The sequence below is a fragment of the Stutzerimonas chloritidismutans genome (genome assembly GCF_038562055.1).
Classification (GTDB): Bacteria; Pseudomonadota; Gammaproteobacteria; order Pseudomonadales; family Pseudomonadaceae; genus Stutzerimonas; species Stutzerimonas chloritidismutans_A.
The window spans coordinates 109,315-219,828 of record NZ_JBCFXD010000008.1; the positions used below are offsets into that span (position 1 = coordinate 109,315).

Below are 110,514 nucleotides of genomic sequence, written 5' to 3' on the forward strand. Positions count from 1 at the left end.
TTCCGCGGTATGCCGGATCACCAGCTGGCTCTTGGCGAAATGAGTGCCCACGGCCTTGCCCACCGGGAAGTTGCTCGGATGCACGTCGTAGGGCGTCGACTTCATCAGCAGCTCGCGGGCCTTTTCGCCGGAGAGTTCGAGCAGGGTTTGCCCGCCGCTGACATTGACCACCTGGATGTGCTGGCCGGCCAGCGCCTCGCGCAGGCGCTGTTCGGTGGCGAATTCCTCGCCTTGCGGGACGATCAGCAGCCATTCGTCCGGGCCCATCCACTGCAGCGAGGTCTCGCCGTTGGCCACCAGCGTCAGCGCGACAGGGAGTTCCAGTCCGAGCGCCTGGTTAACGCCTTTGACGAAAGCCGGGTCGTGAGCATCGCCGCGCAAGGTCAGGTGCCCGCGCAGCTTCTTTTCCCGCAGGCGAATGCCGGCGCCAGCACGGCCCTTGCCGACCAGCTCTTTCAGGCCGGCATGGTGCAACGGCGATTGCCCCTGGATGTTGTCCGGGCGTTGTTTGTACACGTTCACTGCGGTCATGGTTTACCTGCCTGGCGCCGTGCGGCGCCGTAGAATTCCGGGTGTACCGAGCGTGAGGCCGGCGCGCCAGCCTCACGTTCACCTCACACGTTCTGCCGCTCGCCTTTCGGGTCGTAGAACACCGAGCTGACGATCTCGGCCTCGATCACGCTGCCATCGACCAGCGGCGCGTAGACCCGCTCGCCGATGCGCTTGAGGCCGCCCTTGACCAGCGCCATGGCGAAGGAATAGCCCATGGCCGCGCTCATGTAGCTGGAGGTCACGTGGCCCACCATGGTCATCGGGATGGGTTGCTTGGGATCGAATACCAGCTGCGCGCCCTCGGGCAGTACCTTCTTCGGATCCACCGGCTTCAGGCCGACCAGCTGCTTGCGGTTTTCCTTGAGGCAATCCTCACGGTTCATGCCACGCCAGCCGATCCAGGAGAACGGCTTGGTACGGCCGACACACCAGCCCATGTTCAGATCGTCCGGGGTCACCGACCCATCGGTGTCCTGGCCAACGATGATGAAGCCCTTCTCGGCGCGCAGGACGTGCATGGTCTCGGTGCCGTAGGGCGTCAGGCCATGCTTCTTGCCCGCCTCGATGACCTGCTCCCACACATCCAACGCATAGTCGGCCTGGACGTTGACTTCGTAGCTCAGCTCACCGGTGAAGGAGATGCGGAACACCCGTGCCGGCACGCCGCCTACCTTGCCTTCCTTCCAGGTCATGAAGGGGAAGGCTTCCTTGTCCAGGTCGATGTCGGTGACCTCAGCCAGCAGCTTGCGGCTGTTGGGGCCGGTCAGCGTCATGGTTGCCCAGTGATCGGTGACCGAGGTGAAGTACACCTTCAGCTCCGGCCACTCGGTCTGGTGGTAGATCTCCAGCCACTCCATCACCCGTGCAGCACCGCCAGTGGTGGTGGTCATCAGGAAGTGGTTGTCGGCCAGGCAAGCGGTCACGCCGTCGTCGAAGACCATGCCGTCTTCCTTGCACATCAGGCCGTAACGCGCCTTGCCCACATCCAGCTTGGTCCAGGCGTTGGTGTAGACGCGGTTGAGGAATTCACGGGCGTCCGGACCCTGGATGTCGATCTTGCCGAGGGTTGAGGCGTCGAGGATGCCCACCGCGTTGCGCACGGCCAGACACTCACGGGCCACGGCGGCGTGCAGATCTTCGCCCTTCTTGGGGAAGTACCAGGGACGCTTCCACTGGCCGACGTCCTCGAATTCGGCGCCATTCTTGAGGTGCCAGGCCTGCATGGCGGTGTAACGCTTGGGCTCGAACAGCTCGTAGGTGTGAGGACCGGCGACCGCACCGAAGGTAATCGGCGTGTAGTTCGGCCGGAACATCGTGGTGCCCATCTCGGCGATGCTGATGCCCATTGAATGGGCGGCAATGGCCAGGCCATTGATGTTGCCTAGCTTGCCCTGGTCAGTACCGAAGCCCAGTGCGGTGTAGCGCTTGACGTGCTCGACCGACTCGAAACCTTCGCGAGTAGCGATCTTGATGCCGGCCGCGGTGACATCGTTCTGCAGGTCGACGAACTGCTTGGGCGCACGTTCGGTGGGCTTGTCGTGTGGGACCTGGAACAGCGCGACGCTGGCTTCCTCGACGCGTTGCTCGGCCTGCGGCACGCTGCCGCTGACTGCCTTGAAGCCGGTCTCGGCAGCCGCTGTGGCGCCCGCTTCGAAGCCGTCGGCGAGTGCATCGCCAAGGGCGAACACGCCATTTACCGCGCCAGCGCAGGTGCGCTGCTGGAAGCCTTCGCCCGGCACGAAGGCCAGCAGGTCTTCACGCCAGACAGGACGACCGCCAAGGTGCGAGGCCAGATGGACCACCGGGCTGTAACCGCCGGAGCTGGCGATCAGGTCGCAATCGACCACCTCACCCTGGCTGACGACCTTGTGGCTGGCCAGGTCGATGGCGCAGATGCGCGCCCCGGTGACCCGCTTGCTGCCACGCGCCTCGACCACTGCACTGCCAGCGAGAATGCGAACGCCGCGACGCCGCGCTTCCTCGACCCAGGCACCACGCGGGTTGCTGCGAGCATCGGCCACAGCAGCCACCTGTTGGCCAGCGTCCAGCCAGTCGAGCACCGCCCGGTAGGCGTAGTCGTTGTTGGTCGACAGCACCAGCTGGCGGCCGGGTATCACGCCGTAGCGGCGCACGTAGGTGGAGACCGCATCGGCGAGCATGTTGCCGGGCACGTCGTTGTTCGAATACACCAGCGGACGCTCGTGAGCACCCGTGGCCAGCACGACGCGCTTGGCTCTGACGCGGTGCATGCGCTGACGAATCATCCGTTGGCCCAAGGCACCCTTGGGCGCGACTTCACCGAGGTGGTCGGTCAAACGCTGATGAATGGTCAGGAAATTGTGGTCGTGGTAGCCGTTCACGGTGGAGCGTGGCAGCAGCGTCACTTCCGGCATTTTTTCCAGTTCGGCAATCACGCTGGCAGCCCATTCGGCGGCTGGCTTGCCGTCCAGGGTCTCGCGGGTGGCGAGCAAGCTGCCGCCGAACTCTTCCTGCTCGTCGGCCAGGATCACGCGGGCGCCACTGCGACCGGCGGCCAATGCGGCTGCCAGTCCAGCCGGGCCCGCACCGACTACCAAGACATCGCAATGCTGGTTCAGGTGATCGTAGCGGTCAGGATCGTTCTCCGTGGGTGCGCGGCCCAGACCGGCGGCTTTACGAATGTACTTCTCGTAGGTCAGCCAGAGGTTCTGCGGGTACATGAAGGTCTTGTAGTAGAACCCGGGCGGCATCATCCCGCCGCCGACCTTGCCGAGAATGCCCATCAGGTCGGTGTTCACGCTCGGCCAGCCGTTCACGCTGCTGGCGGTCAGGCCTGGGTACAGCGCCTGCTGGGTGGCACGGATGTTCGGAATCTGCGCCGCTTCGGTGCTACCGACCTGCAGCACGGCATTGGGCTCTTCGGACCCAGCGGCAACGATGCCGCGCGGACGCGAGTACTTGAAGCTGCGGCCGACCACGTCGACGCCGTTGGCCAGCAAGGCGGCAGCCAGGCTGTCACCGGCGTAGCCCTGATAGGTCTCGCCATTGAAGGTGAAGGTCAGGGGCCGGTTACGGTCGATGCGGCCGCCCTGGGAAAGACGATTGACCTGGCTCATGCCTTTACTCCTTGCTCAGCAGCCTTCTTCGAGGCGAGCGATGCCTCGGTCACGCTGGGCTGTTCGCCGATCTTGTAGGTCTCGAGAATTGCGTAGCTCACCGTATGACGGGTGACGTTGAAGTACTGTCGGCACCCGGAGGCGTGGATCCACAGTTCGTGGTGGATGCCGCGCGGGTTGTCGCGGAAGAACAGGTACTCGCCCCATTCCTCATCGGTGCAGGCGTTCGGGTCCAGCGGGCGGGGGATGTGGGCCTGGCCGCCCGCGTGGAACTCTTCTTCGGAGCGCAATTCGCCACAGTGAGGGCAGAAAATATGCAGCATGGTCGGGTACCTCCAGAAAACCTACATCCCTCCGCCGTCGGCGGAGGGGCACAAAATCAGTGTGCGACCCCAGCCGCGCCGTGCTCGTCGATCAGTGCGCCGTTGTAGAAACGCTCGATCGAGAAGGCCTTGGCCAACGGGTGCATTTCGCCCTTGGCCAGGCTGGCGGCAAAGACGTGACCCGACCCCGGTGTGGCTTTGAAGCCGCCGGTACCCCAGCCGCAGTTGAAGAACAGGTTCTTCACCGGGGTCTTGGCGATGATCGGGCAGGCGTCCGGAGTGGTGTCGACGATGCCGCCCCACTGGCGGTTCATGCGCACCCGCGAGAGGATCGGGAACATCTCGACGATCGCCTGCAGGGTGTGCTCGATGGTGGGGTAGGAACCCCGCTGGCCGTAGCCGACGTAGCTGTCGATGCCGGCGCCGATGACCAGATCGCCCTTGTCCGACTGGCTGATGTAGCCGTGCACGGCGTTGGACATGATCACGGTATCGATGATCGGCTTGATCGGCTCGGAGACCAGCGCCTGCAGCGGGTGCGACTCGAGCGGCAGGCGGAAACCGGCCAGCTTGGCCATGTGCCCGGAGTTACCGGCCGTGACCACGCCGACGCGCTTGCCGCCGATGAAGCCCTTGTTGGTTTCCACCCCGATGCACACGCCGTTTTCCTTGCGGAAGCCGATCACTTCGGTCTGCTGGATCAGGTCGACCCCCAGGGCGTCGGCGGCGCGGGCATAGCCCCAGGCCACTGCGTCGTGACGGGCGACGCCGCCGCGGCGCTGCAGCGAGGCACCGAGGATCGGATAACGGGTGTTCTTCGAGCAGTCCAGGTAAGGGATCATCTCCGCCACCTGCTTGGTATCGACCACTTCACCGTCGATGCCGTTGAGGCGGTTGGCGCTGACCCGGCGCTCGATGTCGCGCATGTCCTGCAGGGTATGACCGAGGTTGAACACGCCGCGCTGGGAAAACATCACGTTGTAGTTGATGTCCTGGGACAGGCCTTCCCACAGCTTCATCGCGTGTTCGTAGAGGCGTGCCGATTCGTCCCACAGGTAGTTGGACCGCACGATGGTGGTGTTGCGCGCGGTGTTGCCACCGCCCAACCAGCCTTTCTCGATAACGGCGACGTTCTTGACGCCGAACTGCTTCGCCAGGTAGTACGCAGTGGCCAGACCATGGCCGCCACCGCCGACGATAACCACATCGTAGACCGGCTTGGGCTTTGGGTTACGCCACATGCGCTGCCAGTTTTCGTGGTGGCTGAATGAGTGCTTGAGCAGGCCGAAGCCGGAATAACGTTGCATGTCGAATGCTCCTGGAAAAACGACCGCCTCGAAGCGGTTTTGCGACTCGTAGCGGGGTCACCCCCTCAGCGATCCACCAACAACTGGCGGTGGAAGGCAGCAGCGCCTTCCACCTTACGAATCAGCGGTACACCGGATAGTCGGCGCACAGCCCCGCGACCTGGCGAGCCACCTGAGCCTCGACGTCGTCATCACCGAGGTGATCGAGGATGTCGCAGATCCAGCCGGCGAGTTCGACGCTCTGGTCTTCCTTGAGTCCGCGGGTGGTGATGGCCGGCGTGCCGATCCGCAGCCCGGATGTGACGAAGGGTGATTGCGGGTCGTTGGGTACGGCGTTCTTGTTGACGGTGATGCCGGTGCGCCCGAGGGCCGCGTCCGCATCCTTGCCGGTGATGCCCTGCTTGATCAGGCTGACCAGGAACAGGTGGTTGTCGGTGCCGCCCGAGACCACGTCGTAGCCGCGCTCGATGAACACCTTGGCCATGGCCTTGGCGTTGTTGATGACCTGCTGTTGGTACTCCTTGAACTCAGGTTCCAGGGCTTCCTTGAAGCACACGGCCTTGGCCGCGATGACGTGCATCAGCGGGCCGCCCTGGGCGCCCGGGAAGACCGCAGCGTTGAGCTTCTTCTCGATGTCCGGGTTGGACTTGGCCAGGATCAGGCCGCCACGCGGGCCGCGCAGCGTCTTGTGCGTGGTGGTGGTGACCACGTCGGCAAACGGAATCGGGTTCGGGTACAGGCCGGCCGCGACCAGGCCCGCCACGTGCGCCATGTCGACGAACAGCAGCGCCCCGACCTTGTCGGCGATGGCGCGGAAACGCGGGAAATCCAGGGTCTTCGAGTAGGCCGAGAAGCCGGCCACGATCATCTTCGGCTTGCTCTCAACCGCCAGGCGCTCGACCTCGTCGTAGTCGATCAGGCCGGTGTCGGTGTCGATGCCGTACTGCACGGCGTTGTACAGCTTGCCGGACGAGCTGACCTTGGCGCCGTGGGTCAGGTGGCCGCCATGGGCCAGGCTCATGCCGAGAATGGTGTCGCCAGCGTTGAGCAGCGCCAGGTAGACGGCGCTGTTGGCCGAGGAGCCCGAATGCGGCTGGACGTTGGCGAAATCGGCGCCGAACAGCTCTTTGGCGCGATCGATGGCCAGCTGCTCGACCTTGTCGACGTGCTCGCAACCACCGTAGTAACGCTTGCCCGGATAGCCTTCGGCGTACTTGTTGGTCAGCCCGCTGCCCTGGGCCTGCATCACGCGCTTGCTGGTGTAGTTCTCCGAGGCGATCAGTTCGATGTGATGTTCCTGACGCGCTTCCTCGGCATCTATCGCCGCCAGAAGTACGTCGTCATAGCCCTGGATTTTGTCTTGCTTGCTGAACATCGCGGATCTCCTAAAGGCGCAACGGCGCCATTCGCCTCGGTGAAGGCCTTGGTGTGTCTGGATGCGATGGTAGGGCTGGGCCTTGGTGGGAAGATGCCTGCCTGCGTCTTGCGGGAGTTCGTTTGCGACATGCTGTCGTCGCTCTCGGAAATCTCGCGCAAGTGATCGGTCGCGCGCGCCGGCTGGCCGTTTGCTCGCGCCGATTCCGCAGTGCAGAAGTCGCTTGTGCGTAGGGCTAGGTGCGATAACCCAGGGGCAACTAGGGTCGCGACGGTGCGGGGATGAGGTGTCAGAGGGGGCTGATTGCGAGGTGATGCGCTGGCTATGGCCGGCGAATCAGTCAGTCGAACAGGTCGCTTCTCTGAGCGACCCACGGGATGAACCAGCGCTACGCGGCCTGTTGATTGCGGCGTAACGGTTGGGATGGGTGGCGCTGGGGATGCTGCGCGGGCGACTGGCTCCGCCCGCGCAGCCCTGGCTCAGTAATCGATGACCACGTCGCCCTGTGGCACGCTGCAGCAGGACAGGATGTAGCCCTCGGCCACGTCCTCATCGGTGATGCCGCCGTTGTGCTCCATGACCACCTCGCCGGAGGTCTTCATAACCTTACAGGTACCGCAGATGCCCATGCCGCAGGCCTTGGGAATGTGCAGGCCGAGCTGCGCAGCCGCTGAGTGGACGGTGTCGCGCGGGCCGACGCGAATGCTCTTGCCGGTCGCGGTGAACTCCACCTGATTGAGGTCGGCAAGCGGTACATCGGGCGCCTCGGCTGCCTGTTCGGCCAGTTCCTTGACGTCTTCACGCACGTCTGCCGGCGTCGCACCGAACGACTCCTCGTGATAGTGCTGCATGTCGAAGCCGTTGGCCTGCAGCAGTCGCTTGACCGCGTTCATGTACGGGGTCGGTCCGCAGCAGAATATTTCCCGGTCGGCGAAATCCGGTGCGATCAGCTCCAGCATGCGCTGGTCGAGGTAGCCGCGATAACCGGCCCAGGCCTCGCCCATGCCGTGCTTCTCGCAAATGATGTGCAGGCTGAAGTTGTTGACCCGCGAAGCCATGTGCTCCAGCTCGCGGTGAAAGATGATGTCCTTCGGCGAGCGTGCACTGTGGACGAACACCATGTCGACGTTGGCGTTGGTGTCGAAGTACCAGCGCGCCATCGACATGACCGGCGTGATGCCCACACCGCCGGACAGGAACAAAATTTTCTCACTAGGGAAATCGATGGCGTTGAACAACCCGACGGGGCCGTGCACCGGCAGCTGGTCACCCTCGCTTAAGTTGTCGTGCAGCCAGTTGGATACCTTACCGCCAGGGATGCGCTTGATCGTCACCGAGAAGCTGTAAGGCACCGAGGGTGAGCTGGCGATGGTGTAGGAACGCATCACCTGCTGCCCGTCTATTTCAAGCTCCAGGGTCACGAACTGGCCCGGCTTGAAAAAGTACATGATGGGTTGATCGGACATAAAACAGAAGGTACGGACATCCCAGGTTTCCTGGATCACCTTCACGCAGCGCACCAGATGGCGGCCGTTGGTCCATGTCTGGGTATTGACCGGATTGAGGAAATTACTGGACATGCTCACCTCGATTGCGCGCTGCTACATCGACCCGTTGGGCCCCTTTTCCGGGACTGCGACTCCACGCCGCATAGCCCTTATGGCACAGAATTGTGCGTAACGCGCCGCGGCGTCACTTACCTACCCGCGACATCGGCATGCTTATCGCGACCAGCCCGATGTCATGGGCGTTTGCGCGTCGGAAACGGATGCGCGCCTGTCGCCCATGGATAAGGTTTGCCTGTTGCGCCGCGACACACTCGGTCCCAGCCGAGCAGGGGGGTGATTCGCTGGAGCCGCTTCTCTATTTGACGGCGCTGATGCCGTCCGGCTCGCCGCCTTGCGTCGTAACCGAATAGCCACTTTTGTCGCCAGCCACAGACGCCTGCAAGGCGCGGCCGGCTTGAGGAGCAACCGATGGATGTCACTTCCAACCTGAGCCTGGGCGATCCACTCGAAGCCGCGCGCAAAGCCACGGCCGAGATGTTGCAGGCACGCGAGCCGAATTTTTCTCTGGCGCAACCGTTCTATAGCGATGAACGCCTGTTCCAGATCGACATGCAGGAGATTTTCCATAAGGAATGGTTGATCGCCGGCATGACCTGCGAAATACCTACCAAGGGCAACTTCCTGACGTTACAGATCGGCACTAACCCGATTCTGGTTATCCGCGGTGCAGAAGGTGCGGTGCACGCATTCCATAACGTCTGTCGCCATCGCGGTTCCCGCCTGTGCACCAGCGACAAGGGCAAGGTTGCCAAGCTGGTCTGCCCCTATCATCAGTGGACCTACGAGCTTGACGGTCGACTGCTGTTCGCCGGCACCGAGATGGGCGCTGACTTCGATCTCAATCAGTACGGGTTGAAGCCGGTGCAGTGCAAGACGGCTGGCGGCTACATCTTCATCTCCCTGGCCGAGAACCCGCCAGCGATCGACGACTTCCTGGCCACCCTGTCGCATTACATGGAACCGTACGACATGGAGAACACCAAGGTGGCGGTGCAGAGCACCCTGGTGGAAAAGGCCAACTGGAAACTGGTGCTGGAAAACAACCGCGAGTGTTACCACTGCAACGGTGCGCACCCGGAGTTGCTCAATACCCTGCTGGAATGGGACGACGTCACCGATCCACGGGCCAGCCAGGCGTTCAAGGATCACGTTGCCGATTCTGCGGCTAAGTGGGACGCGGAGAAGATTCCCTATGCCCACGCCAGCTTTGGCCTGCGTAACCGCATCGTGCGCATGCCGTTGCTTAAGGGCACGGTCTCGATGACCATGGACGGCAAGCAAGGCAGCAAGAAACTCATGGGCCGCATCCAGAACCCCGATCTCGGCTCCATGCGTATCCTCCATCTGCCGCACTCCTGGAACCACTGCATGGGCGATCACGTGATCGTCTTTACCGTGTGGCCGATCAGTGCGCAGGAGACGATGGTGACCACCAAGTGGATCGTCCACAAGGACGCGGTCGAGGGTGTCGACTACGACGTGGCGCGCCTGCGTCAGGTGTGGGATGCGACCAACGACCAGGACCGTCGCCTTGCGGAAGAGAACCAGCGCGGGATCAACTCGACGGCCTATCAGCCCGGTCCTTACTCGAAGACCTACGAGTTCGGTGTGGTCAACTTCATCGACTGGTACAGCGAGCGCATGCTGAACAACCTCGGCGCCGAGCCTGCGAGCTACCTGAAGCAGATCAACGAGTAAGCGCCGGCGTCATCCGGTGGCGTGCCTGCGTGCGCAGGCGGGTGCGCCACCAGTACTTCCTGGCTTGCGATGAGATTCATCTCACCGATTTGAACAGAAGGTCGCCAGCGGCATGCGCTGGGCTATGGGAACGCCGGACCGAGCCCAAACCGGCGTTTCCCAGCGCCAGAGCGCTGCCAGTGCGAGGTGGTGTACGGTCAGTCCGCCAGTTCGTAGCGGTCCCGACCGTTTCGCTTGGCACGCAGCAGTGCCACATCGGCGCGGTTGATGGCGCTGGAGTAGTTTTCATCGGGGCGCAGCTGCGCCATGCCCAGGCTCACCGTTACCGACAGCGAGTCGTCATTGATCCGTACCCGCAACTTGGCGACGGCTTCACGCAACCGCTCCATTACCCGCACTGCGCTTTCGGTCGAGGTCTCCGGCATCAGCAGGAGAAATTCTTCGCCACCCCAGCGGCCGCAGAGGTCATGCTCGCGGATCTCGGCTTCCATCACCCGCACCACTTCCATCAGCACATTGTCACCGACCTCATGGCCGTGGTCGTCATTGATGGCCTTGAAGCGGTCGATGTCGACCATGACCACGCACAGCGGCCGTGAATAACGTTTCGCCCGTTCGGTCTCTTCGCGCAGTCGCTCGGTCAGTAAGCGGCGGTTGGCGATGCCGGTGAGGGCGTCATGGGTGGAGGCTTCTTTCAATGCGATGTTCAGGTCACGCAACATCGTCTGATAACGATCTGAAATGCGTGCGACTTTTTCCAGCTGTCGCAGCTGCTTGTCGAAACGGGCCGAAAGGGTCATCTCGCGGTCGCGGACGATGCTCTGGTAACCGTCGGAGACCCGGGCGATGCGCTCGATGCGGTTAAGCAGGCTGTGGTGCGCCTCCCACAGCTGACCCAACGTTTCATACAGTGGATGGCCTTGGTTCTCGGGGTCGGACAGCGACTCCAAAACCTGACTTTCCAGCGGATTCTGCCCGCGCATAAGAACCTTCTAATCGTGGCTGAGGATCATGAATGGAAAGGTGCAGTCTTCCTTGAACTCTTCGGCCAGCTCTACCACACGTTCGTTGCGACGGTCGTAGTGCCAGTTGACGGCCACTGCCTTGCCTTCCTGATAGGCCGCTTCGAGCAGATCGAAGATATCCATCACAGCTTTGATGCTGCTGGTGTTGAGGTAGAGCAGGTGCAGTTCCAGGCGCAACGGCCGGCCGGCTTCGGCCAGGTAGCGTTCGATCCACTCGATGACCTGATGGAAAAGCTCGTAGGAGTTTTCCGGGTAGGAGTCGCCTTGCATGGCGAGCACGCCATTTTCCCAGTCGGACTGAATGGCGGGCGATGACTGGCTGCCGGCAATGGAGAAATCATTCATGTGCAGTTGGCTCTTGTAAGTCAGATGACGGCGCTCAGGCTGATGAACGAGCGGCCGTTGGCGACGGTTTGCAGCGATGCTTTCAGCGGTTCGCTGGATTTGCGGGCGATGTCGATCAGGCCGAGTCCTGCACCGCTGACAGTGTTGTCTTCGCGCGGTTTGCGCAATTGTTCCTTGTAACGAGCTTTGAGCTGCGCCTTGTCCAGGCGTGCCAGCTCTTCAATGGTGGCGATCAGCGCTTCGCCGTCCGCGGTCTCGATCAGGTTGCCGGCGGATACCACGTAGCGCCCGTCGGCATCGTTGCGGGCGACCACGACTGTCGCGCCGGCCTCCTGATCCGCCCAGTTACGCACCTTGGCGTAATGGCGGATGTTCTGGGTCATCTCGATGTACACGGCAAACACATCCATCGCCGACGACGGGTTGGCATGATCGGCCGCGAGGTAGTTACGCAGCGCGTTGCCGATTTCCTCGATCAGGCTGCGCGAGATCGGGCCGTTGAAGCACAGCATGATCTGCTGTCGGTTGTAGCTTTCGCGCATGGCGAACAGGTCAAGGGTTTCCATGGGGCAACTCGACTCCGGTGAATGGCGCTCAATCGAAACGGAAACACAACATCGTGATGTCGTCACGCTGGGGATAATCGCCCTGGTATTCGTCCAGGGTGGCTTTGAACGCCGCCCCCTGTTCGTTCATCGGCAGGCGGGCATGACGCAGAATCATATCGGCGAAGCGGCTATTGCCGAAACCATAACCGAGCTCGCCACCCGCCTGGTCAAGGAAACCGTCGGTAGCCAGGTAGAAGGTGCGGCCTGCCTTCAGCTCGACCTCGGCATTCGCGTACTCGCCTACGCGTCGGTCGCCAATGGCGCGGCGTCCCGCCGGCAGCTCCTCGAGGCTTTCCCCGTCACTGTAGTAGAGCGCAATCTTGGCGCCAGCGTAGACCACCAGGCGGCGCTCGAAGTCGACGTAGGCGAGGCCGACGTCCATGTTGGTGGCGAGTGCCTGTTGGGTCGTGTCGTCGCGCAGCATCCTGCGCACGATGCCGTCAGTGCGCGCAAGAATAGCTGCCGGGTCGTGCAGGCCCGCATCGGCGATGGCTTGCTCAATGGCGGCGTGGGCGAGCATGGTCATCAGCGCGCCGGGCACCCCGTGGCCGGCGCAGTCGACCACGCCGAGCAGGCAGCCTTGTTCGGTGGCGCGATAGACGTAGAAGTCGCCGCCAACCACGTCGCGGGGATGCCAGAGCACCGCGTGGCGCTCATCGAGGTCGGCCACCAACTGACGCTTGGGCAGGATGGCGTGCTGGATCAGGCTGGCGTAATCGATCGAGTCCTCGATTTTCTTGTGCGCGGCGGCCATGTCGCGGTTGGCCTGCTGCAGTTCACGTGTGCGTTCGTCGACGCGGCTTTCCAGTTCGCTGGTATGGCTATGGATTTTGAGCGCCATGCTGCGGAACGCAGTGCTGAGCTCGCCGATCTCGTCGTCTCGATCACTCGGCAGCGGCGCGTTGTAGTGGCCGGCAGCAATCGCCTGAGCGCTCTTGCGCAGTTGCCGCAACGGGCTGAGTACGCGACGGTCGACCAGCCAGGCGCTGCCCGCGATCAGCAGCAGCAACAGCAACAATACGGCACCCAGCGCAGGCACCAGGGGCCTCAGTTCGATCACCTGGGCTGTTCTCAGGTCCACGGCGCTGGCGACGAACCATTGCAGTTCCGGAATCCAGGTCAGCGCCAGCAGGCGTGGCTCGCCATCGAGACTCGCCTTCAAAGCGGTCGTCTCGCCAGGATGTTCGCGGCTGTAGCGCATCGCTTGTCGCAGTGCCGTGGCCTGGTCGATATCGTCGAGCAGGCCAAGCAGGCTGGTGGACAGCGAGCGGCCCTGGGAGGTGTCGGCGTTAAGGGTAACCAGGTTCTGGTTAGGGTGGACCAGGATTGAGCCGTGGCTGTCGAGGACCATCGACTCGACGCCGGTTTTGTCTTCTTCGATGAACTGGGTTACGAACGCCTTGAGGCTGATGCCGGAGCCGACGATGCCGAGCGGGCGCTCACCATCACGGACCACGATGTTGAACCAGATTTTCAGGTCGCCAGTGACGGCCGAGCGGTCGACATTGAGATGGTAGGGCGCGTCCGAGCGCAGGGTGACGTAGAACCACTCATCTTCTGGCGCGTCGGGTTTCATTTCATAGCGAGGCGCCTCGCTGGGAGGTTGCTGGTCGCCGTTGGAGTAGTAGCGGTTGCTCGCTGCGGACGCCGCAAAGTAGGAATGGTCACTCAGCGCGCGCTGATAACCGGCCGCTTCTAGGAAGAACAAAGCACGCTTGGCCGGATCGTTCTCATCGAGCAGCCAGGCACGGGTGATTTGAGATTCGGCAAGGCGTTGTGCCAAGGCCAATTCGCGAGTGACTGGTGCGAACAGCCGTTCGCGGTTGAGCTGAACCACATTGCGCGCATAGGCTTCGCCAAAACGATTTTGCACGCCCTGCAACGCTTCACGGCCCACCAGTACGGCGATGCCGATTGCAAGCAGGAAGGTCAATAGCAACGCCAGCAGTGACTTGCCGCGTATTCCCAGTGCTGCCATGGTGATCCCGACTTCCCTTGCGATTGCTGCCTGACATCCAAGTGTCGTGCCAAGCGTCGAAAACCGGGATTATCCGGTATCAGGCCAGTTGCCACCAGAGGCGCTTCGCCACACAAAAACGGAGCCTATCGGCTCCGCTATGGTTTGCTACTGGGCAAGTTTCTTGTATTTCACCCGATGCGGCTGAGAAGCTGCATCGCCGAGGCGCTTCTTGCGGTCGGCTTCGTACTCGGTGTAGTTGCCTTCGAAGAACACGATGCTGCCGTCATCTTCGTAGGAGAGGATGTGCGTGGCGACACGGTCGAGGAACCAGCGATCGTGGGAGATCACAATCGCCGCGCCAGGGAAGTCCAACAAGGCTTCTTCCAGCGAGCGCAGCGTTTCCACATCGAGGTCGTTGGAAGGTTCGTCTAGCAGCAGAACGTTGGCGCCTTCCTTCAGCGTCAGCGCCAGGTGCAGACGGCCGCGCTCACCACCAGAGAGGTCCTTGACGAACTTCTGCTGGTCGCCGCCCTTGAAGTTGAAGCGCCCCACATAGGTGCGCGACGGCACTTCATAGTTGCCGATGCGGATCATGTCGGCGCCGTCGGACACCGCTTCCCACACGGACTTGCTGCCATCGAGATCGTCGCGGCTCTGGTCGACGCAGGCCACCTGCACCGTATCGCCGATCTCGATGCTGCCTGAATCCGGCTGCTCCTTGCCCATGATCATGCGGAACAAAGTCGACTTGCCTGCGCCGTTACCGCCGATCACGCCGACAATGGCGCCCTTGGGCATGCTGAACGACAGGTCGTCGATCAGTACACGGTCGCCGTAGCCCTTGGTCACGTTCTTGAAGTCGATGACCTTGTCACCCAGGCGCGGGCCGGCCGGGATGTAGATCTCGTTGGTCTCGCTGCGCTTCTGAAATTCCTGCGACTGCAGTTCCTCGAAGCGCTGCAGGCGGGCCTTGGACTTGGCCTGGCGGGCCTTGGCGCCCTTGCGGACCCACTCCAGCTCTTCCTTCATGGCTTTTTCGTGGGCCGACTGCTGCTTGGATTCCTGCGCCAGGCGGTTGGATTTTGCTTCCAGCCAGCCGGAGTAGTTGCCCTCGTAGGGGATGCCCTGGCCACGGTCGAGTTCGAGAATCCAGCCGGCGACATTGTCGAGGAAATAGCGGTCGTGAGTGATTGCAACCACGGTGCCGGTGAAATCGTGAAGGAAGTGCTCCAGCCAGGCCACCGAGTCGGCGTCCAGGTGGTTGGTGGGCTCGTCCAGCAGCAGCATGTCCGGCGCCGACAGCAGCAGTCGGCACAGCGCCACACGGCGCTTCTCACCACCTGACAGGTGCTCGACCTTGGCGTCCCACGGCGGCAGGCGCAGGGCGTCGGCGGCGACTTCCAGCTGGCGCTCGAGATTGTGGCCATCGCTGGCCTGCAGGATCGCTTCGAGCTTGGCCTGCTCGGCGGCCAGCTTGTCGAAATCGGCATCGGGCTCGGCGTAGGCGGCGTAGACCTCGTCCAGGCGCGCCTGGGCATCCTTGATGCTGCTGACGGCTTCCTCGACGACTTCGCGAACCGTCTTGTTCGGGTCCAGTTCCGGCTCCTGCGGCAGGTAGCCGACATTCAGCTCGGGCATCGCCCGCGCTTCGCCGTCGAACTCCTTGTCGACCCCGGCCATGATCTTCAACAGGGTGGACTTGCCCGAGCCGTTGAGACCGAGCACGCCGATCTTGGCGCCCGGGAAGAACGACAGGGAAATGTTCTTGAGGATTTCACGCTTCGGCGGAACGACTTTGCCGAGCCGATGCATGGTGTAGACGTATTGAGCCATGGAGACGAGTGCCCGTGACGAAGGAAAAAGTGAGGCGAATCCCGCCGCCGTGGGCGGGTCGAACCGGACTGGCAAAGCTACCGTAATGCACCAGGCAGGGCAAACCGGAGGCGTCGATTCGATGCTGGCGCTTTGATAGCTCTCAAGGCATTCTTGGCCCCGTTCGGGCGCCGGTTCGACCCAGCGCTCATTGCTATGCCACTCGGGACTCTCAACGTTTGGTCGATCGACACTCATCAGCGTCAGCCCGCCTCGATAGGCTTGCACGGGGAATCGCTACCGCGTGTGCGCGACTCTTAATGCCACGACGCCTGCGCGTCCATTGGCAACTGTTGCGTTATTCGGCAACGGCCCTCGGGGCGATTGAGGAGCGGATTCTGATCAGCGACTTCGGTGGCCGCCTGCAGTTTCTCAACAGCCAGGCTGAGGCAATGTTCGGCCTGAATAGCCGAGAGGCTCCGCGTTATCGTTTGCAGGAACTGCTGCCGAATCTGGATCCCCTGGCGTTCGATGCGGCCAATTCGACCGTTGATCTGTGTCTTGAGGCGGTGCGACTGCTCCAGGAGGGGGAAAACCATCTCTTTTCGATCACGCGCCGAGCTTTGCGGTTGGCCGGTGAGGTGGAGCCGTCCGGCTTTGTCTGGGTCATGCGTGATATCACCCGTGAGCGGGCGGCGCAGACGGCACTGGCTGAGCGTGAGCGCTTCTGGTCAGAGGTGCTGCGGGCGGTGCCCGACACGCTTTACGTGCAGGACCTGGAGGCCGGTAAGTTGCTCTTCAGCAACAGCAACCTGGCCACGCGGCTGGGCTACAGCGAAGAGGAGCGCGGCGAGGACAGCAATCTGTTCTGGCAGCGCATCAGTCACCCGGACGATCAGGAATATATCTGGAGGCTGCTGGCCCTTCGCGGTTCGATGGTTGACGGCGTGGCTCAGGAGTCGTTGTTGCGCTGGCGCCACCGTGACGGCAAATGGCATTGGTTCAATGTGACGGAACAGGTCCTGACACGTGATGACCAGGGGCGGGTACGGCGCTTGATCGGCGTGGCGCGAGACGTTACCGCGAACATGGACCACAGCCATTCGCTGCGTGACAGCGAGCGCCGCTACCGGATGCTCGCCGGCAGCCTGCGCGATGTGATCTTCACTACAGACAGTTCCTTGCGCATCGACTACATCAGCCCTTCGATCCAAACGGTGCTTGGCTACAGCCCGGAGTGGGCGGCGCGTCATGGACTGGAGACGGTTGTGACCAAGCCCCGTCAGGCGGCGCGCTTCTATGATCTGATGCGGCAGGTGCGCGATGCGTCGACCAGCCCCGTTGAGCTGGCCAAGCTTGGACAGGTTTTACAGACGCAAACGCTGTATTTCGATTGCCGCGCAGCCGATGGCCGCCCAGTGGCGATCGAGCTGAGGATCATGCTGATCTCCGACGAGAACAACCGGTTCGACGGAACGCTCTGCATCGGCCGGGATGTCAGCGAACAGCGGCAAGCCGACACCGCATTGCGCCGCGCCGCAACTGTATTCGACCATTCCACGGCGGCCATCGTCGTCACCGACCCCGCGGGCAAGATCGCTCAGGTCAATGCGGCGTTCGTACGGATCACCGGGTTCAGCGGTGATGAGGTAAAAGGCAAGCTGCCGATGGCGTTCAGCGCCGACCGGCAGCAGGCCAACCAGATGGATTACGTGCACAGCCAGGTCCTCCAGGCCGGTAGTTGGGAAGGGGAGTTCTGGCTCAAGCGCAAAGGTGGGGAGACTTACCCGTGCTGGATCGGCATTACCGCCGTTCGCGATGATGAAAATGAGCTGGTTAGCTACGTGTGCTTTTTCAGTGACATGAGCGAGCGCAAAGCCAGCGAAAAGCGGATTCACCGGCTTGCCTATTACGACGGGCTGACCCAGCTGCCCAATCGCACGCTGTTTCAAGACCGTCTGCACAGTAGCCTGCAACTGGCCGCCCGGCGCGGAGGCTGGGTGGTGCTGATGTTTCTCGATCTGGATCGCTTCAAGCCGATTAACGACTCGCTTGGCCATGCCGCCGGTGATCGCATGCTCAAGGAGGTCGCGGTGCGTCTGGCCTCATGCGTAGATGAAGACGATACCGTGGCGCGCATGGGCGGCGATGAGTTCACATTTCTGCTGCACCCTGGCGGAGATCGTGATGAAGCACTGAGCCGGGCCATTCATGTGGCTGAACGAATCCTGGCCAGTCTTGCCGCCCCCTTCGTGCTGTCTGGTCGCGAGTTCTTTGTCACTGCCAGCATTGGCATCGCCCTCAGCCCACAGGATGGCAGCGACATCAGTCAGCTGATGAAAAATGCCGATACCGCGATGTACCACGCCAAAGAACGCGGCAAAAACAACTTCCAGTTCTACCAGGCCGAGATGAATGCCAGCGCACTGGAACGTCTGGAGCTGGAAAGCGATTTGCGCCACGCCCTCGAACAGCAACAGTTCGTGCTGCACTACCAACCACAGTACCTGGCCGACGGCCACACGCTGACCGGCGTCGAGGCATTGCTGCGCTGGCAGCATCCGTCGCGAGGTCTGGTGCCGCCCGGCGAGTTCATGCCGGCGCTGGAAGAGCTGGGGCTGATTGTCGAGGTAGGCGACTGGGTCATCGACGAAGCCTGCCGACAGATCGGCAGTTGGCAGCGGGAGGGTGTGGTGGTGCCAAAGGTGTCGGTGAACCTTTCTGCCCGTCAGTTTGCCGATGGGCAGCTGGGCCAGCGAATCGCCGGGATCCTCGCCGCCAGCGAAATTGAACCGAGCCGACTGGAGCTGGAGCTGACCGAAAGCATTCTGATGCAGGATGTCGGCAGCGCGATGCGCATGCTCGATGCGCTCAAGCAACTCGGCCCATCGATTGCCATCGACGATTTCGGCACCGGTTACTCGTCATTGAATTACCTCAAGCAATTTCCCATCGATGTGCTGAAAATCGACCGCAGCTTCGTCGATGGTCTTCCCGAAGGCGAGCAGGACGGGCAGATCGCCCGGGCGATCATTGCCATGGCGCACAGTCTCAGCCTGTCGGTGATCGCTGAGGGCGTCGAAACCCAGGCGCAGCTGGATTTTCTCCGTGAGCATGGCTGCGACGAGGTGCAGGGCTTCTATCTGGGACGGCCAGTTTCAGCGGCGGTGTTGAACGAATCGGTTTCTAACTGCCGGCGGCGGGCTGCTTGTGGTCAGCTCGAGCCAGGTCAATTGCTGTAGCGGTGCGACGAGCTGCATCGTCGAGTTGCTTGCAGCTTGTCTCATGTTGCAGATGACCACGCCTCATACCCGCACTCCGGCGGATAGGGTAGAATCCGCGCCTCTTTATTACCGCCAGCTGATTCTCAGAGGACTGCCATGTTCAGCCGTGATTTGACCCTCGCCCGTTTCGACGCCGATCTCTTCGCTGCCATGGAGCAGGAAGCCAAGCGTCAGGAAGACCACATCGAGCTGATCGCCTCGGAGAACTACACCAGCCCGGCGGTGATGGAAGCCCAGGGTTCGGTGCTGACCAACAAGTACGCCGAAGGCTATCCGGGCAAGCGCTACTACGGTGGGTGCGAGTACGTCGACGTGGTTGAACAGCTGGCCATCGACCGCGCCAAGGAGCTGTTCGGCGCCGATTACGCCAACGTCCAGCCGCATGCCGGTTCGCAAGCCAACAGCGCCGTCTACCTGGCCCTGCTGAACGCCGGTGACACCATTCTCGGCATGAGCCTGGCCCACGGCGGTCACCTGACCCACGGCGCCAGCGTGTCGTCCTCGGGCAAGCTGTACAACGCCGTGCAGTACGGCATCAACGACCAGGGCCTGATCGACTACGACGAAGTCGAGCGCCTGGCCCTCGAGCACAAGCCAAAGATGGTCGTCGCCGGTTTCTCTGCCTACTCGCAGAAATTGGATTTCGCCCGCTTCCGCGAAATCGCCGACAAGGTGGGTGCCTACCTGTTCGTCGACATGGCTCACGTGGCCGGTCTGGTTGCCGCTGGTGTCTATCCGAACCCGGTGCCGTTCGCCGACGTCGTCACCACCACCACTCACAAGACCCTGCGTGGCCCGCGTGGTGGCCTGATCCTGGCCCGCGCCAATGCCGAGATCGAGAAGAAGCTGAACTCTGCTGTGTTCCCAGGCGCCCAGGGCGGCCCGCTGGAGCACGTCATCGCAGCCAAGGCCGTGTGCTTCAAGGAAGCGCTGCAGCCTGAATTCAAGGCCTACCAGCAGCAGGTGGTGAAGAATGCCCAGGCCATGGCCGAGGTGTTCATCCAGCGCGGCTTTGACGTGGTTTCGGGCGGCACGCAGAATCACCTGTTCCTGCTCAGCCTGATCAAGCAGGACATCACCGGTAAGGACGCGGATGCCGCGCTGGGCAACGCGCACATCACCGTGAACAAGAACAGCGTGCCGAACGACCCGCGTTCGCCGTTCGTGACATCCGGTCTGCGCATTGGTACCCCAGCCGTGACCACCCGAGGCTTCGGCGAGACCGAGTGCCGTGACCTGGCAGGCTGGATCTGCGACATCCTCGACAAGATGGGCGACGAGTCGGTCATCGAAGCGGTTCGTGGCAAGGTCGAAGCAGTCTGCGCCAAGTTCCCGGTTTACGGTCAGTAATACGCTTCATGCAGTAGCGAAAGCCCGGCCTTGGCCGGGCTTTTTCGTTTCAGCGAGGAGACACCCGCGCTACGGGGCGTCAAGGCCAAGTGCCATCTGGTACTGTGCCTGGTATGTCGTCTGGGTTAAGTTTCCCTACGTTTCGCCCAGGTCCGGGTCATCGGAGAGCTTCGATGCAGCTCAAACACAAGATCGCCGCGCTCAGCATCCTGCCACTGCTCCTGGCCGTGGCGGTGGTCTGCGCACTGGTGCTGTTCCAGAACCAGCGTCTCGGCGAGCAGCAGGCGAAGCTGATCGAAAGCAGCATCCTGGCGAGCAAGCAGGCCGAGCTGAAGAACTACGTCGAAATGGCCTTGAGCACCATTGCGCCGCTCTACGACAGCAAACTGGATGATGAAGAGACCAAACGGAAGGTGCTGGCCGCGCTGGGACGCTTCAGTTTCGGCAGCGATGGCTATTTCTTCGTCTACGACCGCAGCGGACGCAACTTGATGCACCCGCGCCAGCAGGAGCTGGTCGGCAAGGATCTCTGGAACATGACCGACCCTAACGGTCTCAAGGTGATCCAGGCGCTCATGCAGAGCGCCGAGACGGGCACGGGATTCCAACGCTACGCCTGGCAAAAACCCTCGACCGGACAGTTCGCCGCGAAGCTGGCCTATGTGGTGATGCTCGAGCGCTGGGGCTGGATGCTGGGGACCGGCATTTATCTTGAGGATGTGGATCAGGCGATCCTGCAGGTACGCGGAGAGGTCGCCAGCGGTATCTACACCACCATGCTGGCCATCGCCGGCGTCGCCCTCGTTGCGGTGTTGCTGGTCTTCGCCAGCGGCCTGACGCTCAACGTCAGCGAGCGGCGCCTCGCCGACCGCAAGCTGCAGTTGCTGACCCAGCGCATCGTCAGCTTGCAGGAAGAAGAACGTTCACGCGTTTCCCGAGAGTTGCATGACGGCATCAGTCAGCTGCTGGTGTCGATCAAGTTTCAGTTCGAACTGGCCAGTCATGAACTCGCCAGCGGAAATCCCAATGCGCAGGCAACGCTGGATCGCGGCACCGAGCGGCTGGCCGGGGCGATTGGCGAGGTGCGGCGCATCTCCCATGATCTACATCCGTCTTTGCTCGACACCTTGGGCTTGTCGGCAGCGGTTGGCCAGCTTGTGGCAGAGTTCGAACAGCGCAGCGGCCTGAAAATGCTATACAGCAACGGCCTCGGTGAGAGCGATCCTGACGATTCGGTGGCTGTTGCGCTGTTCCGCGTGTTGCAGGAAGCGCTGGCCAACATCGAGCGCCACGCCGCCGCACAGTCAGTGCACATCAGTCTGGACGGCGATGATGCGTCGGTACGCTTGCGGGTGCGGGACGATGGCGTCGGCTTCAACCCGCGCCATCTCGACAGCATCAAGGGAGGCGGCATCGGTTTGCGTAACATCCGCGAACGGGTGGAGCACTTCGGTGGACGTTTCAGCCTGTTGTCTGAGTCCGGAGGCACGGAACTGGATGTCACCTTGCCGGCACGGGCCGGCTGAATATCGAATTTCAATACAAGAGGCCCGCTCGATGAACCCGCAAGCCTGTATCAAGGTGGCTCTGATCGACGACCATGCCCTGGTTCGGGACGGCATCCGCGCCTTGCTGATGGCCGTGCCCGAACTGGATGTGGTCGGTGAGGCCGGCAGCGGCGCCGAGGCCATTGAGCTGCTGAGTCGCGCCACGGCCGATGTGGTGCTGATGGACATTGGCCTAAAGGATGTAAACGGTCTCGAGCTTACCCAATCGCTGCGCCAGCAGTTTCCGGACGTGCGGGTGCTGATTCTGAGCATGTACGACAATCAGGAATACGTGAACACCTCGGTCAAGGTTGGCGCCAGCGGCTATGTGCTGAAAGACGCGCCCTCACGGGAGATCATCGTCGCGATTCAGGCGATTGCTGCGGGGGGCACCTACTACAGCGAGGGCATCGCCGAAAAGCTGGCCAGTCGCAGCGCCGAGGAGCGCGAACTCACCCCGCGTGAGCGCGAAGTGCTGTTGATGCTGGCACAAGGGCACAACAACAAAACCATGGCGCGCGAACTTCAGATCAGCGTGCGGACGGTGGAAACCCATCGACTGAGCATTCGCCGCAAGCTGGATATCGATCGACCGGCGGACCTGATGAAACACGCCATGGTGCATGGCTGGCTACCAGGGCAGCATTAACTTACGCGCTTGTTTAGGTTTCCCGGGAAATCCAACTAAAAGCTGGCGGTGTTAACTGTCGGCTTCTGTAGGATAGGTCTATCCAATACACCGGGACGCGCCATGAGCCATGCCTCTGCCAGATTGATTCCGCCACCGCCCTTGGTCTACCTGGTTTTCATGGGGTGTGCATGGGGACTGTCGAGAGGGGTGCCTCTCGATCTGCCTGAATACGAGTTGACGTTCTATGCGGGCTGGGTGGCGATAGCCGTTGGCATCGCACTGATGCTCTGGTCAGCGCTGGAAATGTTTCGCTATCGCACCACCATCAACCCCTATGGCAAGCCGAGCAATTTGTTGCAGAGCGGGCCGTTTCGTTTCTCGCGCAACCCGATCTATCTGGCTGACACCTTTGTCTATTGCGGTGTCGGGTTGTTGCTGAACAGTGTCTGGCCCTGGCTGCTGCTGCCTTTGTTGATTGTGTGCATGCAGCGCACCGTGATCATTCATGAAGAGCATTTGCTGCTGCGGTTGTTCGGCGACGATTACCGAATATACCGTCGGCGCGTACGGCGCTGGCTCTGAGCGGGCCGGCGTTGACGTCGCCTATAGTTGAACAAGAAGTCCGAGGGGAGTGGATACGATGACCGAGACAAACAGTGACCGCCGGCGCTTTCAGCGCTTCGAATTCGACGCCGAAACGGAGCTGAGGCAAGGCGAGCGTTGCTGGCCGGTCCAGCTACACGATCTCTCGCTTAAGGGGCTGCTGGTTCACCGCCCAGCTGAATGGGACGCCGATCCCGCTCAGCCATTCGAGGCGCGCATCCGGCTTTCGGATGACGCCGAAGTACGCATGCAGGTCGAGATGACCCGCGGCGACGGCGACTTGGTCGGTATGGTCTGTCGGCACATCGATGTCGACTCCATCAGCCATCTGCGGCGGCTGGTCGAGCTTAACCTTGGCGACGAAGCGCTGCTCGAGCGTGAGCTGGCTGCACTCGGCGAGCCCCGGTAAGGCCGCGATTACTCAAACAGCGCGTCTAGCGCCTGTTCAAGGCGCGTCACGGCGATCACCTGTAGCCCGGCGGGCGCCTCCTTGGGCGCGTTGCCCTTCGGTACGATGGCGCGCTTGAACCCATGCTTGGCGGCTTCCTTCAGCCGCTCCTGCCCGCTCGGCACTGGGCGGATCTCGCCGGACAGACCGACCTCGCCAAACACCAACAAGTCGGTATCCAGCGGTCGGTTGCGCAGGCTGGAAATGACCGCCGCCATTAGGGCCAGATCCGAAGCCGTCTCCAGCACTTTCACCCCGCCCACTACGTTGATGAACACGTCCTGGTCGTAGGTCGGGATGCCACCGTGGCGATGCAGCACCGCCAGCAGCATGGCCAGGCGGTTCTGGTCGAGACCAAGGGTGACGCGGCGCGGATTGGCCATGTGGCTGGTATCGACTAAGGCCTGCACCTCGACCAGCATGGGGCGGGTGCCTTCCCAGGTTGCCATCACCACACTGCCTGGCACGGCTTCCTGGGCGCGGGTGAGGAAGATCGCGGAGGGGTTGGTCACTTCCTTGAGGCCTTTGTCGGTCATGCCGAACACGCCCAGCTCGTTGATCGCGCCGAAGCGGTTCTTCACCGCTCTCAGCAGGCGCAGGCGCCCATCCGATTCACCCTCGAAGTAAAGCACCGTGTCGACCATGTGCTCGAGCACCCTCGGCCCCGCCAGTGCGCCTTCCTTGGTTACGTGGCCAACCAGGAAGATCGCCGTGCCGCTCTGCTTGGCAAAACGCACCAGCAGCGCGGCGCTTTCACGAACCTGTGCCACGCCGCCAGGCGCGGACTGCAGTTGCTCGGTGAAGATGGTCTGGATCGAATCGATCACCATCACCTTTGGCTTTTCCAGGCGTGCGGTGGCGATGATGGTTTCGATGCAGGTTTCGGTCATTACTTTGAGCCGGTCCTGCGGCAGGTCCAATCGGCGCGCGCGCATGGCGACCTGCTGCTGTGATTCTTCGCCGGTCACGTAAAGGGCCGGAAACTGGCGGGCAATGTTGCATAGTGTCTGTAGCAAGATGGTCGATTTGCCGATACCGGGATCGCCGCCGATCAGCACTACCGACCCGTCCACCAGGCCGCCGCCGAGCACGCGGTCTAGCTCGCCGGACGCGGTGGAAAATCGCGGGACCTCTTCGACGCTGACTTCAGCCAATGTTTTGATGTTGGCCTGATCGCCCGCCCAGCCGGCCCGCCCGGAGGGCGGCGCAGCGCCATCGATGATGGTTTCCACCAGGGTGTTCCAGGCGCCGCAGTCGCCGCACTGGCCGGCCCATTTGGGAAAGGTCGAGCCGCATTCGGTGCAGCCGTACATGCGCTTGGCCTTGGCCATGGAAACTCCGCGTCTGATGAGAGGTGCCGCATGATAGCGGCTGTCTTGATCGCCATCAGCCACAAGCGCCACATCAGCCGCCAGACTGTAAACAAATCGAACAGGAGTGAATCCATGCGCCATTTGTTGTTTCTGCACTTGCTGGGTGCCAGCGTCTGGGTGGGCGGCCATCTGGTGCTGCTGTTCAGTGTGCTGCCTGGTGCCTTGCGTCGCCGTAACGTGCAACCCGTGCGTGCATTTGAACAGCTCTACGAACGGATTGGGATACCGGCCCTGCTGCTGCAGATAGCGACTGGCATATGGCTGGCCGGGCAGTGGCTACCGCACGCGCAGTGGTTCGGTGGTACGCCCATCGCTCATCTGGTCCAGGCCAAACTGGCGCTTCTGGTTTTTACGGCGGTGCTGGGTGTACATGCCCGGTTAGCGATAATCCCGAAACTTGATGCGCAGCGCCTGCCACAACTGGGCGTGCATATCGTACTGATCACCCTGACCGCAGTGGCCTTCGTCTGGGTTGGATCGGGCTTTAGATTCGGTGGGTTGTTCTGACCGCCACGGGGCGGAACTTCAGTCCTTGCAAAAGAGAGCAACGGGCTGACTGCCGGACAGTGGACGTATTTGAACGGTTTAGCGAAGGGACAGGTGACGTCCGCGACCCGTCACGTCAGGCGTACCTAGACTGACGGGTGGGAGGGGGCGAGCAGAATTAGCCGCAGCACCCACCGCAGCAGCTGCCGCTGGCACGCTTGAGGTCACGAGCGATGTCGTCCTTGAGTGATACACGCTCCAGCTTAAGCGCGCTAAGGGCTTCGTCATCAAGCAGTTCAACGCCGTCCTCGACACGGCAAATCTGCTTGTCCAGTGCCTCGTAGGTTTCAGCCTTGCGGGCGAACTTGGGATCCTGCTGACGCAGCTGATGAAGCTGCTCGAGCTTTTCAGGGAAATCCTTGACCAAGGGATGATGTTCGACGTGCATGGTGCCGCTCCGGTTGGATGAAAAGAGCTTTACCTTAGCGTTGCGCCACGCGATTCTTTTTGACGGCGATCAAGCCGGTCTTACTGTCGTCTGCCGCTCATCGCCGAAGCTCTCTGGCTCGCGACTTGAACCCAACCTATGCTGCAGGTGGTCGAAGCGCTACGGCGGCCGTTCCGACCGTAAAAAATCCTATCCGATTAAAGGAAAGCACCATGGGCATGATCAACGAATTCAAGGCATTTGCAGTCAGGGGCAACGTCATCGACATGGCGGTGGGGATTATCATCGGCGCAGCCTTCACCAAAATTGTCTCGTCCTTCGTCGCCGATGTCGTGACGCCGCCGTTGGGCATGTTGATCGGCGGTGTCGATTTCTCGGATCTTTCCATCGTGCTCAAACAGGCGGTTGGTGATGCCCCGGCGGTGACCTTGAGCTATGGCAGTTTCCTGCAGACGGTCTTCGATTTCATCATTGTGGCCTTCGCGATCTTTCTCGCCGTCAAGGGCATCAACAGCTTGAAGCGCAAAGAGGCGGCAGCGCCGTCTGCACCGCCAGCGCCGAGCAAAGAAGAAGTGCTGCTTACCGAGATTCGCGATGCGTTGCGGGCGCAAAATCGGCCGTGATGACCGTCACGAGGCTTGAGCGATCTGCTTTCATACGTTCGGGCCGCACGAAACCGGGCAGTGTGAAAGGAGTGGTGCCTGGGTGAGTTCGAACCTGCAGCGACAGGTCTGCGGGTTCGAGGTCAGGCTTTATTCGGGTCTTGGCGTGCTTGGCGTGCTGGCCGGCAGCACCGGGTAAGCCACGTGCGGCTGTTCACCCGTCAGGCTGCGCAGGAAGGCTGCAATTGCACTGACTTCGTCATCCTTCAGCGTGCGGCCAAGCTGACTGTCTCCCATGATTGCCACTGCCTGTTCCAGCTCCCAGACCTCACCGCTGTGAAAGTAAGGTGGCGTCAACGCTACGTTGCGCAGGGGCGCCGCGCGGAAGACGTACTCGTCACTTGCCGTATTGGTTACAGTGAAGCGGCCCTTGTCTCCGGACGGGAGAATTTCGGCACCAGGTTTTTTGATGACGCCAAACGGGAAATAGCCTTGGCCGCCCACGTTGACGCCGCTGTGGCAGGCGGTGCAGCCCGTGTCCATGAACAAGGCCAGGCCTTCTTTCTGCTTGGCGTCGAGCGCCGTGTCATCCCCCTTGAGATACCGGTCGAAAGGTGCGTCCGGCGTAATCAGACTGACTTCGAACGCCTCCAGCGCATAAGCCATATTGTCGAAGCTGACTGGGTCCTTGTCGTTTGGGAAGGCCTTCTTGAACTCGCTTGCGTACTCCGGAATGCTCTTGAGCGTCGCAACGACCCGCTCTGGGGTGTTGTTCATCTCCACGCCCGCCTGAACCGGACCCTTGGCCTGGGCCTGCAGATCCTCCGCGCGGCCATCCCAGAACTGGGCGGCGTTGAACACGGCGTTGAGCACGGTGGGGGAGTTGCGGGGGCCTTTCTGCCAGCCATGGCCGATCGAAGTCGTGACGTTATCACCCCCACCTAGGCTCAGGTTGTGACAGGTGTTGCAGCTGATGACGTGGCTGCGCGACAGGCGCGGGTCGAACCAGAGCTTGTGGCCAAGTTGCGCCTGATCAGGGCTGACGGCTTTGCCGCGAACCTCCGTTACCTTCGCTGGGATCGGGTTGAAAACCTCGTCGGCACGTTCGCGCAATTCGTCGGCATGGGCGGCGTTCGAGATCAGCATCAGTCCGCTGATCAGGACGGGTATAGGGGAGCGCATCACGGAGTCCTTTTTCTAGGTTGGCCGCTCCATGAAGCGCTACTCGAGAAGGCGCCAGGTTGATCTGAATCAAGGCGGCGACGTTCGCCGTTGGCTCGTGTGTCGCAGGGGCTGACTTGCCCGAACGCAGACTTGCCGCGTTCGGGAAACCTTCAAGCCGCGCCTCGCTGGACCTTGCGGCCGGCGGGAGGCATCGCCAGAATGGCAGCATCAATCGTGGCCACAAGGCCATTCCTGCAAGGATTTCCAATGCCCGAAACCGTCGCTGCCGGCCTGCGCCTGGCGCCTGATGCGCTGACCCGTCCCTTTGAACCCAGCCAGTTCGCTTTCAAGACCACCGATGAGCTGGAGCCTTTTCTTGGCGTGCTCGGACAGGAGCGGGCCGTCGAGGCGCTGCAGTTCGGGGTGGCGATGCCGCGCCCTGGCTACAACGTCTATGTGATGGGCGAGCCGGGAACCGGACGGTTCTCGTTCGTGCGCCGCTACCTCAAGGCTGAAGGCAAGCGACTCGATACGCCGTCGGACTGGCTCTATGTGAACAACTTCGACGAGCCTCGCGAACCGCGCGTGGTGGAGCTTCCGCAAGGCGGTGCGGGTGAGTTCATTGCCGATATCGGGCAGCTGATCGACAACCTGATGGCTACGTTCCCTGCTGTGTTTGAGCACCCGAGCTTCCAACAGAAGAAGAGCGCCATCGATCGTGCCTTCAATCAGCGCTACGACAAGGCGCTGGATGTCATCGAAAAGCTGGCTCTCGAAAAAGAAATCGCTCTGTATCGGGACAGCAGCAACATCGCCTTCACGCCCATGAAGGATGGCAAATCGATGGACGAGGCGGAATTCGCCCAGTTGCCAGAAGCGGAGCGCGAGCGTTACCACGAAGACATCTCCGCACTTGAAGTTCACCTTAATGAAGGGCTGGCCAGCCTGCCGCAATGGAAGCGCGAGTCCAGCAACCAGCTCCGCCAACTCAATGATGAAACCATCAGCCAGGCCTTGCAGCCGCTGCTGACACCGCTGTCAGAGAAGTATGGCGAAAACGCTGGCATTGAGGCTTATCTGCAGGCCGTGCAGGTCAATCTGCTGAAAACCGTGGTGGAGCAGCTGGTGGATGAAAACCGTCCCGATGCTCAGGCCCGGCAACTGCTTGAAGAGCAGTACAGCCCGAGCCTGGTTGTCGGCCATCCGCTTGATGGCGGCGCGCCAGTGGTGTTCGAGCCGCACCCGACCTATGACAATCTATTTGGTCGCATCGAGTACAGCACTGATCAGGGCGCGCTCTACACCAGCTACCGCCAGCTGCGGCCCGGCGCGCTGCACCGCGCCAATGGCGGCTTCTTGATGCTCGAAGCGGAAAAGATGCTCAGTGAACCCTTTGTCTGGGAAGCCCTGAAACGTGCCTTGCAGTCGCGAAAGCTGAAGATGGAGTCGCCGCTGGCCGAGTTGGGGCGACTGGCTACGGTGACATTGAATCCAGAAGTGATCCCGCTCAACGTTAAAGTGGTGATCATCGGTTCACGCCAGCTCTACTACACCCTGCAGGATCTGGATCCAGATTTTCAGGAGATGTTTCGCGTGCTGGTGGATTTTGACGAAGAAATCCCGCTGGCCGAGGACAGCCTCGAGCAATTCGCGCAGTTGATGAAGACGCGCACCTCCGAAGAGGGCATGGCGCCGCTGACAGCCGCCGCAGTCGCACGGCTGGCGACTTACAGCGCTCGACTGGCCGAGCATCAGGGGCGCTTGTCGGCCCGAATTGGTGATCTGTTCCAGCTGGTCAGCGAGGCGGATTTCATCCGTCAGTTGGCCAAGGATGAGGTGACCGACGTCGGCCATATCGAACGTGCGCTGAAGGCAAAGGCCACTCGTACCGGGCGTGTTTCGGCGCGGATTCTCGAAGACATCCTCGCCGGCGTGATCCTGATCGACAGCGAGGGGGCGGCCATTGGCAAGTGCAATGGCCTGACCGTCTTAGAGGTGGGTGACTCGGCGTTCGGCATGCCGGCGCGTATCTCCGCCACCGTCTATCCGGGCGGCTCGGGAATCGTGGACATCGAGCGCGAGGTCAATCTCGGCCAGCCGATTCACTCGAAGGGCGTGATGATCCTCACGGGCTTTCTCGGCAGCCGCTATGCCCAGGAGTTTCCGCTGGAGATCTCCGCCAGCATCGCGCTTGAGCAGTCCTATGGTTATGTCGACGGCGACAGTGCTTCATTGGGCGAATGCTGCGCGCTGATCTCGGCTATCTCGCGCACGCCGCTCAAGCAGTGCTTTGCGATTACCGGCTCAATCAACCAGTTTGGCGAGGTGCAGGCGGTCGGTGGTGTGAACGAAAAGATCGAGGGCTTCTTCCGCTTGTGCGAAGCACGCGGTTTGACCGGAGACCAGGGCGCGATCATTCCTTTCGCCAACGTTACCACGCTGATGCTCGACGAGCGCGTGCTGGAAGCCGTGCGTCAGGAGCGTTTTCATATATACGCGGTGCGTCATGTCGATGAAGCGCTTTCACTGTTGGTGGGTGAGCCGGTAGGTGCGGCGGACAAGGATGGGCAGTTCCCCAAGGGCAGCGTCAATGCGCGGGTTGTGGAGCGTCTGCGCGACATCGCCGAAATCGAACTGGAGGACGATCACCGAAGCGATGCAGCGTCCCCCGAGGAGGTTCTGGCCGCAGCCCAGTTAAAGGGAGCCGAGCAAGGATAATCGGTTCAAACGCAACGTAATCGGACGGAACGATACGACACGCGGCGGGTCTGCAATGGAAGAGAGCTCCCACTCTCTATCCACATAGTTATCCACAGCGTCTGGGGATAACGGATTTGCGGCCCTTTCCTCTCCAGATGAGGGCGCGCAACCGAGCGCGAGGATCGCCGTCATGTCGCAAACACTCTGTTTGAACCGCGAGTGCCTGGGTCTTGTGACCCGTATCGAATGCATTATCCGGCCCCTGTCCGGGGGCAATGGTTTGTGGACGTTGCTGTGTGCGGCTGGAATCGATGCTGGGCAGCCTACTGCAATCAAAGCGCAAGGCCCATTTCGCGGGCCTCGCGAGGCCGAATCGGTGTTGAAGGCGATTGCCGAGAATCTCTATGGGCAAGGCTATACGGAATCGGAATCGCCATCGATCTGGCAACTGCACATGCAGGCAGAGTTACGCAAGGTCAACGCGAACCAATCGCGCTATCTGAGCGGATGGGGCGCTAAATCCTGAATGCACCGGCCAAGGGATGCCAGCGCGGTCCCGGTTATTGGGGCTGGCAGAGGTCTTGCAACTTCTTATCCACAGCAGAAACATGCCGCTATAGCGCCGTCTTGAAGACTCCGCCGCGCTGAGTATACTCGCTTGCCGAACCCCGCCCCGCGCAGTGAGAACAGATGGAACGCTTGATCGAAAACACCATGTACGCCGCCCGTTGGTTGTTGGCGCCTATTTACTTTGGTCTTGCCTTTGCCCTGCTGGCCCTGGCGATTAAGTTCTTTCAGGAAATCTGGCACATCCTTCCTGCCGTGCTTTCTCTGAGTGAAGGCGATCTGATCCTCAAACTACTCTCGCTGATCGATATGGCGCTGGTTGGCGGTTTGCTGGTGATGGTGATGCTTTCTGGCTACGAGAACTTCGTTTCGCAGCTGGATGTCGATGAGGGCAAGGAAAAGCTCGATTGGCTCGGGAAGATGGATTCCGGCTCGTTGAAGATGAAGGTCGCTGCTTCGATTGTGGCAATCTCATCGATCCACCTGCTGCGCATGTTCATGGACGCGCAGCAGCTCGAGAGCGATCAATTGATGTGGTACGTCATTATCCATCTCACATTCGTCTTTTCAGCTTTCGCCATGGGGTATCTGGATAAGCTGACAAAGCACTGAAGTGGTTCGTGCCTTGCGGCAAGCACGGACGGTGGATTGGTTGGTTGCGAATGGCTTGTCCTGATATTGTACAAAAGTGATCTTTTGTACATCGGAGGGCGCATGAATCTGCAGAAATTGCTGGAAGGCGTACAAGCGAATCATGTCGAGGCGCTAGACCTGGTGTCTCTTGAAGGTGGCTTCTACTTGTTGAATGTCCACGCCGGTGGCAAGTCGCATGTGCTATGTGACGAGCAGGCCAAAGTGATTCATCTGCGATCTGTGGAGCATGCGCGTGATCTTCTCAGTGAGATGCCCGCGGTCCCTTTCTTTCTGGTTCAAAGCTCGGCATACGACGAAATGTGCGGCTTGGCCGAGGGTGTTCGGGAGCCGTTGAGGGTGCCGATCAGTCTGCGTTCTGCCTGGTGAGTATTCCGTTTGTCTAGCGCCCCTATGCTGCCTATAGAACAGACTGGGGTGGCGATGCTAGTCGCTGTGCTAGGCTGTGCGGCCTTTTTTCCGGCGGAGCCGATGCATGACTGACCTGAATCTATCAACCGACGAAACGCGCGTGAGCTACGGTATTGGCCGTCAGCTGGGTGATCAGCTGCGCGAGAATCCGCCGCCGGGGATCAGCCTGGATGCAGTGATCGCAGGTATTCGAGACGCTTTTTCGGGTGCGGCCAGCCAGGTTGCTCCGGAAGCACTCAACGCTAGCTTTGCCGTCATTCGTGAGCGCATGCAAGCCGAGGCGCAGCAAAAGGCTGAAGCCGCTGCCGGCGAAGGCAAAGCGTTTCTGGCAAAAAACGGCCAGCGTGACGGAGTGACTATCCTTCCGTCGGGCCTGCAATACGAAGTGCTGACCGCCGGCGAGGGCACCAAGCCCAGCGCTGAGGATCAAGTGCGTACCCATTACCACGGCACATTGATTGACGGCACGGTATTCGACAGCTCCTACCAGCGTGGCCAGCCGGCCGAGTTTCCGGTGGGTGGCGTGATCGCCGGCTGGACCGAAGCGCTGCAACTTATGGGCGTGGGCAGCAAATGGCGCCTTTATGTGCCAAGCGAGCTCGCTTATGGCGCGCAAGGCGTTGGCAGTATCCCGCCACACAGCGTACTGGTGTTCGATGTCGAGTTGCTGGCTGTTCTTTAAAGCCGCTGCCGCTACGGGCGCAACGCCCTGGCATAGGAGAACAGGAACAGGTTTCGCACCTGTTCCTTCAGCACGCAGGGTTCGCTGGTGCTCAGTTCCTGCAGATCCAAGTCGCCCTGGTCGCGAAGCTCGTTCAGGGCGTCTCCCTCTAAGGTAATGCATACTGCACCGGTGCTGCGGTCGAGTATTCGCAGGTAAGGTTGCGGGCGGTCCAGCCAGGCATCGATCAGATAAGTCATGCGCACCTCCAATTAGTCTCTGTTAATGAGAATAATTGTTATTTGCATATATGCAAGCGCAAAGAATCTCTGAGGCATTTGCTGATGCGCAGAGTAGGGTGTTTAGGGAGGGGTGAAGGGCGCTCAGTTCGCACCCTTCGCTGTGCTCTGCTCAGTGGGTGCGAGCGACTGCGAAACGGCTCAGCTCGACCAGGGCATCACGATAACTGTTGGCAGGGATCAGCTCGAGGCAGGCTATGGCGCGATCAGCATAGTCACGAGCCAGGCGGGCCGTATAATCCAGCGCGCCGGCTGCTTCTACCGCACGGCGGATGCTTTCTAGATCCTCGATGCCGCCTTTCTGAATGGCCTGGCGCACCAGGGAGGCCTGTTCCGGCGTGCCTTCGCGCATCGTGTAGATCAGCGGCAATGTTGGTTTGCCTTCGGCAAGATCATCGCCGACGTTCTTGCCCAGCGCTTCGGCATCGCCCTGATAGTCGAGCAGGTCATCGACCAGTTGGAATGCAATGCCGAGGTAGTCGCCGAAGCTGCGCAGTGCTTCGCGCTGCCCTTCGCTGGCACCCGCCAGAGTGGCCGCGCTGTGCGTGGAGGCTTCGAAAAGCATGGCGGTCTTGCCGCGGATGACCTCCATGTAGATTTCTTCGGTGGTGCTGGCGTCGCGCACCTTCGACAGTTGCAGCACTTCGCCTTCGGCAATCACACGAGTAGCCTGCGAGATGATTCGCATGACTTCCATCGAGCCCAGCTCGACCATCATTTCGAAAGAACGCGCATAGAGGAAGTCACCGACCAGCACGCTGGGCGCATTGCCCCAGAGGGCGTTGGCGGTTGAGCGGCCGCGGCGCATACCGGACATATCGACGACGTCATCATGTAGCAACGTCGAGGTATGCAGGAATTCGATGATCGCTGCCAGCAGACGCAGCTGCTCACCCTTGAGTCCCAGTGCGTTGCCGCTAAGCAGGACCAGTAGAGGGCGCAGCCGCTTGCCGCCGGCCGAGGTGATGTAATCCCCGATCTTTTCCACCAGCGGTACGCGGGACGTCAACTGGTTGCGGATGATGCCGTCAACAGCGGCGAAATCTTCAGCCACTACTTGGTAAAAGGCCTGGGGTTGCATCGGGGACGAGTACTCCTCGGAGATTGCGCGGCATGCTATGGGGCGGGTCAGGCAGTGTCAAGGCAAGGTCCGGCGGCTATTGCGCAGGCTCAGGTGGATGCGTACAATCGCGGACCCTGAACTTTCCCCCTGGGCATTTCCCTGCCTTACGCAATTGCAAGGGCGTCCTATCCGGCCCCGAGCAGCCATGCCAGCCTCCAACTATTTTACTTAAGCGCTGGGTGAGCAGGATCAACGGAGATACACAGATGTACGCAGTTATCGTTACCGGCGGCAAGCAATACAAGGTCGCCGAAGGCGAATACCTCAAGATTGAAAAACTCGAAGTTGCTACTGGCGAAGCCGTCACTTTTGACCGCGTTCTGCTGATTGGCAACGGCGATGATGTAAAGATCGGCGCTCCGGTGGTCGATGGTGCCAAGGTCACTGCTGAAGTGATCGCTCAGGGCCGTCATGACAAGGTCACCATCATCAAATTCCGCCGTCGTAAGCATCACATGAAGCGTCAGGGCCACCGTCAGTGGTTCACTGAGGTCAAAATCACCGGCATTCAGGGCTAATCGGGCCTGAATCCCCTTATAGGAGTATTGAACTCATGGCACACAAAAAAGCTGGCGGTTCTACCCGCAACGGTCGCGACTCAGAAGCCAAACGTCTTGGCGTGAAGATGTATGGCGGCCAGGTCATCAAGGCCGGTAACATCATCGTGCGTCAGCGCGGCACCCAGTTCCATGCCGGTTACGGCGTTGGCATGGGCAAGGATCACACCTTGTTCGCCAAGGTGGAAGGCGTGATCAAATTCGAAGTGAAGGGCCAGTTTGGTCGTCGCTACGTGAGCGTCGTCGCGGCCTAATCGCGGCGTTGCTGGAAAAGCCCTGTCATGCGACGGGGCTTTTTTGTTTCTGTATCCTCTGTAGGGCTCTTGCAAAACGCTGCTGTGCTCTAATTATCGCTGGGTTTTGCAAGACCCTTATGTTCCTGTTTTCTAGCCCGTCCTGGCGGCGGGAGGCGTTCCCATGAAATTCGTCGATGAAGTATCGATTTTTGTAAAGGCTGGCGACGGCGGTAACGGCATGATGAGCTTCCGTCGCGAGAAGTTCATCGAAAAAGGCGGCCCCAACGGGGGTGACGGCGGTGACGGTGGTTCCGTTTATCTGCAGGCTGACGAGAACCTCAATACTCTCGTCGACTACCGCTATACCCGTCGCTTCAATGCGCCGAATGGCCAGAAAGGCGGCAGTACCGAGTGTACCGGCGCCAAGGGCGACGACCTTGTCCTGCCGGTGCCGGTTGGGACAACGGTGATTGATGCGGCTACTCAAGACGTCATTGGCGACCTGACAAAGGCCGGTCAGCGCCTGCTGGTCGCTCAGGGTGGCTGGCACGGGCTGGGTAACACCCGCTTCAAGTCCAGCACCAATCGTGCGCCTCGCCAGACCACGCCAGGCAAGCCAGGCGATGCTCGCGACCTGAAACTTGAGTTGAAGGTACTGGCGGATGTTGGGCTGCTGGGGTTGCCGAACGCTGGTAAGAGTACGTTCATTCGCTCGGTGTCGGCTGCCAAACCTAAGGTTGCCGATTATCCGTTTACCACGCTGGTGCCGAACCTCGGGGTGGTGAGCGTTGGTCGCTACAAGAGCTTCGTGGTGGCTGACATTCCGGGTCTGATTGAGGGCGCTTCGGAAGGCGCAGGACTGGGCATTCGGTTCCTCAAGCACCTTGCGCGGACGCGGCTGTTGTTGCACCTGGTGGACATGGCGCCGCTGGATGAAAGTGACCCGGCCGATGCGGCTGAAGTTATCGTCAGTGAGTTGGAGAAGTTCAGTCCGGCGCTGGCGCAGCGTGACCGTTGGCTGGTGCTGAACAAGGCTGACCAGCTGCTCGAAGAGGATCGTGACGAGCGTGTTCAGCGGGTGGTCGAGCGGCTTGAGTGGGACGGTCCTGTATTCGTCATCTCTGCCCTTGAGCGCGAGGGCACCGAGGCGTTGAGTCAGGCCATCATGCGCTACCTGGATGAGCGCTTGGTGCGTATCGCCGAGGAGCCAGCATACGCGGAAGCGCTTGCTGAGCTGGATCGGCAAATCGAGGACGAGGCGCGTGCTCGTCTGCAGGAGCTCGATGATCAGCGCGCCTTGCGGCGTGCGGGCGTGAAATCTGTCGACGAGGTCGATGAAGACGACTTCGATGATGATGACGACGATGAAGGTGGTGCTGAGATCTTCTACGTGCGTTGACGGCGCATGCTTGCATCGTTGCGAGCGTCGCTAGCGAATGGTTGCGGGCTGGCTTGTCTGTCGCCCGCCGAGTGGTTTGGCCAGGTACCGATTGGAAGGCAGGATCGATGCGGGACAAGGTGAGCGGTGCGCGGCGCTGGGTGGTGAAGATCGGCAGCGCTTTGCTGACGGCTGATGGTCGCGGCCTGGATCAAGCGGCTATGGCTGTCTGGGTTGATCAGATGGTGGCGCTGCGCAAGGCGGGTGTCGAGTTGGTGTTGGTGTCTTCCGGCGCTGTCGCTGCCGGTATGAGCCGTCTCGGTTGGGCTGTCAGGCCAAAGGCCGTCCATGAGCTACAGGCTGCGGCAGCCGTTGGGCAGATGGGTTTGATACGGGCCTGGGAAGCCAGCTTCGCGCGTTGTGAGCAGCAAACTGCGCAGGTTCTCGTAACCCACGATGATCTCTCTGACCGCAAGCGCTATCTCAATGCTCGCAGTACGCTTCGCACGCTGATCGATCTGGGCGTGGTGCCGGTTATCAATGAAAACGATACGGTTGTCACTGACGAGATCCGCTTCGGCGACAACGACACGCTCGCTGCGTTGGTGGCGAACCTGGTCGAAGCGGATCTCCTGGTGATCCTTACTGACCGCGACGGCATGTTCGATGCTGATCCGCGCAATAATCCAGATGCCAGCTTGATCAGTGAAGCGCGCGCCGATGATCCTGCGTTGGACGCAGTGGCGGGTGCTACGGGTGGCGCGCTCGGGCGGGGCGGCATGCAGACAAAGCTGCGCGCGGCGCGTTTGGCGGCGCGCTCTGGTGCCTATACCGTCATCATTGGTGGTCGAATCGAGCAGGTGCTGGCGCGACTGAGGGCGGGTGAGTCGCTCGGCACACTGTTGGCGCCGGAATGTAATCGTCATGCGGCGCGAAAGCAGTGGCTGGCGGGGCATCTGCAGATGCGTGGTACGGTCGTCCTTGATGACGGTGCTGTGCATGCGCTGAAGCAGGGTAATCGCAGCTTGTTGCCGGTCGGGGTCAAGGCGGCGCAGGGTGGTTTCCGTCGTGGTGAGATGGTCGTGTGTGTCGGTCTGGATGGTCGTGAGGTTGCGCGCGGTCTGGCTAACTACAGTGTGGCTGAAACGCAGCGAATCCTTGGGCGTCCGTCGGATGAAATCGAGAAGCTGCTCGGTTATGTCGATGAGCCCGAGCTGATTCACCGCGACAATATGATCTTGGCCTGAGGTGGTTTGATGCGCCTGGCAAAAGCGTTAGTGGTTTTGTTGATGTGGCCAGTGGTTGGTATGGCGCGCGAAGTGGGCGAGGTCGACACGGTCTTTAAATGGCTGGGGCCGAACCACAAGATTGTGGTTGAGGCGTTTGATGACCCGAAGGTTGAGGGTGTGACCTGCTATCTATCGCGTGCAAAGACTGGCGGCATAAAGGGCGGGCTCGGGTTGGCTGAGGACCGCGCCGAGGCGTCGATCGCCTGCAGACAGGTAGGGCCCATCCGCATGAGCGAGAAGCTCAAAGATGGCGAAGTGGTCTTCAAGGAGCGCACTTCTCTGGTGTTCAAGACAATGCAGGTGGTCCGCTTTTTCGATGAGGCTCGCAATACGCTGGTCTATCTGGTGTACAGCGATCGGGTTATCGAAGGAAGCCCGCAGAACGCGGTGACTGCGATTCCAATACTGCCTTGGGCTCAGCCGTAAGCAGTATAGGGTTCAGTTGGTTGTTGTGATGGCTGAATCGCAGGCATAAAAAACCGGCTCAAGGCCGGTTTTTTCACAAGAGCGTACAGCTTAGGCTGCAGCAGCTTCGCCGAGGGCCTTGATGTGGCCGTTCAGGCGGCTTTTATGCCGAGCTGCTTTGTTCTTGTGGATGATGCCCTTGTCGGCCATACGGTCGATTACAGGCACGGCTGCAGTATAAGCAGTACGAGCTTTATCCAGATCTTTTGCATCAATGGCTTTGACCACATTCTTGATGTAGGTACGAACCATGGAGCGCAGGCTGGCGTTGTGGCTGCGACGCTTCTCAGCCTGAATTGCGCGTTTTTTGGCGGAAGGGCTGTTGGCCACCGTCGAACTCCTCGAAAACGTGGGATTACAAAGCAAATAAGGCCGCGAATCATGCCGATGCGGTTGGTCCTTGTCAACCCCGGTTGAACTAATCGAGACACTGGCCGGACAGAAGGGGGGTCGCTAAACTCGCGCCCTCTGTTAACTGTCGAAACTGGTCATCGAGTCGATGCTCAGTGCCCTGGCCAGAACCCCTCCTGCTGCAACTCTAGGAAGACAAATGTCCGATACATCCGGCAAAGGTGGATTGCTGCGGTCCAGTGCGGTAGTCAGCGTGATGACGCTGCTATCCCGGGTGCTGGGCATGGTACGCGATATGGTGGTGGCCAGCTACTTCGGCTCTGGCGCTGCTGCTGATGCCTTCTTCATCGCTTTCAAGATTCCCAACTTTTTACGCCGTCTGTTTGCAGAAGGCGCGTTTGCGCAGGCTTTCGTTCCGGTGCTGTCGGAATACCGGACAAAACAAACTCTGACGGAGGTTAAGCTGCTGGTAGATCGCACTGCCGGCATGCTTGGGCTGATCCTGACGGGCATTACGGCGGTTGGCGTGTTGGCTTCGCCATACGTGGTCATGCTCTTTGCGCCTGGCTTTCATGACGACCCAGCCAAAATGCAGCTCGCTGGCGAGCTGCTGCGCATCACCTTCCCCTACTTGCTGCTGATTTCGCTAACGGCTTTCACCTCCGGCGTGCTCAATACTTACGGGCATTTCGCGGTGCCGGGCTTCACGCCAGTGCTGTTGAATGTCTGCATGATCAGCTCGGCTGTTTTCCTGACGCCTTACTTCGATCAACCGATCATGGCCCTGGCTTGGGGGGTATTCATCGCCGGCTTCGCCCAGCTGGCGTTTCAGCTGCCTTACGTCGCCAAGCTGGGGTTGTTGCCCAGGCCGCGGGTGAGATTCGGAGACGAGGGCGTACGGCGAATCATGCTGCTGATGGTTCCGGCCTTGTTCGGTGTGTCGGTCAGTCAGATCAATCTCTTGCTCGATACGGTTCTCGCGTCGTTTCTGCAGACCGGTAGCGTGTCCTGGCTCTATTACGCTGACCGCCTTTCGGAATTGCCGCTTGGAGCATTCGGTATCGCCATCGGTACGGTGATTTTGCCCAGCCTGTCGCGTCAGCATGCTGGGGAGGATCCCAAAGCGTTTTCCAATACCCTCAACTGGGCGCTGAGAATGGTTCTGTTGGTGGGGATTCCAGCGGCGCTTGCGCTGGGCATCCTCGCTGAGCCGCTGATTGCCAGTCTGTTTTTTTACGGTGCGATGAGCGAACAGGCCGTGGTGCAATCGGCCAATGCGCTGGAGGCCTATTCGCTGGGCGTGCTGGCGTTCATGTTGATCAAGGTGCTGGCGCCAGGTTTCTTCGCACGCCAGGATTTGAAGACGCCAGTACGCGTTGCAATCATCTGCATGATCGCCAACATGGCACTGAACCTGATGCTGATCTGGCCGCTCCAGCATGTCGGGTTGGCATTGGCGACCTCATTGTCGTCGATGCTCAATGCGGGCCTGCTGTTCTGGGGGCTGTACAAGACAGGCGTGTTCCGGTTTACGCCCGGATGGGGGTTATTCCTCCTTCGGTTGGCCGGCGGCTGTGCTGCAATGGTGGTGATGGTCTGGTGGCTCAATGCGCCATCGGTCGAATGGTTCGCTTGGGGCTGGCAGCAGCGAGCGCTGCAGTTGGGGCTGCTCGTCGTGGCGGGGTTGGGCGCTTTCGCGGCGGGCCTGGTAGTGCTTGGTTTGCGTCCTCGGCATCTCCGTCATTGATCCGTACCTTGCACGGGTGGCAAACCTGTCCGTGACCGCCGCCTCATGCGTATAATCGGCGACTTTTCAAGCAAGAAGTGCGGTATGCAGCTGGTTCGAGGTCTTCATAACCTGCGACCCCGGCATCGGGGTTGCGTCGCCACCATCGGCAATTTCGACGGGGTTCACCGGGGGCATCAAGCTATCCTGGAGCGCCTGCGCGACCGTGCTTCCGAGCTTGGTTTGCCCAGTTGCGTGGTGATTTTCGAGCCGCAGCCGCGCGAGTACTTCGCACCAGATCAGGCGCCCGCTCGCTTGACCCGCCTGCGCGAGAAATTGCAGCTGCTGAGTGAGCAGGGTGTCGATTTGGTGTTGTGTCTGGCGTTCAACCGTCGTTTGCGAGAGCTGGGTGCGGCAGAGTTCGTTCACGCGACGCTGGTTGATGGTCTTGGCGTGCGGCACCTGGAAGTCGGCGACGACTTCCGCTTCGGCTGCGACCGTGCCGGGGATTTCAATTTTTTGCTAAAGGCCGGCGCGGCCGAAGGCTTCACCGTTGAGGCTGCCACTACCATAGAAGTCGAGGGCGAGCGTGTCAGTAGCACGCGTCTGCGTCAGGTGCTCGCTGACGGCGACCTGGATCTGGCGCAAAAGTTGCTCGGTCGACCGTTCAGCATTACCGGCCGCGTGATGCATGGGCAGGCGCTAGGTCGACAGTTAGGTGCGCCTACCGCCAATATCCAGCTCAAGCGCAAAAATACGCCGCTCAGCGGAGTGTTCATGGTGAGCACTGAGGTTGACGGTCTCACTCAGCCGGCGGTCGCCAACATTGGCATGCGACCCTCGGTCAAAAGCGACGGCCAACCGCATCTGGAAGTGCATTTGCTCAATTATCAAGGCGACCTCTATGGGCGTCTGCTGCGCGTGACCTTTCATCGCAAGCTGCGTGACGAGCAGCGGTTTGCCTCGCTGGAGGCGCTCAAGACGGCAATCGAAGCAGATATTGCTGCGGCTCGCGAATACTGGCGGGCTTCACCCTTTACCACGAGTCAGGACTGAAATGACCGATTACAAAGCGACTCTCAATCTGCCGTCAACGGCATTTCCGATGAAGGCCGGTCTGCCACAGCGCGAGCCGGAGACCCTGCAGCGCTGGAACAGTATCGACCTGTACGGGAAGCTGCGGCAGATTGGTGAAAATCGCCCGAAATTCGTCCTGCATGACGGCCCTCCGTATGCCAACGGCAGCATTCATATCGGTCATGCAGTGAATAAGGTCATCAAAGACTTCATTGTTCGTTCGAAGACCCTGTCCGGTTTCGATGCGCCCTATGTGCCGGGTTGGGATTGCCATGGGTTGCCGATTGAGCACAAGGTCGAGATCACCTATGGCAAGAATCAGCCTGCCGATCTGACTCGTGAGCGCTGCCGTGCCTATGCCGCAGAGCAGATCGAGGGGCAGAAAGCCGATTTCATTCGTCTCGGCGTCTTGGGTGAATGGGATAACCCGTACCGCACGATGGATTTTGCCAACGAGGCCGGCGAAATCCGGGCGCTGGCGAAGATGGTCGAGGGGGGCTTCGTTTTCAAAGGTCTGAAGCCCGTGAACTGGTGCTTCGATTGCAGTTCGGCGCTGGCCGAGGCGGAAGTCGAATATCAGGACAAGAAGTCCGATGCTATCGACGTGGCCTTCCAGGTTGAAGACTCGGATAAGCTGGCGACGGCATTCGGCGTTGCGGCGCTGGGCAAGCCGGCCAGTATCGTAATCTGGACCACCACGCCCTGGACCATCCCGGCCAACCAGGCGCTCAACGTTCATCCCGACTTTGTCTACGCACTGGTCGACACTGGCGACCTTCTGCTGGTGCTTGCTGAGGAGTTGGTCGAGTCTTGCCTGCAGCGCTACGAACTGCAGGGCGATATCATCGCTCGCTGCGAGGGCCGGGCGCTGGAACTCATCCGGTTCCGCCATCCATTCTACGAGCGTTTTGCGCCGGTCTATCTGGCCGATTACGTTGAAACTGGCGCCGGTACCGGCATCGTGCACTCTGCACCCGCTTACGGCGAGGACGACTTCCGTTCCTGCAAGCATTACGGCATGGAGAATGAAGACATTCTCAGCCCGGTGCAGAGCCACGGCGTATACGTAGCGGATCTGCCATTCTTCGGCGGTCAGTTCATCTGGAAGGCCAACCCGGCCATCGTCGAGAAGCTGCGTGAAGTTGGCGCGCTGCTCAAGCACGAGTCGATTCAGCACAGCTATATGCATTGCTGGCGGCACAAGACGCCGCTGATCTACCGCGCCACGGCGCAGTGGTTCGTTGGCATGGACAAAGTCGCTCACGACGGCAGCTCCCTGCGTCGTCGCGCGCTGGACGCGATCGAACAGACCGAGTTCGTTCCCGCTTGGGGGCAGGCGCGGCTGCACGGCATGATCGCCGGCCGTCCGGACTGGTGCATCTCGCGTCAGCGCACCTGGGGCGTGCCGATCCCGTTCTTCCTGCACAAGGAAAGCGGCGAGCTGCATCCACGCACCGTTGAGCTGATGGAAGCCGTCGCGCAACGCGTCGAGCAGGGCGGCATCGAGGCTTGGTCGAAGCTGGATGCCGCCGAACTGCTGGGCGACGAAGCAGCGCAGTACGAAAAGATCAGCGACACCCTGGACGTCTGGTTCGATTCCGGCACTACCCATTGGCATGTGATGCGCGGTTCGCACCCGATGGGCCACGAAAGCGGCCCACGCGCGGATCTTTATCTGGAAGGCTCCGACCAGCACCGTGGATGGTTCCACTCCTCGCTGCTGACCGGCTCGGCCATTGACGGCCACGCACCCTACAAAGGGTTGCTGACCCACGGTTTCGTAGTCGACGAGAACGGCCGCAAGATGTCCAAGTCGCTGGGTAACGTCGTTGCGCCGCAGGAAGTCACGGATAGCCTCGGTGCAGACATCCTCCGGCTTTGGGTGGCCTCGACCGATTACTCCGGTGAAATGGCTGTCTCCAAGGTGATCCTGCAGCGCAGCGCAGACTCCTATCGCCGTATCCGTAACACTGCGCGCTTCCTGCTCTCCAACCTTGACGGTTTCGATCCGGCGCAGCATCAGGTTCCGGCCGACCAACTGATCGCGCTGGACCGTTGGGCCATCGACCGCGCCCTGCTGCTGCAGCGGGAAATCGAAGAGGCCTATGGCACCTACAAGTTCTGGAACGTCTACCAGAAAGTGCATAACTTCTGTGTTCAGGAACTGGGCGGTTTCTACCTCGACATCATCAAGGACCGTCAGTACACGACCGGCGCTGACAGCCTGCCGCGCCGCTCCTGCCAGACCGCGCTGTATCACATCGCCGAGGCGCTGGTGCGTTGGATTGCGCCGATCCTGTCGTTCACGGCTGATGAAATTTGGCAGTACCTGCCGGGCGAGCGCAACGAATCGGTGATGCTCAACACTTGGTACGACGGGCTCGCTGAGCTGCCTGCCAGCGTCGAACTGGGTCGCGAGTTCTGGGACAAGGTCATGGCGGTCAAGGCTGCGGTGAACAAGGAGCTGGAAACTCAGCGCGCGGCCAAAACCATCGGCGGCAACCTGCAGGCTGAAGTCACCCTGTACGCTGAAGACACGCTGGTTTCCGACCTGGCGAAGCTGGGAAGCGAATTGCGCTTCGTGCTGATTACGTCGGCGGCGACAGTAGCGCCGCTTACCAAAGCGCCAGCCGAAGCCGTGCAGAGCGAACTGCCCGGTCTCAAGCTGCAGATCAGCAAAACCGGTCACGCCAAGTGCGGCCGTTGCTGGCATCACCTGCCTGACGTCGGCACGCACTCGGCTCATCCTGATATCTGCGGTCGCTGCATCGAGAACATCGAAGGCGCAGGCGAGGTTCGCCATCATGCGTGACGGCATGCGGTACGGTTGCGCGGCTGAGACCCGGCATGCGCTTTCGAGGGCGTCGGCATGACCTCGCGCTTCGGTAAGCTCACCTGGCTGTGGCTAAGCGTGCTGGTCATTGTGCTGGATCAGGCGACCAAGCATTACTTCGAGGCCAACTTCAGCCTGTACCAGAAAGTCGAGGTCATTCCCGACTACTTCGCCTGGACGCTCGCCTACAACACGGGCGCTGCTTTCAGCTTTCTCGCCGATCATTCCGGCTGGCAGCGCTGGTTGTTCGCCTTGATCGCCATCGGTGTCAGCGCCGTGCTGGTGGTCTGGATGAAGCGCTTGAAACCCGGCGAGACCTGGCTTGCGGTGGCCTTGGCACTGGTCTTAGGGGGCGCCGTCGGCAATCTCTATGATCGCGTGGTGCTCGGACACGTCGTCGATTTCATCCTGGTGCATTGGCAGAATCGCTGGTATTTCCCGGCGTTCAATATCGCAGACAGCGCCATCTCGGTTGGTGCCGTCATGCTGGCGTTGGATATGTTCCGTAGCAGTAAAACGGGAGAAACGGTAAATGAGTGAGCAGCGTATTGGGCCCGACATGCAGGTCACCCTGCATTTCTCCCTTAGTCTGGAAAATGGCGAGCAAGTCGACAGCACCTTCGACAAGCAGCCGGCGACGTTCAAGGTTGGCGACGGAAATTTGCTGCCCGGTTTCGAGCAGCAGTTATTCGGCCTCAAGGCGGGCGACAAACGCACTTTTCAGATCGCGCCCGAGCAGGGCTTCGGACAGCCCAACCCGCAAAATGTGCAAACCATGCCGCGGAGCCAGTTCGAAGGCATGGAGCTCTCCGAAGGGCTACTTGTGATATTCAATGACGCGGCCAAGACCGAGTTACCCGGGGTTGTCAAAAACTTCGATGACCGTCAGGTTAAGGTGGACTTCAATCATCCGCTGGCTGGCAAGTCGCTGGCATTCGAAGTGGAAATATTCGAGGTGAAGCCGGTCTGAGCGACCGGCCCACGTAGGTAAGCTGCTTGTTGTAGGAATCAGATTGTAAGGTGTATCACGCTTCACCGATCCACCGCAGGCCGCAATGGTGGATGCAAAAGCGCCATCCTCCTACGAGTCTGGCGAAGCGCGTTACCCTATCTTCAGCCTGGTTTTTCATGCCGATTTCAGCTTCGCTTCGCGCCGCCGACCAGGCGTTACACTTCACCACTCACCCGCCCCGAACGTCGAGAATCCCCATGCAAATCAAACTCGCCAATCCGCGTGGCTTTTGTGCCGGTGTAGACCGCGCCATCGAGATCGTTAATCGCGCGCTGGAAGTCTTCGGTCCGCCGATCTATGTGCGCCACGAAGTCGTGCATAACAAATTTGTCGTAGAGGATCTCCGCGAGCGGGGCGCTGTTTTCGTCGATGAGCTTGATCAGGTGCCGGACGGCTTCATCGTCATCTTCAGTGCGCACGGCGTATCCCAGGCTGTGCGCATGGAAGGGGAAAGGCGCGGTCTCAAGGTATTTGACGCCACCTGCCCATTGGTGACCAAGGTTCATCTGGAAGTGACCAAATATAGCCGTGAAGGGCGAGAGTGCATTCTGATCGGCCACGCTGGCCATCCCGAAGTCGAAGGCACGATGGGGCAGTACGATACCGCCAGTGGTGGCTCGATCTATCTGGTCGAAGACGAAGACGATGTGGCAAAGCTAGAGGTGCGCGACCCCGAGGCGCTGGCCTTCGTCACCCAGACCACGCTTTCCATGGATGACACCAGTCGCGTCATCGACGCGCTGCGCAGCAAGTTTCCAAGCATTGGCGGTCCGCGGAAGGATGACATTTGCTACGCGACGCAGAACCGTCAGGATGCAGTCAAGCAGCTCGCGGCCGAATGCGATCTGGTACTAGTAGTGGGCAGCCCGAACAGCTCGAACTCCAATCGTCTTCGTGAGCTGGCCGAGCGCATGGACACGCCGGCCTATCTGATCGACGGGGCAGAAGATCTCAAGCAGGAGTGGTTTGAGAACGTTGAGCGCATCGGTATTACCGCAGGTGCGTCGGCGCCGGAGGTGCTTGTGCGAGGGGTGATCGAGCGGCTGAAGGAGTGGGGCGCCAAGGGAATGGACGAGCTGGAGGGGCGCCCGGAGAGCGTGACGTTCTCGATGCCGAAGGAGTTGCGTTTGAAGGCGGTTTGATAGCCTCGCAAACGAAAACGCCTGGTTATACACGCCGGGCGTTTTCGTTTCAGCCGCTCAGCGTCTCCAGCATTCGGCCAGGGTCATACCGTTTTTTTGCCCCTTGGCGCCAGTGTTGGCTAGTGTGAGGGTCCCACATTTGTCGTTGGCCATACTCCCGGTCGGTACGGCTTGCAGCACGTATGCAGTGGGGGAGGTGCTGGCTGCGATCAGGCTGATATCGTAGGCTTTGGCGCCTCCATCTTTTGGCGCCTGGGTGAAGGGAAGATCGGGCCCGTTTCCGTCGCTTTTGACGTAGCGGCCATTGCCGGTGTAATAGCGCTCCATGAAGTGCCCCAGTTCCATCAACGCCGTTTCGGCGTCCGCGCGCTTAGCGCTGCGGACGTATTCCTGGTAACTGGGGTAAGCGATGGCAGCGATGATGCCAATGATCGCAACTACGATCATAAGCTCTATCAGCGTAAAGCCCCGCGCTCTTTGCTGGGACGATGAGACTAAAGTAATCAAATATTTTTCCTCACTTCATGCCAGGACAAGCGATTAGAATCGTTGTTGTTTCCCATAACTTCGATACACACCGGTGTCACGCCATTCGAACCGGTACTAGATGCCGAGCTGGCATAGCACAGATAGCGTTTGCCGGTACTTTGATCGTTTAGTCCGATCGTGCCCTTGACTGCACCTTCGTCGGGGTCGGCCACGCCGCTGACTGGAACCTTCGTTCCATCGTCCAGTTCGATGTAATCGTCCTCGTCAATACTGCCGTCGCCGTTGTAGTCAAAATACGAATAGACGAGGCGGCTGCCGGTTGCCAAGTCGAGACTCATGATCCAACTGGTGCCACCTGCGTCACAAGGGTTTGCGGACGGTATAAGGGTGCTGAAGGTGACGCGGTTGCCACCCAATTGGGCCTGGGAAATGACGCGCTCACCCTTGGCGCCAGTTCCTCCTCTCGCTGTCTTCCACAGCAGGTCCAGGTACCATCCTCGGTGGCTATCGGTCATAGTGTTTTCGCTGACCGCTCGGCCATTGAGCTCGGTACCGGTAACCTCTCTCAGAATTTCCTGCTCGAGAAGCGTGCTTCGCCCGTTGATCTGGACACCGCTATCAACGATGCCATAGAACGACTGCACCTGCGGTGAGTCAGGAACCTCATTGTCGGTGGTCTGGTAGAAGCTGCCAGTACCGAACACCAGCATGATCTCCCTATCTTTGGTATAGGCCGCGTCTAGTGGTGCGGTGATCGGCTGCGCAACGCCGCTAGCGTCCTTGGCCAAGAACAACGGAGTGATGTTTCCGCCTGATTTCAAGCTACTTGGGGCATCCCATCCACTGGCGGACGTGCCAGTTATGTCCAGGCGCCACACTTTACCCAGCGTGTCGGCTACATAGACGCGATCCGCTACGCGATCGTTATCGATATCAACTGCCAAAGACGCACCGAGATCGCCGCTGTTCGGCAGGTCAAAGCGCTTGATCACACTGCCGTTCGAAGCATCTAATAGCCAGACATAACCGCTGGTGGTGGTGGTCGGCCGGTCATAACCGCTGGTGACGATTACGCCGAATTTACCGTTGTAGAGCGGAACCAGACTGGGGCGGCCGAGGCTGTAGCCCATTTCCGGGTGTGTAAATTCCCAGAGCACGCTGCTGGCGGACATGCTGTTGGGGTTCGAAACATCCAGCGCAAAAATGCTGCGGCCACCTGCGCCGGACGAACCGACTAAGAGCGTCTTCCACTGACCGCTGACCAGAGCGTCACCGATACGGGGCGTTCCGTCCACATAGTAGCGATGTGCATAGGTTGGGTCCGTCAGTTCGTGTAGCTCGTCGATAAGGTCATTCGGAACATAAGCAAACAGCTCCTTGCCGCCTGTGCTGCCAAGGCTTGCGTCGAAGCCATGCAGCATGCCGTCATTCGCTCCCACTACAACCAGCGGTGGGCGGTTTTGGTAAGAGCTTTGCGAGCGAAAGGTGGTGTACGCGCTCTTGATTGCGCTGGTAAAACCGGCGCTTTCGGGCAGTTGGGAGTAACCGAAGTTTGGTTTATAGATGTACTGCGGATCAGAGTTGGCAATGTCACCAAGCCGGCTGTCCCGCTGTCGGAGCGGATTGTTAGGCGCTGCATCGGTGCGCTCCTGGCTGCGGTCGCCGCGAATGAAGGCAAGTCGGTTTTGTCCAACTGCTTCTGTCGTCGGAGTTCCGCTGGCTGTAGCCCTCAGGGCTGTCTTCTGTGCTGCTTCCAACTGATCCCACAGGAATGTTCTGCCCGTTGTTGATACCAGCGCACCTGTCGTGCTGTCAGCTGTAGGGGGCGTAGACGTAAGGATGACGCGATCAGCTGTCTGCGCGTTGGTCAGCGCATCCAACTTCTGTGCCGCTTTCCAAGTAGGGGTTGTGCTCACGGTGCCGTTGCTGGAAACCGCCTTGGCCAGTAAGTCCCCGCTCCACTTGGCGCTGTCGAGCATCGATTGGAATACAACGGTATCGGTTTCCAGCTTGGTTGAATTGGTTGACAGGGCCGCTGTGGTGCTACTGACTTCCTTGGCGATGTTAGCGAAGGCTGTTTTCAGGCTTTCGACCATTTTGGTTGCATCGCTGGCCACGTAGAAGTTTCGAGGCCGAAGTTCTCCTATTTCGGTTTTGTCGCCATCGGTCCACCAGCTGGGTTGGATCTCTTTGGAGGGCGCATAAGGGTCACCATAGTCCTCAACGTCCTTATCGGTTGGAAACTTAATGCCGCCGTATTTGGCTGCCAGCCAATATTGGTTCTTGGCTCGGCCTTTCAGTACGCCGTTTTCACGAACATCCACCCAGTGGGTGGAGAGCAGTTGCTTGCCGCTGATATCGTCCCGAAGGTCGACGGTATTGGCGTGGTACGCCATCCCAGCGATATACGCGGAGTTATTACTGCAGCAATCGCCGAATTGGCCTGCAGTCGTTGCTTTTGTATCAACGCCCTCCAGAGTACCAACCACCGTGGTGGCGGTTGCGACATTGAAGTTGGCAGCATCAGCAGCGACTTGGGCTGGTACCGCGGGTTCGAGGCTAGTTACTGTCGCGCCAGGCAGGTTGCGATCGGCGTGTGTATTGGTATCGCCAATTCCAAGGATGACGTTCTTCTGGCAGGCGTATTGAATCGGGTCTTCCCAAGATGTTATGACCGGAAATCCATCAAGCCATTTGTCTTTAGTTGTTCCGCCCGGCGAGGGGTTGTGAGCTGGGGTCGGTGTGCTGTAGGCGGTTACGTTGCCGAGATTTCGGAAGTAACGGAACGCCGCATAATAGAGTTCGCTAACCGGGTCGTTGCTCTTGTGCTGGTTGGTCGTCAGCTGCCCGAACTTGTTCAGGTAATTGATAACACCACTATTGCTGACAGTCCGGCCGAATGCTGTTTGGGTCGCTGTAGCATCATCAGGGTTCGGGTTAGTTGCGAGAATACCGGTTGTCTTGCTCCATTCTGTGCGTGCGTTATCCATCTGGCCGGCCACGCCACGTTCTCTTTTAAGTGGGCCTATGTACTTTTGGCCCGCACGCAATACCCCGCCGTCGCGTAGCTGCTTTTCGTCGTTCAGGTAGCCGAATACGCTGTAACGTATGTTTTCGTTGTACTGCTGCAGAAGGCCCTCAGGCTTGTAATTGGTGTCACTGTATTTTTTGCAGTTCGCTTCAAGCAACGAAGGAACACAAACTTTCACCCGGAGTTTGAGGCGGTAAACGGTTTTCAGCGTATTGCTGTTTTGTGGGGTATAGCTCTTTAGTAGGCGACCCCCGTCCCAAGGACTTGTGAGTGCTGGGTCGTAGGCGACCTGTTCAGCGAGGGATGCGTTGTCATCGCCAAGCTTGTCATTCCAAGTGGAGAAAAGCATATCAACGCCCAAGCCACTCAGGCGCAAATAGAAGTTTGTCCAGTCACTTTTGGCAGGCGTGGCGCCGACGATTTCGCTTTGAGGGACGTTGGCGCTGGACGTACGGTTGCCGGCGCTACTTTGACCCGTATGCCTTGCCTTTTCCAGAACTGTGAGCCCAACTTCATCACGGTAGCGATACCCACCGGTTAGCGCGCTGCGAAATGGATCGATCGTTGGCGTTCCCGCCCAGTTCAGGAAATTCCCACTCCATTGTTTTGAGCCACCGCACTTTCGCAACGTGGCATATCCGGCTGGTTCAAACCATTCGTTAGTTTTATCGTAGGTGTAGCACTTCGCCGAGTCGAAGTAGCCAAGATAGGTATTGCCTGAACTGTAGTTTCCGGTGTTGGCAATGGATAGCAGTGTCGGCCACTCCACGGAGGGCACGAGCGCAAGGTTGCCAGGGACATTGCTGGCACCTAGTAGCAGGGGAGTCTGCGATACGTCTGCGACAGCCTGATTAGCACCGAGTGTCCAGCATACTGCAGCCCCCGCCAGCAGCAACGGGCGCCACGTACCGGTAGGTCCATTCCAGGGCATACGGCGATAATTGAGCGGCATCATGTCACTCCTCTACAAAATACAGGGAACGAAGGGTGACCTTCGAATCCGGACTGGCGCCGGTGCCGGTTGCTTCAATGCGTACTAGAACGAAGTCGAGAATCAGCGACTCGCCAGCCGCGAGCGAGTCGCCACCAGCGGTGGTTGGGTTGACCATGTTCTGCATGTCGAGCTGACCGGGGTGGGGCAAACGGGTGATGGTGTAGGTTGGTGCTTGATAAACGTTGCCGTTGAACCCGGAGAAGATCACAACGTCGGGGGTTTCGTTATTGACGGGATAGAGCGTGTCGCTGATCAGATTTGTGTAGTCAGTCTTGACTTCTTGTTCAGCGAAACGCAACGCGGCCTCTGCGGCCTGAAATGCGAGCGCATGATCGCGCATGTTGCCTGCCATGCGCTCCTGCAAGTTGGTATCGCGCATCGCGGCCACGCCTATGACAGTGAGCAAAAGCAGCATGATGAGGGCGACAAGCAACACGGCGCCCTGCTGTTTAGATGGGCCTAAAGTTTCTTTCATCATGGCAGTCGATTCCGAATGGCGACGGTGGCGGTATAGACCTGTGCGACGCGGTTGTCCTTGATCGTGACGGTGCCGTCGTCGGCGTAAACGGCATAGGCGTCGTCCCGATCAATGCCAACGATGGGCGGGAATACGAAGGTCTGCGGCTCCTCGAGCACATTGATTTCGGGACTGATCGCGATTACGGATATGCGTGCCGAAACGACTTTGTTCCAATCGCCCTCGCCAGTGGAAACGAGATTATTAGTGCCAGCTTTTACATATTCATCCGCAAGCCGGTCGCCGTCCTGATCGAGTCCGTAGGTGATCTGCATTTCAATGATGCCTTCGACAAGTTCCTCTACAGCTGGGCTTGGGCTGAGTACTTGGCGGTAGAGTGAGGGAAGGCGGCCGGCGTTGTCGCGGATGAAATAGGAATGGCTGCGCAAGACATGAGCGGTCATATAGCCGTTATATGACTGGCTCCAGTTTTGGTTCAGATTCCCTGGCGTCGCGTTACCGCCAGCCTTCTGGAACGCGCTGGCGTTCTGGTTGTTGGCGTTCTGGAATACGTCGCAGCCTGTAGAGTTAGCCAATATGACGATCTGGCCTTCGTAGACAGAGGTGCTGTTGTTCACCGTCAAGCTCTGGGCGGTCGTGTTGTTCGTTCCGCCTGCCTGAAACTCCTGGCCATCCCCGGCGTACTTTACGATAAAGGAATCCGTGTCCGTACGCGTTGTGTCTGTGCCTGCAAAGAATACGGGCTTGCTGTTATCCCATCCTTGGATCGCGGGTGTTGTGCTATAGGCGTTTTTAACGTCGGCACTTGCAGTCGTCAGCTTCAGATGGCTGGTAGGCTCGCTGAGACATTCTCCTTTGTAGCCCGCTTGCCTAACGTCGAACGTCATGAAGTCAGTTGCGAAGCGACCCGCTTCCTGAACGCGGGCGACCGCAGTGTTGGTGCGATACATATCTTTGCTGGAGATGAAAACCTGCAAAACGCCACCCAGCAAGATCAGGCTGATCAGCATCGCCACCATCAGCTCGACAAGCGAAAGGCCCGCCTGCCGGTAAAAAGAGACTGGTTTCATAGCTGCGTCCGATAGACAAAGGTTTCACGGTCGTTGTCAGCGGCTTCGTCGATGCGGCCGCGGTTGTCATCCCACTCGATGGATACAGTGAACACTCGATCGTTTCGGACAACGCTGCCCTTGGCATTGCCAGAGAGCAGGCACGAAAGCGAATTCAGCCATTCGGCTACGTCTTTTTTAGCGAGTGTTCCGCTGGGAACGATGTCTGGATCGCAGGCTTGGTTCTGTAGCGCGATGTCGTAGACACCGTTCAAGGCTTCAGTGCGATTGGCGCGCATCCGGTCGATGATGTCGTAGGCCAGCACAGTTGCCTGTGACCGGTAGTACGCGCTCTGGTTGCTCTTGAGCGCGGTCATCTGCATGCCGGCGAGGCCTAGCAGACCTATGGAAAGAATCAGCATGGCGACAAGCACTTCGATGAGCGTCGCGCCGCGCTGGCGGGCAGATATACAAACTGGGCTTCTCATTGGCACGTTCCTTTTGTGCTCGTCACTCGTCCTGTCGCGGTCAGTGCAATGGTGTATTGGGGTTTGCCCGTGCAGTTCGGAAACTTCACTGTGAAATCTGTCGCGGTCGTCTTGGTCAGCAAGCCGTTCGGCCGATAGGAAAGCGTTTCAGCCGGCCCGGTGACCGTATTCTGATTACCTACCGCTTCCCATACGCGGAGCACAGCGCCGCCATTCACTTTCACCAACCAACCGTTTTCCCAATCGGTCGCATCCGCGCAGGCGTTCGCATTGCGGCGGCAGATGTCCACCCTCACGCCACGCTTGACCGCTTCGGAGCGAGCGAACTGGAGCGCAGTGGTTAGGTCGTTGGCGATAGTCTGGGTCCGGTTGTTCTGGATGGTGTCTCGGAACGAGGGCGCCGCGATCGCCAACAGGATCGCGAGGATCGCCAGCGTGATCATCAACTCGATCAGCGTGAAAGCTCGGGAATGCTGCATGGTTATTCTCAGTTTCAGGGTCATCAAATCATCCCGGTTTGCCGTTCGGCTTCCCATTCTGCCCGGACGTTCGGTCAGTTTCCGAGGCCGTGCGGCATGTTAGGTGCAAAGGTCGTCGGCCATGGGGGGCGCAAGTCTCGTCCGCCCTGTGATGTTGATCACAATCTTCCTCAGCGGCGTTTCTTGTCGGCACAGGATGAAGGTGCCATTGAGGCTGTGCGTTGTGCCGTCGGGCTTGAACGTCATGTGTCGTTGCTGGCGAAAGTTTCGCCATTTCCAGCTATGGCCCGCCGTAACTGCAGTAGTACGTAGCATCAGGTCGTCCTCACCAATTGTGCCGTTGGCATCCAGGTCATCGAATATCAGTACCTGGCCGCTCCACATCGCTTGATCCTCGCAGCCGGCCGACCCTGCGCACAGGCTGACCGGTCGCCTGGTGGTTATCGCCCTGCTTCTTGCAAAGTTGAGGTCAGCGAGCAGCTGGTTGACCAGCGTGCGTTGGCGGACCGATTCGAGCGTTGAGGAGAATGTCGGGATGGCGATCGCAAGCACGATAGCCAGTACGGTCAGGGTGATTAGCAGTTCAATAAGCGTGAAGCCTTGATCCTGATTCGGCATGGTGCGGTTCCTTTGCACGTATGATGGCCGCCTTCCTGGCGTTGCCACTTTGCTTCGTCAACCATCCTGACGAAGTGGGCTTTTTAGACCAGTGCGGCTGCAAGGCCAAGGATGAAACGCGGAAAATGTGAACCCGAGTGGTGGAGGTTGAGTTGAAGCAACGGACGATTGTGGTGGGCGGCGGCGTTATCGGTTTGCTGTCGGCGTATGGGCTGGCTGCTGCAGGATGCTCCGTGTTGTTATGCGAGGCATCCGCGACGGGCACCGAAGCCTCCTGGGCCGGCGGGGGCATCGTTTCTCCGCTTTTTCCGTGGCGCTACCGCGGTTCAATCAGTGCGCTGGCGCACTGGTCACAGGACTACTATCCGAAGCTTGGCGAGGCCTTGAAGCAGCAGAGCGGGATCGACCCGGAAGTTCACGAGACGGGGCTCTACTGGCTCGATCTGGAAGACGAGGATCAGGCCCTGGCCTGGGCAAGCCACCATTGTCGGCAGCTGCACCGCGTAGACATGGAACAGGTACATACCGCTGTGCCTTCGCTTGGCGATGGTTTCTCAAGTGCGGTGTACATGCCAGGCGTAGCCAACGTCCGTAACCCCCGGTTGCTGCAGTCGCTGCGTGCAGCTTTGGCGAAGCTGCCTAATGTGACGATCGTCGAGCATTGCCCTGTTAGCGGTTTTGTCCGTGAAGGTACGCGTATCGTTGGTGTGCATACGGCGCGGGGCGAGATGCGGGCTGAGCATGTCGTTGTCGCGGCGGGGGCCTGGAGTGGGAATCTGCTGGCAACGCTGGGATTGGAACTGCCGGTCAAGCCGATGAAGGGGCAGATGATCCTCTTCAAGTGTGCCGAGGACTTCCTGCCGAGCATGGTGTTGGCCAAGCGCCGCTATGCGATTCCGCGGCGTGATGGCCACATTCTGGTGGGCAGTACGTTAGAGGACGTTGGATTCGACAAGACAACGACCGAAGAGGCGCTGGAAAGTCTCAAGGCGACCGCGATCGATTTGCTGCCTGGACTCGCCGATGCCGAAGTGGTCAAGCATTGGGCGGGGCTGCGTCCTGCTTCCCCGGAAGGCATTCCTTATATCGGTCCGGTGCCGGAGCATGATGGGCTTTGGCTCAACTGCGGGCATTTTAGAAACGGGCTAGTGCTGGCACCTGCTTCATGTCAGCTCTTGGCCGATCTGATGTTGGATCGCTCTCCGTGCATCGATCCCGAACCCTACGCTCCTGCTGGTCGGCTGTGATATTGCCAAGGGCTGGTGTGCACCACGTGTTCCAGCGGTCTTGCTGAGGTTTCGATTTTCAGGGGCATTTCATTGAGTGCTCGTCGCTGAGACCGAAACCTTTCAACGGTTGCGCATAGGCTCCCGCAGCAGGTTGCGCCTCACGCATCATCTATCGCTGGGTTTGAGAGGGGGCTCGTTCTCGCGGCGACGGCGCTGGCCTTTCGGTAGCCAGTGCGCACTATCACAACAGACAGTGCGTTGCTGTCGTGCTATTCGGCGGCGTTTGCAGCAAAGCGCTGCGTAGCCCTTCGGGTGTACCGGTTTTGCTGTTAGATTATCTGGCTTTGTGGCGCAGAGCCTTGTCGCGCCGATTTCTACACTCATGAGGTTGCGTGTGGCCAAGAAAACCACATCCCTTTCCGGCCTTGGCGGTCTGGTCTTCTCCACCGACGCGGGGCGCCACTGCCCGGATTGCAGTCAACCGCTGGACGTCTGCGTCTGCAAGCAAGCGCTGATTCCTGAGGGTGATGGCATCGCTCGTGTGCGCCGGGAGAGCAAAGGTCGCGGCGGCAAGACGGTCACCACGGTAACCGGTGTGCCGCTTGCGGAGGTCGAGCTCAAGGAGTTGGCCAGTGCGCTCAAGCGTCGTTGCGGTACAGGTGGCGCACTCAAGGAAGGCGTGATCGAAATCCAGGGTGATCATGTCCAATTGCTCATCGACGAACTGATCAAACGCGGATTCAAGGCCAAAAAATCGGGCGGTTGAACCCCCGGTCTGACCCTATCAGGCGCATGCGCTTATTTCCGGGCGCGCCGGCCGTCCAAACCGGATAGCCCCGCTGTCGCGCTAAGCTCGACAGACTCATCCCCATTCTCAGGAGGCCTAGATGCCCGTACGACGCACACGTAAAGATGACGGCAGTCAGTGGACCGCAGCGGACAGCCGTAGCGTCTATGGTATTCGCCATTGGGGGGCAGGCTACTTTTCGATCAGTGATGACGGTCATGTCGAAGTGCGCCCGCAAGGACCTAATGGTGCGGCCGTTGAATTCACCGGGCTGATCGAGCAGTTGCGCGATGCCGGGCTGACCTTGCCGCTGCTGGTGCGCTTCCCTGACATTCTGCAGGACCGGGTGCGTCATTTGACCGGTGCCTTCGATGCCAATATCGAGCGCCTTGAATATCAGAGCAAGTACACCGCGCTGTACCCGATCAAGGTCAACCAGCAGGAAGCGGTGATCGAAAACATCATCGCTACGCAGAATGTTTCGATCGGGCTGGAGGCTGGCTCGAAACCTGAGCTGATGGCGGTGCTGGCGCTGGCGCCGAAGGGTGGCACCATCGTCTGCAACGGCTACAAGGATCGCGAATTCATTCGCTTGGCGCTGATGGGGCAGAAGCTCGGCCACAACGTGTTCATCGTCATCGAAAAGATGTCCGAAGTGGGCATGGTGATCGAGGAAGCGGCGGAGCTGAAGATCATCCCGCAGGTTGGCTTGCGTGTACGGTTGTCCTCGCTGGCTTCGAGCAAGTGGGCCGACACCGGTGGTGAAAAGTCCAAATTTGGTCTGTCCGCGGCGCAGTTGCTGACCGTCATCGAGCGCTTTCGCGCGGCGGGCGTCGAGCAAGGCGTGCGGTTGCTGCACTTCCATATGGGCTCGCAGATTGCCAATCTGGCGGACTACCGTGACGGCTTCCGTGAAGCCATTCGTTATTACGCCGAGCTCCGCGCGCTCGGGTTGCCGGTCGACCATATCGATGTGGGCGGTGGTCTCGGTGTGGACTACGACGGCACCCATTCGCGCAACGCCAGCTCGATCAACTACGACATCGATGAATACGCTGGCACGGTGGTCGGGATGCTCAAGGAGTTCTGTGATCGCCAGGAGCTGCCGCACCCGCATATTTTCTCCGAGAGCGGTCGGGCCATGACTGCGCATCACGCCGTGCTGGTGATGCAGGTGACGGACTTCGAGCGCCACAACGACGAAGCGCCAACCATCGAGAACTACGACGAACTGCCCGAGATCGTTCAGGCGCTGGCAGATCTGCTAGGACCGACCGATCCGGAAATGGTCACCGAGACGTACTGGCGCGCCACCCATTACATGAGCGAGGCCGCGGCGCAATACGCGTCCGGCAAGCTGAGCCTTGCGCAAAAGGCGCTGGCCGAACAAAGCTACTTCGCCATTTGCCGCCGCTTGTACAACCAGCTCAAGGCGCGCCAGCGATCGCACCGTGCGGTGCTCGACGAGTTGAATGACAAGCTGGCCGACAAGTACATCTGTAACTTCTCGGTGTTCCAGAGCCTACCGGACACCTGGGCGATCGATCAGATCCTGCCAATCGTGCCGCTGCAGCGCCTGAGCGAGGAACCGGTGCGTCGCGCCGTGTTGCAAGACCTGACCTGCGACTCGGACGGCAAGATCAAGCATTACGTGGACGAGCAGAGCATCGAGAACAGTATGCCTGTGCACGAGATCCAGGCAGGAGAGGAATACTTCCTAGGTGTGTTCCTTGTGGGCGCCTACCAGGAAATTCTCGGCGATATGCACAACCTGTTCGGTGACACCGACTCGGTGAACGTCTATCAGCGCGAGGATGGCAGCTTCTATCACGCCGGTATCGAGACCCACGACACCATCGAAGATATGCTGCGCTATGTGCACCTCTCGCCCGAGGAGCTGATGACCTACTACCGCGACAAGGTCTCCAGTGCGCGGCTCAGCGCCAAGGAGCGCACGCAGTACATCGATGCGTTGCGGCTGGGGCTGACTCGATCTTCCTATCTGACGCCTTGATCGGGGTAGTTGTGGGAGGGCCGCGGCGCGAAGGACCGTAGGGTGGATGTCGCCTTTTACATCCACCGTGGATCCGCTCGGTGGATCGATGAAGCGCGATCCACCAAGCGGACTGCATTCGCCGCGGGGCGCACCTCCCACCAGAGCGCGCGGTGTGGTTCTTTTGCTTATGTGGGTGGGCCGCCCCGGCGCGAAGCTGTTCGCTTCAAACCTTTCTGACGAATTCCGACTTCAGTTTCATCGCACCGATGCCGTCGATCTTGCAGTCGATGTCGTGGTCGCCGTCGACCAGACGGATGTTCTTGACCTTGGTGCCGACCTTCACCACCAGCGACGAGCCCTTGACCTTGAGGTCCTTGATCACGGTGATGGTGTCGCCGTCCTGCAGGGTATTGCCGACTGAATCCTTGATCAGCTTTTCGTCTTCGGCAGAGGACTCTGCAGCGTTGGCCGACCATTCGTGGGCGCACTCCGGGCAGACCAGCATCTGGCCATCTTCATAGGTGTACTCGGAGTTGCATTGGGGGCAGGCTGGCAAAGCGCTCACGGCGGTTCCTCGTCGGCGGTGGGAAAAGCCGCGGATTGTATAGGGTTTTATCGGCTCGTGGGCTGCCTGCCAGGACGTGGAGGCTTCGGACTAAACGATGACGCCATCCCCCGCCGGTGCGACGGCGGAGGCTGGCAGCGAGCAGGGCTCAGTAATCGTCCTTGAGAGCGCGGTAACGCTCTTCCAGTTCCCGGCGAATTTGCCGGCGCTGCTGGGCCTGGGCGAAGCGACGCTTTTGGTCGGGTGTTCTCGGCTCCAGTGACGGTACAGTGGCCGGGCGACCATCTTCACCCACCGCTACCATCGTGAAGAAGCAGCTATTGGTATGCCGAACGGTCTTTTGCCGGATGTCTTCAGTGATGACCTTGATACCGATCTCCATCGAAGTGTTACCGACGTAGTTGACCGAGGCGAGAAAGGTCACCAGCTCGCCGACATGCACGGGTTGGCGGAAATTCACCTGATCGACCGACAGCGTTACAACGTACTGACCTGCATAGCGGCTGGCACAGGCGTAGGCCACTTCGTCCAGGTATTTCAGCAGCGTGCCGCCATGTACGTTGCCGGAAAAGTTGGCCTTGTCCGGGGTCATCAGTACGGTCATGGTCAGTTCGGCATGTCCATCAAGCATGGTGCGCGGCTCGTGCTGGCAAAAAGGGCTGCTACTTTAGTCGAATGCGAGGCGGCTGTGGCCCAGAAATCTGCGTCGTGATTCGTTTTTTTTCGGGCGGTCAATGTGGCAATAGCGCGCAGGTCATCGTGCCGTATCGCCTGCTGTTCAATCGTCGACTGGGATCTCGCCCAGGCCGAATTGCTGCGCTGCGCGTCGTGGAACAGATGCATATTGCGAACCGGTGCTCGGGTCTGGTGAGACGCAGCGTGTGTGTGAGGCTTTATTGACCTGCGCCAGTATCGCGGCTGTTTTTCCCCCCTATAGTCCAGTGGCTGGCATACACGCCTCACCACCCATCAGCGCCGGACTAGCCATGCGTTTATTCAGCCTCCTTCTGCTCAGTTGCCTCGTTCCGTTCGCCCACGCCAGCGAAGAGGCGATGGAGCGCTTCAACTATCTGATGGAAGATGCGGCCCGACGTCAGCAGGCGTATGAGGCCGGCCAGGAGCGTGCTCTTTTTTGTGGCTATTGCCATGGCGAAACCGGCAACAGCAAGCGCCCGCACATCCCCAATCTGGCCTCGCAGAATCCTATCTACCTGTTCCATTCGTTCGAGAAATTCGCCAAAGGCGAGCGCGTCGATTTCGTGATGTCGAAACTGGCGAAAAGCTTGACCTTGGAGGATCGGGTCAACATAGCTGTCTACTTCAGTCAGCAGAAGGTCGAGCGTGCCAGCGTTGCGCCGGATGCGGCGCTGGTCCAGCGTGGCGGGGCTTTGTTTCAGCGTACCTGTACCGCTTGCCACGGCAGCCATGCGCAAGGCAAGGAGACCATGCCACGCCTGGCCGGGCAGTCTGATGAGTACATTCGTAAGGCGTTGGGTCGTTTCCGCAGCAACGATCCGAGCCGAGCCGGCTCAGTCATGATCGGCATCGCTGGCCAGCTGTCCGAAGCGGACATTGAAGCGCTGGCCGCCTACCTGACGCAGCTGCAGCTGACTGAACAGCAGGAGCAGCAGGCCAGCGCGCAATTGCTTGGGGTGGTTGCACACTAGGCCCGTCCGCAACGCCACCGTTGATACCTCGCGGCGACCGACCTTTCGCTTGCCGAGTCGAAAGTCTGGCGCGCCGCTCGAGAGATTTCCTGGGCGCCGGTCAGTAGCTCTTGTAGGGCAGGAATTTGCCCGACAGAACGACATTCACCCGGTCGCCCTTGGGATCGGGTTGGCGCTGGATGTCCATGGAAAAGTCGATGGCGCTCATGATGCCGTCGCCGAACTCTTCGTGAATCAGTTCCTTGATGGTGCTGCCATAGACATTGACCAGCTCATACCAGCGATAGATCAGCGGGTCAGTGGGCACCGAGGTTGGCAGTGACCCTTTATAGGGCACGATCTGCAGCCAGGCGATGGCTTCGTCCGACAGTTCGAATAACTGGCCGAGGGTTTCCGCCTGGGCCTTGTCGAAAGCCATCTGTCCTAGACAGCCAGCGGTGGTCCACTCCTTGGACATGCCGATGGACTCGGCTATCTGGGCCCATTTCAGCTTCTTTCGCACCTTGGCGGAAACGATCATCTGGGTCACTTGGCTACGGCAGGAAATCATTGCACGATCCTCATCGACTTGATTGAGCGAGCCACATGTTGCGGCTGCGCGCTCAGTTCGATGCAGAGGCTGTGCCAGCTGGGAGCTGCCTGCTGTCGAACCGGAAGCTTGGTGCTGGAGCCAGCTCAATCGTACTCCGACGGCTCATGCTCGCCGAGCAGGCGCCGCTGCCTCGGTGTGGCGGCGGCGAGCACCTCTGGGTTGAATCGCCATTGCAGATAGGGCGAGAACTTCTGCGTCACCATGCGCCTCCCGTAATGCATCTGCAGCAGATAGCGGCTGCGGTCAGTCGTGCGATTACGGCTGCCGGCGTGCCAGAGGTCGCTGCGAAATAGCAGCACGTCACCCGCCTCGCAGAGCACCGGCTGAGCTTCGCGACCTTTCCAGTGCGTTTCGCCAGGGCGAGGCTTGCGCCCGGCCCGGTGGCTGCCGGAAATCACCAGGGTCGGGCAGAGATCGGCGTCGATCCGGTCGAGATAGAGGTGTGCCGTGCAGACCTGCATCGGCAACGTGAACGTGGGGTCTTGCAGCCAGCGCTCTGGCAGCTCCATGGCGAGGTAATCGGCATGCAGTTCTCCACCGACAAAGCCCGGATGGCTGCGCCAGGCTGTCTGCCCAATGACATGGCAATTCTCGCCGAGACAGGCTTGCGCCAGTTCGATCACCCCAGGAAGATCGAGCAGGGGCAGCCAGAACGGGTCGCGGTTGAACACGCATTTGTAATGGTCGTCGACCAGACCCTGATAGTCCCAGTGGATTGGCTCGAGGCGATCAATGGCCGCGCGTACCGCTTCGACCTGTTGCGGCGTCATGATGCCACGCAGCAACACGAAACCTTGCTCGTGCATGGCCAGCAACTGCTCGGTGGTGCGGCTGGTGCCTGGCATGATGTCCTGGGTCCGAGACGTTCAGAACTGTCGACAGCTTGTTGAAAGCTTGGGTTCGTATGCTGGCTGCGCCTGTGACGACCTGTCGTCGCAGCAGGCGCACAGCCACAAGCCGTGAGCCCGTTTCATCCCTTCTCGTGCGAACTGCGGCCCGCAGCCACAAGCGGCGTCTGCCGGGTTCGCTTTTAGCCTGCTCATGGCTATGTTGACGCTGCTCCAGGCTGGCGCCATCGCGCCCGGCCTCGCCTGAGGGCTAGACGCCTGCTCCGCCGACGATCTTCAATCCGCTCTGGCCGTTACCCTGCCGCTGCACCTGAATCTGCACCGGGATGCGCTCATGCATTTCCGCCACGTGGGAAATCACCGCCACCTTGCGGCCCTGTGCCTGCAGTGAGTCCAGTGCATCCATGGCGGTCTGCAGCGACTCCGGATCGAGGCTGCCGAAGCCTTCGTCGATGAACAGCGATTCGATTTTCAGCTTGCTCGAGGCCATCGAGGCCAGGCCCAGCGCCAAGGCCAGGGAGACGAGAAAAGTTTCGCCGCCCGATAGCGAATGCACCGAGCGCAGTTCGTCGCCCATCTCTGTGTCCATTACCAGCAGCCCCAGCGGGCTGCCGCCGCGCTTGAGTCGATAACGGCGGGCTAGCTGGCGCAGCTGCACGTTGGCGTGCTGTACCAGCAGGTCGAGGTTGTAGGCCTGGGCGATCTTGCGGAAGGCGCCACCGTCGCTGGAACCGATCAGCGCGGCGATTCGGCCCCAGCGCTGGCTTTCGGTGGTGGCGTCGGCGATCTGCTGGAGCAAGGCCTGGCTCTGGTTGCGGCGGCGATCATCGTCGAGCAGCGCGGCGCGGGTTTCGGTGCTGCGTTGCTCGGCTGCGTTGCAGTTGATTTCCTGTTCCGCGTACTGGCGTTTCAGGGTTTCGCCATCCGGCGCATCGGGTTGCCCGGCCTGATGCGCAGCCAGCCGCTGCGTGCAGCCGTCCAGCCGTTCACGGCTGCGGGCGAGCAGTTCGGTGTTGGCGCGCAGACGTTCGCGGGCTTCAGCGAGCAACGAGTCGTCCAGTCGCAGCAATTGGGTGAGGGTCGCATCGTCTAGATCGGGGTGCGCAGCGCGCCAGGCGGCAAGTTCTTCGCTGAGAGATTTGCGTTCGGCCAGCAGTTCGTCGCGGCGCCCGGCGCAGTTCTGCTGCTCGCTGGCAAGCCGGGTCAGCTCGACGCGCGCTTCGTTGAGTTGCCGGTCAATGTCGGTCTGTTGCTGGCGAGCAGTCTGGATCGTGTTTTCCAGTTGCTGCTGCCAGGCCGCGGCGCTGGCTTGCTCGCCCAGGCTGTCGTGCAGGCTCTGACGACAGGCCAACTCTCGGGCTTCGAGTTCACTGAGGCGGGTGGCGCAGGCTTGTTGCTGATCGAGACGATTCTGTTGCTGCAGCTGCTCACGTTCCAGTGCGCTCTGGCACTGTTGCTGCTCCTCAGCGACAACAGCCTGTTGGTCGATCTGCTGGCGCCGGGCCTCGACCTGGCTGTCGAGCTGCATGAAGGTTTCGGCGGGTGCCTCACGCCAACGGCTGAGCAGGGCGGCCGGTAGCAGGCTGGCGAATTCTGCCAGCTCCTCGTCCAATCGTTCCTCATCGCGGGATATGGCGTCGCGCTGGCCGGTGAGGGCCTGGCTCGCCTGACCGCAGGCGTCGCGTGCACTTTGCCAAGCGTGCTGCAGGGTTTCGCTGCGCTGCTGCAGCGCCAGCAGTTCGCGCTGGCGGACGTTGGCCGTGGTGATCTCGGTTTTGAGCGTGGCGAGTTTCGTATCCAGCCAGGAGTGGCGTTCTGTTTCCGGCTCTTGCAGCAGCTCGGCATAGAGGGGCAGTGCGGTCAGTTGCGGCTCCAGCTTTGCCAGCTCATCGGCGATTTCTGCGTGCCGTTGCCCGTTCTGTTTGATGCCGGTGGTCAGGGCGATGTGCTGGTCGCGCAGCGCCTGGAGTTTTTCGTCGTGACTTTTGAGCTGCAGCTGGGCCTGCTCGGCTTCGCGCTCGTCACCCTGGTCGAGGGCGTCGAGCAGCGCCTTGCCGTCATGCCAGGGATGCTCAAGGCTGCCGCAGACGCTGCACGGCTCGCCGGGGGCCAGCGCCGCGCGCAAGGCCTCGACATTGGCACTGCGGGCCAGACGCTGGCGCTCCAGCAGGGCCTGTACCACCTTGAGCGCCTTTTCCGCGTCATCGCGCTCCGTGCGAGCGAGCTTGCCGGCTTGCGTCAGGGCGTCGAGCTCCTGCTGCTGGCGGCGCTGCTCGTCGAGTAATCCGCTTTTCTGGGTTGCCAGTTGCTGCTGGCGGGACCAAAGCCCAACAAGGTTTTCGCCCTCACGTAGAGCTTCGCGCCAGGTGTCGAGCTGTATGTTCAGTTGCGCGATCTGGTCGGCCAGGCTGTTTTCACCGCCGATTCCAACCTGCAGCTCGTCGAGCGCCTGGCGAGCTTGTGTTTGGGCGATCTCGGCGGTTTTGGCCGCTGCCTCCAGCGCAGGGAGTTCCTGACGACCTTGCTGCAGGCGCGCCGCGATTTGTACGGCCTGCTGCAACCGAGGCCGGTAGCCATTCCAGGCCGCGCACAACGCCTGCAGCTCTGCGCTGCGCGCAAGCCCTTCGGTCAGAGTCGCCAGCTGGGTGGCGGCCTGTTCCTGCTTCTGCCGCAGTTGAGCGAGATGCTGCTCGCCGGTCTTGCTGGCGGCTTCGGCTTGTTCTGCTTGCTGGCGCGCCTCACTGAGGTCATTGGCCAGATGACTCAGGCGTTCCTCTTCGCGGCGCGCCTGCAGGAGTTGGGGTTCCGCGCTCTTGAGCGCTTGCTCGGCTGCTTTCAATGCCTCGGACGCTGTCTTGCAGAGCTGTTCCAGCTCGTCGAGCCGCTGCTGCACTGCGCTGTGCTCACGACCATGGCGAGCCAGGTTTTCCTCGACCTTCGCCAGCAGTGGCGCCAGCTCCTGCTCGCGGAGGAAGCGATGCCGTTGCGGCGCCAGCAGTTCGAATAGCGCGAGGATGCGGCGGGCGTCCGCCAGCTTCTCATGTTCGGTTTCAGCATCGCTAAGCTGCTGCCTGGCCTTGTCGCGTTCGCCTTGCAAGCGAGCCAGGTCCTGCAGCCACTGGCTCTGCTGTTTCAGCGTTTCAAGCTGTTGTTGCAACCCCTTCAGTTCGGCCAGTTGCTGCTGGTGTTGGCGTTCCAGCGCCTGGCGCGCCTCGGCGTCCATCGGCTGTACGCCACCGGCCTGCTGTTGCAGGGTGGCGAGCGCTTCGCGGGCGCGCTTGGCCGCTTCAAAGGCGGCCTGGCCCAGGCGGCTGTAGAGGCCGGTGTCGGTGAGCTTTTCCAGCAGGGTGCCGCGGTCGTTGTCGTCAGCCTTAAGAAAGGCGGAAAACTCGCTCTGCGCCAGCAGCACGGCGCGGGTGAACTGCGCCAGGGTGAGGCCGAGTTTGGCTTCGAGCAGCTCCTTGAATTCACGTTTTTTCCCGCTGGCGAGTAATTGGTCGCGGTCCAGGTCGAGCAGGCTCTGGCTGCTGGCCTGCAGCTTGCCGTCGATCTTTTCCCGTGCGCGCTTGACCTCCCAGCGGGCACGGTAGCGGTGGCTATCGATGCCGATGAAATCCACCTCGGCATAGCCACTGGCACAGCCGCGGCGGAGCAGGTTGCGCTCGTCGCCGCTGCCGATCTCATCCTTACCATCCGGCACCTTGCTCAACAACGAAGCGCCGTCAAGCCGTGGCGTGCTGCCGAACAGCGCCAGGCACAAGGCATCGAGAATGGTGCTCTTGCCGGCGCCGGTAGGGCCGGTGATGGCGAACAGGCCGGCACTGGCCAGGGGTTCGGCGGTGAAATCGATAACCTGTTCACCGGCCAGCGAGGCGAGGTTGTTCAGGCGGATGGCAAGGATCTTCATCGCATGTCTCCTTCACCGGCAAACTCAACGCCTTGGAGCAGGCTGGCGAAATCCTCCTGCGCCTGATCGTCGGGCGGATTGCCGAACTGTTCCTCCCAGGCTCGGGCGAAGAGCTCTTGCGGGGTGATCTGGTCAAGGCCGAGCAGCACCTCGGCGTCGGCCTCACCGCGTTTCCCTGAATATTCACTGGCGATGCGCACCAGCCGGCAGGCCTTTCCAGTGATCGCCGTTTCGATGCGCTGGCGCAGGTCTGGAAGCGGCTCGTCGAGCTGCACGCGCACTTCCAGCCAGGGCAGGTTCTCGGCGAACAGACCCAGCGGTGGCAACGCTTCAAGCTGGCTGATCACCTCGGCCAGCGGCGCGCGGCCAACACGGATCATCTCTACGGCTCGGGGAACGGGCAGCGGCTCGACGCCGGCAAGCTGATTGCCGTCGAGCTCCACCAGCAGGACCTGATGCGGGTAATTGATCTCGCCGAAGGACAGCGGCAGCGGTGAGCCGCTGTAACGGATGCGCGCCTGTCCGGCGACCTGCTGCGGCTTGTGCAGGTGGCCGAGGGCAACGTAGGCGATGGGCTCCGGGAACAGGCTGGCCGGCAGCGCCTCGGCAGTGCCGATGACGATGTTGCGCTCCGAGTCCTCCGACACCGCACCGCCAGCCATATGCGCGTGGCTCATGGCAATCAATGCCTGGCCGGGCTGGCGCTGGGCTTCGGCGGCGGCGATCAGGTGCTGGTGTACCTGGCGGATGCCGAGCAGGTAGTCATCCCCCGCATCGCCCCCGGTGACTTCGGCCGGGCGCAGGAAGGGCAGGGCGAGGCACCATCCGGCGACGGCGCCCGTGGCGTCATGCAGCGGTACTAGAAGGCGGTCGTGGTCCAGCTGGTTCTCGGCGATCCAGCTGATGCGGCCGATGGCGTGAGCGTTGAGCCGCCGCATCAACGGCCCGGGCAGCTCAATGCGTCCACCGGAATCGTGGTTGCCGGCGATCATCACGATGTCCAGCTGCGGGAGTTTTTCGTGGGCGCGTACGATGAAGTCGTAGAGGCGCTCCTGCGCTTTCAGTGGCGGGTTCACCGTGTCGAAGATGTCGCCGGCGATCAGCAGCGCATCGGGCTGGTGCTGGACGAGCTGGTCGAGCAGCCAGGCGAGGAACTGAGCGTGTTCGTAGTCGCGGTCCTGGCCATGAAGAGTCTGGCCGAGGTGCCAGTCAGAGGTGTGGATCAGGCGCATACGCACGGCCTTCTTACGGTGGATTGGCGGTTAAGCGCGATTGGAATCAGCCTTTCAAACGCAAAGGTCTCGAGATGCTTCTGGGTAGGTTTTTGTAGGAGCGAGTTTGCTCGCGAAGGTCTTTGGCCTGGGATACTCGGGTCTGTTGTCGAGGTTTGCTGAAATATGGGTTTCGCCCTGCTGGGCGATTCACTTTTTCTTGTGTGGCCAAGAAAAAGTAACCAAAAAGAAGGCCACCCCTGCATCCGGGTTTTGCTTTGCAAAACTCCCCTCGCTCCGGCGCCGCTCCGGGGGTCGTCGCGAAGGGACATCCATGTCCCATCACTCCTCGCTCGGCATCCATACCTCGCGTCCCCCTGCGCAGCACCTGCGCTCGGCCTCCTGAAGGGGAATCGTGTCCGAGCCGCCTGAAAGAGCGTAAACAGTGAAACAAAAGAGCTTTGCTTGTTTGCTGACGAGGAAGTTGCCAGACGCCGCCCGGCGCCTCTCTCAAATCGTACGGTGGGTAACGCGAAGCTTACCCACCGATTTTCGTCGGCAAAGTTCGATACCAAACGCTGCGTCGATTGCGGTGGAAAATGCTTCGCAGTTTTCCACCCTACGGAGTTTTCAAAGTTGGTTATGCAGCCCTGAGTTGATACACCTTTCTGCTTTTCCATCGCACGACCTACCAGACGCCGCCGAACGCCCCTTTCAGGAGGCCGAATGGAATCGCTGCGCAGAGGGGCGAGCGGCATGGATGCCGCGAGAGCCGTGAAGGGTCGGGGCCGCCGTCGGCAGGGATGGCCCTTGCGCGGCGACCCTCGGAGTAGCGATGGAATGAGGGAAGTCGAGCGAAGCGAACCGGGGACGCCTAGTCCGGTGCAGGGGCAAGCGTTTTTGGTTACTTTTTCGGCGTTTGGAAAAAGTGACTCGCCCAGCAGGGCGAAACCAATGCTTCGGCCAGCCGGGCCAATCGAGTGTGAGCTCGGAGCGAAAGCCAGCGAGGCGCCGTGCAAGGCGCAACCTTCCGGTCGGGCTGAGAAGGGCGCTACGTCGTACGAGCAGGTCTGCGCCTGATCGCGAGCAACGACTCGGCGTCCCCCTCGGCTCCTACGAAAAGCGGTAAGAGTCGCCAACCCCATCAATACAACCACCCCTTCAACCCCTGCAGATTCCTCACCTGAATCTGCTGCGCCGCCGCATTGGCCAGCACCGTATTCGGATCGATCTGATACCGCTGCAACACGTACTGCACCAGCGCCCCTCGCGTTGCGATGCGCAGTTCACTGTCCTGCATCCCGTAGTCGGTTTCGATGATTGCCTTCTGCTCAGCGCTCAGCCGCACATCCGGCTCGATGACTACATCCACCTGCGTGTTCCAGGCCTCATCCTGCTCGGCGCTGTTCTCGCTTGGATCCATCAGATCCGGCTCGCCGCGAAACCGGCTGAGGACGAAATCGCGGAAGCCCCGGTTCTTCTCGCAATAGGCGCGCACATGCCAACGGGTGCCAGTGAATACCAGCGTGTGCGGCGCCATCACCCTGATCTCGACGTCCGGATGGGCGAGGGATACGTACTCGGTTTCCAGCCGTAGCCCTTCACGACAGGCCTTGAGAATCGGGCGTAACACCTCGGGTCGGATGCTGCGGTCGGGCATGTGCAGCACTTCTGTATGGGCATAGGCCAAGGCCAGGCCCTCAATGTGTGGGGCGCGGTCGCGGTTCTGGTCGAGCAGGTGCAGATAAGCGCTGGCGCTGCCATCAATGAACAGCGGCTCGAAGTGCTGGCTCGGCTTGTAGCCCTTCAGGTGACGGTCATATGTAAGGTTTTTCGGTGCATGTTCGTTCAGGTAGGTGTTGATGTCTTTGGAGGCCTGTTGCCGGCTGATACCAAAACTCTGCATCAGATGGCCCGTGGTCAGGCGGCCTTCCCACCAGGCAATCGTCTCGATCAACCGGTAACGCAGTGCCAGATCCCAGCGAACCTGACTGATCGATTGCTTGCGTTTCATGCGTGCCCCACCTGGTGGAAAAGTTTACGTGCGACTATCGGGTGACTCGACGTGTCGTGCGACGCTACATATATTCAGGGCGTACTTCAAGCGAGCAGATAGAGGAACGCCCATGAGCCTGTTACTGAATGCGCTGATTTTTTCGCTCACTGCCTTTACCGGGATGGCCGTGCTGGCTTGGCTTGCCTACGGTGCCAACGAACGGAAGTGATGGGTGTTTACAGTTTCGTGATCGTGGACGGTCATCCGATGAGTGGTTGGAATCCCGAGTGCAAAGCAGGGTCTTTGTTTCAGACCCAGCGCACGAGGCCCCCATGAAAACCCTGTCCCGTCACCTTGCCGAAAACTTTCCGGCTGATTACAAGACCCGCGTAGAACCGCAAGAAGACGGTTACCTTGTGGTCCGTGTCGGGTATCCGCTCAACGGCACCGAGGCCACTCGGGTGATGGCGGGCCGGCATGTTCAGAACGGTCTGCTGGTCGAGACCATCCTGGAAGACATGCGCAACGAACTGGCGCGCGTCCAGTAACTCACCTCGCTTCACCGCTACGATCTTTGGCTGTTTACCCCAAGCCGGATGCGTACGCACAGCCCTCCAAGCTCGCTCTGCTCAAGTGACAGTTCACCCCGCCAGGCGGCCAGGATATCGCGCACGATGCCAAGCCCGAGGCCGTGCCCTTCTGCGTGTTCATCGAGGCGAGTTCCGCGTTCTAGCACCGCGTCGCGACGCGCTTCGGGGATGCCCGGCCCGTCGTCATCGACCGTAATGACATAACCGGCACCAAGCTGCTCGATCTGCAGCCGCACCTCTGATCGGGCGAACTTACAGGCGTTGTCCAGCAGATTGCCGAGTAGTTCGAGCATGTCCTCGCGGTCCCACGGCAGCCGGCAGTTATCGTGCGTATGCCACCGCAAGTTGAGGTCTCGGCGATGGATCATCCTCAGCGTTTCGAACAGCGGCGCAAGCTCTTTGGCGCAATCGAAGTAGCTGCCAGGCAGGACCTCACCGGCCAGGCGAGCGCGGCCCAGTTCCCGGCTGACACGCTGTTGAATCTGTTCTAACTGTTGCTCAAGGTTGCGCTGCAGTTCTGGATGCGCTGTCAGTTCCTCGTGTCTGACCAGGCTGCCGAGCACCGCCAGCGGCGTTTTCAGCGCGTGACCGAGATTGCCCAGCGCATGACGTGAGCGTTTCAGGGTGTCGTCGGTGTGTGCCAGCAGATGATTGATCTGCTCCACGAGGGGTTGCAGCTCGACGGGTGCCTGAATGTCCAATTGCTGACGCTGCCCCTGCTGCAGCTGCGCAATCTGCTGGCGCGCGCGTTCCAGCGGGCGCATGGCGAGCTTGACCGCATAGCGTTGCAGCAGCAGTAAGACCAGGAGGGCCAGGGCGACCAATCCCAAGCCACCGAGCCTGACCTGGGCGAAGCTTTTGAGGATGGGCGTGTAATCCTGCGCCACGTTGATGGTGATGATTTGCCCGTCGCGACGATAGGTGGCTCGGTACGCCAGAAGTCGCTGATCCTGCGGGCCGTCCAACAGGTCGTCGGCCAGGCCACTGGCTGCTGGCCAGTTTGGTTCGGCGTCCCACAGTGAGCGGGATCGCCAGCTGCGGGCTGGCAAGTCGATGCGGAAATAGTGTCCGGAAAATGCACGCTGATAACGCGGGTTGAGCCGGCTCGAATCGAGCACGAACCCCTCCGGCCCCAGCACCACGGCCATCAACAGGCCTTCGGTTTCTTCCCTTAGATCGATGGCCAGGTTGCGCCGCAGGCCTGACTCGAACAACCAGAGGCTGCTCTGGACCAACAGCAGTCCAACCAGCAGCAGCACCGCTATGAGACCAACACTGAGGCTGCGCTGAATCGACTTCAAGCGGCGCCGCCGAAGCGGTAACCCTGGCCGCGGCGGGTTTCGATCAGCTCGCGACCGAGCTTGCCGCGTAACCGATTGACGTGCACTTCGATCACGTTGGAGTCGCGCTCGGTTTCGCCGTCGTAAAGATGCTCGGCCAGCTGGGTTTTCGACACCAGCTGACCGGAGTGCAACATGAAATACCGCAGCAGGCGAAACTCGCCGGCGGTCAGTTCGATGTCATGCCCATCCTTGTGGCAGCGCTGGCGTGCTTCGTCCAGCGCGACCCCGCCTGCTTGCAACAGAGGCTGGTTGGCCACGCCATGGGCGCGCCGCAACAGCGCCTGAATACGCAGCAGCAGTTCTTCAGGGTGAAACGGTTTGGTCAGGTAATCGTCGGCACCGGCCTTGAGCCCGTCTATGCGCTCGGCCCACGAGTCGCGAGCCGTCAGGATCAGCACCGGCGTTGCCAGGCCTCGCCCGCGCCAGGCGCGCAACACCTCGAGCCCCGGTTTGCCAGGCAGGCCCAGGTCCAGAACGATGAGATCGTAGGGTTCGCTGCTGCCTTGGTAGTCGGCGTCGCGACCATCGGCCAGCCAGTCGGTGGCGTAGCCTTGGCGCGTAAGGGTGGCGATCAGCTCATCGGCCAGCGGCACATTGTCTTCGACCAATAACAGGCGCATCAGTCTTCTTCATCCTTGAGCAGCCGCCCGTCACGCGCGTCCAGTTCCAGTTCGCGGGCAACGCCGTCTGCCGTCAGTAATTCGATTTCGTATACGTAGATGCCATCCTCTTCTTCCAGTTCGGCTTCCAGCAAGCGAGCGCCGGGATGGCGCTCCATTGCGTGGCGCAACAGCCGCTCCAGCGGCAGGATGAGGCCCTCGTGGCGCAGCCGCAGGGCTTCATCCTGATCGAGGTCGCGGCTCGCCGCCGGGGTGGCAGCGAGCAGCAGGGCCAGCGGAAGGGTGAAAAGAATGGCGGGTCGCATTAGTCGTCCTGATGGTCCTTGAGGACTTCGCCGGTCTTGGCGTCGAGCTCTACATCCCATTCCACACCTTTGTCGTCACGCAATTCAACCTGATAGATGTGGCGACCGTACTCTTCTTCCAGTTCAGTATCATCGATGGTGGCGCCAGGGTGCTTGGCAAGGGCGGCTTCGTTTAGTTTCTCGAACGATTGAATGGTGCCCGCATCGCGCAGTTTCAATGCTTCGTCCGGTCCCAGGTCGCGGGCCATGGCCAGGTTGGCACCAAGGGCGAGGGTGGCTGCAGTGATCAGAGTAGTCAGTGTTTTCATGGTTTCGTTTTCCTGTGTGGGTTTCGACGATTCACAGGTTACGAGGCGCGGCTTACGCGAAACTGAACGGCTGGCTGCGGCGCAAGGCGACGGTGACCGCCAGCATTTACCTCGTACGCATTGTCCAATTCAACGTACGTCTATAGGTTTCGGGAGGTCTGCCATGAAGCTGCTTCACTGCGTCACCGTGAGCCTGTCTCTGCTCGTTTCACCCGTATTCGCCCAAGACCTGCTCAAGCCGTCCACTCGGGGCGATTCGCCAACCATCAACGGCGGCCCGGCCACCGACATCGTGTCCGAACCGGTAGTGCACGCCGAAGGCCGTATTGAAGCCATCGGCCCGGACAAGGGCGTTGTGACCATCGCCCATGAGGCTGTTCCCGCTCTCAAGTGGCCGGCGGCGACGATGGATTTTCATGCCCGCCGCGAGCAGCTTGAAGGATTGAAGGTGGGTGACCACGTGCGCATCAGTTTTCAGGCAGAGGACGACGAAGCCGCGCTGGTGTCCATCGACAAGCGCTGAAACGCCTATTCCAGAGGGTTTCGGACTGAACCTTGAGCGGATGATCCGCCTCCTATGAACAGGGCCGCGGCGCGGCCCTCCATGTTCATTGAAGTAAGGATCAATCATGTATCACAAGAAAATGACTGCTGCGCTCGCTATTGCCGTACTGGGTTCCGCGAGCGGCGTTGCGCTGGCGGATGAGCCTGGCGCAGGTTGGATTACCTTCGAACAGGCCATGGAAAAGGCCAAGGCCGCCGGTTACACCGAGCTGCATAGCCTTGAAGTCGACGACAAGAGCTGGGAAGGCACCGGCCTTAAAGCCGACGGCAAGAAGTACGAGTTCCAGATGGAAGGCACGACCGGCAAAATCATGCTGGATGAGCTCGACTAATCGTCGAACTCTACAGCTCACCGCGGGCCGCCAGTTCACTGATGCGGTCTGCGGTACGGCAGGCGATGGCCTGAATGGTCAGCGACGGGTTCACCCCGCCTGAAGTGGGAAATACCGAGCCGTCGCAGACCCACAGGTTGCGGATGTCCCAGCTGCGGCAATCTGCGTCGACCACGCTGGTAGCAGGATCGCTGCCCATCCGCACGGTGCCCATCAGATGCGCCGTACCGTCCGCTTCGCTCCAGATGTTCTGCGCTCCTATGCCTTCCAGGCCTCGGCGCATGAAGTCGATGGAATGGTCCACCAGGCGTTGATCGTTATCGCCCATTGACCAGGTGACCCGCGCGATGGGTAGCCCGTACTGGTCCTTTTCTTCGGCGAGAGAGACGCGATTGCTTTCCTCTGGCAATGTTTCGCCAACGATCTTCAAGCCGACCTGATGGTTGTAGTGGGCCATTTCATCCACCAGCGCCTGACCCCAGAGCCCGTGGTTACCTGTTTGGGTAGCGGCCCATGCCGCCGGCAACGGGCCTTGGCTCATGACCGCGTAGCCGCCGTGAAAATCCTTGCCGCGGTCCTCGTAGTTCCAGTGCTCGGTGACCGCCAGCGAGGGCGGGCCCTTGTACCAGCGGATTTCTTCGTCGACGCGCCCCCAAACCGCCTGATTGGTGTGCACCATCAGATTTTTGCCGACCAGTCCGCTGCTGTTGGCCAATCCATCGGGGTAGCGCGCATTAGCCGAATTGAGCAGCAGGCGCGGCGTCTCGATGGCGTAGCCGGCAACCACTACATGCCGTGCGCGCTGGAAGCACCACTCGCCGTTGCGGTGGTAGTGCACGCCGCTGGCGAGGCCGTCGGCGTCCATTTCGATGCGGCCGACCATGGCCAGATCGCGAATCTCCGCACCAGCGTTTAACGCGCGTGGAATCCAGGTGTTCAGCACGCTCTGCTTGGCGTTGGTCGAACACCCGGTAACGCAGAAGCCGCGGTATACGCAGGGCGGAGCGTTGTCGCGTGGTGCCGAGAGGGTCGCCAGCGGCGTTGGCGACCAGTCCACGCCCATGGCTTCACAAGCCTTGGCCAGTGCCAGGCCGGAGGCGTTGACCTCGTGCTGTCGATAGGGGTAGCGGGGGCGCTTCGGTCCCCAGGGGTAACGCACCGGCCCCGCGATCTTCAGCGCCTGCTCGACCTCTTCGTAGTAATGCCACATCTCCTGCCAGCCGAGGGGCCAATCGAACCCATAGCCGAGCAGCGAACGCGCTTTGAACCACTCCGGCCGCATGCGCAGCGACACCATGGCGAAGTGCATCGTGCTGCCACCGACCGCCTTGCCGCTGTTGTTGGTGCCGAGCTTCAGCGGGTTGTCGCCATCGCAGAGGCGCTCGTCGGTCCAGAACAGCTTTTCCTGATGCGCTTCGTCCGAGGCGAACTCCTCCAGGGGTCTCCACCAGGCACCCGCGTCGAAAGCGACCACCGAGAAGCCGGCCTCGGCCAGCTTGCAGGCGAGGGTGCCGCCCCCCGCGCCGGTGCCGACGATGGCGAAGTCCACTGGCTGGTGCTCTGGGTATTCACGCATTGGCACCCAGCCATTGCGATGAAAAACGTCCGGTGCGCGACCGTTGCCGCCGCGTGGGTGGTAAAGGGCGTCGAGTAGGGAATCAGCGGACATGGCGGTTCAACTTCCTGGCTTTGGCTTCTGCGCCGGGATGGGCTTCGGCCGCTTCCCAGCCGTCGCGGCTGTCTTCGGCGAGGCGCACGTAGCCACGTGGGCTGGCCGGGCCGCCAAAGCCGAGCTCGTTCCAGGCGGTCGGGTGGCTGTAATAAGCGGCGCTGATGTCGTGCACCACGCGGTGGCTGAAGAAGACGGCGGCCGGTACGTTTTGCCAGGCGTCGCCTTTCAGTTCATCGCGCTGCATGGCGGTGATCAGCGCATCCTGCTCTGCTGCAGCCAGCTCAGCGAAGCCGCGCTGATGGCGCAGTTGCGCATCGCTGTCGAGGGCGTCGAGGCCGAGCGGCCAGGCTTGTTGCAACGGCGGCAAGCGTGCGTCACGGTAGCCATCGCCACGACCCTCAGCGACTTTGAGTTGCACCAGCGCGGCGACCGGTATTGGTGGGCGATCCTTTGGTTGCGGGACGATGCGATCACATAAGGCTTCCAGCGTGCGTCGCTGCGTCGCGCTGAAAAAAGCATTCTCGCGTGGCACAGCCAGTCGGCGATCAACGACTCGACGGCTCGGCTCGTTCCACGACGGACCCTGGCGTTTGCGCAGCACATCGTAATCGGGGTAACGGTTGCTCATCATGTCCACCATCGGTATTGAGCGAGCTCTTTTTCCTCATCCAGTAGCGAATGCGCAGCCAACCCGGCCAGCGCCAGGCCGGTGAAGCTCGGTGGTGCCGGCAGCGGCGGGCCGGCCTGCAGGTTCTGTCGCCAGTTGCGCCAGCCGCCGTTGTTACGGGCAATACCCAGGGCGTGAAACCCCGCGCCAGCGAAGCCCATGAACGCGGTAAAGCGCAGCAGCAGGCGCGATGCCCAGCGCAGCCGCTTGCGCCGCGGACTGGTCAGGGCGCTGGTGGCCAGCAGGGCGGCGGCAAGCGGCGGGGCGGTCACCGGCAGGTACATGGCCGGGTTCTGGAAAGAGCCGCGAAAGTGCAGCAGCCCGGCCTCGGCCGTAGTTCCGAGCAGCCCACCGGCAGCCATGAGTGCGACCGACTTGCCCGCAGGCAGGCCAAACACCCGCGGCACCGCATCGCCACTGACGTTGCGCAATCGCTCAGCGTAATAACCGAGCAGGCCGGACAGCACCAGGGCTGCCGGAGCGCCCAGCGGTGCAGCATAGAAGAGGTTGCCCCAACTCAGTCCGCCGGGCCGTTTGGTGACGTTGTAGAGGTGAAACCCGGTGCCGACCACCCCCGTCAGCCCGGCGAACAGGTAGACCGGATCGCGGACCTTGTGCGCGGCTGCCTTGCGATCCTGTTGACCGTGGGTGCTCGCCAGCATCGACAGCGTGGAGGTGACTAGCGGCGTGTACATGGCGTGGTTCTGGAAGTCGCCACGGTAGTGCTCCAGCGCGCTGTCCAGCGCCACCGACGTGGCCAGCAAACCCGCGCCGCGGTTCAGCGTACGCGCCGCATCGACCATGGTGCCTTCGCTCGGGCGGAACAACAGGCCGCGCCCGCGTTTCTCGTGCTTCTGCCAGCTCAGCGCCGCGACCCCCAGCGCGGTGGTCGCGCCAACAGCCAGCAGCCGGAGTTGCGTGCGTGAAACCATAAGATCCTCTTCAGATTGCGTAGCGGCGAGCATCGGCCTCGCGTAGCGTCAGGCCGTGGCCCGGCTTTGTCAGGTCCGGCGCTATCCTGCCGTTTTCAACCCGTGGCGCTCCGTCGAACAGCATGGATTCGAGCCGGACGTGATCGTGAAACCATTCCTGGTGTCGAAAGCGCGGTGCGGCGCAGCAGGCATGCAGGTGCAGCGACGGAGCGCAGTGTGCGGACAGGTCCAGGTGAAAGGCCTCGCATAGCGCGGCTGCTTGCAGAAAGCCGCTCACGCCGCCGCAGCGGGTGAGGTCCGCCTGCAGCACATCCACCGCCCCGTGCTCGGCCAGGCGGCGAAAGTCGTCCGGCGTGTAAGCGTATTCACCTGCTGCGACATCCATTGCCTGCCCGCCAGCACCAATGGCTTCACGCACCTGGCGCAGCCCGGCCAGGTCGTCGGAGCTGACCGGTTCTTCGAACCAGCCGACCTGTTGCTCGGCGATGCGGTGGGCGAAAGCGATGGCGCTGCGCGGCGTATGCGCGCCGTTCGCATCAATGAACAGCCCGGCCTCGCCAATGGTTGCCCGCGCCACCCGTACCCGCTCGGCATCGCGCTGCGCATCGGTCCCGATTTTCATCTTTACCCAGCGGCAGCCGTCCTCTTGCACCCAGCGGCTGAACTGCTCGCGCAGGCGCGCATCGTCATAGCTGGTGAAGCCGCCGCTGCCATAGACCGCGACGTGCTCACGGCGCATGCCCAGCAGTTGCGCCAGGGGCAGCTCCAGCAAGCGCGCCTTGAGGTCCCAAAGCGCCGTGTCCACCGCCGAGATCGCGCAGGCTGCGAGGCCGGAGCGGCCCAGGTTGCGCACGCTGGCCCAGAGCTGATCGTTGAGCTGGCTGATGGCGAGCGCATCGGCACCGTCGAGCAGGCCGCGAAAATGATCCGCAATCAGCCGCACCAACGATGCGTCGGCATAGGTGTAGCCCAGCCCTGTCTGCTTAGCGGCCTCTACCTCGACCACGATCAACGTGGTGGCGTTCCATTGCAGGGTGCCGTCGGCCTCGGGCGCATCGGTCGGGATGCGGTAGGCCGCCACCCGCACGTCGCGGATGGCGGCGTCCGGCCGCGCAATCATTCCCGGTCCTTGCCCTTGTCCGCTTTGTGCCCAGGCAGCACCTTGCTCAGTACCTGTTTGGCCGACTGCTTGATGATGCCGGCTTGGTCGGGATCGCCGTGCAGCAGCACGGAGGCATACTGTTTTGCCTGTTCCAGCTTGATGTGCGGTGGCAGTGGTGGGACATCCGGGTCGGTCTTGAACTCGATCACCACTGGCCGATCCGCCGCGAAGGCCTTGTCCCAGGCTGCCGCCACCTGGTCCTCCCGATCGACATAAATGCCCATCAGCCCGATGGACTCGGCGAAGCGGTGGTAGGGCACGTTGGGAATATCCTGCGACGCCTCGAATTTCGGGTCGCCCTCCATCACACGCTGTTCCCAGGTGACCTGGTTGAGGTCCTCGTTGTTGAACACGCAGCAGATCCACTGGGAGTTTTGCCATTCCTTCCAGTACTTAGCGACGGTAATCAACTCGGCCATGTTGCTCATCTGCATGGCGCCATCGCCGACCATCGCCACTACCGGGCGGTCCGGGTGGGAAAATTTTGCGGCAATGGCATAGGGCACCGCTGCACCCATCGAGGCCAGCCCGCCAGACAATGAGCCCATCATGCCGCGGCGCATCTTCACATCGCGGGCATACCAGTTGGCGCAGGACCCCGAGTCACTGGTGATGATCGAGTAATCCGGCAGCCGAGGTGACAGCTCGAAGGCGACGCGCTGCGGGTTGATCGGATTGGCCTCGACCATGGCACGTTTCTCCAGCACGCTTTCCCAGTCCATTCGCCACTCCTCGACGCGCTTGCGCCATTTGCGCTCGGTCTTCTCTTGCAGCATCGGCAGTAGCGCGCGCAGGGTTTCAGCGGAGTCGCCCTGGAGATTCACTTCCATGGGATAACGGATGCTGAGCATGTCCGCCTTGAGGTCGATCTGAACACCACGAGCTTTTCCGACCTCGGGCAGGAATTCGGAGTATGGGAAGCCCGAACCGATCATCAGCAGCGTGTCGCATTCAGTCATCAGCTTGTAGCTCGGCTCGGTGCCCAACAAGCCGATAGAACCGGTGACCCACGGCAGATCATCGGGCATCGCAGCCTTGCCGAGCAGCGCTTTGGCGACGCCGGCCCCGAGTTTCTCGGCCACGGCGATGACCTCGTCGGTAGCATTCAACGCGCCAGCGCCCACCAGAATGGCCACCTTGTCGCCCGCGTTGAGTACCTCGGCAGCGCGCTGCAGATCTGCTTCATACGGCACCATCTTCGGTCGCGTATAGCCGATGCCGGAATGCACGGCTCCGTGAGCGCGCGGTGGCTCGCTGTATTCGGCATCCTGCAGGTCGCTGGGCAGGATGATGGTGGCAACCTTGCGCTCGCCCACCGCCGTGCGGATCGCCCGGTCGATCAGGTGCCGAACCTGCGCCGGGGCACTGGCCTGCTCGACGAACGCACCGGACACATCCTTGAACAGCGCCGGCAGGTCGATTTCCTGCTGGTAGTGGCTGCCCAACGCGGTACGGGATTTCTGGCCGGTGATCGCCAGCACCGGCATATGGTCGAGACGGGCGTCGTAGAGACCGGTGATCAGATGGGCTGCACCTGGGCCGGACGTGGCGATGCAAACGCCAAGGCCTCCGGTGAATTTGGCGTCCGCTGAGGCCATGAAGGCCGCCATCTCTTCGTGTCGTGCCTGAATGAAACGGATCTTTTCATTGGAGCGATTCAACGCGCCAAACACACCGTTGATACCATCGCCGGGGTAGCCATAAATGCGACGCACACCCCATTGGTAAAGGCGTTCGATTACGTAGTCACCGACTGTCATTGCCATGAAATCCTCGCTTGGTCTGGGCGTAAGCGTTCTGACACATGGGCCTGGAGCCGTAATCCAGCTGCTGTCGTGCGCTGCGCAGCCCCTGTGCCTGGCTGTTCTAATTCTGGACCGGAGGTGTGCGGGAGGGTTTCCGACGACGGCGTTTGAACAGACGAGCGCGCACATTGCGCCGGGAGCGGACGCTGCTAGATCAGCAATCGAACAGCATCGCGACCAAAGGCTTCGTGAGGGCCGGCTGCGCTGTTGAAGTATCATGCCGGCTCTTGGTTCAGACAGTCGTTATGCCCATGCCCGCCCCAGACGCACGCAGCACACTGCATCTCCCCCTAGGCAACTGGGCGACCGTGCTCGACTGCCTGTGTGCCCATTTCCCGGCGATTGATCGCGACACCTGGGCCGATCGCTTCGCGCGAGGCCGTGTGCTCGGCGCTGGCGGGCAGCCGCTGACGGCGACGCATCCTTATCAGGTCGGGTTGAAGGTCCACTACTTCCGCGAGGTGCCGGACGAGAAGCCGATCCCCTTCGAGGAGCAGATCCTGCACCTCGACGAGCACCTGCTGGTGGCGGACAAGCCGCATTTCCTGCCGGTGATGCCGGCTGGGGATTACGTCAACGAGACCCTGCTGGCGCGCCTGAGCAAGCGGGTGGGCAATTCCAATCTGGTGCCGATCCATCGCATCGACCGGCTGACGGCCGGGCTGGTGCTCTTTTCCACCAGTCCCGACAGTCGCGGCCGCTACCAGGCGCTGTTCCGTGAACGCAAAATCGACAAACGCTACGAAGCGATCTGCCCGGCGCTGCCCGACCTCGAATTCCCGCGGTGCGAACGATTGCACATGGTCGACGGTGAACCCTTCTTCCTGATGAAGCGTGGCGATGGCGAGCCCAACAGCGAGACCCGCATCGAGGTGCTCGAAAAGCGCGGCGAGCTTTGGCGTTATGCGCTCTATCCCGTCACCGGCCGCAAGCATCAGCTGCGCCTGCAGATGGCCTCGCTGGGGGCGGGCATCTGCAACGACCCTTTCTACCCTGAGCTGCTGGAACGCGGCCGCCGCGATCAGGATGACTACGCCAACCCGCTCAAACTGCTGGCGCGTGGCCTGGAATTTCGAGATCCGCTTACTGGCGAACGGCGTTGTTTCGAGAGCTGCTTGCAGCTGGATTGGTAGACCGTTCCGCTAGCCCACGGTAGGCGGCACGGTTCTTCTGTTTGTAGGCACGAGCTTGCCCGTGGATCTGGGCTGCGGACGTCATGAGCGATAATTTGGACAATCACTCGACGCTGTAGAAACTGCGCAAGCGGCCGCGATTGCTGGCCTGCGATGCTTTTCTGGATCAAACGCTGTTTTCTGGCGCTGGCATCATTATCAAGAGCGAGGTGCTGTTACGCATCCGCACCCGCATCCATACGCTTTCGCTGATCGGCGGTCTGCCAGTGCCAAACTCAGGGAGCTGACGCGTGAGGTTCGCACCTACAGCGTTGAATTCCCGCAGTGGAAGCGCGAGGGCGCGTTTAACGCTGGCTCGCGCACACCAAAACCACCTGTCCGCGCTGCAAGATTTCCTTCGTTCGAGCCAAACCCCTTGGCCGCAGCAAGCTGCACGGTTTTTTTTGCGAGCGTTGTCAGAAACGCTACGTCGACAGTGATCAGGTCGCGGTCGAAGTGCCAGCTGACAAGGAATGAAGAACTGACGTTGTATGCTTCGCCAACTCACCACGCTGCGCTTAACCATCAGAGGCCAACCATTGATGCGAATTGTTGTACTGCCGTTTCTCGTTGCCGTGGTCGGGCCAGCTGTCGTTTACGCCAGCGAGCCGTTGCTGGAGCTGCAGGTGGGAAGCGCCAGGGTCGGGGCCGAGTACGCCCGCTCTCCCGCCGAACGTGAACGCGGCCTGATGGAACGCACCGAGCTGGCTGCCGACCACGGCATGCTGTTTCGCTTCGATGACTTTCGACGTCACTGCCTGTGGATGAAGAACACACCTTTACCGCTGTCGGCGGCGTTCATGGACGAGCAGGGACGCATTGTCGATGTGATCGATCTGAAGCCGTTGAGTAAGGCGATTCGCTGCTCAAGCGAACCGGCCCGCTATGCGCTGGAGGTCAATCAGGGCTGGTTCGAACGCAATGAGATCGAGGTTGGCGAGCGCGTGCGAGGGATACCGGGCCAGTAACGGGTCGTCCGACCATGCGCGCTGCGGTTAATCCGTTTGCGGGCTGAACGCTGGCGGTGGAAAAGGCTGTGGCCGTTTTCCACCCTACTTGGGACCGGCGCTGTGGCGGTAGGTTGGATAAACGGCTCTGCCTTATCCACCGATTGCTCCGCCGTGACGGCCATCAATCCAAGGGCAGCTCCGTCGTGCGCTTCACCTCACTCATGGCGATATGCGAGTGCGCCTCCTGCACGTGGGGGCGCTGCAACAGCTGATCGCGCAGGAAGCGTTCGTAGCTGTCGATGTCCTTGGCCACCACCTTGAGCAGGTAGTCCGATTCGCCGGCCATGGTGTGGCACTCTAGCACTTCGGGATACCCCACCACGGCGCGCTCGAATTCGTCGAGGTTGCTGCGCCCGTGGGCGGACAGCTTGATGTTGACGAACACCGTCATGTTCAGCCCGAGCTTCTTGGGATTGAGCAGGGCGACCTTGCGTTCGATCAGCCCGTCTTCTTGCATGCGGTGGATGCGCCGCCAGCACGGCGACTGCGACAACTCGACCTTCTCGGCGATCTCCGCCGCGGAGAGGTCGGCGTTGTGTTGCAGCAGCAGTAAAATCTTGCGGTCGATGCTGCTCAGCGGGGTCTGCATGGTTGTTCTCATTTTGTTGTTGTTAGTGAATGGATCATGCACGCGATAGCGCTTACACCGCAAAAGTAGAAAGAAAATCTCTCCTTGTCACAGCCAGAATTTATCGAACGCGCAACGGTGGGGTGATCCCCTGCCGGTCGCTGGCGTGGGACGGCTTACCGTGCAGCTACCCACGACCTTGTTAGGCGGACGACGTAAAGCGTCGTCCAGACTCCGATAAAAACAAACAGGAGCGCCACATGTCACTGGCCGAGATCCGCCTGGATGACAAGTACCGGCTCGCAACCGGACATCTGTACCTCACCGGCACCCAGGCGCTGACCCGCCTGCCCATGCTGCAGCATCAGCGCGACCAGGCTCAGAACCTGAATACCGGTTGCTTCATCTCCGGCTACCGCGGCTCGCCATTGGGCATGCTGGACAAGAGCCTCTGGGACGCGCGCGATTTCCTCAAGCAGAACGCCATCCATTTCCAGCCGGGCCTCAACGAGGAACTGGCGGCGACGGCGGTCTGGGGCAGCCAGCAGACCAACCTGTTTCCCGGCGCCAAATACGACGGCGTATTCGCCATGTGGTACGGCAAGGGTCCGGGCGTCGACCGCTCCGGTGACGTCTTCAAGCACGGCAACGCTGCGGGCGTTTCGCCCCATGGCGGCGTGCTGCTGCTGGCGGGTGACGACCACGGCTGCAAATCATCGACGCTGCCGCACCAGAGCGAGCACGCCTTCATCGCGGCCTCGATCCCGGTGCTGAACCCGGCCAACGTTCAGGAAATTCTCGATTACGGCATCATCGGCTGGGAGCTGTCTCGCTACTCCGGTTGCTGGGTGGCGCTCAAGACCATCGCCGAAAACGTCGATTCATCGGCCGTGGTGGAAGTCGATCCGCTACGGGTCAAGACGCGCATCCCGGACGATTTCGAACTGCCGGAAGACGGTGTGCACATTCGCTGGCCGGACCCGCCGCTGGCGCAGGAAAAACGCCTCAACCTCTACAAGATCTACGCCGCCCGCGCCTTTGCTCGCGCCAACAACCTCAACCAGGTGATGCTCGATTCGCCGAACCCGCGGTTGGGTATCATCACCACCGGCAAGTCCTACCTCGACGTACGCCAGGCGCTGGACGATCTCGGTCTCGACGAAGCGCTGTGCGCCTCGGTCGGCCTGCGGGTACTGAAGGTCGGCATGAGCTGGCCGTTGGAGCCGGTTTCGGTGCATGAATTCGCCCAGGGTCTGGACGAGATTCTGGTCGTGGAGGAAAAGCGCAGCATCCTCGAAGATCAACTCACCGGGCAGCTCTACAACTGGCCTGTGAGCAAGCGCCCGCGGGTCGTGGGGGAGTTCGACGAGCACGGCACCTCGCTGCTGCCCAACCTCAGCGAGCTGACCCCGGCGATGATCGCCCGGGTGATCGCCAAGCGCCTCGCGCCGATCTACACCAGCGACAGCATTCAGGCGCGGCTAGCCTTTCTCGCCGCCAAGGAAAAGGCCCTGGCGGCACGCAACTACGACACCGTGCGCACGCCGCATTACTGCTCCGGTTGCCCCCATAACACCTCGACCAAAGTGCCCGAAGGCAGCCGCGCTTCGGCCGGCATCGGCTGTCACTACATGGTGCAGTGGATGGATCGGCGTACCGAAACCTTTACCCAGATGGGTGGCGAGGGCGTCAACTGGATCGGCCAGGCGCCGTTCACCGATACACCGCACATGTTCCAGAACCTAGGTGACGGCACCTACTTCCATTCCGGCAGCCTGGCGGTACGGGCGGCGGTGGCCGCGGGGGTGAACATCACCTTCAAGATTCTCTACAACGATGCGGTGGCCATGACCGGTGGCCAGCCCATCGACGGCGAGCTGCGGGTCGATCAGCTCAGTCGGCAAGTCGCCGACGAAGGCGTCAAGCGCATCGCCCTGGTCAGCGACGAGCCGGACAAGTACCCGACCCGCGAGACCTTCGCGCCCATCACCAGCTTCCACCATCGCCGCGATCTGGACGCAATCCAGCGCGAGCTTCGCGAGTTCAAGGGCGTGTCGGTGATCATCTACGACCAGACCTGTGCCACCGAGAAGCGCCGTCGGCGCAAGCGCGGCAAGCTGGAAGACCCGGCCAAGCGCGCCTTCATCAACCCGGCCGTGTGTGAAGGCTGCGGCGACTGTGGCGAGAAGTCCAACTGCCTGGCCGTGATGCCGCTGGAAACCGAACTGGGGCGCAAGCGCGAGATCGACCAGAACGCCTGCAACAAGGACTTTTCCTGTGTCGAGGGCTTCTGCCCGAGCTTTGTCACAGTGCATGGCGGCGGATTGCGCAAGCCCGAAGCGGTGGCGGGTGGTATCGAGGCGGCGACATTGCCCGAGCCGCAGCACCCGCCGCTGGATCGCCCGTGGAATGTGCTGATCCCCGGCGTCGGCGGCAGCGGCGTGACCACCCTTGGCGCGCTGATGGGCATGGCGGCACATTTGGAGGGCAAGGGCTGCACAGTGCTTGACCAGGCCGGGCTGGCGCAGAAGTTTGGCCCGGTGGTGACGCACATCCGCATCGCCGCCAAGCAGGACGATATCTACGCCGTGCGCATTGCCGCCGGTGAAACCGATTTGCTGCTCGGCTGCGATTTGGTGGTCGCTGCCGGTGACGATTCGCTCACGCGCCTCAACGATCAGATCAGCCATGCGGTGATCAACAGCCACGAATCGGCGACCGCCGAATTCACCCGCAACCCCGATGCTCAGGTGCCGGGCAAAGCCATGCGCGAAGCGCTGGTCGATGCGGTGGGTGCCGAAAAGACTCACTTCATCGATGCGACTTACCTGGCCACTCGCCTGCTGGGCGATAGCATCGCCACCAACCTGTTCCTGTTGGGCTTTGCCTATCAGCAGGGTTTGTTGCCGCTGTCTGCCGAAGCCATCGAAAAGGCCATCAGCATCAACGGCGTTGCCGCGGAGTTGAACCAGCAGGCCTTCCGCTGGGGCCGCCGCGCATCGCTGGAGCGCGAAGCGGTGGAGAAACTGGCGCGTCCGGCTGAAACGGCCGAGCCCATCTGCCAGACCCTGGAAGAGATCGTCGACTGGCGGGTGGACTTCCTCACCCGTTACCAGAGCGCCGCCTATGCCAAGCGGTATCGCGACAAGGTCGAGCAGGTGCGGGCGCGGGACACCGCCGACGACCTGGCGCTCTCGAAAGCCGTGGCGCGTTACTACTTCAAGCTGCTCGCCTACAAGGACGAGTACGAGGTGGCGCGGCTGTACAGTGAGCCGGAATTCCGCCAGCAGCTCGAAGCGCAGTTCGAAGGCGACTACAAGCTGCAGTTCCATCTGGCGCCGGCCTGGTTGGCCAAGCGTGACAGCACCACCGGCGAGCCGCGCAAGCGCGAACTCGGCCCTTGGGTGCTGAACGCCTTCAACGTGCTGGCGAAGCTGAAGTTCCTGCGCGGGACGCCGCTTGACGTGTTCGGCTACGGCCATGACCGCCGTGTCGAGCGCGAGTTGATCAGCGAATACGAGCGCAATCTCGACGGGCTCCTGGCGCAACTCAAGCCGAGCAACTACCGCTCCGCTGTGGCCATCGCCGCGCTACCGGAACTGATCCGCGGTTATGGCCCGGTGAAGGAGCGCTCCATTGCCAAGGCCCGCCAGCAGGAAAAGGTGCTCAAGGAGCAGCTGAACCGCGGCGACGAGGTGCAGACCGTGCGGCTGTTCGAACCGGCGGCGTGACCGCCGTGCTCTGGGCGCTCGTCGGGTTGGGCAGCGCTGTTCGGTGGGCTAAAGCCCACCCTACAGAACCGCCCGCCGCGATGAAGACGCACTCGTAGGGTGGGCTTCAGCCCACCATTCGCCGATGGCATACGCCTCGGAGGCCCAGCTTACAAACGCGACCGGATACGCCGCACAGAACATTTTTAAGGAGCCTGGAATGACGGGCTCGCATAGAACAACAAAGAGGAATCCGAAATGTCCGTCTTCACCCACCCCGATTTCGATCACCACGAACAGGTCGTGTTTTGCCACGACAGGTCATCGGGCCTGCGCGCGATCATCGCCATCCACGACACCACGCTTGGCCCGGCGCTGGGCGGTTGCCGGATGTTCCCTTATGGCAGCGATGACGAAGCGTTGCGTGATGTGCTGCGTCTGTCTCGTGGCATGACCCTGAAATCCTCGCTGGCCGGGCTCAAGCTTGGCGGCGGCAAGGCGGTGATGATCGGCGATCCGCACACCGGCAAAAGCCAGGCGCTGCTGCATGCCATGGGCGATTTCGTCGACAGCCTCGGCGGACGCTACATCACCGCGGCCGACTCGGGCACCGGTGAGCCGGAAATGCAGGCCTTTGCCCAGCGCACCCGCCACGTCATCGGTGCCACACCGCGCACCATGCTCGACGGGACTATTGCCAGCGGCGACCCGTCGCCGTCCACGGCGCTCGGCGTGTTCGTGGGCCTGCGCGAAGCGGTGCGTCAGCGCCTCGGTCGGGACGACCTGACTGGCCTGAAGGTCGCCATCCAGGGCGTCGGGCATGTCGGGCTCGGGCTGGCGCGTCATCTCAAAGAGGCTGGCGCCGAGCTGTGGGTCTGCGACATTTTCGATGCCAATGTGCAGCAGGCCGTCGAAGAGCTGGGCGCCAACGCCGTGCGCCCGCACGACATCTACGGCCTGGACGTGGACGTGTTCGCGCCCTGCGCCATGGGCGGCATTCTCAACGCCGAAACCTTGCAGAGCCTGCGCGCCCCGGTGATCGCCGGGGCGGCGAACAACCAGCTGGCGAGCACGGAAATCGGCGTCGAACTGCAGCGTCGCAATCATCTCTACGCGCCGGATTATGCGATCAATGCCGGCGGCATCATCGACGTCTATTACCAGCGCATCGGCGGCAGCCCGGCACAGACGGACACGCACGTTCGAGGCATCGCTGAAACCCTGCGCGAGATCTTCGAGCGCGCCGCCAGCAGCGGTGAGTCCACCTCGGTCGTCGCCGATCGGCTGGCCCAGGAGCGCCTCGTCGGCCAGCACGCGGTGCAGAAGCAGCCACAGCGCCTGCAGGCGTAATGAGCATGAGGGCGGCCCAGGGCCGCCCGTTTTGTTTTCGGCAGCCCGAGCCGTTCTGCCGAGCGTGTGCAAGTCCCTGACAAAAACAACAAGCAGGAATCCGCAATGACTGACAAAAGCAGCATGGCCGCCGGTTCTCTCGGTGGTGCCTCCGTTCGTACTCAGCAAAGCACCGCGCGCGGCCTCTGGTCCTCGCGCTGGGTGTTCTTTCTGGCCGCTACCGGTTCCGCGGTCGGTCTGGGCAATATTTGGAAATTCCCCTACATCACCGGCGAGAACGGTGGCGGCGCCTTCGTGCTGGTGTATCTCGGCTGCATTCTGCTGATCGGCATTCCCTTGCTGATGGCCGAAGTCATGATCGGCCGTCGTGCTCGGCAGAACCCCGATGACGCGGTGGCGCATCTGGCCCGCGAGGCCGGCGCCAGTACCCGGTGGCGCATGGCCGGTTGGCTCGGTGGGTTGACCGGCTTTCTCATTCTCAGCTTTTACCTGGTGGTCGCCGGTTGGGCACTGTCCTACATCCCGACCACGCTCAGCGGCGCTTTCGGCGGTGTGAGTGGTGACACCAGTGGTGAGATGTTCAATGGCCTGTTGGCCAGCCCGATGCGGCTGATCGTCTGCGGCACGCTGGTGCTGGCCGCGACCATGCTGATTGTCGGCTTTGGTGTGCGTGGCGGGCTGGAGCGCTCGCTGCGGTTCCTCATGCCGGGTCTGTTCGTGCTGTTGCTCGGGCTGGTCGGCTATGCCGCGGTCACGGGCGAATTCCTGCAGGCGCTGGAATTTCTGTTTGTGCCGGATTTCTCCGCACTGACCGCCACCAGCGTGTTGATCGCGCTGGGGCATGCCTTTTTCACGCTCAGCCTCGGTGCCGGGGCGATGATGGTCTATGGCTCCTATCTGCCCGAAGGCACCTCGATTGCCAAGACCTCCGTGCTGGTGGCGCTGGCTGACACCGTCGTTGCACTGTTGGCCGGTATGGCGATCTTCCCGTTGGTGTTCGGCAACGGCCTGGAGCCGGGCGCCGGACCAGGGCTGATCTTTGTCACCCTGCCAATCGCCTTCGGTCAGATGCCGCTGGGCCAGGTGGTCGGTGGGCTGTTCTTTGTCATGCTGGTGATTGCGGCGCTGACCTCGGCCATCTCCCTGAGCGAACCGAGCATCGCCTGGATGACCGAGCGCTTCCGCATGAGCCGTACTAAGGCGGTACTGATCAGTGGCGGCCTGCTCTGGCTGCTGAGTCTGGGCAGCGTCTTCTCCTTCAACCTCTGGGCGGACTACCAGCTGTTCGGCAAGACCTTCTTTGACAGCCTCGATTATCTGACGACCAACTGGCTGATGCCCCTGGGTGGGCTGATGACTGTGCTGTTCACCGGCTGGGTGATGAAAGAGCAAACGGTACGCGACGCCATTGGAATTCGGGACGGCGGACTGTTCCGCGCCTGGTGGGTGCTGCTGCGCTTCGGCACCCCGCTGGCGATCGTGCTGGTGTTCCTCAACCTCAGCGGGCTGATTTAGCACAAGTCTTGCGCTGACCTCGGTGCCCAGCGTCCGGCGCTTGAAGAGGTGCGGTGCGGCGAGCTGTCGCACCCGATTGTCAGGTTTTCGTTACGCGGAAAATGTCGCAACCTTGCAGCCCGGCGCTCGCAAAGGGCCGTAACGAAATCCTTCCAGGCTGAGCTACCTTAAGGTGCCAGCCGCGCTACCGGCGGGCTTGTGCGGCGGGTCCGAGTGGTTTGTGATGGCGGCGGCCAAGCCACTCCTTAGGCCTTGCTGTCTGCTTTGTTCAGCAGGGCTGCCGGGATGGTCGAAGGATTTGCCCGCCACAGAGAACCACGTACTGGGAGCGTTATGAGCAGTGAAACAACCACAACGGCCGGTTCGTCGCCCACGCTGAGGCTCTACGGCTACTGGCGTTCCAGCGCCGCCTATCGCGTACGCATCGCGTTGAACCTCAAAGGCCTCGCCTTCGAAAACATGCCGGTGCATCTGGTCAAGGACGGCGGCCAGCAACGCTCGGCCGACTACAAGGCGCTCAATCCGCAGGGGCTGGTGCCCTTGTTGGTCGATGGCGACGAGCGTATCAGCCAGTCGCTGGCGATTATCGAATACCTGGAAGAGGTCTTTCCGCTTCCGGCTTTGCTGCCGGATGATCCGGCCGACCGTGCCCGGGTGCGCTCGCTGGCGCTTCATATCGCCTGTGACCTGCATCCGCTGAACAATTTGCGGGTGCTGCAGTACCTCAGCGGCCCGCTGGGCATCGGGGACGAGGCGAAACAGCAATGGATCCAGCACTGGATCCATACGGGCCTCGCCAGCGTCGAGCAGGGCTTGGCGGCCTTCGACGGCAAGCTCTCACTCGGCAAACGGCCAGGCTATCTGGAGGCATGCCTGGTGCCGCAGGTATACAATGCGCGCCGTTTTGCCTGTGACCTCAGTGCGTACCCGCGCATTTTGCAGATGACCGAGCAGTGCGAATCCCTCGAAGCCTTTGCCAACGCAGCTCCGGAGGTGCAGCCCGACGCTCAATAGGTTCATCCGCCTTGCACTCCGTCGCGCCACAAGCGCGGCGGGTTCGATTCCGTCACAGATAACAACAAACAGGTGACGCATGACCCGTGAAAAACCCAAGAACCTCTGGCTCTCCCGCTGGGGCTTCATCCTCGCCGCGACCGGCTCTGCAGTCGGCTTGGGCAACATCTGGAAATTTCCCTACATCACCGGCGAGTACGGCGGCGGCGCGTTCGTGCTGATGTACCTGGCGTGCATTCTCGCCATCGGTATTCCAGTGATGATGACCGAGATCGCCATCGGCCGTCGCGGCCGCGGCAGCCCCATCGACGCGATTGGTCGGGCGGCGCGTGAAAACGGCAGCAGCCCGTTGTGGAAAGGCGTCGGCGGCATGGCCATGGCGGCCGGCTTCCTGATTCTCTGTTTCTACGTGGTGGTCGCCGGCTGGGCCTTTGCCTATACGGTGAAGATGCTCGACGGCTCGCTCGCGGCGGGCTCCGTGGACGATCTGGCGCAGGTGTTCGAGGCGCACAACGCTAATGCCCTGCAGCTGGGTGGCTGGAGCCTCCTCGTAGCGCTGTTGACGCTGTGGATCGTCGCCAAGGGCGTGCAGGCCGGCATAGAGCGCGCGGTGCGCTGGATGATGCCGGGCCTCGCGGTGATGTTGCTGATTCTGGTGGGTTACGCCTTTACCAGTGGCGGCTTCGATCAGGGCTTCGCTTTCCTGTTCAGCTTCGACACCTCCAAGCTCACCGGTGAAGCGCTGCTGGCCGCGCTGGGCCATGCCTTCTTTACCCTGAGCCTGGCGTCCGGCGCCATCCTGACCTACGGCTCCTATATCCCGGATGGCCAGTCCATCGCCCGTACCACCTTCATGGTGGCGATTGCCGATACGGCGGTGGCGCTGCTGGCAGGGCTGGCGATCTTCCCGATCATCTTTGCCAATGGTATGGACCCGACCGCCGGGCCCGGACTGATCTTCATGAGCCTGCCGCTGGCCTTCCAGCAGATGCCGTTCGGCACGCTGTTCGGCGTGCTGTTCTTCGCCATGGTTTCGATTGCCGCGTTGACCTCGGCCATCTCGATGATCGAAGCCACGGTGGCCTACCTCAACGAGAAGCACGGCATCAGCCGCGTCAAGGCCGCCATGGGCGCGGGTGCGGTGCTGCTGGTGATCAGCCTGCTGGCGATGCTCTCGTTCAACCTGATGGCTGGCTGGACGCCGCTGGGCAAGAACTTCTTCGACTGGCTCGATTACCTGACCTCGCGCTGGATGATGCCACTGGGCGGGATCTTCATCGTGATATTTGCCGGCTATGCGCTGCGCAGCGAGATCATGCGTGAAGAGCTGGATCTGCCGCCGCTGGGGTATGCGCTCTGGCTGTTCATGGTGCGCTACGTCTGCCCGGTGCTGATCACCATGGTCTTCCTGCACGCCCTCGGCTGGCTGGGCTTCGATCCTCTGGTGCGCTGGTACTGGATTGTCGGAGCCGTGGTGGTGCTGACCCTCCTCGGTGAGGGGTTGCGCCCGCGGGTCATGCCGGCTTTGGCAGGACGCTGAGTTCGGCAATATTGCTCGCTGATTAACAAAACGGCATGCCTGCAGGGCATGCCGTTTTTGTTTGCAGGCTGATCACAGGGGCGCCCTCAAAAAGCCATGCCGCTCGTCTGAAAGCCGTAATGGTTTACGGCAAAAAGCACGGCTGGCGGGGCCTGTGGGCTGATTCGATTAGAGGGTGCCTCAAGCTTGAGCCCCTCCGGCCGAAAGCACGTGCTAGCAGGACGCTACGCAAGGAAAGGATTGCCGATTCGATCCAGACCTATCCGGACACGCGCCCATGCCTAGCCGTCTCAAATTCAGCCACAAGATTCTGTTGGCTGCGTCACTCGTCGTGATCGCGACGTTCGCCCTGTTCACGCTGTACAACGATTACCTGCAACGCAGCGCCATTCGCCAAAACCTCCAGCGTTATCTGGACGAGATGGGCGAGGTGACTGCGCACAACATTCAAAACTGGCTGTCCGGCCGCATTCTGCTGGTCGAAAGCGCCGCACAGTCGATTGCCAACGACGATTCGGACGCCGGTGTGGTCGATCTGCTGGAGCAGCGGGCACTGACCTCGACCTTCAACTTCACCTATCTGGGCGAGCAGAGCGGCCGTTTCACCATGCGTCCGGAAGACGAGATGCCTGCCAACTACGACCCTCGCGTTCGGCCCTGGTACAAGGACGCGGTGTCCGCCGGCGGTACAACCCTGACCGAACCCTATGTCGATGCGGCTACCGGAGAGCTGGTCATTACCATTGCCACACCGGCACAAAGCGCCGGTCAGACCGTCGGTGTGGTGGGTGGTGATCTGGGGTTGAAGGCATTGGTGGAGATCATCAATGCGCTGGACTTCCAGGGCATGGGCTATGCCTTCCTGGTCAGCGGTGACGGCAAGGTGCTGGTCCATCCCGACAAGAACAAGGTGATGAAGACCCTGGCTGAGCTCTATCCAGAGAGCACGCCGTCGCTGACCAGTGGCTACAGCGAGGCAGAACTCGACGGTGAAAAGCGCATCCTCAGCTTTAGCCCCGTCCCTGGCCTGCCCTCGGTGACCTGGTATGTCGGTGTATCGGTGTCCAAGGAAAAAGCCTACGCCGCGCTGTCCAGCTTCCGTACCACAGCGTTGTTGGCCACGGTGATTGCCGTGGTGTTCATCCTGGTGTTGCTGGGCATGCTCATTCGCGTGCTGATGCGCCCGTTGACCGACATGGGTCGGGCCATGGCCAACATTGCAGAAGGCGAGGGCGATCTGACCCGCCGCTTGATCGTGCAATCGCAGGACGAATTTGGTGTGCTGGCAATGGCCTTCAACCGTTTCGTAGAGCGTATCCACGGCTCCATCCGGGAAGTGTCATCGGCGACCGAGCAGGTCAACGAAGTGGCGCAGCGCGTGCTGGCCGCCTCCAACTCCTCGATGATCAACTCCGACGAGCAGTCCAGCCGCACCAACAGTGTGGCCGCCGCGATCAACCAGCTCGGCGCCGCCGCGCAGGAGATCGCCCGCAACGCAGCCGACGCTTCGCAGCAGGCCAGCGGTGCCAGCCACCAGGCCGAAGACGGCCTCAAGGTGGTCGAGCGCAACATCGAGGCGATGAAGCAGCTGTCGAACAATATCAGTGCCTCCTGCCAGCAGATCGAGGCCCTCAATAGTCAGACCGTTGGCATCGGCCAGATACTTGATGTGATCAAGGGCATCTCCGAACAGACCAACCTGCTGGCGCTGAACGCTGCTATTGAAGCGGCGCGTGCCGGTGAAGCCGGGCGGGGTTTTGCGGTGGTCGCCGATGAAGTGCGCAGCCTGGCGCACCGCACCCAGACCTCGGCGCAAGAGATCCACGGCATGATCGAGAAGCTGCAGGTCGGTGCCCGCGACTCGGTGAGCACCATGACCGAGAGTCAGCGCCAGAGCGAGGCCAGCGTCGGCATTGCCAACCAGGCCGGCGAGCGCCTGGGCAGTGTGACTCTGAGCATCGGTGAGATCGACGCGATGAACCAGTCGGTGGCCACTGCGACCGAGGAGCAGACCTCGGTGATCGAGTCGCTGAACATGGACATCACCGAGATCAACACGCTGAATCAGGAGGGCGTGGAGAACCTGCAGTCCACGTTGCGGGCCTGTGGTGATCTGGAACAGCAGGCGGCGCGGTTGAAGCAGTTGGTGGGGAGTTTTCGGATATGATCCGGGGTTGATGAAAAGGGCGCTTCGGCGCCCTTTTTGTTTTGACGAGTTTGCGTTGCCGCGGGCGTTGGGGACACCGAGTCCCTGGTGCGAATTTTTGTGCTGCGGGCCCGCGTGGTTAGCCGATTGATTGGGTTGTTTTGGGCATTGGTTTCGCCCTGCTGGGCGAGTCACTTTTTCCAAACGCGGAAAAAGTAACCAAAAACGCTTGCCCCTGCATCCGGCCCCGGCTGCGCCGGGGTTCCCTCGCTCCGGCGACGTTCCAGGGGCCCGCCGCCAAGGGCCATCCCTGGCCCATCGCGGCTCTCGCGGCATCCATGCCGCTCAACCCCTTCCACGCCACCTGCGCTCGGCCTCCTAAAAGGGGCGATTCGATGGTGTCTGATAGGCCGTGCAACGAAGCGGTTGTGCGAGTTTTCTAGACGATAAGAAGTGTGGGTAACGCGAAGCTTACCCACCGATTTTTGAGTGCAACGTTCGAGACCAGTCGCTACGAGGCTGACGGGGCTCGGGACCGAGTCGTCTGGGCGTTTTCAACAGCAACGAAGCGCCTTCCTCACTTAAGGGCGAACAGTCTCGTAGGATGGGTGCAACCCATCGAACTCTTGCGATGGGCTTCGCCCATCCTACCGCCTGAAGCCCACCGCACAACGCTTATGCTTTTGATCTCTGGTACAGACCATCAGACGCCGCCGAACGCCCCTTCAGAAGGCCGAATGTAATCCGCGCGGAGGGGAGCGAGCGGCATGGATGCCGCGAGAGGCGTAAAGGGCCACGGATGGCCCTTGTACGCCGGCCCTCGGAGCGCGGATAGAATGAGGGAAGTCTCGCGAAGCGAGACCCGTATGCAGGGGCAAAGCGTTTTTGCTTACTTTTTTCGCGTTTGGAAAAAGTGAGTCGCCCGGCAGGGCGAAACCAATGCAACAGTCCACTCGATAATGGGCTCCGTCATCGAGCCCGAAGTGAAACAAGTTCTCGCTCGATCACAGCCAAGTACGTGCCCGGTTCGTCACGGTGCGCATGCAGTCACGATTGACCGATTCCCCCCTCCCACGGTCCAGATAAACCAAGGCCCGCCAATCTCGGGCCACCCGACCACAGGAGACCCTCATGAAAATCCTCATCGTCCTCACATCCCACGACAAACTCGGCGACACTGGCAAGCCGACCGGCTTCTGGCTCGAAGAATTCGCCGCCCCTTACTACGTGTTCAAGGATGCCGGCGCTGAGATCGTATTGGCCTCACCCAAGGGTGGCCAGCCGCCGCTGGATCCGAAAAGTGATGCGCCGGATGCTCAGACCGAGATGACCAAGCGTTTCAAGAACGATGCCGAATCCCAGGCGCTGCTGGCTAATACCCGCAAGCTGGACGAGGTATCGGCAGCGGACTTCGATACGGTGTTCTACCCCGGTGGCCATGGCCCGCTGTGGGATCTGACCGGCAACGCGACCTCCATCGCCCTGATCGAATCCTTCATCCAGGCGCGCAAGCCAGTGGCGGCGGTCTGCCATGCGCCAGCGGCGCTGGTACAGGTGCGCGGCGTCGACGGTGAGTATTTGGTCAAAGGTAAGCGCGTGACCGGCTTTACCAACACCGAGGAAGAGGGCGTGCAGCTCACCGACGTGGTGCCGTTTCTGCTGGAAGACAAACTCAAGGAGATCGGGGGCGATTACAGCAAGGGGCCGGACTGGTCGTCCTATGTGCTGGTCGATGGCCTGCTGGTCACAGGCCAGAACCCAGCGTCCTCGGAAGAGGCTGCCCGCGAGTTGCTCAAACTGTTGAAGGCCGGCTGAGCCTCGTTCAGCTCTACAGTCCGCTCGGCCATGCCAGGGATTCGGCGTGGCTGCAGGTCTCGAACAGCGGTTTGCTGAACAGATAGCCCTGCATCAGGCTGATGCCCAGGTCGCGCAAGGCCTTGCATTCGTCCGCTGTTTCCACGCCCTCGGCGATCACCTGAATGCCCAGCTCGCTGCACATGCCCACCGTGCCGCGGACGATGGCCTGGCGCGAGTGGCTTTGGTCGATGCCACGGATCAGGTCCATGTCGAGTTTGATGATGTCCGGCTGGAAGTCGGCCAGCAGGTTGAGCCCGGCAAAGCCGGCGCCAAAGTCGTCGATGGCGGTGAGAAAGCCGATGCGCTGGTACTCACGGAAGACCTCGGTCAGCCACTTGGCATCACTGATGCGCTCGCCTTCGACCGTCTCGAAGATAATCTGCTCGATGGGGAAGTTGTGCGCGCGGGCAGCTTCCAGCGTTGAGCGGATGCACAGCTCCGGGCGATAGATGGCGTTGGGCATGAAGTTGATCGACAGCTTGCTCTGCATCTGGAGCTGGGCCGCGGTCTTGATAGCCTTGACCCGGCAGGCCTGGTCGAAGCGGAAGCGGTTGTCCTCGGTCACCTGTGCCAGCACGCTGGGCGCCGGTTCGCCGTTCACGCCTCGTACAAGGGCTTCGTGAGCGAAGATCTGGCGCTTGGCAGTGTCCACGATCGGTTGGTAAGCGTAGCTGAAGCGAAAGCCGAGACGCTCGCCACTCGCGCAGCTGGGGCAGGCCCCGTGCTCGCTGGCTGAATGACAGGCGTATTCGTGTGGAGCAGGGTTGCCGACGGTGTGGCTATGAATCATGGTCGAGCTCGTTCAAAACCTATTGCTGAAGATAGCGGCTACCCTGGCTTGCGCTAGAGCCCGTTCGTCACCGGACCGCTCAGTCACCGGAATAAATAGCAGGCCTATATGGTAGGCCAGAATCGACCCAGCATGATGGCCAAATGCTACGACATAAAGGCGGCGTCTGAGTTCCAGGCTTTCTGGGAGAAGCTTGATAGGTGGAAAGCAGCGGCGAGCTAGCCGCGCTCCGTTGGCGGCATCGCTTGAGCGCGGAGAGGCTTCGATGTTGATCCGAGCCGGAGAGAGGCTGGTCATGCCGCCGGCCTCCAGGCTCCGAGCGAGTGGCGTGTGATCAGCCGATAACGCGGGCGATGGACGCCGCCAACTGATCAAGCCGCGCAGCGTCCAGCCCGGCGATATTCGCCCGCCCGCTTTCGACCAGATACACCGCATTCTCGCGCCGCAGGCGCAGCACCTGCTCGGCGGTGAGGCCGGTGTAGGAGAACATCCCGCGTTGTTGCGCGATATGCGCAAAGCGTTCAGCTAACCCATAGGGCGCAAGCGCTTCCACCAGCCCCTGGCGCAAACCGGCGATGCGCTCGCGTTTGGCGGCGACTTCCTGTTGCCAGAGCTGACGCAGCTCGGGGTTGGCGAGGATCGTCGCCACCACAGCAGCACCGTGGGACGGCGGTGTCGACCAGAGGTTGCGCGCCACCGAGGCGAACTGGCTGCGCACATCGATCAGCGACTCGCCGTCAGCCGCGACCACGATCAACGCACCGGTGCGTTCGCGGTACAGGCCGAAGTTCTTCGAGCAGGAACTGGTGATCAGCACCTCGGGTAACGCCTCGACAAACAGGCGGACGGCCCAGGCGTCTTCATCCAGGCCGTCGCCGAAGCCCTGGTAGGCGAAGTCGAACAGTGGCAGTAGCGCTCGCTGCCGCACGATGTCCAGCACTTGTTGCCAGTCGTCCCGGCTCAGGTCGTAGCCGGTGGGGTTGTGGCAGCAAGCGTGCAGCAGCACTAAATCACCGCTGGGGATTTGCTCCAGCGCGGCGAGCATGCTCGGCACGTCCAGCTTGTTCTGCGCGTCGACGTAGGGGTAATGCTCGACCTTCAAGCGGGCCGCGGCGAACAGAGTTTCGTGGATCGGCCAGGTTGGATCGCTGAGCCAGAGGCTGCGACCCGGCAGGCACTTGGCGATGAAGTCGCCCACCAGCCGCAGGGCACCGGTGCCGCCCGGGGTTTGAGTGCAGCCTGCGCGGTGCTCGGTCAGGGCGGGTGAACCTTCGCCGAGCACCAGTTTCAGCAGCTGCTCACCGAACAGCGGATCACCATGGCCGCCGATGTAGCTCTTGGTCTGCTCGCTGTCGATCAATCGCTGCTCGGCCAGCTTCACCGCCTTGGGGATCGGCGTCAGGCCCAAGGCATCCTTGTAGACGCCGACACCTAGGTCGAGCTTGGCCGGATTGGGGTCGGCCCGATAAGCATCGAGCAGACCGAGAATCGGGTCGCCAGGCACCCGCGCCACGTCAGCAAACTGCTTCACTTGCGACCCTCGGCGTTTTTCGCGACCTCGTCGGTGCGCGCGGCCATGATGAAGTCGTTGCGATGCAGACCTTTGATCGAGTGGCTCCACCAGGTCACGGTGACCTTGCCCCATTCGGTGAGAAGGCCTGGGTGATGACCCTCGGCTTCGGCGATCTCGCCGACGGCGTTGGTAAAGGCCAGGGCGTGCTTGAAATTCTTGAACAGGAAGACCTTCTCCAGCTCCATGTGGCCGTCGCGGGTTTCGATGTTCCAGTCCGGGATCTGCTTGATCAGCTCGGCCAGTTCGTCATCGGACACCTTGGGTGCGTCGGCGCGGCAGGCTTCGCAGTGGGCTTGGGTGAGGGCAGTCATGGCTTGGTCCTTGTGGTGAGTCATAAGAGTTAAGCAGCGTAGGGTGGAAAACCGCGAAGCGTTTTCCACGCGTCTGCTTCGGTCTTCACGACGTCGAGCAACAGCGCCATCCGAAACGATGGACGCGTGGATGAGCCTTCGGCGTCATCCACCCTACGCCGCTTTAGGTGGAAACTTCGGCTGGTGCAGGCCCAGCTTCATGGCGGTGCGGACGTGGGCCATGATGTCTTCATGGGCCACGTCGAACAGCCGCTTGAGCTCCGGCAGAACGAAGTAGACCGGCTGCAGGATGTCGATGCGATAGGGCGTGCGCATGGCTTCGACCACATCGAACACCTGGTGCTCGGGTTCGTCGGAAAGGCTGTAGAGCGTTTCCTTTGGCGAGGAAAGGATGCCGCCGCCATAGATGCGACGTCCGGCTGAAGTTTCCACCAAGCCGAATTCGATGGTCATCCAGTACAGCCGCGCCAGGTAGACGCGCTCTTCCTTGGTCGCCTTGAGGCCGAGTTGGCCATAGGTGTGGGTGAATTCGGCGAACCAGGGGTTGGTCAACAGTGGGCAGTGGCCAAAGATCTCGTGAAAGACGTCAGGCTCCTGCAGGTAATCCAGTTCTTGCGGGGTGCGGATAAAGGTCGCGACCGGGAAGCGCTTGCTGGCGAGCAGCTCGAAAAAGGTCTGGAAGGGAATCAACGCCGGAACCCGAGCGACCTGCCAGCCGGTGGTCGCGTCCAGCACGCGGTTGATTTCGCCCAGCTGGGGAATGCGGTCGTGGGGCAGAGCAAGCTGCTCGATGCCGTCCAGATACTCCTGGCAAGCGCGGCCGTCTAGCAGTTTCAGCTGACGTTCAATCAGTGTTTGCCAAACCGCATGTTCAGCGTCCGGGTAGTGGGTGTGACCGTGCGCGTCCGGCTCGCGGGCAACGTATTGCGTGGCTTTCATCTGACCTCCTGAGCGGGGCGGCCGCCTGAGTCTTTGTTGTTATGGATGCCTCATCTGACCGCGGCATCCGTGCCTTGGCGAGGCCGCAGCCGGCTTGAGGGGTGACGCTAGATGCTTCTGCCCGTAACGAAATGATTACGATAGGGTCTGATCGGGCGAATATGACCTTGCTCGACGTTGTTTCTGTCAAATAATCTTGACGAAAATCAACGGTGATCGGCAGAAAGTCCGCCGCCGCTTATAACAACAAGCCCAAAGGCACCCTTGCATGCGTATCAAGATTCATTGCCAGAACCGCATTGGCATCCTCCGTGACATGCTCGAACTGCTGGTCGACTACGGTATCAACGTGGCGCGCGGCGAAGTCGGCGGTGAGCACGGTAATGCGGTCTACCTGCACTGCCCCAACCTGATGAACCTGCAGCTTCAGGCGCTGCGGCCGAAGATCGAAGCGCTGCAAGGCGTGTTCGAGGTGCGCAAGGTCGGCCTGATGCCCAGCGAGCGGCATTCGCTGGAGCTCAATGCGCTGCTCGGCGCGCTGGAGTTTCCAGTGCTCTCCATCGACATGGCCGGTGCCATCGTGGCGGCCAACCGTGCCGCGGCGCAGCTGCTCGGGGTTCGCGTGGATGAGGTGCCGGGCATGAGCCTGTCGCGCTACGCCGAGGATTTCGATCTGCCGGAGCTGGTGCGAGCGAACAAGGCGCGCATCAACGGCCTGCGCGTTACCATCAAGGGCGACGTCTTTCTCGCTGATATCGCGCCCCTGCAGTCGGAGCACGATGACAGCGAAGCCCTGGCCGGTGCGGTGCTGACGCTGCATCGCGCCGACCGGGTGGGCGAGCGTATCTACAACGTGCGCAAGCAGGAGTTGCGCGGCTTCGACAGTATCTTCCAGAGCTCGAAGGTGATGGCCGCCGTGGTCCGTGAAGCGCGCCGCATGGCCCCGCTGGACGCGCCGCTGCTGATCGAGGGCGAGACCGGCACCGGCAAGGAACTGCTGGCGCGCGCCTGTCACCTGTCCAGCCCGCGCGGGCAGTCGCCGTTCATGGCACTCAATTGCGCCGGCCTGCCGGAATCCATGGCCGAGACCGAACTGTTCGGCTACGGCCCTGGCGCCTTTGAAGGGGCACGCCCGGAAGGCAAGCTCGGTCTGCTGGAGTTGACCACCGGCGGCACCCTGTTCCTCGACGGCGTCGGGGAGATGAGCACGCGCTTGCAGGCCAAGCTCGTGCGCTTTCTGCAGGACGGCTGCTTTCGACGGGTGGGCAGTGACGAGGAGGTCTATCTCGATGTGCGGGTGATTTGCGCGACGCAACTGGACCTGTCCGAACTCTGCGCCAAGGGCGAGTTTCGCCAGGACCTGTATCACCGCCTCAATGTGCTGTCGCTGCACATTCCACCTCTGCGTGAATGCCTGGACGGGCTGGAGCCGCTGGCGCTGCACTTTCTTGACCAGGCCAGCCGGCAGATCGGTTGCGCTTTGCCGAGCCTCTCACCGGCGGCCCTTGAGCGTTTGGCCGGCTATCACTGGCCGGGCAACGTCAGGCAACTTGAGAACACGCTGTTCCAAGCGGTTTCGCTGTGCGAGGGCGGCGTGATCAAGCCTGAGCACATCCGGCTGCCCGACTACGGGACGCCGGCACCGCTGGGCGATTTTTCGCTGGAGGGCGATCTGGGCAATATCGTCGGACGCTTCGAAAAAGCGGTGTTGCAGGAGCTGTATCAACGCCATCCCAGCAGCCGGCTCTTGGGCAAGCGGCTAGGGGTTTCGCATACCACCATCGCCAACAAGTTACGTGAGCACGGGATCGGCAAGGAGGGCTGATTGCCGCCACGGCGCAGCAAGGACCTGTAGGAGCCAGCTTGCCAGCGAATCCGGGGTGGGGCGAGGTACTGGCGTCGCGTTTGACGGCAGGATATCGAGCCGGCTCGCGCCAAGGATGAGCCGCGAGCCGTGGCCTGGCGGATCTAGTGCACGGCCTGGGTCACCGCGTCGATCAGGGCTTGCAGGTCGATCGGTTTGCGCAGGTGCAGGGTGAAACCGGCGGCTTTGGCTGTTTCCACGTCGCGCAGCGTGCCGTAGCCAGTCAGGGCGATGCTTGGCGTGTTGCTGTTAACGCCTTTGGCGCGAATCGAGGTCATCATCTTGTGGCCATCGATCTCCGGCATGCCGATGTCGGAGACGATCACGTCGAATGGCGTCTGTTCGGCCAGCTCGATACCCAGGGCGCCGCCGTTCGCGGTGGTGACCTGCGCACCTTCGCTTTCCAGCAGTTCGCACATGGTTTCGAGGATGTCGGGGGAATCATCCACCAGCAGAATGCTGATGCCAGCGAGGCCGCCGATCTCGTCGTTATTGGCCTGGTCGCTGAGTTCGATTTCGGTCTGCAAGTGGATCGGTAACCAAACGCTGAAGCGCGCGCCGCGATTGATGCCTTCGGAGAACGCTTCGATGCGCCCGTTGTGTGCTTCGACCAGCTGCTTGACCAGCGCCAGGCCGATGCCTAAGCCGTGTTTGGAGCGTTGCGCATGCTGCATTTCAGCTTGCCCGAACATGTCGAATACCTTGGGGAGGAAGTCCGCTGAGATGCCTTCACCCGTGTCGATGACGTCAAGTCTCGCCTGGTCGCCCTCGCGCTCGAGCTGAACGCAAATGCGGTCGCCACCCTTGGTGAATTTCCAGGCATTGTTCAGCAGGTTCCAGATGATCTGATCCAGGCGGGTCGGATCGGCATGGATGTAGATCGGTTGTTCGGGCTTGAACACCTCGAAGGTGACATTTTCCGTCTGAGCCAATGGCGCGAACACCGCTTCGATGCCGCGAAGCACGTCTTCGTACAGCAGGGTCGCGAACTGCAGCTTGAGTTTGCCGGTGCGGATGCGCGATACATCCATCAGGTCGTCGATGATCCGCGACTGGCTGCGAACCGCGTTCTGGATCGCCTGAATCGCCTTGCGCAGGTTCGGAGCGTGCTTCGCGACCTGGGAGCGTCCGATCAGATCGGTGTTCAGTTGGATCAGGTTCAGTGGGTGCTTGAGTTCATGCGATAGCACGGCAAAAAATTGATCCTTCTGCAAGTTGGCGGCCTGAATCAGCTCCAGCTCGCTTTGCTGCTCCGAGTTCTGCTGGCGCTCTTCGGTGAGGTCGCGGGCAATTTTGGTCAGGCCGGTGATCGCTCCATCCTGGTTGATCAGCGGATTGATCAGCCCACTGATAAAGCGCCGCGAGCCGTCGCGTCTCAGATGCCAACGCTCGTCCGCCGCTTGGCCCTGTTCCAGGGCGCGTTGCCGCTCCGCTTCGGGTACACCGGCCAGGCGATCCTCTTCGGTGTAGACCAGGTCTATGCTCTGGCCGATGATTTCCTGCTCGGTGTAGCCGAAGATGTCCTGCGCGCCGCAGTTCCATGTGGTGATCAAACCGTCGCAGTCGAAGGTGATGATGGCGTAGCCGCGGGTGCTCTGCGCAAGCTGGCGCAAGTGCGTCTGACCAGCCTCGAGCTGCTGTTCGGCATGGCGCCGTTCGGTGATATCGATGAAGGTCAGCACGGCGCCCTGAATGCGATCTTCCTGGGTCCTGTAGGGCAGGAAGCGCGCCAGGTACCAGCGGTTGTTGTCGTGGTTGCGGACCTCGCGCTCGATCAGCTGGAGCCCTTCGAACGCGCTCGCCGCATTTTCGTGTAACTGCGGGTAGTCGAGGCGATGGGTGATGTCCAGCAGCGAGCGGCCGGCGTCGGCGCTGATGACGTTGAAGATGTCGCGCGCGCGTGGGGTAAACCATTTGATGCGCATCTGGCGGTCGACAAACAGGGTGGCAATGTCAGTCGAGGAAATCAGGTTCTGCAGGTCATCGTTGATCTTGCTGGTTTCGTCGACCTTTTCCTTGAGCTCGGAATTGACCGTTGTCAGCTCCTCGTTGATCGCCTGCAGCTCTTCCTTGCTGGTTTCCAGCTCCTCGGTGGCCGAGCGAAGTTCTTCGTTGATCGCCTGCAGTTCCTCATTGGAGGCGCGCAGCTCCTCGGTGGAGGTTTCCGAGTGCTCCATGGTGACCTGCAACTGCTCCTTGGTGTGCTGCAGTTCGGCTTCGAGCTGCGTCAGGACGCTGTCCTTGGTCACGGTTTCGGCCGGTAGGCTGCTCTCGATGCAGGCCTCGACTTCGTCGAACAGCACCAACATATAGTCACTGCCCGACTCGTTGTCGCGGAACGGCCGGACCACAATGTTCACGTAGTAGTTACGGCCTTCGCGCTCCAGCCGGACACGGCGCGCCTCGATGCTCTTACCGGTGTGGGTCGCCTGATACAGCGCGGTGCGCAGCTCCAGGCGCAGCTGCGGATGGATCAATGTGGTCAGGTTGAGAGAAGGCTCGCCGCCGACATAGCGCAGGAAGCTGCCGGCGCGATCAGACATGTGCACGATCTCGCCTTCCTGATTGGCGATCACGCTGGGTGGCGCGTACTGCTCCAGGGCGCGCCGGTGGATATCGGCAAAGGAGAACTTCCGGTTGCGCCGCGACGGCTCGCTCGAGGGCAGCCGCGCCGGCATGCTTGGAGCGATGCCCTGGAAGGGGGCCGTCGGTGCGCGGCGCAGCGCTGGACTGACTTCCAGCGCGCGGTAGACGTGGTGCTTCTTGTCCACGGCGGTGAACAGCTGGCTGCAGGCGTCAGCGGTTTCCGAGCTGCCGAGAAACAGGTAGCCGCCGGGGTTGAGCGCGAAGTGGAATATACGCAGCACTTCCATCTGGATATCCCGGTCCAGGTAGATCATCAGGTTGCGGCAGGAGATCAGGTCGAGGCGGGAAAATGGCGGGTCGCGCAGTATATTGTGGCGGGCGAAGAGCATCCGCTCGCGCAACTCCTTTTGCATGCGGAACTGGTTCTGTTCCTTGGTGAAATACCGTCGTAGCCGGTCCGGTGGCACGTCGGTGACGATGGCGTGCGGGTAGACGCCGGCGCGTGCCGTGTCCAGGGCGCGGTCGTCAATGTCGGTGGCGAATAACTGCAGCTGAATCTCGCCGCTCACCCCGCTGCTGCCGACCTGGTCGGCTAGCAGCATGCCCAGCGAGTAGGCTTCTTCACCTGTGGAACAGGCCGCCGACCAGACGCGGATGGCCTTTTCTTCCGACCCGAGCTTGCGCTGGATGATGTTCGGGATGATATTTCGTTCCAGTGCTTCGAAGGCGTCGCGGTCGCGGAAGAAGTTGGTGACCCCGATGAGCATGTCGGCGAGTAGTGCGGGAGTTTCTTCCGGGTGGTTTTGCAGATGGCGGGCATAGCTCGACATATCGCGCAAGGCGTTGACCTGCATGCGCCGCTCGATACGGCGCAACACCGTGGCTTGCTTGTAATGACGGAAGTCGTGGCCGGTGCGGGCTCGCAGGGCCGCGAGAATCTCGCGCAGCGCCAGTTCGTTGGGCTTGGATTGAGTATGCGCCTGGGCGTATTCGACCTCGCCTTCAGGAAGGTTCTTTTCCTCGATCTCACTTGGCGGCGACAGCGGATCCTTCCGGGCGAGCAAGCCTTGGAGATTCTGCGACAACCCGACCAGTCGCTGAGGAATCTCCGCCACCGGTAACACGATGTCGACCATGCCGGTCGCGATGGCGTTGCGTGGCATGGCCTCATAGTCGGCATCTTCCGGCGTCTGCGCAAAGGTCACGCCACCTTGTTCCTTGATGCGCGACAGGCCCACCGAGCCGTCGGCGCCGCTGCCGGATAGTACGACGCCTATCGCGTGGTTGTGATGTACATCCGCCAGCGTGCGAAAAAACAGGTCGATGGCGACCTGAGGGCCGCGCTCACGCTCCGGTTGCTGCAGGCGCAGGTAGCTGTCATTCATCAACAGGTCCAGGGCCGGAGGGATCACGTATATATGGTTGCGCTCGATTGTTACGGCCTGCGTGACCTGTAGCACCGGCATCTTGGTGACGTTCTGAATGATCTTGTCGACATTGCTCTCATGCTTGGGTGAGAGGTGCATGATCACCACGAATGCCATGCCGCAGTCGTTCGGCATGTGCTCGAAGAAGGTCATCAGGGCTTGAATGCCACCCGCCGAGGCGCCGATGCCGACCACCGGAAACTCAAGCGTGCTTCGGGTCAGAAGGCTGTTCTTGGGCGTCGATGGCTCAGGGCTGGTGCTCATCAATTCCTCTGCGTTTGTATGGACGTTCCGGGTTGTCTAGGGGGAGACAGCCAGCCGGGCGAGGAAATTCATCCGTCAGGCATGACGCCGCCGAACGGATGATAAGGCTTTTGTGAACGTGATTTCTGCCGACGCGAAGCCTGAGTTCTGGTGCCGTGGCTGTATCAGCACTCGATAATGTTCACCGCCAGCCCACCGCGAGCGGTCTCCTTGTATTTGCTTTTCATGTCGGCCCCGGTCTGGCGCATGGTGCGGATCACCTTGTCCAGTGAGATGAAGTGCTTGCCGTTACCGCGCAAGGCCATGCGTGCCGCGTTGATCGCCTTGACCGAGCCCATGGCGTTGCGCTCGATGCAGGGCACCTGAACCAGCCCGCCGACCGGGTCGCAGGTCAGGCCAAGGTTGTGCTCCATGCCGATTTCAGCGGCGTTTTCGACCTGCTGCGGCGTGCCCCCGAGTACTTCGCAGAGGGCGCCAGCCGCCATGGAACAGGCCACGCCCACTTCGCCCTGGCAGCCAACCTCGGCGCCGGAGATCGAGGCGTTTTCCTTGTAGAGGATGCCGATGGCCGCTGCGGTCAGGAGAAAATGCACGATGCCGTCTTCGTTGGCGCCGCGGATGAAGCGCATGTAGTAGTGCAGCAGGGCCGGGATGATTCCGGCCGCGCCGTTGGTTGGCGCCGTCACCACACGGCCGCCCGCGGCGTTCTCTTCGTTGACGGCCAGCGCGTAGAGGTTGACCCAGTCGAGTACACAGAGCGCGTCACGTAGGTTGGCTTCGGGGTGCTCGCTGAGCTGACGGTAGAGGCCGGCGGCGCGGCGCTCGACTTTCAGCCCGCCGGGCATTAGCCCTTCGGTGTTGCACCCGGCCTGTACGCACTCCTGCATCACTTGCCAGATCTTCAGCAGGCCTGCTCGTGTTTCGGCCTCGGGGCGCCAGGCGGCCTCGTTGGCCAGCATCAATTGGCTGATGGAGAGGTTATGCGTGTCGCACAGTTCGAGCAGTTCGCTGGCGCTGTGAAAGGGAAAGGGCAGTGGCGTGGTGTCCTCGACGATGCGGTCATCGCCCGCAGCCTGCTCATCGACAACAAAGCCTCCGCCCACCGAATAGTATTCGCGGCTGCGCAACTGCAGCCCGGCGACGTCGAAGGCGCGAAAGATCATGCCGTTGGGGTGGAATGCCAGTGGCTTACGGATGAATTGCAGATCGTTACTGGTCTCGAATCGAATGAGTTTTTCGCCCAGCAGGCGCAGCTCGTGGGATTCGCGCATCGCTGCCATGCGCGGGGGGATGCTGCGGGTATCGATGTCCTCGGGCCGCTCACCTTCAAGACCCAGTAAAACGGCCTTGTCGCTGCCGTGGCCCTTGCCGGTGGCACCGAGAGAGCCGTACAGCTCGACTTTCAGGTGCTCGGTTGCCGCAAGCAGGTCGTCGCGTCTGAGCCCCTCGGCAAAACGTAACGCGGCGCGCATCGGCCCCACCGTATGCGAGCTGGACGGGCCGATACCGATCTTGAACAGGTCGAATACGCTGAGTGACATGGAGGGCTCCGTGGCGAACAGGCTTGTTATTCAGCCTAGACCGTCGCTGCAATCGAGCCGTTGCAAAAGTCGCCGCTGCGCTCGTTTTTTTCAACGAGTCGCCTCCGTGCCGCCCCAGGGATTGGCTTCGAGGCTGTTATGCACGGCCGTCGCCGCCTGCGCTGCCTGGCCGATGGCAACGGTCATCTGTTTCAGGCCCACGGTCACATCGCCGATGGCATAGAGGCCGCGCAGGCTGGTTTGCAGGTGGTCGTCCACCCAGATGCCACCGCACTCGTCACAGTCGGCGCCCAGCTGCAGCGCCAGGTCGGAGCGAAACCGCGCGCCCAGGCTGGGGTAGATGATGTCGAAATGGTGCCGTTCGCCGCTGCAGGTCAGCAGCTCGATGCCGGTGTCGCAAGGATGCAGGGATTCCACACGGTCGCTGATTACCCGAATGTCATAGTGCTCGGCCAACGCGATAGCTTGGTCGCAGGCATCGGGCTCGCCGTGCACCACCACTGTTACGTGAGCCGTGAAGGTGCGTAGGAACACCGCATGGCTGATGGCGTTTTCCGCCTCGCCATAGACGGCGACATTGTCCCCGTCGACCTCGTAGCCGTCGCAGATCGCACACAGCCGGACCTTGCCCTCACCGATGGCCCGCTCGACATCCGGCATGTCCGGCAGGGTGTCCTCAATCCCGGTGGCGAGGATGATTCGTCGAGTCAAGCAGGTGGCATCGCCATAACGCACGCTGAAGCCATCGGCATGGGGCTCGATGCACTCGACCCGGCCTTGCTCGAGCCGCGCGCCATACCCCTTGGCCTGCTCGCGCAGGCGCGCCAGCAGGTCGTTACCGTTGATGCCCGGCGGGAAGCCGGGATAGTTGTGCGACCGCGGAATCCATGAGGCACGGCTGGAGCCGGCATCGATGACCATGCAACTGCGGCGGAAGCGGGCGAGATAGAGCGCTGCCGTCAGTCCGCCCGGCCCACCTCCGACAATCAGGCAGTCGATCACGGTGGGGTTCGGCGATGAGGGGGGCGAAAGCTCGTTCATGGCTGACCGGATGGCTGAGGGTGTTGCCTGTAGAAAGGGGCAGCGGATCGAAAGTTCGGCCGTTCCGATGAGTGAGATGTGCTGTTTTGAGAGCTGGTTGGACTTTCTGGTGCTTGTGCCATCAAGGGTGATGGCCAAGACTTTCCGCCTCGGTTGGCACGGGCATTCAGTGTCCGGTTCGACGCCAACCGTATTCCAATAAAGGCCAGGCGCCGACCGCCGCAGTCGAGATGATCTGGCCACTCAAACCGAAGAATGGACGGACCGCGCTGCTGCGTGAGTCAGGTCTTGTCGTTGTCGATAAACCACTCGAGCGGTGCTCACGAGGCGCTGATTCGGGCTATTCCCGTTGGGGGTCAGATGTTCAAGTCTTGTGTTGCTGCGTTGGTCGCGGTCCTGTGTGGGTTGAGTGCTTCGGTCATGGCGGCCGAAGGAGAGCCTTTCGTCATCAAGTTCGCTCACGTCGTAGCCGACGACACGCCCAAGGGCAAAGGTGCGCTGCTGTTTCAGAAGCTGGTGCACGAGCGCCTGGCGGGCAAGGTCAAGGTCGAGGTCTACCCGAACTCGACACTGGTCGGTGATGCCGAGGAGATGCAGGCGCTGCTGAACAATGAGGTGCAGATCCTCGCACCGTCCCTGTCGAAGTTTGGCAAGTACACGAAAAAACTGCAGGTGTTCGACCTACCGTTTCTGTTCGACGACGAGGCTGCCGTCCAGCGCTTCCAGTCGCGTGAGACGAGCCGTGACCTGCTGCGCTCCATGGCCAATTCCGGCATCTATGGCCTCGCCTACTGGAACAACGGTCTGAAGCAGCTCTCCGCCACCCAGGCGTTGCGTCTGCCGGGCGATGCCGCTGGCTTGGCGTTTCGCATACAGCCCTCTGCCGTACTGGAGGCGCAGTTCAATGCGGTAGGTGCCAAGCCGGTGGTGCTGCCGTTCGCCGAGGTCTACAAGTCGCTGCAGGCGGGCGTGGTCCAGGGCGCCGAAAACCCCTGGTCGAACATCGCCAGCCAGAACATGCACAAGGTTCAGCCGTTCATCACCGAGAGTAATCACGGGGTGCTCAACTACATGCTGGTGACCAGCTCGAAGTTCTGGATGAGCATGCCCTTTGCAGTACGCTCCGAGCTCGAAGGCATCATTCTCGAGGTCACCCAAGCGGTGAATCAGGAGGCCGCCGCGCTGAACCAGCGCGACCGCGACCGAATACTCGCCAGCGGCAGCAGCAAGCTGATCGTCCTGACGCCCGAGCAGCGCCAAGCCTGGCGTGAAAAGATGATGCCGGTCTGGCAGTCCTACGAAAGCGAGATCGGTGCTGACGTGATCCGCGCCGCATTGACGGTCAATCGCAAGCGCTGATCCCCAGCCGCTCGGCTCGCCGACATCCGGGGTCGGCGAGCGCGTTGTCGTTCCTTTCACCCGCCCTCGCTCCATCCCGCACTGTTATTAGCGCTGGCGCGACGGCCTTCCTGACGAAACGGTATTGCTTCCAGCCCTTCGGCAGCCGGGCTGCCTGTCACGCAGGCGTGCTGTCAGGGCAGTTGCCAGCCGGTTGGCCTTCGACCTGGCGTTACCTCAACCGCCAGGCAACGGCAAGGCTTGCCTGCGACGGATGACGGTTATGGAATCGTCGATGCCGGTCTTGGCCGTTTGGTATCACCCTTCGGCTGTTAGGATTCTTGCGAAGCGCGTACCTGAGCTCGTGTGCAGCAGAGGGGCGCTCCGTCTTTGTGCTTGTTTCCGATGTGCCAACCCAGAAGAAGGAGAACAGCAGGTGGCGACCAATCCTGGACAGACCACGGCAACGTCCGTGGAAAGCATTCCCGCACCGACCGGGGCGGCCAACCTGATCGATACCGACTACGTCATCGGTCAGGACAACATCAAACGCAAGTTTTTCGATGTGCACGGCAAGGTGTTCATCATCTCGGCCCTGACCATCGTGCTTTTCGTGGTCGTCACACTCGCCCTGCGCAGTGAGGTCGAACCGCTGTTCACCGCGCTTCGCGACTGGTTGACCAGTAACATGGCCTGGTTTTTCATCGGCTCGGCAAACATCTTCGTCTTGCTGTGCGTGGGGTTGATTCTTTCACCTCTGGGCAGGGTGCGCTTGGGAGGAAGGGAGGCGACACCGGACTATTCCTATACCGGATGGTTCTCCATGCTGTTTGCCGCGGGTATGGGGATCGGCCTGATGTTTTACGGGGTGGCCGAACCTATGTCCCACTTCTCTACCGCTTTGGGCGGGGCCACGGTTGAGAATGGCGTGCGTACCGATTGGGCTCCGCTGGGCGCTGCCGGAGGTGATGCTCAGGCTGCCGCGAGCCTGAGCATGGCCGCCACGATTTTTCACTGGGGTCTGCACCCCTGGGCGGTCTACGCGATCGTGGCGCTGGCGCTGGCGCTGTTCTCTTTCAACAAAGGTCTGCCGCTGAGTATTCGCTCGATCTTCTACCCGCTGCTGGGTGAGCGAGTGTGGGGTTGGCCGGGGCATTTCATCGATATCCTCGCCGTGTTCGCGACCCTGTTCGGCCTGGCGACCTCCTTGGGGCTGGGCGCCCAGCAAGCGGCCGCCGGTCTCGAGTTCCTGTTCGGCATGCCTAATACCGACATGAGCAAAGTGCTGCTGGTTATCGGTATCACGGCAATCGCGCTGATGTCTGTGCTGGCGGGCTTGGACAAGGGGGTCAAGCGCCTGTCTGAGTTCAACATGGTGTTGGCGCTGCTGCTGTTGCTGTTCATCATCATTGTTGGTCCGACGCTGGCCATCGTGACGGGCTTCTTCAGCAATCTGGGTAGTTACCTGAGCAACCTGCCAGCGCTGTCCAATCCGATTGGCCGCGAGGACGTGAACTTCAGCCAGGGCTGGACCGCATTCTATTGGGCCTGGTGGATCAGCTGGTCGCCCTTCGTTGGTATGTTCATCGCCCGTGTCAGCCGCGGCCGTACCGTGCGCGAGTTCCTGATTGCTGTGCTGCTGGTACCTTCCCTTGTGTCAGTACTTTGGATGACCGCGTTCGGTGGCACCGCTCTCGGTCAGTTCGTCACCGACGGGTTCACCGGCGTACAGGATGCAGCGCTGGAACTGAAGCTGTTCGCCATGCTCGGTGAGCTACCACTGACCCAGATCAGCTCCTTTGTCGGTATCGTGCTGGTGGTGGTGTTCTTCGTCACCTCCTCGGACTCCGGCTCGTTGGTGATCGACACCATTACCGCCGGTGGCAAGGTCAACGCACCGGTGCCGCAGAGGGCTTTCTGGGCGGTGCTGCAGGGTGTGGTGGCCATTTCCCTGCTGCTGGGCGGCGGCCTGGTGGCGCTGCAGGCCATGGCGGTGTCCACCGGCCTGCCGTTTACCGTGGTCTTGCTGGTCGGTTGCGTGTCCATCGTCAAAGGGCTGATGAGTGAGCCCCGATAGCCTGGACTAGGCCTATCTCCAGGCGGCCCGGCTGCCTGGAGGGCGACACACAAAAGGGGGGGGCGGGGGGGGGGG

Annotated in this window: 92 protein-coding genes and 1 pseudogene (1 of these 93 only partly in view); 44 read left to right on the top strand and 49 right to left on the bottom strand. The window is 61.2% G+C overall.

Annotated features, from left to right (window positions below; all coding sequences use genetic code 11):
- The 6 genes from AAGW23_RS13875 to gbcB form a co-directional block, all read right to left on the bottom strand.
- Positions 1 to 531, bottom strand: the 5' portion of a protein-coding gene (locus tag AAGW23_RS13875; RefSeq protein ID WP_342407007.1) for a sarcosine oxidase subunit gamma. 99 nt of this gene lie to the left of the window's left edge; only the first 531 of its 630 coding nucleotides appear in the window; the start codon lies at positions 529 to 531; the stop codon falls past the left edge of the window.
- Positions 532 to 614: 83 nt separating this feature from the next.
- Positions 615 to 3,647 carry a sarcosine oxidase subunit alpha gene (locus AAGW23_RS13880; RefSeq protein WP_342407008.1) on the bottom strand — a complete coding sequence of 1,011 codons (3,033 nt, stop codon included), beginning with the start codon at positions 3,645 to 3,647 and terminating at the stop codon, positions 615 to 617.
- Positions 3,644 to 3,970: a sarcosine oxidase subunit delta gene (locus AAGW23_RS13885; protein WP_342407009.1), complete on the bottom strand. Its 327-nt coding sequence runs from the start codon at positions 3,968 to 3,970 to the stop codon at positions 3,644 to 3,646. Before AAGW23_RS13885 ends, AAGW23_RS13880 begins: the two co-directional genes overlap by 4 nt.
- Positions 3,971 to 4,026: 56 nt before the next feature.
- Positions 4,027 to 5,277, bottom strand: a complete 1,251-nt coding sequence (locus tag AAGW23_RS13890; RefSeq protein ID WP_342407010.1) for a sarcosine oxidase subunit beta family protein — start codon at positions 5,275 to 5,277, stop codon at positions 4,027 to 4,029.
- A gap of 121 nt (positions 5,278 to 5,398) precedes the next feature.
- The gene (glyA, locus tag AAGW23_RS13895; protein WP_342407011.1) at positions 5,399 to 6,652 is read right to left on the bottom strand and encodes a serine hydroxymethyltransferase; all 1,254 of its coding nucleotides are present in this window, start codon (positions 6,650 to 6,652) and stop codon (positions 5,399 to 5,401) included.
- Positions 6,653 to 7,131: 479 nt separating this feature from the next.
- Positions 7,132 to 8,232 carry a glycine-betaine demethylase subunit GbcB gene (gbcB, locus tag AAGW23_RS13900; RefSeq protein WP_342407012.1) on the bottom strand — a complete coding sequence of 367 codons (1,101 nt, stop codon included), beginning with the start codon at positions 8,230 to 8,232 and terminating at the stop codon, positions 7,132 to 7,134.
- Between the two features lie 396 nt (positions 8,233 to 8,628).
- Here gbcB and gbcA point away from each other — a divergent pair, with 396 nt between their 5' ends.
- Entirely contained in the window at positions 8,629 to 9,918 is a 1,290-nt protein-coding gene (gbcA, locus tag AAGW23_RS13905) for a glycine-betaine demethylase subunit GbcA (protein ID WP_342407013.1), read from the top strand.
- A gap of 197 nt (positions 9,919 to 10,115) precedes the next feature.
- Here the strand turns inward: gbcA and siaD are convergent, their stop codons facing one another.
- The 5 genes from siaD to ettA form a co-directional block, all read right to left on the bottom strand.
- Complete coding sequence (gene siaD, locus AAGW23_RS13910; RefSeq protein ID WP_342407014.1) at positions 10,116 to 10,901, bottom strand: biofilm regulation diguanylate cyclase SiaD; 786 nt, start codon at positions 10,899 to 10,901, stop codon at positions 10,116 to 10,118.
- Between the two features lie 9 nt (positions 10,902 to 10,910).
- Positions 10,911 to 11,288, bottom strand: coding sequence for a biofilm regulation phosphoprotein SiaC (gene siaC / locus AAGW23_RS13915; protein ID WP_342407015.1), 378 nt, complete (start codon positions 11,286 to 11,288; stop codon positions 10,911 to 10,913).
- Positions 11,289 to 11,308: 20 nt separating this feature from the next.
- Positions 11,309 to 11,854 carry a biofilm regulation protein kinase SiaB gene (siaB, locus tag AAGW23_RS13920; protein WP_342407016.1) on the bottom strand — a complete coding sequence of 182 codons (546 nt, stop codon included), beginning with the start codon at positions 11,852 to 11,854 and terminating at the stop codon, positions 11,309 to 11,311.
- A gap of 28 nt (positions 11,855 to 11,882) precedes the next feature.
- The gene (siaA, locus tag AAGW23_RS13925; RefSeq protein ID WP_342407017.1) at positions 11,883 to 13,874 is read right to left on the bottom strand and encodes a biofilm regulation protein phosphatase SiaA; all 1,992 of its coding nucleotides are present in this window, start codon (positions 13,872 to 13,874) and stop codon (positions 11,883 to 11,885) included.
- A 147-nt stretch (positions 13,875 to 14,021) separates the two neighbouring features.
- A complete protein-coding gene (ettA, locus tag AAGW23_RS13930; RefSeq protein WP_342407018.1) occupies positions 14,022 to 15,689 on the bottom strand; it encodes an energy-dependent translational throttle protein EttA in 1,668 nt (555 codons plus the stop codon).
- Between the two features lie 566 nt (positions 15,690 to 16,255).
- On the opposite strand from ettA, the pseudogene AAGW23_RS13935 reads away from it, so the two are divergent.
- From AAGW23_RS13935 to AAGW23_RS13960, 6 genes and pseudogenes are all read left to right on the top strand, one after another.
- Positions 16,256 to 18,910 (top strand): annotated as a pseudogene (locus AAGW23_RS13935) (sensor domain-containing protein); the annotation flags it as partial.
- Positions 18,911 to 19,048: 138 nt separating this feature from the next.
- Positions 19,049 to 20,302: a serine hydroxymethyltransferase gene (gene glyA, locus AAGW23_RS13940; RefSeq protein ID WP_342407020.1), complete on the top strand. Its 1,254-nt coding sequence runs from the start codon at positions 19,049 to 19,051 to the stop codon at positions 20,300 to 20,302.
- A 173-nt stretch (positions 20,303 to 20,475) separates the two neighbouring features.
- Complete coding sequence (locus AAGW23_RS13945; RefSeq protein ID WP_159969028.1) at positions 20,476 to 21,828, top strand: cache domain-containing protein; 1,353 nt, start codon at positions 20,476 to 20,478, stop codon at positions 21,826 to 21,828.
- 31 nt (positions 21,829 to 21,859) lie between these two features.
- A complete protein-coding gene (locus AAGW23_RS13950) occupies positions 21,860 to 22,498 on the top strand; it encodes a response regulator (protein ID WP_102837914.1) in 639 nt (212 codons plus the stop codon).
- 102 nt (positions 22,499 to 22,600) lie between these two features.
- A complete protein-coding gene (locus AAGW23_RS13955) occupies positions 22,601 to 23,062 on the top strand; it encodes an isoprenylcysteine carboxylmethyltransferase family protein (protein WP_342407021.1) in 462 nt (153 codons plus the stop codon).
- A gap of 58 nt (positions 23,063 to 23,120) precedes the next feature.
- Positions 23,121 to 23,492 carry a PilZ domain-containing protein gene (locus AAGW23_RS13960; RefSeq protein WP_148926873.1) on the top strand — a complete coding sequence of 124 codons (372 nt, stop codon included), beginning with the start codon at positions 23,121 to 23,123 and terminating at the stop codon, positions 23,490 to 23,492.
- Positions 23,493 to 23,500: 8 nt separating this feature from the next.
- On the opposite strand, the gene radA is transcribed toward AAGW23_RS13960, so the two are convergent.
- Positions 23,501 to 24,862 (bottom strand): DNA repair protein RadA, encoded by a 1,362-nt coding sequence (gene radA, locus AAGW23_RS13965; protein ID WP_342407022.1) that lies wholly within the window; start codon positions 24,860 to 24,862, stop codon positions 23,501 to 23,503.
- Positions 24,863 to 24,976: 114 nt separating this feature from the next.
- Between radA and AAGW23_RS13970 the strand changes: the two genes are divergently transcribed.
- Positions 24,977 to 25,411 (top strand): CopD family protein, encoded by a 435-nt coding sequence (locus tag AAGW23_RS13970; protein WP_342407023.1) that lies wholly within the window; start codon positions 24,977 to 24,979, stop codon positions 25,409 to 25,411.
- A 157-nt stretch (positions 25,412 to 25,568) separates the two neighbouring features.
- Here AAGW23_RS13970 and AAGW23_RS13975 read toward each other — a convergent pair whose 3' ends face one another.
- Positions 25,569 to 25,838, bottom strand: coding sequence for a YdcH family protein (locus AAGW23_RS13975; protein WP_045430358.1), 270 nt, complete (start codon positions 25,836 to 25,838; stop codon positions 25,569 to 25,571).
- Positions 25,839 to 26,050: 212 nt separating this feature from the next.
- Between AAGW23_RS13975 and mscL the strand changes: the two genes are divergently transcribed.
- On the top strand, positions 26,051 to 26,461 hold the full coding sequence (gene mscL, locus AAGW23_RS13980; RefSeq protein ID WP_342407024.1) for a large-conductance mechanosensitive channel protein MscL: 411 nt from the start codon (positions 26,051 to 26,053) through the stop codon (positions 26,459 to 26,461).
- A 129-nt stretch (positions 26,462 to 26,590) separates the two neighbouring features.
- On the opposite strand, the gene AAGW23_RS13985 is transcribed toward mscL, so the two are convergent.
- Positions 26,591 to 27,622 carry a cytochrome-c peroxidase gene (locus tag AAGW23_RS13985; protein WP_342407025.1) on the bottom strand — a complete coding sequence of 344 codons (1,032 nt, stop codon included), beginning with the start codon at positions 27,620 to 27,622 and terminating at the stop codon, positions 26,591 to 26,593.
- A 249-nt stretch (positions 27,623 to 27,871) separates the two neighbouring features.
- Between AAGW23_RS13985 and AAGW23_RS13990 the strand changes: the two genes are divergently transcribed.
- The 5 genes from AAGW23_RS13990 to AAGW23_RS14010 all read left to right on the top strand — a co-directional run bounded on the left by AAGW23_RS13990 (position 27,872) and on the right by AAGW23_RS14010 (position 32,615).
- Positions 27,872 to 30,322, top strand: coding sequence for a Lon protease family protein (locus tag AAGW23_RS13990; protein WP_342407026.1), 2,451 nt, complete (start codon positions 27,872 to 27,874; stop codon positions 30,320 to 30,322).
- A 172-nt stretch (positions 30,323 to 30,494) separates the two neighbouring features.
- The gene (locus AAGW23_RS13995) at positions 30,495 to 30,830 is read left to right on the top strand and encodes a hypothetical protein (RefSeq protein ID WP_342407027.1); all 336 of its coding nucleotides are present in this window, start codon (positions 30,495 to 30,497) and stop codon (positions 30,828 to 30,830) included.
- A gap of 164 nt (positions 30,831 to 30,994) precedes the next feature.
- On the top strand, positions 30,995 to 31,483 hold the full coding sequence (locus tag AAGW23_RS14000; RefSeq protein ID WP_102837905.1) for a TIGR00645 family protein: 489 nt from the start codon (positions 30,995 to 30,997) through the stop codon (positions 31,481 to 31,483).
- Positions 31,484 to 31,585: 102 nt separating this feature from the next.
- On the top strand, positions 31,586 to 31,891 hold the full coding sequence (locus tag AAGW23_RS14005) for a DUF6482 family protein (protein ID WP_342407028.1): 306 nt from the start codon (positions 31,586 to 31,588) through the stop codon (positions 31,889 to 31,891).
- 106 nt (positions 31,892 to 31,997) lie between these two features.
- Positions 31,998 to 32,615 carry an FKBP-type peptidyl-prolyl cis-trans isomerase gene (locus tag AAGW23_RS14010; protein WP_342407029.1) on the top strand — a complete coding sequence of 206 codons (618 nt, stop codon included), beginning with the start codon at positions 31,998 to 32,000 and terminating at the stop codon, positions 32,613 to 32,615.
- Positions 32,616 to 32,626: 11 nt separating this feature from the next.
- Here the strand turns inward: AAGW23_RS14010 and AAGW23_RS14015 are convergent, their stop codons facing one another.
- A complete protein-coding gene (locus tag AAGW23_RS14015) occupies positions 32,627 to 32,854 on the bottom strand; it encodes a hypothetical protein (RefSeq protein ID WP_148926868.1) in 228 nt (75 codons plus the stop codon).
- 151 nt (positions 32,855 to 33,005) lie between these two features.
- Positions 33,006 to 33,974, bottom strand: coding sequence for a polyprenyl synthetase family protein (locus AAGW23_RS14020; protein WP_342407030.1), 969 nt, complete (start codon positions 33,972 to 33,974; stop codon positions 33,006 to 33,008).
- Between the two features lie 248 nt (positions 33,975 to 34,222).
- Between AAGW23_RS14020 and rplU the strand changes: the two genes are divergently transcribed.
- The 5 genes from rplU (at position 34,223) to AAGW23_RS14045 (ending at position 37,902) form a co-directional block, all read left to right on the top strand.
- A complete protein-coding gene (gene rplU, locus AAGW23_RS14025) occupies positions 34,223 to 34,534 on the top strand; it encodes a 50S ribosomal protein L21 (RefSeq protein ID WP_003302133.1) in 312 nt (103 codons plus the stop codon).
- A gap of 35 nt (positions 34,535 to 34,569) precedes the next feature.
- A complete protein-coding gene (rpmA, locus tag AAGW23_RS14030; RefSeq protein ID WP_019339713.1) occupies positions 34,570 to 34,827 on the top strand; it encodes a 50S ribosomal protein L27 in 258 nt (85 codons plus the stop codon).
- 163 nt (positions 34,828 to 34,990) lie between these two features.
- Complete coding sequence (gene cgtA / locus AAGW23_RS14035) at positions 34,991 to 36,208, top strand: Obg family GTPase CgtA (protein ID WP_342407031.1); 1,218 nt, start codon at positions 34,991 to 34,993, stop codon at positions 36,206 to 36,208.
- A gap of 107 nt (positions 36,209 to 36,315) precedes the next feature.
- Entirely contained in the window at positions 36,316 to 37,434 is a 1,119-nt protein-coding gene (proB, locus tag AAGW23_RS14040; protein WP_342407032.1) for a glutamate 5-kinase, read from the top strand.
- A 9-nt stretch (positions 37,435 to 37,443) separates the two neighbouring features.
- Entirely contained in the window at positions 37,444 to 37,902 is a 459-nt protein-coding gene (locus AAGW23_RS14045; RefSeq protein ID WP_342407033.1) for a CreA family protein, read from the top strand.
- A gap of 90 nt (positions 37,903 to 37,992) precedes the next feature.
- Here the strand turns inward: AAGW23_RS14045 and rpsT are convergent, their stop codons facing one another.
- Positions 37,993 to 38,271: a 30S ribosomal protein S20 gene (gene rpsT / locus AAGW23_RS14050; protein WP_003281567.1), complete on the bottom strand. Its 279-nt coding sequence runs from the start codon at positions 38,269 to 38,271 to the stop codon at positions 37,993 to 37,995.
- Between the two features lie 220 nt (positions 38,272 to 38,491).
- Between rpsT and murJ the strand changes: the two genes are divergently transcribed.
- The 6 genes from murJ (at position 38,492) to ispH (ending at position 46,082) form a co-directional block, all read left to right on the top strand.
- Positions 38,492 to 40,039: a murein biosynthesis integral membrane protein MurJ gene (gene murJ, locus AAGW23_RS14055; RefSeq protein WP_342407034.1), complete on the top strand. Its 1,548-nt coding sequence runs from the start codon at positions 38,492 to 38,494 to the stop codon at positions 40,037 to 40,039.
- Between the two features lie 84 nt (positions 40,040 to 40,123).
- A complete protein-coding gene (ribF, locus tag AAGW23_RS14060) occupies positions 40,124 to 41,074 on the top strand; it encodes a bifunctional riboflavin kinase/FAD synthetase (protein WP_342407035.1) in 951 nt (316 codons plus the stop codon).
- A gap of 1 nt (position 41,075) precedes the next feature.
- On the top strand, positions 41,076 to 43,907 hold the full coding sequence (gene ileS / locus AAGW23_RS14065) for an isoleucine--tRNA ligase (protein WP_342407036.1): 2,832 nt from the start codon (positions 41,076 to 41,078) through the stop codon (positions 43,905 to 43,907).
- A 57-nt stretch (positions 43,908 to 43,964) separates the two neighbouring features.
- A complete protein-coding gene (gene lspA, locus AAGW23_RS14070) occupies positions 43,965 to 44,468 on the top strand; it encodes a signal peptidase II (protein ID WP_342407037.1) in 504 nt (167 codons plus the stop codon).
- Positions 44,461 to 44,898, top strand: a complete 438-nt coding sequence (fkpB, locus tag AAGW23_RS14075) for an FKBP-type peptidyl-prolyl cis-trans isomerase (RefSeq protein ID WP_342407038.1) — start codon at positions 44,461 to 44,463, stop codon at positions 44,896 to 44,898. Before lspA ends, fkpB begins: the two co-directional genes overlap by 8 nt.
- Before the next feature lie 239 nt (positions 44,899 to 45,137).
- Positions 45,138 to 46,082, top strand: coding sequence for a 4-hydroxy-3-methylbut-2-enyl diphosphate reductase (gene ispH / locus AAGW23_RS14080; protein ID WP_342407039.1), 945 nt, complete (start codon positions 45,138 to 45,140; stop codon positions 46,080 to 46,082).
- Between the two features lie 57 nt (positions 46,083 to 46,139).
- On the opposite strand, the gene AAGW23_RS14085 is transcribed toward ispH, so the two are convergent.
- The 7 genes from AAGW23_RS14085 to AAGW23_RS14115 form a co-directional block, all read right to left on the bottom strand.
- Positions 46,140 to 46,529 (bottom strand): type IV pilin protein, encoded by a 390-nt coding sequence (locus tag AAGW23_RS14085; protein ID WP_342407040.1) that lies wholly within the window; start codon positions 46,527 to 46,529, stop codon positions 46,140 to 46,142.
- A gap of 56 nt (positions 46,530 to 46,585) precedes the next feature.
- Positions 46,586 to 50,554, bottom strand: coding sequence for a pilus assembly protein (locus tag AAGW23_RS14090; RefSeq protein ID WP_342407041.1), 3,969 nt, complete (start codon positions 50,552 to 50,554; stop codon positions 46,586 to 46,588).
- A gap of 4 nt (positions 50,555 to 50,558) precedes the next feature.
- Entirely contained in the window at positions 50,559 to 51,074 is a 516-nt protein-coding gene (locus AAGW23_RS14095) for a pilus assembly PilX family protein (protein ID WP_342407042.1), read from the bottom strand.
- The gene (locus AAGW23_RS14100; RefSeq protein WP_342407043.1) at positions 51,071 to 52,144 is read right to left on the bottom strand and encodes a PilW family protein; all 1,074 of its coding nucleotides are present in this window, start codon (positions 52,142 to 52,144) and stop codon (positions 51,071 to 51,073) included. Before AAGW23_RS14100 ends, AAGW23_RS14095 begins: the two co-directional genes overlap by 4 nt.
- Complete coding sequence (gene pilV, locus AAGW23_RS14105; protein ID WP_342407044.1) at positions 52,141 to 52,611, bottom strand: type IV pilus modification protein PilV; 471 nt, start codon at positions 52,609 to 52,611, stop codon at positions 52,141 to 52,143. The genes AAGW23_RS14100 and pilV overlap by 4 nt, the downstream gene beginning before the upstream one ends.
- Complete coding sequence (locus AAGW23_RS14110) at positions 52,608 to 53,114, bottom strand: GspH/FimT family pseudopilin (RefSeq protein WP_342407045.1); 507 nt, start codon at positions 53,112 to 53,114, stop codon at positions 52,608 to 52,610. The genes pilV and AAGW23_RS14110 overlap by 4 nt, the downstream gene beginning before the upstream one ends.
- Before the next feature lie 75 nt (positions 53,115 to 53,189).
- Positions 53,190 to 53,708, bottom strand: coding sequence for a GspH/FimT family pseudopilin (locus tag AAGW23_RS14115; RefSeq protein ID WP_342407046.1), 519 nt, complete (start codon positions 53,706 to 53,708; stop codon positions 53,190 to 53,192).
- A 152-nt stretch (positions 53,709 to 53,860) separates the two neighbouring features.
- On the opposite strand from AAGW23_RS14115, the gene thiO reads away from it, so the two are divergent.
- From thiO to speA, 3 genes are all read left to right on the top strand, one after another.
- Positions 53,861 to 54,955: a glycine oxidase ThiO gene (thiO, locus tag AAGW23_RS14120; RefSeq protein ID WP_342407047.1), complete on the top strand. Its 1,095-nt coding sequence runs from the start codon at positions 53,861 to 53,863 to the stop codon at positions 54,953 to 54,955.
- Positions 54,956 to 55,331: 376 nt separating this feature from the next.
- A complete protein-coding gene (locus tag AAGW23_RS14125; protein ID WP_342407048.1) occupies positions 55,332 to 55,703 on the top strand; it encodes a translation initiation factor Sui1 in 372 nt (123 codons plus the stop codon).
- Positions 55,704 to 55,824: 121 nt separating this feature from the next.
- A complete protein-coding gene (gene speA / locus AAGW23_RS14130; protein ID WP_342407049.1) occupies positions 55,825 to 57,738 on the top strand; it encodes an arginine decarboxylase in 1,914 nt (637 codons plus the stop codon).
- 205 nt (positions 57,739 to 57,943) lie between these two features.
- Here the strand turns inward: speA and AAGW23_RS14135 are convergent, their stop codons facing one another.
- The 3 genes from AAGW23_RS14135 to AAGW23_RS14145 form a co-directional block, all read right to left on the bottom strand.
- Entirely contained in the window at positions 57,944 to 58,285 is a 342-nt protein-coding gene (locus tag AAGW23_RS14135; RefSeq protein WP_342407050.1) for a zinc ribbon domain-containing protein YjdM, read from the bottom strand.
- A 148-nt stretch (positions 58,286 to 58,433) separates the two neighbouring features.
- Positions 58,434 to 58,916 (bottom strand): acyl-CoA thioesterase, encoded by a 483-nt coding sequence (locus AAGW23_RS14140; protein WP_342407051.1) that lies wholly within the window; start codon positions 58,914 to 58,916, stop codon positions 58,434 to 58,436.
- Positions 58,892 to 59,128, bottom strand: coding sequence for a hypothetical protein (locus AAGW23_RS14145; protein ID WP_342407052.1), 237 nt, complete (start codon positions 59,126 to 59,128; stop codon positions 58,892 to 58,894). Before AAGW23_RS14145 ends, AAGW23_RS14140 begins: the two co-directional genes overlap by 25 nt.
- A gap of 143 nt (positions 59,129 to 59,271) precedes the next feature.
- Here AAGW23_RS14145 and AAGW23_RS14150 point away from each other — a divergent pair, with 143 nt between their 5' ends.
- On the top strand, positions 59,272 to 59,952 hold the full coding sequence (locus AAGW23_RS14150) for a c-type cytochrome (RefSeq protein WP_342407053.1): 681 nt from the start codon (positions 59,272 to 59,274) through the stop codon (positions 59,950 to 59,952).
- 100 nt (positions 59,953 to 60,052) lie between these two features.
- Here the strand turns inward: AAGW23_RS14150 and cynS are convergent, their stop codons facing one another.
- From cynS to AAGW23_RS14175, 5 genes are all read right to left on the bottom strand, one after another.
- Entirely contained in the window at positions 60,053 to 60,502 is a 450-nt protein-coding gene (gene cynS, locus AAGW23_RS14155) for a cyanase (RefSeq protein WP_342407054.1), read from the bottom strand.
- A gap of 125 nt (positions 60,503 to 60,627) precedes the next feature.
- Positions 60,628 to 61,389, bottom strand: coding sequence for a phytanoyl-CoA dioxygenase family protein (locus AAGW23_RS14160; protein WP_342407055.1), 762 nt, complete (start codon positions 61,387 to 61,389; stop codon positions 60,628 to 60,630).
- 253 nt (positions 61,390 to 61,642) lie between these two features.
- The gene (locus AAGW23_RS14165; protein ID WP_342407056.1) at positions 61,643 to 65,299 is read right to left on the bottom strand and encodes an AAA family ATPase; all 3,657 of its coding nucleotides are present in this window, start codon (positions 65,297 to 65,299) and stop codon (positions 61,643 to 61,645) included.
- Positions 65,296 to 66,531, bottom strand: coding sequence for an exonuclease SbcCD subunit D C-terminal domain-containing protein (locus AAGW23_RS14170; RefSeq protein ID WP_342407057.1), 1,236 nt, complete (start codon positions 66,529 to 66,531; stop codon positions 65,296 to 65,298). Before AAGW23_RS14170 ends, AAGW23_RS14165 begins: the two co-directional genes overlap by 4 nt.
- A gap of 1,123 nt (positions 66,532 to 67,654) precedes the next feature.
- Entirely contained in the window at positions 67,655 to 68,524 is an 870-nt protein-coding gene (locus tag AAGW23_RS14175) for a helix-turn-helix transcriptional regulator (protein ID WP_342407058.1), read from the bottom strand.
- Between the two features lie 314 nt (positions 68,525 to 68,838).
- Here AAGW23_RS14175 and AAGW23_RS14180 point away from each other — a divergent pair, with 314 nt between their 5' ends.
- Positions 68,839 to 69,054 carry a hypothetical protein gene (locus AAGW23_RS14180; protein ID WP_102837874.1) on the top strand — a complete coding sequence of 72 codons (216 nt, stop codon included), beginning with the start codon at positions 68,839 to 68,841 and terminating at the stop codon, positions 69,052 to 69,054.
- Positions 69,055 to 69,071: 17 nt separating this feature from the next.
- Here AAGW23_RS14180 and AAGW23_RS14185 read toward each other — a convergent pair whose 3' ends face one another.
- Genes AAGW23_RS14185 through AAGW23_RS14200 form a run of 4 tightly spaced genes read right to left on the bottom strand, consistent with a single transcriptional unit; the run spans position 69,072 to position 71,672 of the window.
- Positions 69,072 to 70,397, bottom strand: a complete 1,326-nt coding sequence (locus AAGW23_RS14185; RefSeq protein WP_342407059.1) for a sensor histidine kinase — start codon at positions 70,395 to 70,397, stop codon at positions 69,072 to 69,074.
- A complete protein-coding gene (locus tag AAGW23_RS14190) occupies positions 70,394 to 71,059 on the bottom strand; it encodes a response regulator transcription factor (protein ID WP_342407060.1) in 666 nt (221 codons plus the stop codon). Before AAGW23_RS14190 ends, AAGW23_RS14185 begins: the two co-directional genes overlap by 4 nt.
- On the bottom strand, positions 71,059 to 71,364 hold the full coding sequence (locus tag AAGW23_RS14195) for a PepSY domain-containing protein (protein WP_342407061.1): 306 nt from the start codon (positions 71,362 to 71,364) through the stop codon (positions 71,059 to 71,061). The genes AAGW23_RS14190 and AAGW23_RS14195 overlap by 1 nt, the downstream gene beginning before the upstream one ends.
- Positions 71,364 to 71,672 (bottom strand): PepSY domain-containing protein, encoded by a 309-nt coding sequence (locus AAGW23_RS14200; RefSeq protein WP_148926840.1) that lies wholly within the window; start codon positions 71,670 to 71,672, stop codon positions 71,364 to 71,366. The genes AAGW23_RS14195 and AAGW23_RS14200 overlap by 1 nt, the downstream gene beginning before the upstream one ends.
- Positions 71,673 to 71,835: 163 nt before the next feature.
- Between AAGW23_RS14200 and AAGW23_RS14205 the strand changes: the two genes are divergently transcribed.
- Both AAGW23_RS14205 and AAGW23_RS14210 read left to right on the top strand, forming a co-directional pair.
- Positions 71,836 to 72,195, top strand: coding sequence for a copper-binding protein (locus AAGW23_RS14205; protein ID WP_342407062.1), 360 nt, complete (start codon positions 71,836 to 71,838; stop codon positions 72,193 to 72,195).
- Between the two features lie 106 nt (positions 72,196 to 72,301).
- Positions 72,302 to 72,568, top strand: coding sequence for a PepSY domain-containing protein (locus AAGW23_RS14210; RefSeq protein ID WP_342407063.1), 267 nt, complete (start codon positions 72,302 to 72,304; stop codon positions 72,566 to 72,568).
- Positions 72,569 to 72,578: 10 nt separating this feature from the next.
- On the opposite strand, the gene AAGW23_RS14215 is transcribed toward AAGW23_RS14210, so the two are convergent.
- Genes AAGW23_RS14215 through AAGW23_RS14235 form a run of 5 tightly spaced genes read right to left on the bottom strand, consistent with a single transcriptional unit; the run spans position 72,579 to position 78,767 of the window.
- Positions 72,579 to 74,237: a GMC family oxidoreductase gene (locus AAGW23_RS14215; RefSeq protein ID WP_342407064.1), complete on the bottom strand. Its 1,659-nt coding sequence runs from the start codon at positions 74,235 to 74,237 to the stop codon at positions 72,579 to 72,581.
- Positions 74,227 to 74,868 carry a gluconate 2-dehydrogenase subunit 3 family protein gene (locus AAGW23_RS14220; protein ID WP_342407065.1) on the bottom strand — a complete coding sequence of 214 codons (642 nt, stop codon included), beginning with the start codon at positions 74,866 to 74,868 and terminating at the stop codon, positions 74,227 to 74,229. Before AAGW23_RS14220 ends, AAGW23_RS14215 begins: the two co-directional genes overlap by 11 nt.
- Positions 74,868 to 75,839 (bottom strand): hypothetical protein, encoded by a 972-nt coding sequence (locus AAGW23_RS14225; RefSeq protein ID WP_342407066.1) that lies wholly within the window; start codon positions 75,837 to 75,839, stop codon positions 74,868 to 74,870. The genes AAGW23_RS14220 and AAGW23_RS14225 overlap by 1 nt, the downstream gene beginning before the upstream one ends.
- Before the next feature lie 10 nt (positions 75,840 to 75,849).
- Positions 75,850 to 76,959 carry an enolase C-terminal domain-like protein gene (locus AAGW23_RS14230; RefSeq protein WP_342407067.1) on the bottom strand — a complete coding sequence of 370 codons (1,110 nt, stop codon included), beginning with the start codon at positions 76,957 to 76,959 and terminating at the stop codon, positions 75,850 to 75,852.
- Positions 76,956 to 78,767 (bottom strand): thiamine pyrophosphate-requiring protein, encoded by a 1,812-nt coding sequence (locus tag AAGW23_RS14235; RefSeq protein ID WP_342407068.1) that lies wholly within the window; start codon positions 78,765 to 78,767, stop codon positions 76,956 to 76,958. Before AAGW23_RS14235 ends, AAGW23_RS14230 begins: the two co-directional genes overlap by 4 nt.
- A gap of 290 nt (positions 78,768 to 79,057) precedes the next feature.
- Between AAGW23_RS14235 and AAGW23_RS14240 the strand changes: the two genes are divergently transcribed.
- Both AAGW23_RS14240 and AAGW23_RS14245 read left to right on the top strand, forming a co-directional pair.
- The gene (locus AAGW23_RS14240; RefSeq protein ID WP_342407069.1) at positions 79,058 to 79,939 is read left to right on the top strand and encodes a pseudouridine synthase; all 882 of its coding nucleotides are present in this window, start codon (positions 79,058 to 79,060) and stop codon (positions 79,937 to 79,939) included.
- Between the two features lie 581 nt (positions 79,940 to 80,520).
- Positions 80,521 to 80,946 carry a DUF192 domain-containing protein gene (locus AAGW23_RS14245; RefSeq protein ID WP_342407070.1) on the top strand — a complete coding sequence of 142 codons (426 nt, stop codon included), beginning with the start codon at positions 80,521 to 80,523 and terminating at the stop codon, positions 80,944 to 80,946.
- A gap of 163 nt (positions 80,947 to 81,109) precedes the next feature.
- Here the strand turns inward: AAGW23_RS14245 and AAGW23_RS14250 are convergent, their stop codons facing one another.
- Positions 81,110 to 81,577 (bottom strand): Lrp/AsnC family transcriptional regulator, encoded by a 468-nt coding sequence (locus AAGW23_RS14250; protein WP_102847059.1) that lies wholly within the window; start codon positions 81,575 to 81,577, stop codon positions 81,110 to 81,112.
- Positions 81,578 to 81,816: 239 nt separating this feature from the next.
- Here AAGW23_RS14250 and AAGW23_RS14255 point away from each other — a divergent pair, with 239 nt between their 5' ends.
- The 7 genes from AAGW23_RS14255 to AAGW23_RS14285 all read left to right on the top strand — a co-directional run bounded on the left by AAGW23_RS14255 (position 81,817) and on the right by AAGW23_RS14285 (position 94,646).
- Positions 81,817 to 85,287, top strand: coding sequence for an indolepyruvate ferredoxin oxidoreductase family protein (locus tag AAGW23_RS14255; RefSeq protein ID WP_342407071.1), 3,471 nt, complete (start codon positions 81,817 to 81,819; stop codon positions 85,285 to 85,287).
- Positions 85,288 to 85,524: 237 nt separating this feature from the next.
- Positions 85,525 to 86,616 carry a Glu/Leu/Phe/Val dehydrogenase dimerization domain-containing protein gene (locus tag AAGW23_RS14260; RefSeq protein ID WP_342407072.1) on the top strand — a complete coding sequence of 364 codons (1,092 nt, stop codon included), beginning with the start codon at positions 85,525 to 85,527 and terminating at the stop codon, positions 86,614 to 86,616.
- A gap of 105 nt (positions 86,617 to 86,721) precedes the next feature.
- Positions 86,722 to 88,131: a sodium-dependent transporter gene (locus tag AAGW23_RS14265; RefSeq protein WP_342407073.1), complete on the top strand. Its 1,410-nt coding sequence runs from the start codon at positions 86,722 to 86,724 to the stop codon at positions 88,129 to 88,131.
- Between the two features lie 333 nt (positions 88,132 to 88,464).
- On the top strand, positions 88,465 to 89,145 hold the full coding sequence (gene maiA / locus AAGW23_RS14270; RefSeq protein WP_342407074.1) for a maleylacetoacetate isomerase: 681 nt from the start codon (positions 88,465 to 88,467) through the stop codon (positions 89,143 to 89,145).
- Between the two features lie 79 nt (positions 89,146 to 89,224).
- Positions 89,225 to 90,685, top strand: a complete 1,461-nt coding sequence (locus tag AAGW23_RS14275) for a sodium-dependent transporter (RefSeq protein WP_200638370.1) — start codon at positions 89,225 to 89,227, stop codon at positions 90,683 to 90,685.
- 277 nt (positions 90,686 to 90,962) lie between these two features.
- Positions 90,963 to 92,852, top strand: a complete 1,890-nt coding sequence (locus tag AAGW23_RS14280; protein WP_200638371.1) for a methyl-accepting chemotaxis protein — start codon at positions 90,963 to 90,965, stop codon at positions 92,850 to 92,852.
- Between the two features lie 1,110 nt (positions 92,853 to 93,962).
- Complete coding sequence (locus tag AAGW23_RS14285; protein WP_342407075.1) at positions 93,963 to 94,646, top strand: type 1 glutamine amidotransferase domain-containing protein; 684 nt, start codon at positions 93,963 to 93,965, stop codon at positions 94,644 to 94,646.
- Between the two features lie 13 nt (positions 94,647 to 94,659).
- On the opposite strand, the gene AAGW23_RS14290 is transcribed toward AAGW23_RS14285, so the two are convergent.
- The 4 genes from AAGW23_RS14290 to phhA all read right to left on the bottom strand — a co-directional run bounded on the left by AAGW23_RS14290 (position 94,660) and on the right by phhA (position 98,301).
- The gene (locus tag AAGW23_RS14290; protein WP_342407076.1) at positions 94,660 to 95,478 is read right to left on the bottom strand and encodes an EAL domain-containing protein; all 819 of its coding nucleotides are present in this window, start codon (positions 95,476 to 95,478) and stop codon (positions 94,660 to 94,662) included.
- Positions 95,479 to 95,812: 334 nt separating this feature from the next.
- Positions 95,813 to 97,009, bottom strand: coding sequence for an amino acid aminotransferase (locus AAGW23_RS14295; protein ID WP_342407077.1), 1,197 nt, complete (start codon positions 97,007 to 97,009; stop codon positions 95,813 to 95,815).
- On the bottom strand, positions 97,006 to 97,362 hold the full coding sequence (locus AAGW23_RS14300) for a 4a-hydroxytetrahydrobiopterin dehydratase (RefSeq protein ID WP_102837853.1): 357 nt from the start codon (positions 97,360 to 97,362) through the stop codon (positions 97,006 to 97,008). The genes AAGW23_RS14295 and AAGW23_RS14300 overlap by 4 nt, the downstream gene beginning before the upstream one ends.
- Before the next feature lie 153 nt (positions 97,363 to 97,515).
- Positions 97,516 to 98,301, bottom strand: a complete 786-nt coding sequence (gene phhA / locus AAGW23_RS14305) for a phenylalanine 4-monooxygenase (RefSeq protein ID WP_342407078.1) — start codon at positions 98,299 to 98,301, stop codon at positions 97,516 to 97,518.
- 268 nt (positions 98,302 to 98,569) lie between these two features.
- Between phhA and AAGW23_RS14310 the strand changes: the two genes are divergently transcribed.
- Positions 98,570 to 100,126: a sigma-54-dependent transcriptional regulator gene (locus tag AAGW23_RS14310; protein WP_200638376.1), complete on the top strand. Its 1,557-nt coding sequence runs from the start codon at positions 98,570 to 98,572 to the stop codon at positions 100,124 to 100,126.
- 143 nt (positions 100,127 to 100,269) lie between these two features.
- Here AAGW23_RS14310 and AAGW23_RS14315 read toward each other — a convergent pair whose 3' ends face one another.
- From AAGW23_RS14315 to AAGW23_RS14325, 3 genes are all read right to left on the bottom strand, one after another.
- Positions 100,270 to 104,442, bottom strand: coding sequence for a CheR family methyltransferase (locus tag AAGW23_RS14315; protein WP_342407079.1), 4,173 nt, complete (start codon positions 104,440 to 104,442; stop codon positions 100,270 to 100,272).
- Positions 104,443 to 104,606: 164 nt separating this feature from the next.
- Complete coding sequence (locus AAGW23_RS14320) at positions 104,607 to 105,983, bottom strand: L-serine ammonia-lyase (protein WP_342407080.1); 1,377 nt, start codon at positions 105,981 to 105,983, stop codon at positions 104,607 to 104,609.
- A gap of 90 nt (positions 105,984 to 106,073) precedes the next feature.
- A complete protein-coding gene (locus tag AAGW23_RS14325; protein WP_342407081.1) occupies positions 106,074 to 107,024 on the bottom strand; it encodes an NAD(P)/FAD-dependent oxidoreductase in 951 nt (316 codons plus the stop codon).
- A gap of 360 nt (positions 107,025 to 107,384) precedes the next feature.
- Between AAGW23_RS14325 and AAGW23_RS14330 the strand changes: the two genes are divergently transcribed.
- Positions 107,385 to 108,383: a TRAP transporter substrate-binding protein gene (locus AAGW23_RS14330; protein ID WP_342407082.1), complete on the top strand. Its 999-nt coding sequence runs from the start codon at positions 107,385 to 107,387 to the stop codon at positions 108,381 to 108,383.
- A 415-nt stretch (positions 108,384 to 108,798) separates the two neighbouring features.
- Positions 108,799 to 110,439, top strand: a complete 1,641-nt coding sequence (locus AAGW23_RS14335) for a BCCT family transporter (protein ID WP_342407083.1) — start codon at positions 108,799 to 108,801, stop codon at positions 110,437 to 110,439.
- The last annotated feature ends 75 nt before the right edge of the window (positions 110,440 to 110,514 follow it).

Coding starts and splice junctions, on each gene's coding strand:
- AAGW23_RS14210 (WP_342407063.1), top strand. CDS start 72,302: ATGTATCACAAGAAAATGACTGCTGCGCTCGCTATTGCCGTACTGGGT.
- AAGW23_RS14175 (WP_342407058.1), bottom strand. CDS start 68,524: ATGAAACGCAAGCAATCGATCAGTCAGGTTCGCTGGGATCTGGCACTG.
- AAGW23_RS14110 (WP_342407045.1), bottom strand. CDS start 53,114: ATGACCCTGAAACTGAGAATAACCATGCAGCATTCCCGAGCTTTCACG.
- gbcA (WP_342407013.1), top strand. CDS start 8,629: ATGGATGTCACTTCCAACCTGAGCCTGGGCGATCCACTCGAAGCCGCG.
- AAGW23_RS13955 (WP_342407021.1), top strand. CDS start 22,601: ATGAGCCATGCCTCTGCCAGATTGATTCCGCCACCGCCCTTGGTCTAC.
- murJ (WP_342407034.1), top strand. CDS start 38,492: ATGTCCGATACATCCGGCAAAGGTGGATTGCTGCGGTCCAGTGCGGTA.
- AAGW23_RS13995 (WP_342407027.1), top strand. CDS start 30,495: ATGTCGCAAACACTCTGTTTGAACCGCGAGTGCCTGGGTCTTGTGACC.
- AAGW23_RS14190 (WP_342407060.1), bottom strand. CDS start 71,059: ATGCGCCTGTTATTGGTCGAAGACAATGTGCCGCTGGCCGATGAGCTG.
- AAGW23_RS14220 (WP_342407065.1), bottom strand. CDS start 74,868: ATGAGCAACCGTTACCCCGATTACGATGTGCTGCGCAAACGCCAGGGT.
- cynS (WP_342407054.1), bottom strand. CDS start 60,502: ATGATTTCCTGCCGTAGCCAAGTGACCCAGATGATCGTTTCCGCCAAG.
- AAGW23_RS14320 (WP_342407080.1), bottom strand. CDS start 105,983: ATGTCACTCAGCGTATTCGACCTGTTCAAGATCGGTATCGGCCCGTCC.
- fkpB (WP_342407038.1), top strand. CDS start 44,461: ATGAGTGAGCAGCGTATTGGGCCCGACATGCAGGTCACCCTGCATTTC.
- AAGW23_RS14205 (WP_342407062.1), top strand. CDS start 71,836: ATGAAGCTGCTTCACTGCGTCACCGTGAGCCTGTCTCTGCTCGTTTCA.
- AAGW23_RS14325 (WP_342407081.1), bottom strand. CDS start 107,024: ATGAACGAGCTTTCGCCCCCCTCATCGCCGAACCCCACCGTGATCGAC.
- proB (WP_342407032.1), top strand. CDS start 36,316: ATGCGGGACAAGGTGAGCGGTGCGCGGCGCTGGGTGGTGAAGATCGGC.
- AAGW23_RS13985 (WP_342407025.1), bottom strand. CDS start 27,622: ATGCGCTCCCCTATACCCGTCCTGATCAGCGGACTGATGCTGATCTCG.
- mscL (WP_342407024.1), top strand. CDS start 26,051: ATGGGCATGATCAACGAATTCAAGGCATTTGCAGTCAGGGGCAACGTC.
- AAGW23_RS14015 (WP_148926868.1), bottom strand. CDS start 32,854: ATGACTTATCTGATCGATGCCTGGCTGGACCGCCCGCAACCTTACCTG.
- speA (WP_342407049.1), top strand. CDS start 55,825: ATGCCCGTACGACGCACACGTAAAGATGACGGCAGTCAGTGGACCGCA.
- ispH (WP_342407039.1), top strand. CDS start 45,138: ATGCAAATCAAACTCGCCAATCCGCGTGGCTTTTGTGCCGGTGTAGAC.
- AAGW23_RS13960 (WP_148926873.1), top strand. CDS start 23,121: ATGACCGAGACAAACAGTGACCGCCGGCGCTTTCAGCGCTTCGAATTC.
- phhA (WP_342407078.1), bottom strand. CDS start 98,301: ATGAAAGCCACGCAATACGTTGCCCGCGAGCCGGACGCGCACGGTCAC.
- AAGW23_RS14045 (WP_342407033.1), top strand. CDS start 37,444: ATGCGCCTGGCAAAAGCGTTAGTGGTTTTGTTGATGTGGCCAGTGGTT.
- AAGW23_RS14000 (WP_102837905.1), top strand. CDS start 30,995: ATGGAACGCTTGATCGAAAACACCATGTACGCCGCCCGTTGGTTGTTG.
- siaA (WP_342407017.1), bottom strand. CDS start 13,874: ATGGCAGCACTGGGAATACGCGGCAAGTCACTGCTGGCGTTGCTATTG.
- AAGW23_RS14330 (WP_342407082.1), top strand. CDS start 107,385: ATGTTCAAGTCTTGTGTTGCTGCGTTGGTCGCGGTCCTGTGTGGGTTG.
- AAGW23_RS13950 (WP_102837914.1), top strand. CDS start 21,860: ATGAACCCGCAAGCCTGTATCAAGGTGGCTCTGATCGACGACCATGCC.
- AAGW23_RS14160 (WP_342407055.1), bottom strand. CDS start 61,389: ATGCCAGGCACCAGCCGCACCACCGAGCAGTTGCTGGCCATGCACGAG.
- ribF (WP_342407035.1), top strand. CDS start 40,124: ATGCAGCTGGTTCGAGGTCTTCATAACCTGCGACCCCGGCATCGGGGT.
- AAGW23_RS14235 (WP_342407068.1), bottom strand. CDS start 78,767: ATGGCAATGACAGTCGGTGACTACGTAATCGAACGCCTTTACCAATGG.
- AAGW23_RS14090 (WP_342407041.1), bottom strand. CDS start 50,554: ATGCCGCTCAATTATCGCCGTATGCCCTGGAATGGACCTACCGGTACG.
- AAGW23_RS14255 (WP_342407071.1), top strand. CDS start 81,817: ATGTCACTGGCCGAGATCCGCCTGGATGACAAGTACCGGCTCGCAACC.
- AAGW23_RS14180 (WP_102837874.1), top strand. CDS start 68,839: ATGAAAACCCTGTCCCGTCACCTTGCCGAAAACTTTCCGGCTGATTAC.
- AAGW23_RS14140 (WP_342407051.1), bottom strand. CDS start 58,916: ATGCTTGATGGACATGCCGAACTGACCATGACCGTACTGATGACCCCG.
- AAGW23_RS14225 (WP_342407066.1), bottom strand. CDS start 75,839: ATGGTTTCACGCACGCAACTCCGGCTGCTGGCTGTTGGCGCGACCACC.
- AAGW23_RS13885 (WP_342407009.1), bottom strand. CDS start 3,970: ATGCTGCATATTTTCTGCCCTCACTGTGGCGAATTGCGCTCCGAAGAA.
- AAGW23_RS14290 (WP_342407076.1), bottom strand. CDS start 95,478: ATGATTCATAGCCACACCGTCGGCAACCCTGCTCCACACGAATACGCC.
- siaC (WP_342407015.1), bottom strand. CDS start 11,288: ATGAATGATTTCTCCATTGCCGGCAGCCAGTCATCGCCCGCCATTCAG.
- ettA (WP_342407018.1), bottom strand. CDS start 15,689: ATGGCTCAATACGTCTACACCATGCATCGGCTCGGCAAAGTCGTTCCG.
- gbcB (WP_342407012.1), bottom strand. CDS start 8,232: ATGTCCAGTAATTTCCTCAATCCGGTCAATACCCAGACATGGACCAAC.
- AAGW23_RS14310 (WP_200638376.1), top strand. CDS start 98,570: ATGCGTATCAAGATTCATTGCCAGAACCGCATTGGCATCCTCCGTGAC.
- ileS (WP_342407036.1), top strand. CDS start 41,076: ATGACCGATTACAAAGCGACTCTCAATCTGCCGTCAACGGCATTTCCG.
- pilV (WP_342407044.1), bottom strand. CDS start 52,611: ATGAGAAGCCCAGTTTGTATATCTGCCCGCCAGCGCGGCGCGACGCTC.
- AAGW23_RS14315 (WP_342407079.1), bottom strand. CDS start 104,442: ATGAGCACCAGCCCTGAGCCATCGACGCCCAAGAACAGCCTTCTGACC.
- AAGW23_RS14275 (WP_200638370.1), top strand. CDS start 89,225: ATGACCCGTGAAAAACCCAAGAACCTCTGGCTCTCCCGCTGGGGCTTC.
- siaD (WP_342407014.1), bottom strand. CDS start 10,901: ATGCGCGGGCAGAATCCGCTGGAAAGTCAGGTTTTGGAGTCGCTGTCC.
- glyA (WP_342407020.1), top strand. CDS start 19,049: ATGTTCAGCCGTGATTTGACCCTCGCCCGTTTCGACGCCGATCTCTTC.
- AAGW23_RS14200 (WP_148926840.1), bottom strand. CDS start 71,672: ATGAAAACACTGACTACTCTGATCACTGCAGCCACCCTCGCCCTTGGT.
- AAGW23_RS14020 (WP_342407030.1), bottom strand. CDS start 33,974: ATGCAACCCCAGGCCTTTTACCAAGTAGTGGCTGAAGATTTCGCCGCT.
- AAGW23_RS14005 (WP_342407028.1), top strand. CDS start 31,586: ATGAATCTGCAGAAATTGCTGGAAGGCGTACAAGCGAATCATGTCGAG.
- AAGW23_RS14285 (WP_342407075.1), top strand. CDS start 93,963: ATGAAAATCCTCATCGTCCTCACATCCCACGACAAACTCGGCGACACT.
- AAGW23_RS14095 (WP_342407042.1), bottom strand. CDS start 51,074: ATGATGAAAGAAACTTTAGGCCCATCTAAACAGCAGGGCGCCGTGTTG.
- rpmA (WP_019339713.1), top strand. CDS start 34,570: ATGGCACACAAAAAAGCTGGCGGTTCTACCCGCAACGGTCGCGACTCA.
- AAGW23_RS13880 (WP_342407008.1), bottom strand. CDS start 3,647: ATGAGCCAGGTCAATCGTCTTTCCCAGGGCGGCCGCATCGACCGTAAC.
- AAGW23_RS14245 (WP_342407070.1), top strand. CDS start 80,521: ATGCGAATTGTTGTACTGCCGTTTCTCGTTGCCGTGGTCGGGCCAGCT.
- AAGW23_RS14230 (WP_342407067.1), bottom strand. CDS start 76,959: ATGATTGCGCGGCCGGACGCCGCCATCCGCGACGTGCGGGTGGCGGCC.
- AAGW23_RS14145 (WP_342407052.1), bottom strand. CDS start 59,128: ATGCATCTGTTCCACGACGCGCAGCGCAGCAATTCGGCCTGGGCGAGA.
- AAGW23_RS13945 (WP_159969028.1), top strand. CDS start 20,476: ATGCAGCTCAAACACAAGATCGCCGCGCTCAGCATCCTGCCACTGCTC.
- AAGW23_RS14150 (WP_342407053.1), top strand. CDS start 59,272: ATGCGTTTATTCAGCCTCCTTCTGCTCAGTTGCCTCGTTCCGTTCGCC.
- lspA (WP_342407037.1), top strand. CDS start 43,965: ATGACCTCGCGCTTCGGTAAGCTCACCTGGCTGTGGCTAAGCGTGCTG.
- AAGW23_RS14170 (WP_342407057.1), bottom strand. CDS start 66,531: ATGCGCCTGATCCACACCTCTGACTGGCACCTCGGCCAGACTCTTCAT.
- AAGW23_RS14010 (WP_342407029.1), top strand. CDS start 31,998: ATGACTGACCTGAATCTATCAACCGACGAAACGCGCGTGAGCTACGGT.
- AAGW23_RS14240 (WP_342407069.1), top strand. CDS start 79,058: ATGCCCGCCCCAGACGCACGCAGCACACTGCATCTCCCCCTAGGCAAC.
- radA (WP_342407022.1), bottom strand. CDS start 24,862: ATGGCCAAGGCCAAGCGCATGTACGGCTGCACCGAATGCGGCTCGACC.
- AAGW23_RS14265 (WP_342407073.1), top strand. CDS start 86,722: ATGACTGACAAAAGCAGCATGGCCGCCGGTTCTCTCGGTGGTGCCTCC.
- rplU (WP_003302133.1), top strand. CDS start 34,223: ATGTACGCAGTTATCGTTACCGGCGGCAAGCAATACAAGGTCGCCGAA.
- AAGW23_RS14165 (WP_342407056.1), bottom strand. CDS start 65,299: ATGAAGATCCTTGCCATCCGCCTGAACAACCTCGCCTCGCTGGCCGGT.
- maiA (WP_342407074.1), top strand. CDS start 88,465: ATGAGCAGTGAAACAACCACAACGGCCGGTTCGTCGCCCACGCTGAGG.
- AAGW23_RS14100 (WP_342407043.1), bottom strand. CDS start 52,144: ATGAAACCAGTCTCTTTTTACCGGCAGGCGGGCCTTTCGCTTGTCGAG.
- AAGW23_RS14195 (WP_342407061.1), bottom strand. CDS start 71,364: ATGCGACCCGCCATTCTTTTCACCCTTCCGCTGGCCCTGCTGCTCGCT.
- AAGW23_RS14260 (WP_342407072.1), top strand. CDS start 85,525: ATGTCCGTCTTCACCCACCCCGATTTCGATCACCACGAACAGGTCGTG.
- AAGW23_RS14250 (WP_102847059.1), bottom strand. CDS start 81,577: ATGCAGACCCCGCTGAGCAGCATCGACCGCAAGATTTTACTGCTGCTG.
- AAGW23_RS14215 (WP_342407064.1), bottom strand. CDS start 74,237: ATGTCCGCTGATTCCCTACTCGACGCCCTTTACCACCCACGCGGCGGC.
- AAGW23_RS14280 (WP_200638371.1), top strand. CDS start 90,963: ATGCCTAGCCGTCTCAAATTCAGCCACAAGATTCTGTTGGCTGCGTCA.
- AAGW23_RS13990 (WP_342407026.1), top strand. CDS start 27,872: ATGCCCGAAACCGTCGCTGCCGGCCTGCGCCTGGCGCCTGATGCGCTG.
- AAGW23_RS14115 (WP_342407046.1), bottom strand. CDS start 53,708: ATGCCGAATCAGGATCAAGGCTTCACGCTTATTGAACTGCTAATCACC.
- AAGW23_RS13975 (WP_045430358.1), bottom strand. CDS start 25,838: ATGCACGTCGAACATCATCCCTTGGTCAAGGATTTCCCTGAAAAGCTC.
- siaB (WP_342407016.1), bottom strand. CDS start 11,854: ATGGAAACCCTTGACCTGTTCGCCATGCGCGAAAGCTACAACCGACAG.
- cgtA (WP_342407031.1), top strand. CDS start 34,991: ATGAAATTCGTCGATGAAGTATCGATTTTTGTAAAGGCTGGCGACGGC.
- AAGW23_RS13890 (WP_342407010.1), bottom strand. CDS start 5,277: ATGCAACGTTATTCCGGCTTCGGCCTGCTCAAGCACTCATTCAGCCAC.
- glyA (WP_342407011.1), bottom strand. CDS start 6,652: ATGTTCAGCAAGCAAGACAAAATCCAGGGCTATGACGACGTACTTCTG.
- AAGW23_RS14085 (WP_342407040.1), bottom strand. CDS start 46,529: ATGATCGTAGTTGCGATCATTGGCATCATCGCTGCCATCGCTTACCCC.
- AAGW23_RS14300 (WP_102837853.1), bottom strand. CDS start 97,362: ATGACTGCCCTCACCCAAGCCCACTGCGAAGCCTGCCGCGCCGACGCA.
- AAGW23_RS13970 (WP_342407023.1), top strand. CDS start 24,977: ATGCGCCATTTGTTGTTTCTGCACTTGCTGGGTGCCAGCGTCTGGGTG.